This window comes from Nocardia transvalensis, from assembly GCF_015477765.1.
In the GTDB taxonomy this organism is placed as follows: domain Bacteria; phylum Actinomycetota; class Actinomycetes; order Mycobacteriales; family Mycobacteriaceae; genus Nocardia; species Nocardia transvalensis_A.
Genome location: NZ_JADLQQ010000001.1, coordinates 287,865 through 403,207, shown reverse-complemented (window position 1 = coordinate 403,207; position 115,343 = coordinate 287,865). Strand labels below are relative to the sequence as shown.

The window sequence follows — 115,343 nt, the reverse complement described above, 5'->3', positions numbered from 1 at the left end:
CGCGCCCTCGAGCGCCCACCAGAACAACTCCCATACCGACACGTCGAACGAGATGGGCGTCTTCTGCAGCACGATGTCGCCGGGGCCGATCGGGAAGCGCCGCTGCATCCAGGCCAGCCGGTTGATCACCGACCGGTGTTCGACCATCACACCTTTCGGCCGACCGGTGGAGCCCGAGGTGTAGATGACGTAGGCCAGGTTTCGGTCGGTGGCCTTCGGCTGTGGCCGCGTGCCGATGCCGTCCGGTAGCTCGTCGACATAGAGCACGTGCGGGCCGGGCGGCAGTGGAAAACCGCGTTGGCTCAGGGCGATTCGCGCCCCGCTGTCCTCGAGCAGGAACCGGATGCGGTCGGCCGGATAGCCCGGATCGACGGGCACATAGGCCGCCCCGGCTCGCAGCACGCCGAGCACCGCGGCGAGCATGTCGGGGCTGCGGCCGAGCAGGACGGCCACCCGGTCGTCGGGCCGCACACCTGCGCTCCGCAATGCGCCGGCGACCCGATCGGCTCGGGCGGACAAGTCGGCGTAGGTGATGGGGGACCGGTCGTCGGCGATCGCGATGCGGTCCGGGGTGCGTCCGGCCTGCCGTTCGAACAGGTCGTGCAGGGTGTGGGCGCCGGTGAGCTCGACCGGGGCTCCTCGGCCCAGGCGCAGCAGTTCGGTGTGGTCGGCGGGGGTGAGCATCGTCAACTCCGACACCGGTGCATCGGGCCGTTCGACGGCGTCGCGCAACAGGTTGCGCAGATATTCGGTGAAGGACTCGATGGGGAAGTCCTCGTCGAAAACGTCCGGTGCGTAATCCAAGTCGAATTCGAGCTCACCCGTGTCGTCATGGGAGATGAGCTGAATCGACAGCGCCTCCTGGGCGCGCAGCTGCATCCGATTTCCGACCTCGAGCCGCAGGTCCGGCACGGGGGCGACCGGTGGGGTGAAGCGCGTGTAGCTGAGCGTGACGTCGAACAATTGCCGCGTGCCGTCGCCGAGCTCGGACAGGCTGTGCAGCAGGTCTCCGGTGGACAACCGTTCGTGACCGCGCAGCGCCTTGGTGGTGGTTCGAGCCTCGGCCGCCAGTTCCCGGGTCGATGCCGCGCCCCGGACCGCGACCCGGAACGGAAGTTCGGTGACGAAGAGCCCGGCCGTCATCCGGTCTCGATCGGTATGGCGGTTGGCGAACGGGACACCGAGCACGATGTCGCCGCTGTCGTGGATCCGGGACAGGCAGGTCGCGAGGACGGCGGCGACGAAGGCGAACGGCGAACCCGCGATCTCGCGCATCGCGGCACTGTGCTCCGCGGGAACCGTGAACGAACTGCGCAGGCTGTGCTCGGTGCCGGTCCTCCGATCTCGGCTGCGGGAGAACAGCGCTGGGGTGGAACCGGCCAGGACCGATCGGAAGTATTCGATGTCGCCGCGGTGCTCGGCCCCGGCCCGGTATTCGAGATCGGACCGCACGGCCGCGAGATACGAGGGTGGCGTCAGCTCCAGCGGCTCGCCCGTGCGCAGGACGTGCTCGTAGTCGAACCAGACCTGCACGAGCGCCAGCGAGTGGGTGGAACCGTCGGTGACGAGGTGGTGGGCGTTCAGATAGAGGTAGACGACGGACGGACTCTCCCGCAGTATTGCCGCCCGATACATGCGGGCGTCCCGGAGCGCGAAGGGGCGCACGCAGTCCCGGTCCCGCCAGTCGGCGCAGGCGCGGGCCGGGTCGGCCGCCGCGGAAAAATCGACGATCTCGACGTGTGCCGGTGCCGGGTCCACCCACTGGTACGGCTGCCCGTCCTGCTCGTCGAAGCGCAGCGCGTAGTTGTCGTTGCGGGCCAACATCCGTTCGAAACACGCGCGCATCACGTCGATGTCGATATCTCCCTGCACTCGCTGCCAGACGGCGACGTTGTACTGCGGGTCGTCGACCGGGGCCAGGGAGTCGGCGATCCACATGTCGCGCTGGATGGCTGTCAGGTCGTACGTGGCGGGCGTGGTCACAATGCCTCGATTCCGATCGAGCGGGCCGGCGCTTCGAGCCGGGCTCGCGCGGGCGCGTCGTAGGTGAGGCGGAAGTCGTCGAGACGTACCCGCCGGGTGCGCAGCCACATGTCCAGCTGGGAGCCGGGCCAGGCCGTGGCCCGGCCGGTGGTGGGGTCCTGCAGATAGTTCGCGCAACTGCCGCCGCGGCTGAGGAAGCCGAGACTGGTGATGCTCCAGGCGCGTTCGAGGAATGCGCGCTGCGCCTCGGGTTCGACCTCGATGGTGCGCACGCCGCGGTCGCGCACGAGGCGGGCGATTTTGGTGAGATAGCGGGTCTGCAACTCGATGTTCAGCAGCATCGAGGTGTGGGTGAGCCGGCCGTAGGGCCCGAGAATCATGAAGAAGTTCGGGAATCCCGCGATGCTGTGCCCCATATAGGTTTCGGCGCCTTGGGCGCCGCAGGTGTCGGCGATGGTGATGCCGTTGCGTCCGGTGACCGGCAGTCGACGGTAGGTCTGATGGATGTCGAATCCGGTGGTCCACACGACGGCGTCGACGGCGCGTTCGTGACCGTCGGCGGAGACGGTCGTGTGCTCGGTCAGCCGCGCCAGCGCACTGGGAATCACCTCCACGGTGGGCTTGGTCAGCGCGGGGTAGAAGGTGTTCGTATTGGGTGCTCGTTTACAGCCGAAACGGTATGTCGGCGTCATGATTTCGCGCAGTGCCGGATCCGGTATCTGCTTGTTTCTGAAGTTCGCCGCCATTTTCTCCATGACGGTGCTGAAGATGCCGTACTGCTGGGCCAGATGGATCATTTGGGCCGCGGCCATCGACAGCCCGCGCAGGGCCCGGTTGAGTCCGGGGACATACTTCAGGGCCGAGCGTGCCACGCCGGTCAATTCGATGTCCCCGGCCTTCGGCAGGATGTAGGGGGCCGAACGCTGGAAGACATACAGTTGCGCCGCGCTCTCGGCCAATTCGGGAATGATCTGCACCGCACTCGAACCGGTGCCGACGACCGCTATGCGCTTGCCGGTGGGGTCGAAATCGTCGTCCCACTCCCGGGAATGGAGCTGTCGACCGGCGAACAGATCCCTGCCGGGGAGGTCGGGAATCCAGGCGGTGTCCTCCGGGCCGAATCCGGCGAAGACGAGCTGTGCCTCGAAGCGACGGCCGTCGGCTGCGGTAAGCCGCCACAGGCCTGCGGTTTCGTCGAAGGTGAAGTCGACGATCTCGGTGTTCAACCGCAGATGCCGATGCAGATCGAACCGCCGGGCCACCTCGTGCTGATAGGCCAGGATCTCCGACTGCGTGGCATAGACCCGGCGCCAGTCGTATTTCTCATGGTTCGACAGGGAATAGAACATGGCCGGAACGTCGACCGCGCAGCCGGGATAGTGGTTGTGCAACCAGGTTCCGCCGAGGTCGTGATCCTTTTCGAAGATCAGCAGATCCGAGAATCCGGCCTTTTTGAGCCGAATTGCCATGGATAGTCCGGAAAACCCGGCACCGATCACAGCGATCTGTGTCCTCATAACCACACCACTCCTCTTCGTGGCGGAATTGCCCACGCTCGAATAAGCCCTGACGGACTTACCGCAGAAGCCGTTGTCCCGCAGACTGATTCGAGCCGAACACGGGAGTTGAGAAACCCGGTTCTCCCGGCACCGGATGCCCGGCCGGGAGTTTTGTTAGCTATTCTCAGAATCTACTCATGCGGAGGGCTCACGCAATGTGCCGTCCATCACGACGGGCACGCCAGGCGGAGAACGGCTGCTGCACCTCCTGCGGTGCCTCCGCGATGGCCTCCGGGTCGGGCTCGGCCGGGGTGGCAGAGGGCAGATGGATGACGATGTCGAAGGCTTGCACCGGGTTCACGTCGAGGTACCAGTTGCCCATGCGGTAGCGGGTGGTGGCTCCTACCGCCGCCGAGTCCTCGGGAGACAGGGTGCGGAGGTCGATGGCGAAGGGGCCGTCGTGGGTGGCCGACATCAGCGCATCGAGGCTGCCGGTTTCGGGGGGTTGCAGGTCGGTGAAGAAGGTGCCGGTGTGGAAGTCGTTGCCGGTGTTGAGGGTTCGGCCGGTGGCGGTGGTTGCGCCGATGACCAGATAGTCGTCGCCGAGGCGGTCGGCCAGGTGCATGCCGAGGGGAGTCGCGGTGGGGATGCCGGGCATGGTCAGGGGATAGCGTTGGAGGTGGCCGTTGTGGGCGGCCAGGACCATGCGGTCTTCTCGGCGCAGGATCCAGTCGACCGTGTCGGCCATCGCGGCATCACGGAAGTTCGCGACGTCCTGCTGGTCGCCTCGGGTCATTGCGCGCACGACCGCGTCCAGCGTGATCGTGAGGCGCAGAGCATGCAGTGCGCGTTCGTAATCCGCGGTGCCCGTGCGCCGGACGTAGTCCAGGCGCCGGGCGACCAGCCGCGTCGACAATCGGGTCAGGCCCGCGGTCAGGGCGTCTCGCCGCGCGGGTTCCAGTTCCGTGTACGCGCCGATGGCCGTGGCGAGGGAGAAGATCGAGGGTGCCGCGAACGCGGCCGCCGTCTCGCGGATGGCCGGGTCGACCGCGATGTCCGGATCGGCTCGGGTGAGATAGGCGAGGACGGCGTCGAGGCTGGGCAGCAGGGAGATGTTCGAGCCGGACAGATCCGCGCCGTAGAAGCCGACCGGCCGGGCGGACTCCAGGTTGTGCTGCCGCATCCAGTTCAGCTGGTCGCGCATCTCGGTGCACATCCCCATCAATGAGGTCATGCCGGTCGCCAGCACCCGCCCGAGCCGATCCTCGCCGCCGCGCACCCAGCCGTCGACGAGCCATCCTTCGGTGAAGCCGGATTCCATGGCGTAAGCGCCGAATCCGTGACGCTCGACCAGATACCGCAGCAGGCGGTGGCGGAGGCGATAGAACTCGTGGTTGAAGTGCGCAGGCTCGCCGATGGCCACCACCCGGGCGTTGCCGATCGCGTCGTCGAGCCATTTCAGATCGCCCAGCGGCGCAGCCGGATCCAGCGTGCGCAGTGGGCGCACGGCGTCGTCGCGCAGGCGGGCGTTACCCGAGGTGGTCATGTCTCACTCCTAACGTTTCCAACTTTGGGAACAATACCAAGTATGGGAACATTGGGGAATGGACATTCTCGACCTGCTGCTGCATCCGGTCCGGTTGCGCATCGTGTACGCCCTGTCCGGCGGTCGGGTGTGCACGACCGCCGAGTTGTGCGCGAGCCTGGCCGACGTCCCCAAGACGACCGTGTACCGGCATGTCGGACTGCTGGCCGAGGGTGGAGTGCTGGAGATCGCCGACGAACGGCGGGTGCGCGGCGCGGTCGAGCGCTCCTATCGGCTGCGACCGAATCGGCCCTCGATCGCACCCGAGGCGGGTGAGCAGATGTCTCCGGACGAACACCGCCGCGGGTTCGCCGCTGCGATGGCGGCATTGCTGGCCGAGTTCGATGCCTATCTCGACCGTCCCGGCGCCGACCCGTTCGCCGACGCGGTGGGTTATCGGCAGGGCATCCTCTGGCTCAGCCCCGAGGAACGCGCGGAAATGCTCGGCGAACTGTCGGCGCTGCTGTCGGCCAAGCGGCACAACGAACCCGCGCCGGGCCGTCGGCCACATCTGGCCAGCTGGATCATGTTTCCCACCGAGGCGCCCGACCGGCGGTAGCCGGTCAGAGATCGCGGTTGCGCAAATACCACCAGGCCGCGGCGCCCGCGCCCAGCGTCCACAGCAGTAGGACGACGGCCGCCGCGGGGCTGGGGGCCAGCAGTGCGCTGTCGGGGAAGGATCCGACGGCGACCGTCGACACCGTGGCCGAACCCGGCAGCAGTACCGCCAAGCCCGGGACACCGGCACCGCCCGCGACCAACCAGATCAGCGGTTCGATGATCAGCAGCCATCCGATCGGCGCGGCGATGGCCAGGACCGACGAGCGCAGCAGCAGGCCGAGGCTCGCGCCGATCAGCCCCCAGCACACCACCGCCAGCAGGCCGCCGCCGAGCACGGCCGTGAAGCGCATCCCGAATTCGATCTGGTGCCGGTCGACGAGCAATCCGAGCCCGGCGCCCACCTCCGCGGCCACCCCCAGCAGCAGCGAATAGCCTGCGGTGACACCGAGTTTCGTCCCGAGCAGCACATCGCGGTCGGGAGTGAACAGCGAGGTGAGCGGCATGCTCTGATACCGGTACTCCGTGCCCGTGCCGAATGCGCCGCCGACCAGGGCGGCGACGGCCGCGACCACCAATCCGATGTAGAGACCGACGCTGGCGGTGCCGGTGGCGAGGGCCTCGTGTGGCTGCGGCCGGGTGCCCAGGACCGCGGACACCGCCGCCGCCCCGAATCCGCTCACCGCGCACAATCCGACGAGCAGCCAGGCCACACGCAGGGTGGTGATCTTGCGGATCTCGGAGGTCGCGGCCCTGCTGATATCCGCGGGCACGGTGAGGATCAACGGAGCGCTCCATAGGGGCTCGCAGGAACGGGGGCAGCGGTTTTCGTCAGCGTGGCCAGCACGCGGTCGGGATGCACCGGCTCCGGGATCATCTCCGTCAGCCGCACTCGCGCCGTATCGGCGGCGGCCTCGATATCGGCGCGGGTGGCCTCGGCGATCGCGAGCCGTCCGTCCGAGCGCATGACCGTATCGGTGAAGCCCTGCGCGGCCAGGGTCGTCGCCAGGGCGATCGGACTGGAGGCGCCGACGAGCAAGCGGTCGGGGTGGCTGCGCCGCAACCGGCGCGGACTGCCCTGGTACACCACCGATCCCGCACCGAGCACGATCAGCTGGTCGGCGACCGGCAGCACCGCCGCCAGGCTCTGCGAGGTCAGCAGGACCGAGCCGCCGCGGCGAGCGTGGCCGCGCAGGAATTCCGTCAGCCAGCCGCGTTCGGCGGCGTCGAGTCCGGTGAGCGGGTCGTCGAGCACCAGCAGCGGCGGATCGCCGAGCAGGGCGACCGCCAGTGCCAGCCGCGTCTGCATGCCCGGCGACAGTTCCCGCACCCGCATGTCGGCGGGCAGCCGGGTCAGCGCCAGCAGGGTGTCCACCCGGTCGTCGGAAACGCCTGTGGCAGCGGCATAGACGCGCAACTGCCCGCGGACCGTGCGCAGCGGATGCAGCCCGCGCGGCTGCAGCATCGCCCCGATCTTCGCGCCGGTTTTCGGATCGCCGACGACCACACTGCCGGAACTGGGTTCGAGCAGACCCAGCAGCAGGCGCACGAACGTCGTCTTACCGGATCCGGGAGGACCGACCACCGCGGCGGTGGTCCCGGCCGGAATCGACACGGTCACATCGCGCAGGACGGTCACGCCCTCGAAGTGCTTGTGCAGGCCGGTGACCGAGAAGGCGAGCGGGCGCGGGGAACTCATCGCGTCCCGCGGGGATCGTCGAGGGCCGGAAGCGGGTCCGCGTCGATCACCATCGGCCCGGGCCAGGTCCGCGGTGCCGGACCGAAGGCGTTGTGCGCGTTGGTGATCACGGACTTGCCGAGCGTCCGGTTGCCGAACCCGCCGATGGCCGCGCCGATTCCGGCGGGAAGAACCTTGCCGACCATGAGTGCGCTGCGTTTGGCGATGAACTGCACGATGAAGCGCTTGAGCAGCGAATCGTTCATGCCGCGGATGCCGGGAATCCGGTTCGCCAGCAGGGTCCCCCAGTTCTTCGCCGACCGTCCGACGCTCTGCTCGACGATCTCCATACCGGTCTCGCCCAGCACCACTCCCAGCACCAGTGCGCGGCGCCGTTCGGAGTCCTCGGGGGCGATGCCGTGCACGGCGGCGACCGCAAGGGTGAACAGTGCCGACGCCTCCAGGAAGAATGCGGTCTCCGCACCCATCGCCGCCAGCGAGGCGATCGTGCCGACGCCGGGCACGGCGGCCGTCGCGCCGACCGCGGTGCCGCTGCCGGTCACCGTGGTGAGGTACTGCCGCTCCAGTCGTTCCACGATCTGGGCGGGGGACTCGTCGGGGTGCGCGCGGCGCAACCGGTCGACATATTTCGCGACCGCGGGCGCCTGCAGCTGCGAACCGTTGTCCAGCAGCGACACCACGGCCTTCTCCAGGCCGCCTTTGAACATGGCGCAAACCCCTCTCGTCCGGTCTGTTGAGACTCTAGTGGTCCGATCGGCGCTCGACCGGGCACCCGGCTCGTCCTTTCAACGAATGAGTTCACCGGGTCAGTTCCGCCGAATCGTCCTACCGTGGATCCGTGAGTGGTGTTTCCGAGGGCGCGAGAGGGCTTCCGGATCCGCGGTTGCGGGCGTTCGTCGGTGCGTACGACGGCTATCTGATGCGCGGCTTCGCGCCAGGATTTCATGTCGGGATGCCGACGACGGCGCTGACCGTGATCGTCACCATCGACGAAGCGCTCGAGCTGCCGGTGGTGCCGCATCCGGAGCAGCCGAGCGGGACCTGGGATGCGCTGGCCAGCGGGCTGACCGTGCGGCCGTGTGTGATCGCGCACCACGGATTCCAGCACGGCATTCAGCTGGCGGTGACGCCGCTGGGGTCGCGCGCGCTGCTGGGCCTGCCGGTCGGTGCGCTCGGGTCGTGGGTGGTGGATCTGGCCGAACTGCTCGGCCCGGACGCCGGGGAGCTGCGGGAGCGGATCTCGGCCACCTCGGACTGGGCGGTGCGGTTCGCCGTGCTGGACGAGATCCTGCTGCGCCGGGTCGCCGACACCACGATCGACCCGAATCTGCAGCGGGCCTGGCAGTTGCTCACCGATTTGTCCCGGGCGCCCCGGGTTTCCGATGTGGCCGCGGATATCGGCTGGAGCAGAAGACATCTCGGCAACCGGTTCACGGCCGAGTTCGGCATCACCCCGAAGGATGCCGCGCGGCTGGCGCGGTTCGAGGCGTCGCACCGCATGCTGTGCCGCGTCGAGGCGACCATCGCCGAGGTCGCCGCGGCCACCGGCTACTACGACCAGGCGCATATGGCCCGGGAGTGGCGTGAGCTGGCGGGGATGCCGCCGTCGCAGTGGCTGGCGCGCGAGGAGTTCCCATTCGTCCAAGACCCGCCACCGCTGCGGTTGGAAGACTCGAAAGTATGAGCGAAACATCCACACGAACCACGACGGTGATCTGGCCGACCTTCATCTACCGCGACGCCCCTGCCGCGATCGAGTTCCTGAAGACGGCGTTCGGCTTCGTCGAACGCGCCCGCTACGGCGAGGGCGAGGTGGTCGAGCACGCCGAACTCGCCTGGCCCGGCGGCGGTGGCATCATGCTCGGCTCCGAGGGCGTGGGTTCGACGCTGTGCGAGCAACCGGCGGGCATCGGCTCGGCCTACATCGTCGTCGACAACCCCGACGAGCTGTACCAACGAGCCAAGGCCGCCGGCGCCACCATCACCGTCGAACTCCGCGACGAGGACTACGGCTCCCGCGGCTTCACCTGCCGCGACCCCGAGGGCGTCTTCTGGAGCTTCGGCACCTACGCCGGCGCCCCCGAGTGACCCCAACCCACCCGCACCCCTTCTCGGCAAACGCACCCCGTAGATCACCCCGGAGGGGGTGCGTCTACGACGAAGGGGTGCGGCTGCTGGGCCAGCCGGGGACGCGTTCGGCCGGGGTGGGGGGAGGGGGTGGGGTGCCGGTGCCGAAGGGGGTGCCGCCCAGGGATTCTCGGCCGTGGGGGGTGAGCCAGCCGGACAGGTCGGGTCCCTTCGGGACGATGCGGGTGGGGTTGATGTCGGCGTGGACGATGTAGTAGTGCTGTTTGATCTGGGGGAAGTCGACGGTGTCGCCGAAGCCGGGGGTCTGGAACAGGTCGCGGGCGTAGGCCCACAGCGCCGGCAGCTCGGTGAGTTTGCTGCGGTTGCACTTGAAATGGCCGTGGTAGACCGCGTCGAAGCGGACCAGCGTGGTGAACAGCCGCACATCGGCCTCGGTGATGGTGTCGCCCACCAGATAACGCTGCCGCTGTAGCCGCTGCTCCAGCCAGTCCAGCACGGTGAACAGGCGGTCGTAGGCCGCCTCGTAGGAACGCTGGTCACCCGCGAAACCGCAGCGGTAGACACCATTGTTGACCTCGGTATACACCCGCCGGTTCACCTCGTCGATCTCCGCCCGCAGCGGCTCGGGGTACAGCTGCGGCGCACCCGGCCGGTGATGGCTCACCCACTCGGTGGAGAAATCGAGGGTGATCCGGGCGTAGTCGTTGGTGACCACTTCCCCCGTCGGCACGTCCACGATCGCGGGCACGGTGATGCCCCGCGGATAGTCCGGGAACCGCTTCAGATAGGCATCGCGCAGGAAGTGGATGCCCAGGACCGGATCCACGCCGCCGGGATCCAGATCGAAGGTCCAACTGCGCTTGTCGTGGGTCGGCCCGCACAAACCCAGCGAGATGACCTCCTCCAGGCCGAGGAGGCGCCGCACGATCAGCGTCCGATTCGCCCACGGGCAGGCCCGCGCCGCGATCAGCCGATAGCGGCCCGGCTCGACGGGATAGCCGTCGCGGCCGTCGGCGGTGATCCGCGTGGTGATGTAGTTCGTATCCCGTTTGAACTCGCCGGGTTCGACGTACGTGCCACTTTCGGACGACGAGGTAGTCACGCGCCCAGTGTGGCAGATGTCCGTTTCCCGATGGTGGTGTTGCCGGGGCAGGGCCTTATAGATTCGGGCGATGAGCGATTCGAAAGATCCCGGCCGAAAGCATGCCGGGACAGATGGCGGGACCCGCACCGAGCGCATTTACACGGAGAAGGGGGCGCAGCTGGCCGTTATCACCATCGACAATCCGCCGCTGAATCTGTTCGACAAGGCGCTGATGGAGTCGCTGGCCGCCGATATCGCCGAGCTGACCGCCGACCCGCCGCGGGCGGTGCTGGTGCGGGCGGAGGGCAAGGTGGTGTCCGGCGGCGTGGATGTGCATATCTTCGACGGGCTTTCGGTGGACGAGGGCGCCGAGCTGTGGCGCACCCTGTTCGCGCGGACAGTGCATCCCCTGGAGGCGCTGCCCTGTCCGGTGATCTTCGCCGCCCACGGGCTGACCCTCACCGCCGCCTTCGAGATGGCCCTGGCCTGCGACATTCTGTTGGCCGGACCGAAGGCCACATTCGGTCTGGTGGAGAACGTGGTCGGGCTGACCCCGTCGATGGGTGGTCCGCAGCGGCTGGCCGAACGCGCCGGTTCCGGCCGGGCCCGCGAGCTGGTGATGACCGGCGACCTGTACGACGCGGCCACCCTGGCCGACTGGGGTGTGGTCAATGCCGTGCACGACGATGTCGATGCCGCGGCCCGCGCGCTGGCGGCCCGGCTCGCCGACGGTCCCACCCGTGCCCACGCGGCGACCAAGCAGATCGTGGCGGCCTGGCGTTCCGGCGGTGTGGCACAAGCGGATTCGGTGACGCCGCAGGTGTCCGGCGAACTGTTCGGCACCGAGGATCTGCGCGGCGGAGTCCGCAGCTTCCTCGAAGTGGGGCCCGGTAAGGCGACTTACACGGGGCGGTGACCGGGCGGACACGTTGGCCGCCTATCCGTCCACAGTTGTGAGCTGCGTCATATAGTCACAGGTGCCTGCCGGACCGAGGCACTCGGAGGAACGTATGTCGCATCTCGTCGAATACCCGCAGTCGGGGTACTGCCCAACGGGTTTCGCTCCTCTTGCCCGGGGTGTGGACGGCGTGCTGCGCTACGGCAACCTCAATCCGGCCCTCACCGAACTGCTCGATGTGCAGGTGCACGCCTTTTCCGGCCGCGAGGCGGTGGTGGAGATCGGCGGTCCGCGAATGACCTACCGGGAGCTGTGGCATTCGGCGTCGCGGATCGCGGGAGGCCTGCAGGAGCACGGTATCGGCTACGGCGACCGGGTCGCGGTGCACATGCCGGTGGGGGCGCGCTGGGTACAGGCGTTCCTCGGCGCGCTGCTGTCGGGTGCGGTGCCGGTGCTGGTGCACGACGGCCTGCCCGAGGAGGTTGCCGCGCAGGTGATCTCGGACAGCTGCGCCGATTTCGTGCTGGACGGTCGCTCGGACGAGATGCCCGACGCGGCCGCCTTCATCGACGACGGTGCATCGCTGTGCGAGTTGGCGCTGCTGTGCTACACCAGCGGCGCTGTCGCCCATGGTGATTCGCCCGGGCCCAAGGGGGTGGAGCTGACCAACGAGAATCTGCTCTCGGCGATTCGATCGGTGGTGGGCGCGCTCGACCTGCCCACCGACGGACTGCGCAATCTCGTGCTGCTGCCGTTGGCGCACGCCAGCGGGTGTGTGGACCAGGTGCTGCCGACGTTCGCGGTGGGCGGGACGGTGGTCCTCGCGCCGGATCCCACGCTGATCGCGGAAACCATTGTGGCCGAACGGATCGATATGGTCTCGGCGACGCCGCGCATCTTCGCCGGGCTGCTCCCGGAACTGGCCGGGCTGCGCGCGGAGGGGGTGCGGCAGGTGTGCAGCGCCGGACATCGCACAGAACTGGCCACCCTGGACCGGGGCACCTGCGAGGTGGTGGGGGCCGCGCTGCGCGAGGTGTTCCCCCTGGCCCGGCAGTGGTCGGTCTGGGGTGCCACCGAGACCAGCGGTATCGGTCTGGCCCTGCCCGACTGCGGGGCGGCACCCGCCCGAGATCTGCTCGGATTCCCCTTCGGCGGAACCGAATTGGCGCTGTGGGGTCCGCGCGCCGACGCCGGACACGGCGAATTGCTGTGCCGGGGGCCCAATGTCACCCGCCGCTACTGGAACGATCCGCAAACCACCGAATCCTGCTTCACCGGAACGTGGTTCCACACCGGTAACCAGGTCGACATCGACGAGGACGGCCTGGTCCACCGGGCCGAGTAGGCTCCCCTCACTCCAGGAGGCGGTCGTGGAGGCGGGTGCGCAAGGGGTCGGTGAGGCCGATGGCGTCCAGATAGCCGTCGAGGTCGCCGTAGATCCTGTGCATCGACTCGGTGCCCGCGGCCAGGTAGTCCGGGCTGACGCCGAGCAGGTCCAGCGGCAGGGTCGCGCGGCCCTGGGAGTTGATCGAGACGTCCTCGCGCAGGGCGTCGATGGCGGCGTTGCTGAGCATGTAGTCGTCGAGCACCTCGGCCTCGGTGACGCCGACCGCGCGTAGCAGGGTCGCGATCGCCCAGCCGGTGCGATCCTTTCCCGCGGCGCAGTGCACCAGGACCGCGCCGTCGCCGCGCACCAGCGATTCGGCGATGGCGACCAGCGCCACACCCGCCTCCGGCATGGCCGGGAAGGATGCATACACCTGCAACATCTCCGCTCTGCCGTCGTCGTGCACCACCTCGTGCGGCGGTTTCTCGCCGATATGGGAGTCGAAGGGGGTGGGTTCGAGCCGCACCCCGGTCGGTAGCACGTCGGCGCCCAGGTAGTGGGTCTCACGCGGGCCGCGTAGATCGTGCACGGTGGCGACGCCGAGTTCGAGCAGCGTGGCGTGCCCGTCGGCGTCGAGCCGGCACAGATGTGCCGACCGCAGCAGCACTCCGCTACGCACCTTCGCGCCGGCGGCCGTACGCAGGCCGCCGACATCGCGGTAGTTGAATGTGCCGGAGATGAGCAGATGATCGGGTCGAGCGGAGGTCACAAATCCAGGCTAGGTGCGGGCCGGTATCGGCTGGGTGTCGTTCTCCGATCGAACAAGCGAAGCTCCGGCGGCATGTGTGTTCGGCCACAGAAACAAGCTTCGTGGGCCTCGAGCACCGTAAAGTTTTCCTGATCGGACGATGCCGGGTCGCGCGATGGGCGAGGCGGACTCCCGGGTCTCCGTTCGATCGCGCAGGGGTACCAGACGGGTAACAAAACATTCCTTCTGTCCAGAAACACCCAGTCAACCTGGTCGCGATCCCCGAAAAACCTCTAACATTGGTGAACGTTGACGGGTCGACCGAGTAGACGCTCGGTGCGATCAGTGGAGATCTGCAACCCGTTGTGCGAGCCGCGCGTGCGAGGGTGCGCGAGTTCTTTCGCCCGAGGGAGTCGTTCGTTGAGCGCAAGTGGAGAAATAGTTCAGGTTCGGCCGCGACCCGCGGTCGAGCAGGCCGTGGAGCAGGCAGCCGCCGGACTCGACTACAGCGGGACGCGCGCGCTGCGGGTGCTGCTGCACGCCGGCGTGAGTGCTCTGTGGCCCGCGATCAAGGCGGCGCCGGAGAAGCAGGTCCGGTCCTACGAATCGACGATCGCGGCCTTGCGCCGGCGCTGGGACAGCGGTGGTGAGTGTTCGCCCGATGCGACCGTGGCGGCGTTGTTCCGCGATATGGATGCCGAGGTCGCGGCCTTCCTGCAGCTGTGTGCGGACCGCTCGCAGACCGAATGGCTGGAGCCGGTCGAGGCGGTCGCGGCCTACTCCGTGGCCGTGATGCAGGGCACGGTGCTGCGCTGGCTGGCCGACTGTGACGACGAGACGACCCTGGTGGTGCTGGACGACCTGGTATCGAGCCTGTCCACGAAGGCGGCCGATCTCTGATAGACCTGGACGATTGACCAGTTTCGTGGTTCAGTGGAGGTTGTGACAGAAGCGTCGCAGATCACCGGATTGCACGCGGCCACCGCCGACCTGGATCCGCCGCTGGCCGCGCTGGATCTGGGCGCGTTGCGCGCGAATGCCGCCGACCTGGTCCGGCGGGCGCGCGGGGTGCCGATCCGGGTCGCGAGCAAGTCGGTGCGATGCCGGACGGTGCTCGAGGAGGTGCTGGGGTCGGACCTCACCGCCTCCGGAGGATTCGCGGGCATCATGTCCTATTCCTTGCCCGAGGCGATCTGGCTGGCTCGCCAGGGCGCCCGTGACATTCTGCTGGGCTATCCGAGCGTGCATCGAGCCGCGCTGGCCGAACTCGGCGAGGACGAGACGCTGCGCGAGGCCATCACCCTGATGGTCGACGATCCGGCGCAGTTGGATCTGATCAAGACCGCGGTCGGTGGCGATCGGGCGCGGCCGCGGGTGTGTCTGGATGTGGACGCCTCGCTGCGCATCGGGCCCGTGCACCTGGGGGTGCGCCGCTCGCCGATCCGCACGCCGGAGCAGGCGGCCGAATTGGCGCGTGCGGCCCAGCGGCGTGGATTCCGGGTGGTCGGCGTGATGACCTACGAGGCGCAGATCGCGGGGCTGCCCGACACGAATCCGGCTGTGCGGCTGGTGAAATGGGCCTCGGCAGCGGAGATCGGCAAGCGTCGGCGGCAGGTGCTGGACGCGGTGCGCTCGGTGGTGGGCGAACTCGAGATCGTCAACAGCGGCGGCAGTGGATCCATCGAGGTGAGCGTCTCCGATCCGGACGTCACCGAGGTGACCGCCGGGTCGGGTCTGTACGTGCCGACGCTGTTCGACGGGTACCGCAATTTCACCCCGCGCCCGGCGTTGTTCTTCGCGCTTCCGGTGCTGCGCCGACCGGCTCGTGGGATCGCCACGGTCTTCGCGGGCGGCTACATCGCCTCCGGGCCTGCGGGGAAGTCGCGCGTGCCGAAGCCGGTGTGGCCCAGCGGTTTACGGCTCATCGGTACCGAGGGTGCGGGTGAGGTGCAGACGCCGCTGACCGGCGCCGAGGAGCTGAAGATCGGCGACCGGGTCTGGTTCCGCCACGCCAAGGCGGGCGAGCTGTGTGAACGCTTCGACGCCCTGCAGATCGTCGAGACCGACGGCACCCGCACCACCGTCCCCACGTACCGCGGCGAAGGCAAGAACTTCGGCTGAGGTCGCCGAACGCTGGTGCGCGAGACTGGAGGGGTGAAGCCACGGGAATGGGTGGACTATCGGCGGATGCCGGATCGTCCGGTGGAGGCCATGCACGCTCACTTCGACCGGCACGTCTACCACCTGCACAGTCACGAGGCGTACTCGTTCGGATACACCGAATTCGGCGCCCAGGCATTCGGTTGTCGCGGCGGCTCGCACACCAGTGCGGCAGGGATGCTCATGGCGTTCAATCCGGATGAGCCGCACGACGGCCGCAGCGGGCACGAGGACGGTTTCACCTATCGCATCGTCCACATCGGGCCGGAGTTGGTGGCCGAACTGCTGCACGACCGGACCGGGCGGCCGACCGGCTTGCCGCTGTTTCCCGACCCGGTGCTCTACGACCCGCCGCTGGCGGCCGCGCTGAACCGGCTCTACCACTCCCTCGACGGCCCGGCGACGACCCTGGCCCGCGACGAGGCGCTGACCACGACGCTGGCGGCCATGATCAACCGGGGCGCGCGAAGCACTCCCCGCGAGACCGCAACCGTGCGCCCCCGCGACGGCGCCGCCGCCGAACTGGCCCAGCGCGCCCACGCCATTCTGCGGGAACGCTATCTCGACGATCTGTCCAGCGCCGAGCTGGCCGAGGCCGTGTGCTGCAACAGATTCACCCTCTACCGCGCCTTCCGTGCCCGCTACGGCCTGGCCCCCAGCGATTTCCAACGCCAGCTCCGCCTCCGCGCCGCCCGCCGCCTACTCGCCGAGGGCCGCCCCCTCGCCCAGGCAGCCACCGACTCCGGCTTCGCCGACCAGGCCCACCTCACCCGCTGGTTCCGCCGCTGCTACGGCATAACCCCCCGCGTCTACCGCACCGCCTGACCTGGCCTGCGGCCGGGTATCGGGGCTGGTAGGGCGGGTATTGGGCTGGTAGGCCGCGTACCGGGTTATGGGGTGGAGAGTTCGAGGAAGGCGGCCAGGTCGGAGAGGTGGGCGGGGGTTTGGGGGAGGTATTCGGTGAGGAGGGTGGAGTGGATGATCAGGGCCGTCCACATGGCGCGGGAGACGGCGGTGGTCAGCCAGTGGCAGGACAAAGGGGTGTCGAGGCCGTCGGGGGTGTCGGCGGGGGAGGAGGTGGCGAGGGAGACCAGGACGACGGCGGCCTCGCGGCCCTGGTGGCGTTCGGCCGTGCCGACCACCACGTCCTCGATCCGGGCGCGGGACAACAGGGTTCGGATGCGTGCCACCTGGGCGTGATAGGGGGTCACCACGAGGATGTCGTGCGGATGCAGTCGTCGCGTCACCGCGCCCTGGCGCCATGTCAGGCCCAGCAGGGCCCGGACCTGGCGCACGATCTCGCGGGCCTCTTCCGCCGATTCGGTCGCGTTGCCGTGATGTTCGACCGGCACCATCCGGACACCGGGCGGAATATCCTCCAAATCTCTTGCCAGGGTGACGGTTTCGTTCGAGCGTAAGCGGTTGCCGTACCGTAGTCGCGACACCGGCCCGCACAGCTGCGGATGCATCCGCCAGGTGCGGTCCAGGAAGTAGCCGAATTCCGCAGGCAGCGTCGGGTTCTCGCCGACCAGCCGGCCCAGTGCCGATTCGTGGACCGGCTCCGGATGCACCCCGTGCGTGGGCAGCGGCGCGGGATCGCCGAGCAGCAGCAGGTTCCGCGCACTACCGGCCACCGCGATCGCGTCGGCGAGCGGGAAGTGCCCGGAATCGGGGATCACCAGCAGGTCCAGACTGTCCGGGGGAATACGTTCGGCATCGGCGAAATCGGTGGGCAGCCCGCCGATCACACAGCCGTTGACCGCATTGTCGAGAAACCGCGGATAGCGCGCCGGATCGATCACCAGCCACTCCGGCGCCACCGCATGCGCATCGGATTTCGCCACCAGTTCGGGCAGCACTCCGGCGCGCACCAGCGCGTCCAGGACCTCTTCGACCGCCGAATGCGACTGCGCCACAACGCCGACCCGCCACTTGTAGCGGGTGACGAGGCGCTCGATCACGCGGGCACCGGTATCGGTCTTACCGGTGCCCGGCGGCCCCTGCACGGCAACGTAGGAGTCGTCGAGTTCGAGCACGGCGGCCGTCACGGCGGCGGCATGGTCGCCGAACACCTCGGGCAGCGCGGCGCCGGAGCGCAGCCGCGGCGGGCGGCGGCACAGCAGATCGAATGCCGCCGTCAGGGGGATCTCGGGCAGGTTCACCAGGAGCTGGTGTGCGATGAAGTCGAGTGCGGCGGCGATGTTTTCATCGCGACCCGGCGGTCGCGGCACGATCGCCACGGGGAGGTCGTCATAGGGAGCGCAGCCCTCGGGCAACAGTTCCTCGACGCGGACGACGTCGTCGAAGTTGTCGTCCAGCGCGCAACCGAGGATGGTCGCGGAGGCGACCGCTCGCCGACCCGGCGCGGTGGTCATGCCCGCGACCGGCCGGTCGTAGAGGGTGAGCACGGGCGTGCCGGGCGGAGGTGCGCTCCCGGTGCCGAGGCGCCCGGTCAGCTTCAGGTAGCGGCGCATCGGACGCTGGCCGGTGCTGTGCCACTTGGTGTCCACGCTGCCCCAGTCGGCGACCAGAACGCCGGGAGTGTCGGCCCATTCGGCGATCGGGCGGTGCAGGCGGTCGGCATGCGCCCAGTGCAGGGGCTGCCGCTCCCGCCGGTGGTATCCGAGCACGGCCGCCATCAGCGCCGCGGTCTCCTGGGCGGAAGTGCGCTCCTCCTCGGCCTCGAAGGCGAATTCCCGCAGCGCGGCTTCCACCGCCGACGGCGATTCCGGCACTGTCTCGCGCGGTGCCGGGGCCGGGCGGATGCCGTGTTCGGCGGCCAGTGCCCGCAGCCGATCCCGCAGGCGCAGGGTGTGCGCACAGTCGGATTCCAGGTCGTCCCCGGCGGATTGCGCGCCCGGATTCAATGCCGGGCTCACCGCCGACAGCTCATAGGACCGCTCTCCGATCAGCAGCGCGGCCCGCACCATCGGATACAGATCCAGCAGCGCACCCAGCAGATCGTCGGCGATCTCCTCGTCCACGCCGCAGCGTGCGCACAACTCGGCCAGCAACTCGCGCGCACTCGACCGATAGTGGTAGATCCGCAGCTCGTGATGGCGTTCCTGCCGGTCGGCGAGGAATTCCAGCAGGGCGGCCGGATCATGGCGAATATCGAAGGCGTGGAACAGGATCGCGGGCTCCTCGCCGCCACCCTCCGGAGTCCGCGCCGGGGCGACCCCTACACCGACCACGGCGGCGGGCGCGCCCTCGATCGCGAGAAAGACGTCGCCGGGTGAGGCCACCGGCAGCGCACTCAGGGCGGCCGCGTTGGTGACCATCAGGACCGGCTCACCGGTGCGTTCACGCTGCAACTGCAGTTCGGCTTGGCGGCGCAACACCGAAAACGTCTGTGCCGCAACGCCGGTCACGGCGGCATCGGCCTTCGCGAGCCGGTCCACGGTCGTGATACCGGCGTCGCGCAGTTGTGCCCGCACCCCGGGCCGCATGCCCGCCACGAGCAGCAGATCGCGGCCCGCGACCAATTCGGCCGTGCAGGTCGGGCAGTGCCCGCAGGCGAGGTAGCGGCGATCGCCCCACTGCACCGGCAGCAGTTCGTCCTGTTTGGCCTCGAGGATCGCCCGCACCCGTCGTCGGCGCGCGTCCTGCACGATCATGGCGTCGGCCAGCTCGTAGCTGATTTCCGAGCCGTCGTCCGCGCGCAGTCGGACCTGTGGGTGAATGCGAAAACCATTGCTCTGCAACGCGTCCGCGCAGGCCGCCGATTCGATGAGGCCGGTGACCGGTACGTGAGTGGTTGTCGCGCAGAGCTGATAGGTCGGGGTCACGGACCCTTGCGGAAGCGGCTCGGGCGTGCCGACTCCCGCAGTGTCTGCGCCGGTTGTGACGAGCATCGACCCGTCGGCTGTTCGCGCCGCGGTCCACATTCCGGCATGGTCGCCGACCGCCGTGCCGACGGCATCACCATCGATGATCTGCTCCGACGAGTCCGCAGCGGTTTCGGCATGCACAGGCGCCGCGGCATCCGGCGCGGCGCTGCTCCCCTCGTCGCCCACCTCGGAGCTTGCACTCGGCGCTGCCGACTCGAGCGCCCGGCCGATCCGATCCGTGCGCACGAGTGCGGTACACCACGCGGCGAAGGCGCCATCGAAAAAAGTGGCTCCCGCAATGACATCCGCACCCTCCCGAAGCGCGGCCTGCGTCTGCTCGTGGGCGCGGGTGAGGGCCGCCACGATCTCGGCCGGATCCGGCGATTCGGGACGATCAATACAGACGACCCCATCCCCGAACCGATCTCGCAAGTCGTCCAGGGCCGCCGCGGAGATCGCGGGCACGGTGAGGGACGAGGGGTCGGCCACCGGGGCCACGAGTCCGAGTTCGGCGTCGAGCGCGCGCAGCAGCGCGAACTCGCAGCGCGCCGCCTCCACCAGGTCACCGGTGCTGCACACGACACGATCACCGAACAGAATCAATCGCGGCCCTCCTGTGTCTCGGACACCCGCACCCGGCCGCGCATCCTTGCATGCCGAGTCGCGCAACAGCGTAATCAGTGGAGTTAGCTGGGCGCGGTGTGAGGGGGGCGTGTCGTGCACGGGTACGTGGGCGGATCGCAATCGGTGAGAACGCAGGAAGCCGGACCCGTCTCCCCGCGAACCCGGGCTCGACCCGACCTACCTGCGGTGAAAGGATTGCGGGATGCCGTTTTTCGAGGGCGCACGGGGACGCATGCACTATCGGCGCTGGACTGTCGAATCCCCGCGGGCGATCGTGGAACTGCTGCCCGGCTCCGGTCAACACAGCGGGCACTATCATCGCTTCGCCCGGGCACTGGCCACCCGGGACGTCGAAACGTGGGGCCTGGACATCCCGGGCCAGGGTCTGAGCGAAGGCGATCCACGGTCGCCCGGCACAGTCGAGGACGTGGCGGCCCAGGCGCGGGCATTGGCGGAACTGATGCGCGCGGCACATCCGAGTCTGCCGCTGATCGTTGTCGGCCATTCGCTCGGCGCGGCGACGGCCCTGTCTGCGCGGCTCGACTGTGCCGGTCTCGTCCTCACCGGCACGCCCGCTCGTGCCCTTGCCGCCGCGCCCGAACTGCCGGTGTTGGCGCTGCACGGTGTCGACGATCGTCGTGCGCCGATTGATGCCGTAAGACAATGGACGAGCCGGCACGAGTCGGTAGGGTTGCGCGAGTATGCCGATGCCGGGCACGATCTCCTGCACGAGCCGGTGCATGCACAGGTCACGGCCGACATCGCGGAGTGGATCGACGGCGTCGTCGCCGAACCGGCACGGCGTTCAGTGAGCCGAGCACGAGAAAGGGGGACCGGTGCAGTCACAGGAGAACGGGAATCTGCGCAGTGACGTTGCGGCCCTGACGCAAGCGGTCCAGGACGGCGAGTTGTGGATCGATGGCGTCGTGGTCGCCGACGGCACCCACGAGCGCTGCGCGCGTCGCTACGAGCTACTCGCCGATCAGGTCGAACAGCAGATCGGTACGTTGCGTGCCGCCGGATCGCTGCCGGGTTTCGGCGGTTTCGAATCCGGCAATTCGCTGCGCCGCGGTTTCGAGGGTAAGGCGACCGACGCGGTGGAACGGCTTCAGGAGTACGCCGACGCGGCCCGGCAGCTGGCGCAGGCGCTGCGCGCGGCGGCCGCGTCCTACGAACAGCAGGACGCCGATGTCGCCGCGGCGATCGGCCGAATGGCCTCGGAGACGGTGGGGGTGGGGCATGCATAGGGTGGGCGGCGGGTCGAAGTCCGGCCCGGCGCAGACCGATCCGGACTATGCGCCCAACTGCGAGGTCTTCGACCATCTGGACTACGGCGAAATCTATCGCGGTGTGTCGCAATTGAATCCGGAAGTGATCTCGGCCGGTCGGCAGGCCTGGCAGAGTTCGGCGACGGCGGTGGCCGATGCCGTGCAGCAGGCCCATGCCGAAATTCGAGGCGCCATGGCCGACGGATGGCGGGGCAATGCCGCGGCGATGGCGGCCGGTGCGATGCAGGCGTTCGAAGAGCTGGGACAGCATTTGTCCGAGGTGATGTCGGTGGTGGGGCATCGGCTCGGACAGGCCAACGATGCGGCGGAGGCACTGCGGACGGCGCTGGCCGAGCCGCTGGCGATGGAGCCGGATCTGGAGGGGGCGCTGCTCGATCCCAGGCGGGCCGCGGCCAATGTCGAGTTGCAGAAGGCCGCCGAGGGCATGCGTTCGGACGCGGTGCGGGTGATGAACTCGATCTATGCCGGGAACTTCCTGCCGACCGGCAACAATGTGCCCGCCTTTCACGACAGCGGGATGTACCGGAATCCGGTGGTGGTAGAGGGGAGTCCGGATCCCACCGCACCGGGTGGAGGGTCGGCCGATGTGATGCGGCCCGGGGCGGTAGTCGTGCCCGATGCGGCGCCGGATGCCGGGCAGGACGAATCGATGCGTCCTGCGACGACTCCGCAGGAGGCCGGTGCGGACGATGCCGGTTCCGGACAACCGGCCGCGCCCGTTCCGGCCGATGCACCGGCCGCGACCACCGCACCTGCTGCCGCGGTGACGGGCCCGGCAGCTGTGGCGGGTACGGTGCCCGCCCCTGCGCCGACTGCCGATCATGCGGCGGTTCCGGGGCCGAGTGTGGCCGGGTCGAATATCGTTGCGCCGCAATCTGGTCGGGTTTCCGTGGGTACGGGCCCGGTAGCCACTGCCGCCATGCGCACGCAGAGCGCTTCGGCCGGTGACGGCGACGGGCAGCGTAAACGTGAGGAGCCGAAGGATCGGCGCGATCATGCCGCCGACACGGTCAGCGGGATGGGTGCCGGAGTCGTGGGCGGTCTGGCGGGCGGGGCGTTCGCGGCGGCCAGCGACACCACTCGGCCGCCTACGGCAAAGCCTGTGGCGCCCAAGCGCTCTCATGAATTCGACGAGGACGACGAGTACTACCCGGACCTCGACGAGCCGACCTTCCTGGAACCTGCCGAACCCGGCGGCGACCTGGTAGGCCGGATGGATCCCACGACACCGCCCGTGCTGGGCGAATGGGTCGAGGATGACTGATCCCGCGACGACCGAGGCAGGCCGCCGACGGTGAGATGGACCCTCACCCCCGACCAGTTCGCGCTGGCCTGGGAGCGGACCGATGGTGACCGGATTCCGTATCCCCTCGCCGTGCGGCTGACGGCCCGCACCAGCGACGAGCGTGCCGCGCAGCTGCCGGACCTCAACGAATGGTGTTCGCGGACACTCGATCCCGACCTGGAGTCAGCCCTGCGCGTACTGGCCCGGCCGACGATCCGGGTGGAGGTGTTCGGCGAGCACGGGCCTCGTGCGGAGGTCCGCCCGGTGCGGGTGCTGGGCGCCTGCGCCGGGCATGTCACCGTGGTCGCGGCGCAGCGCGCCGGATCCGGACCCGACCGTGGCGCCGAGGTTCGGTTATTCGTCGGCAACTCGAAAAGCTTTGCGGCGCGTATTGTTTCGGTGTTGCCGGAGAACGGCCCCGGCAGTATGGCCCGGCACACCGCTCCGCTGGATCGGGTGCGCGAGGACAGCCGCGATCTGGTGACCGTGCCGGTGTCGGGACCGTCGGTTCCCGCCCGGATGCGCCGATTGCTGAAACAGCCACGCGACGGCATCGGCCAGATCGTCGTCTCCGCTCGGCGCGCCGACGACACCGTGCGCCCGCTCGCCGTCCTGTGCTGGATCGACATCGCAGGCGACGGCCGCTACACCGTCCGCACCCGCACCGAAGTCGACATAGTCCCCGTCACCGCCGAAGCCTTCACCGCCCAACTCCGCCCCCTGATCACCGCGGCCGAACGTTTGGTCTCCGACACCGATCATTGGTAACGCGCAGGATCTTGTGGACTCCTGGAAGCAGGGGACTTAAGTTGAGCGGGTGCCATTGTTCGAATTCGAAGGTAAGCGGCCGCAGGTCGATTCCACGGCGTTTATCGCGCCGACCGCGACCCTGATCGGGGATGTGCGTGTCGAGGCGGGGGCATCGGTGTGGTACGGGGCGGTGCTGCGGGTGGATCTGGCGCCGATCATCGTGCGCGAGCGGGCCAATGTGCAGGACAACGCCGTGGTGCACACCGCCGAAGGGGTGACGGTCGATATCGGTCCAGGCGCCACCATTGCACACAGCGTGGTGCTGCACGGTGCCGTCGTCGGCGCGGAAACCATTGTGGGCAACGGCAGTACGGTGCTCGACCAGGCGCGCATCGGGGCCCGCACCATGATCGCGGCCCACTCGCTGGTCCAACCAGGCACCGAAATCCCCGACGGTGTGCTCGCCGCCGGTTCCCCGGCGACGGTCAAACGGGCCATCGAGCCGGGCACCCCCGCCGAAGGCTGGATCAAGATAAATCCCGGTTACTACGCCGAACTGGCCCGACGCCATCGCAAGGGAATCACGCCGATCGACGACTGACGGTCACTGATCCGGCGGAGCCAGGAGGTCCATCACCTCGTCGTCGCTGAGTTGATGGAAGTCGCGATAGGCGCCGCCGACGCCGCCGAGCACCCGCGGAACGAACGGGCACACCGTCTCGTCGGCCAGGGCGTCGACGCGGCGCAGCGCCTCGATCGAGGACACCGGCACCGCCACGGTGATGCGGCGCGGTTCGTGCAGGCGCGCGATCTCACAGGCCACCGCCACCGTCGCGCCCGTTGCCATCCCGTCGTCGACGATCACCACCGTGCGGTCCTTCAACGGAACCGGCGGCACCCGCGCCCGCAGAAGCCGTTGCCGCCGTTCCAGTTCCGCCTGTTCGGCCGCTTCGATCTCCGAGATCTGGTCGGGCCGTACGCCGGTGTGGCGCACCACGTCGTCGTTGAGTACCCGCACCCCGCCCTCACCGATCGCGCCCATCGCCAGCTCCGGCTGCCACGGCACGCCGAGCTTGCGTACCAGCAGCACATCGAGATCCCCGCCGATCTTCGACCGCACCGCCGCCGCCACCGGCACCCCGCCGCGCGGCAGTCCCAGCACCAGCGGGTCCGACGCCCGCAGGTGGTCCAGGGACCCACCCAGCGCGCGACCGGCGGCGACCCGATCGGGATAGATCATTGTATTGTCAACGCTACGCTTGCTCGAGGATGCGCGGATGCTATTGCCCTGCATACAGGGATAGCCGCCCGGCCGTCCGCGCAAACTCCATGCGCGAGCTATTCGGCGGCGATGGTGAACCGGCGCAGCGCCAGGCTCGGATTGGTGGTGCGGACCTGGTCCAGCTGGTCCAGATCGATGCGGGCGGTGGCGATGCCCGGCGCCTCACCGAGTTCCGCGAGCACGGTGCCCATCGGATCGACGATCATCGAAGCCCCGGCGCCCCGCGGAGCGGACTGATCGGCGGCGGCGACGTACATCGTGTTCTCGATGGCCCGCGCCCGCAGCAGCGTCGTCCACTGATCCACCTTCGCCGGACCCGGAATCCATTGCGCCGGAAGCGCCAGCACGTGCGCCCCCGCGGCGGCCACCCGCCGACATCCCTCCGGGAAGCGCAGGTCGAAGCAGGTCTGCAGGCCGAAGACGACCCCGTCGACGGCGAACGTCGCCGGATCGGTGATCTCGCCGGGCAGCACCACATCCGATTCGCGGTGGCCGAACGCGTCGTAGGTGTGCACCTTGCGATATACCGCCACGAACTCCGCATCCGGCCCCGCGGCGACGAGGGTGTTGTAGATCCGGTCGGGTGCGACGCCGCCGGGCGCCTCCACCACGCCCGCCACCAGATGCACGCCGAATTCGGCCGCCAGCCCGCGCAATCCGGTGACGAACGGCCCGGTGATCGGCTCGGCCGCCTCGATCACGCGCCGATCCAGGCGGGTCACCGCGAACATCGAGTATTCCGGCGCCACCACCACGCGCGCGCCGTGTTCGGCGGCCGCGCGCACCTGCTCGCGCAGCATCGCCAGATTCGCGTCCTTGTCGGTGTAGGGGCCGAACTGCACGACGGCCACATCGACCGCGCGGGTCGCCGCCGGGGTGGGTTCGGGACTCGGCGCCGCCGCCTCGACCCCGGCCGGTCCGGTGGGTGCCGGGCGGCTCGCATCCGATGTGGCCGAGTAGTTGACCACCACCGACGGCGCGGTGGATTCGCTGCCCGACGTGGTCGATACGGTGACCGCGGCCGGGCCGGTGTCAGGTGTTGAGACGGAATGCACGGGCGGCTGCTGGGGTTGCATACGTCTCACCGTATTGGGCCGATGGTCGGGGCGACCACTATAAGGCAGTAAACTGCTGGTCAATATGAGCACCTCACCGGTCGACAGCGTTTCCTACGACAGCGAGAGGGACGCCGCCGATCCGTCCTTCGCCGATCTCGGCATCGATGACCGCATTCTGGCGGCCATCGCCGACGTCGGCTACGAGTCACCCTCACCGATTCAGGCGGCCACGATTCCGCCGCTGTTGTCAGGCGCCGACGTCGTCGGCTTGGCGCAGACCGGTACCGGTAAGACCGCCGCTTTCGCCATCCCGATCCTCATGGGTCTGGAAGGTAAGGGAAAGGCGCCGCAGGCGCTGGTGCTGGCGCCCACGCGCGAATTGGCCATCCAGGTCGCCGAGGCGTTCGGCCGCTATTCCGCGCATCTGCCGGGCGTGCACGTGCTGCCCATCTACGGTGGCCAGAACTACGCGGTGCAGCTGTCCGGGCTGCGGCGCGGCGCGCAGGTCGTGGTCGGCACGCCGGGCCGGGTCATCGACCACCTCGAGCGCGGCACCCTGGACCTGTCGCAGCTGCGGTACCTGGTGCTCGACGAGGCCGACGAGATGCTCAAGATGGGGTTCCAGGAGGATGTCGAGCGCATTCTCGCCGACACCCCGTCCGATAAGCAGGTGGCGCTGTTCTCGGCGACCATGCCGGGCGCGATCCGCAAGATCTCCAAGCAGTATCTGAAGGATCCGGTCGAGATCACGGTCAAGACCAAGACCACGACCAACACCAACATCACCCAGCGCTATGTTCTGGTGTCGTATCAGCGCAAGCTCGACGCGCTGACCCGCATCCTCGAGGTGGAGTCCTTCGAGGCGATGATCATTTTCGTGCGCACCAAGCAGGCCACCGAGGAGTTGGCCGAGAAGTTGCGGGCGCGCGGGTATTCGGCGGCGGCCATCAACGGCGATATCGCGCAGAATCAGCGTGAGCGCACCATCGGGCAGCTCAAGGCCGGATCGCTGGACATTCTGGTCGCCACCGACGTGGCCGCGCGCGGCCTGGACGTGGACCGCATCTCGCACGTGGTCAACTACGACATTCCGCACGACACCGAGTCCTATGTGCACCGCATCGGCCGCACCGGCCGGGCCGGGCGCACCGGTGAGGCGCTGCTGTTCGTCGCACCGCGCGAACGCCGCCTGCTCGACGCCATCGAACGCGCCACCCGCCAGCCGCTGACCGAAATGCAGCTGCCGAGTGTGGACGATGTGAACGCGCAGCGGGTGGTGAAATTCCACGACGCCATCACCGAGAACCTCGCCTCGGACAAGCTGCCGCTGTTCCGCAAGCTGATCGAGGACTACGAGGCCGAGCACAACACCCCGCTGGCCGATATCGCCGCCGCGCTGGCCGTGGGCGCACACGACGGCGACAACTTCTTCATGGAGCCCGAGCCGGAGCCGGAAAGGCCGCGGCGGGACCGGGATTCGCGCAAATTCGACGACCGCGACCGGCGCCGCGAGCCGTCGCCGAACCGTGCCACCGGCGCGGAAATGGCGACCTATCGCATCGCCGTCGGTAAGCGCCATCGCGTGGTGCCGGGTGCGATCGTGGGCGCCATCGCCAACGAAGGCGGCCTGCGCCGCAGCGATTTCGGCCATATCAGCATCCGCCCCGACCACAGCCTGGTGGAACTGCCCGCCCATCTCCCCCAGGAGACGCTGGAAGCCTTGCGCCGCACCCGAATCAGCGGCGTGCTCATTCAACTCCAGCTCGACGCCGGCCCGCCCGGCCACCGCCCCATCGGCCGCGGCCACCGCCGCGACGGCAAGCGCCCGGACCGCCGCAAGCCGCGCTCCTGAATCGTCGAGTGCGCTTGACATCCTGAGCGCACGTCACAAGGCGTGGCGTGCGTGCCGGTCGGTTGCCTCGGCGGGCTCGAAGGTCGACGATGAACCTCTACCGTGTGCGGGAGAGGAACGTCGATGCGGTATCGGCTGCTGGGAAACACCGGGCTGCGGGTTTCCGAACTGTTCTTGGGCACAATGACGTTCGGTGAGCAGGGGGGTGTGGGCGCTCCGCTGCTGGAATGTCGCGAGATCCTGGACGCGTATGCGGATGCGGGTGGGAATGTCGTGGATACCGCGGTCAACTATCGCGGGGGAGCCAGTGAGGAGTTCCTCGGGGAGCTGCTCGACGGGCGGCGGGATCGCTTCGTGGTGGCGACCAAGTACACGGTGACGCGGGATCGCAGCGATCTCAATGCGGCGGGCAATCATCGCAAGAATTTGCGGCTGTCGCTGGAGACCAGTCTGCGGCGGCTGCGTACCGATTACATCGATCTGTACTGGGTGCACGTCTGGGACCGGCACACTCCGCTCGAGGAGACCATGCGTGCCCTCGACGATGTGGTGCGCTCGGGCAAGGTGCTGTATGTAGGCATTTCGGATGCGCCGGCGTGGGTGGTGGCGCGGGCGCAGACCCTCGCCGAGGAGCGGGGCCTGACGCCGTTCGCGGCCTTGCAGGTGCCCTACAGCCTGGTCAATCGCGATATCGAACGGGAACTGCTGCCCATGGCGGAGTCCCTGGGCATGAGTGTGGCGGCCTGGAGCCCATTGGGCGCAGGTGTGTTGTCGGGCAAGTACACCCGTGCCGAGGGGCCGGGGGAGCGGTGCCGATTGTCCCCGTCGTCGATCTGCCCCCAGGAACTGGCCGTCGCCCGCGTCGTCCAGCGCGTGGCGGGCGACCTGGGCTACACCCCCGCCCAGGTGGCCCTGGCCTGGACCCGCGCCCATTCACACGCCGTCCACCCCATCATCGGCGCCCGCACCCTCGACCAACTCCTCGACAACCTCGGCACCCTCGAGGTCTCCCTCCCCTCCGAAGCCATCGACCTCCTCGAATCCGCCACCGGTTTCCGCCCCGGCTTCCCCACCGAATTCCTCTCCGCCAACACCACATACGTCTTCGGCGACCAAGCGCCCCTCCTGGATCCCTGATCACCCGACGGCCTACGCCCGGCCGAACAGGTGCAATACGCCAAAAGCGGTGCGGCGCTTACCCGCCCACCTTCACAACGCCGCACCCATTGGTGCGTGTCGCACCAGCTATGGACGGCGCTGGAGTGTGCGATGCGCCAAGTGTTGCGGCACTTCCCGCCACGATCACTACGCCACATCCTTTGGTGCGTGTCGCACCAGCTATGGACGGCCCTGGGGTTTGCGATGCGCCAAAAATGGTGCGGCACTTACCCGGCAGTCGGCTGCCGGGGGCGGTTCGGCGCCGCTCTCGCCGCGGTGTTTCGTACTGCCTGTGCACGTTGGGTGCGAGGCGTGGGAAGTGGACACGGCGGGGAGGCGCATCGCACTCGTTGTGGCGCTTGGTACCTGCTATGGGCGTAGGGGTGTGAAGAGACGGAAGGGCGCGGAGTTCTAGTGCTCGGTGGGGGTGTCGTTGCCCGGGGCGATCAAGGTGTGGGTGGGTTCGGGGCTGGGGGTGGCCGCTACGGCGCCTGGGGCTACCGGGGGTTGGGAGGGGTGGTGGGGAGAGGCCGGGGCGTTGTCGCCGGGTGGGATGGCCTTGGGGTCGGTATGGGTTGTGCCGGGGGAGGTTTCGCCCGCGGGGGCGCCGTTGGGGGCGGGCGGGGCGGGTTGGGGGGTGTTGGGGTCGGCGGGGGCCGGGTCCTCGGCGACGGTGAACAGGCCGACCGTGGGGGTCATGACGCACAGCGAGGTGGGGTAGTTGACCGTGCCCCACATCGAGGCGACAACGGTGCCGGGGCCGGTTTCGACGGTCTTGGACAGGCCGGGCAGGTGGTAGTCGGTCTGGTCGTCGAGCGGGTTGATACCGCTGCGGCCGTTGCTCACGTTCAGCCAGGCGACCGTGAGGCCCGAGGCGATCGGGTAGCCCGACACCGCCGGGGTGGCCTGGAAGCGCAGCGTGCCGGGACCGCCCGCAATGCCGCGGTTGGGTCCGGATGCGCCGGAAACGCCCGCGGCCGCGGTCAAGGTGATGAAGTTGTCGCCGCAGCCGATGGTGGGCGCCTGATACGCGAACGGCGCGAACCCGCCCGCGATCTGATCGAGCTTCACGGCCGTGACCAGTTGCGCCGCCCTCGCCGCCGACATCGCCCCGGCCTGGGCGGCCGGATCCGGGCCCGCGGCAGCGGTGAGCTGATCGATCGCGTGATCGAGGGGTGACTTGGGCGGTTCGGCGGTGGCGCTGCCCAGCGTCGCCGTGCCGATTCCGAAGGCGGCCGCAGTCGCGGCCAGGCGCGCGATGGTCCTGCCGTTCACTCGTGGTGCTCCTTGTCGTGAACTCCTCGGCGGCCGGAAGAAGACGAATCCGGCCTCCCCGCAGCAACGTACCAGTTCGCCGCCGGTTGTGCGGGCCCGGTCACGGTACCGATCCGCCGCGGCCGTTGTGATCCAGCCGACAACCCCTGATTACCGGGGGGTAAGTTCGATCACGGACATACGAACGCAGTGGGAGAAGCCCATGAAACTTGCCCTGTCACCCGACGAGGTGGCCTTCCGGGACGATCTGCGCCGGTTCTACCGGACCGAGATCCCGGCCGACATCCGCGACAAGGTGAAATACGGCCGCGAACTCTCCCGCGACGACATCGTCACCTCGCACAAGATCCTGCACGAACACGGCCTCGCGGTACCGAACTGGCCGACCGAATGGGGCGGCAAGGACTGGACGCCGATTCAGCGCCACATCTGGGAAGACGAACTGCAGCTGGCGTGCGTGCCCGAACCGTTGACCTTCAACGCCAACATGATCGGCCCGGTGATCGCCCAGTTCGGCTCTCAGGAGCTGAAGGAGCGGTTCCTACCGCCGACCGCGGCGCTGGACATCTGGTGGTGCCAGGGCTTCTCCGAACCCGACGCCGGTTCGGACCTGGCCGCACTGCGCACGACCGCGGTGCGCGACGGCGACTCTTATCTCGTCAACGGCCAGAAGATCTGGACCACCTCGGCCCAGTGGGCGGACTGGATCTTCTGCCTGGTGCGCACCGATCCCAACGCGCCCAAGAAGCAGGCCGGTATCTCGCTGCTGCTGTTCGACGTGAAATCTCCCGGTGTCACCATCCGGCCCATCAAGCTGATCGACGGCCACCACGAGGTGAACGAGGTCTTCTTCGAAAACGTCCGGGTGCCGGCCGATCAGCTGGTCGGCGAGGAGAACATGGGCTGGACCTACGCGAAATTCCTGCTCGGCAACGAACGTACCGGCATTACCGGTGTCGGCCGCACCAAGGTCCGGTTGGCGGTCGCGAAAGAGCATGCGGCACAGGTAAAATCGGGTAACGGCACGTTGCTGGAGGATCCGCTGTTCGCCGCCCGCGTCGCCGAGCTGGAGAACGAGTTGCTGGCGCTGGAGTTGACGCTGCTGCGGGTGGTCGCCAATTCCACCGAGGGCAAACCGAATCCGGCGTCGTCGGTGCTGAAGCTGCGCGGCTCGGAGTTGCAGCAGGCCGCGACCGAACTGTTGCTGGACATCGCGGGCCCGGACGCGCTGCCGGTGGGCACCGGCGATATCGCCTCCCCGGACTGGGCACAGCGCAGCGGTCCCGCCTACCTGAACTACCGCAAGACCACCATCTACGGAGGCTCGAGCGAGGTGCAGCGCACCATCATCGCCTCCACCATCCTCGGATTGTGAGGCGCTGTCATGGATTTCGAACTCACCGATGAACAGGTCATGCTGCGTGACACGGTCCGTGAACTGCTCGCGCGTGCCTACGACCCGGAATCCCGGCTGAAGGTGATCGACTCCGAGCTGGGCTGGAGCCGCGAGGTGTGGTCTCAGCTGGCCGAATTGGGCGTACTGGGCCTGAGTTTCGGCGAAGCGGACGGCGGTGTCGGTGCCGGACCGGTGGAGACCATGGTCGTCATGGAGGAGATCGGCCGTCGGCTGGCGCCGGAGCCACTGCTGGATGCGGTGCTGCTGCCGGGCGGTCTGGTCGCGCGGGCCGGAACCGAGCAGCAGCGGCAACGGGTGCTGCCGGAGGTGGTGGCCGGAACGAAACTGCTGGCCTTCGCGCACTCCGAACCCGGATCGCGCTGGCCCGCAACCGAAGTGGCGACCCAGGCCGCCGCAGATCCCGACGGTGACGGCTATCGGCTGACCGGGGTGAAAAACCCGGTGCCACACGGTGATTGCGCCGACGAGCTGGTGGTGAGCGCGGTGCTGCCGGGCGGCGCCAACGGATTGTTCCTGGTGGCGGCCGACGGGGAGGGGGTGGTCCGCAAGCCCTACCGGACCTTCGACCAGCGGCGCGGAGCGCAGCTCGAATTCGCCTCCGCCCCTGCCGAACTGCTCGGTGACACCCGTGATGCCACCGAGTCCATCGCGTCCGGCATCGGTGCCGCGCAGGCCGCCCTGTGCGCGGAGTCGGTCGGCGCGATGGCCGAGGCGCTGCGGCTGACGGCCGAATATCTGAAGACCCGCAAGCAGTTCGGCGTGACCCTGTCGAAGTTCCAGACGCTGACCCAGCGGGCGGCGAACATGTACGTGTCGCTGGAACTGGCACGCAGCATGAGCTACTACGCCACCGCCGCACTCGCCGACGGGGCCGGCGATCCGATCGTCTTCTCCCGCGCCCGCCTGCAGGTCGGGCGTTCGGCGCGCCACATCGGTCAGGAAGCGGTCCAGATGCACGGCGGCATCGGCATCACCACCGAATACCCGGTGAGCCACTACACCGCCCGCCTGACCGCCATCGAACGCACCCTCGGCGGCAGCCTCGAGCACCTCCAGGTCCTCACCCGCCGAGTAGCCCGCTACGACCTGGTCGAACTCTAGCCACCCAGCCGCACCCCTTCTCCGCACCCGCACCCCCACCAGCGCCTGCACGGGTTGCGGGTGCCAGCACGGGGTGCGGCTGAGATCGCCAGTGCGCCACCGGGGTCGACCAGTCGCCCGCGGCGCCGGATGTAGCCGCACCCGCTGTGTGCAGACGCACCCTGCGCAGGTGCTGGAGGGGGTGCGTTTGACAACGCGGGGTGCGGCTGTGGGTGGGCGCCTAGTTGGGGGTGGGGCGCATGTGGGTGGTTGAGGTCGGGGGGACCGGACGGGTGGTTGTGGGGGCCGGGCGGCTTTTGGATGTGGTGGTTTCGACGTCGTCGAACGGGTCGGTGGTCAGCGGCGGTTCCGTGGTGGTGGACGGTTCGGTTGTCCGGGTGGGGCTGCTGGTCGAGGAGGAACTGCCGAAGGAGGGGCGGGTGGTGGTCGAGGTGCTGCTCGGGGTGCTGGTGAGGGTGCGCCGGGGCGGGGCGTTGACGGCGATGCGCCACGTCGGCGAGGGCGGGATGACGATCGCGGGGGTCGTGGTGCCCGAGCGGCTGCCCGGAGGTGCGGACTGCAGATCCGCGTGTAGTGGCGGCGGCGCGACGTAGACGTCCTGACGGCCGAGGCCGCACGAACCGATCAGCACCAATCCGACCGATACCGCCCCGGCGGCGATCGCGGGGCCGGCCACCTTGGCGTTCAGGCGACGCGGGATGTCGTCGGCGCGATCCCCCGTGCTCGCCCTGCTGCCATCCATGAGTGTGCTGCTCCTCAAACTGTCTCGAGTGGGCCTCACCTTAATCGAGGCCGCATGTTCGGGCCAGGCATGCCGGTCGGTCGCAAAATACCCGCCGGTAATCTAAAACAGCGGCGATTCAGATATCGAATTGGTCACTTCGGCGTGTCGTGGACACGTGTCGTATGAAGATTTGGCAACGGAGACGTACCGTGTGAGCAAAGTTACACGTGAGACGCCTGAAAAGTACTGAGGGACACCGGGAATTTGCGGGCACCTCGCGAGGGCGTCATCGAGGAGAAGTGATGGGAGCATATTCGACATCCCCGCTGCGCGCGGTGTCGGAGAACGATTCGGGCCGTGCGGGATTCGGGGGGTGGGCGATCGTCTCCCGCGTGGCGGCCTGGATGATCTTCCTGGGCGGGCTGACCGGAGCAGTCCTCGGGATCGCGGGTCTGCGGGTGGAGGTCACCGTTGCCGGTCTGATTCTGGCCTGTACCGCCGGTCTGGTGCTGTTGAAGCTGCGCGCCGACAACCACGGCTCGGCCTGAGCGCGCTCACCGAAAAGCAGTGGGCGGCAGGGTCTTTCGCGCCTACTGTGAGCTGGTATGAGGATCGAGCTGACCGACGACGCAGCCGAGTTCCGGCGGCGCGCGGGGGAGTTTCTGTCACGTGATCCCTTGCGGCATACAGTGATTGCCACTGCCGTGGAGAACTTTGTCAGTGGGCTGAGCGGGGGTCCGGCATTGTTCGCCGCCGTATGTATCGACGGGGCGGTGATCGGGGTTGCCATGCAGACCGGAGCTCATGTCGTCGAACTGGGCGATGTGCCGGATCCGATCCTGCCCGAACTGGCGCTGGCGTTCGCGGAGCACGCTCCCGAAGCCTGCGGGGTCGAGGGCTCACCTGGAATTGCCCTGGTGTTTGCCGAACAGTGGACAACCCTGCGCGGCGGCAGGTTTCGGTTGGATGACGCCAGCCGCCTGTACCGCCTGGGCGAGTTGCGGCTACCCGCGGTGCCCGGAACCGCTCGCAGCGCAGTCGATTCCGATATCGAACTCTGCGTCCGGTGGCTGGCACGGATGCAGCGTGAAGTAGGGGTGGGCTTGGACAGAGCCGCCATCCGGTCCCGAATCGCGCTGGGGCGCCTGTGGTTGTGGGAGGATCGCGGCCGACCTGTGTCGCTGGTTGTCCATCAGACGCGCGCCTACGGCTGGACCCGCATCGGACCGGTCTACACCCCGCCCGAGACGCGCCGACGCGGGTACGCCGGAGCGCTGACCGCGCACGTGTCGAAGTTGTTGCACGACAAGGGCTCTCGGGTGTGCCTGTTCACCGATCTGGCGAATCCGACCTCGAACAGGATCTATCAGGCCATCGGCTACGAGCCGGTTCGCAATTTCGTCCGCTACGAATTCTGCTGAGCCGCCGCGGCAGGGACGATTCCGGAGGTCAGCGCCGCTTTGGTGGGGTCGATCGGGGTGTTCTGTGCCGCTGCCAACCACCAGCGCCCCTCTCGCTCGATCAGCGTGTACATCGCCATCTCGGAGAATGCGCCGGGATCTGTTGCCTGCCTGCGGATCTGGGTGACGACCACGCCGGGAGCCGGGCTGGCCGCGGCAACCACCTCGAACCGCGACGGCGGTGCGACCTGCCGGTCCATCAGCTGGTGGTGAATGGCGTTGAGCCGGTCGTAGCCGATCACGGTCGCGCCGAAGGGCGTGCCCCACAGCACATCGGTGGCGAACGAGTTGTCGTACAGGTCCGCATCGGCGGTCTCGCCCGCCCGCTGCAATTCCGCGGCCAACTCCCCGGCCACGGCGTGTGCCTGCGCCTCGGCGGCCTGGTCGCTCAGGGTGGGTCGCATGGTCATCTCTACCTCCGGTATCTCGTTGATGCCCCCAACGTAGAAGCTGAAGTTAACTTCAGGTCAAGTTCGCCGTGCGTGAAATGGAACGATGGCCCAGGATCTGGTCGACGGCCGCGCGAAGTGCGCTCCCGGGATCCCCGGGCAAACTGGTGGCACGCCAGGCCACCACCTGATCGGGCCGGACCAGCACAGCACCGGCGGGTTCCAAACCCGCTGCAGAGCACCAGGTTTCGTCGAGTTCATGTACTCGCACGGGTAGTGCCGGGTCTCGCCACGGTGCGCCCGCAGGCCCGGTGAGCAGCGTGAACTCGGTGTCGACCAGGTCCAGTGTGGAGCGGCCGTCGGGCAGGAACCGATGGGGTATCCGGGTACCGGGCCGACCGGTCAGATCCAGCCGCTCCATCGTGTGCGGGCTGCCGTCGTCGAGAAACGCACCCGACGGATACCGGGTACCGAGGATGAGGGCGATCGGATCGGCCAGCGGAGTTCCGTCGATGGACTCGCGGGTCATGGTGCGCAGGTTGCCCGTTCGGATGCTGGACTGGTCGGCGATGTACCAGCCGATCGGGTGGCGTTCGTCGTGATAGCTGTCGAGCAGGGACGGATCGGCGTCGCCGCGCAACACCAGCGCCAGCTTCCAGGCCAGGTTGTGCGCGTCCTGGATGCCGGTGTTGGCGCCTGCGGCCGCGTACGGCGGCATCACGTGGGCGGCGTCGCCCGTCAGGAACACCCGGCCCGCGCGGTACCGGTCGGCGACGAACATGCCGGACTCCCAGGGCAGTACGCTCAGCACCTCGATGTCGACATCCGGGACGCCGATGGCCTCCCGCAGGACCCGCGGCCACTCGGCGGCGGGACGATCGATGCCCTGGTCGCTCATGAAGATCCAGCGATGGGCTCCGTCGACCGAGGCGAAAGCACCGGGCGCGCGGTCGTTTTCGATCTGGCAGAGGTTGAATTCCCGCCCGCGTACCAGATCCGACAGGTCGGCACGGAAGTACACGTTCACCGCCCGGCCGAGGGTGCCGCGGCCGCTGCGGGTAATGCCCAGCCGTTGCCGGATCGGGCTCCCTGCGCCGTCGGCGGCGAGGACGTAATCCGCCCGTAACTGTCCGACCGAACCGTCGAGCGCGCGCAAGGTTGCGGTGATTCCCGTTGCGTCCTCGGCGAATTCGGTGCATTCGACGCCGAAGCGGATATCGCAGCCGCGGGACTGGCCGAGGCGGCGCAGTGTCGGTTCCAGGAGATCCTGCGCGCACAGACAACCCCATTCCGGTGAGATCGTGTCCCAGTCGGGGAGGCCGCCGGGCAGGTCGAACGGCAATTGCGTCGCTTGCGCCAGCGTGGGCCCGGCCGCCACCGCCTGGTATTCGGCGAGGTCGGCGGCCGCCTCCATGACGTCGTCGGCGATGCCGAGCTGCCGAAACAGCTCCATGGTTCGCATGTTGATACGCCGCGCCTTCGGCTGGGGCGAGGTGTCGGTCCGCCGCTCCACCAGGGTCGCGGGCACGCCGTGATGCTGCAGAAACAACGCCGCCGCCAGGCCGACCAGCCCGCCGCCGACGATCAGGACGCGAGATGAGTGTACGTTGTACGCCATGTGTACGTTGTACACCAATGATTGAATGCGGGCAAGGAGGTGTCATGACGGAGGAGGCGCCGGGGCCGCTCATCTGGTCCCTGCCCGAACCGCCCGGCCGGCCCACGACCAGCCTGAGCCGGGCCGATATCCTGCGCGCCGCGTTGGCGATCGCCGATGCCGAGGGGGCGCGCGCGCTGACCATGCGCCGGGTGGCGACGGCGGTAGGGGCCTCGACCCCGATGTCTCTGTACCGCTATGTCGGCAGCAAGGACGGTCTGGTGGATCTGATGATCGACGCGGTCTACGGCGAAATACCGTTGCCCGCAACGCCTCCGGTGCACTGGCGTAGCGGTCTGGAAACCCTGGCGCTGGACACGTGGGACGTGATTCAGCGTCACCTGTGGTTCGGTGAGCTGGTACATACACGGCCGCCGTTGGGCCCCAATGCGCTGCGCTACTTCGACTTTCGGTTCGCGCTCCTGGAGCCGCTCGGCCTGTCCGCCGACGACCTGACCCTGATCACCGGCGCCGTCGACGGGCATATCGTCGGTGCCGCGCTCCAGGCCGCCGAGGAACTGCGCATGCGGACCCGCGCGGGCCTGACCACCGACGAGGAACTCGACGCCGCCGCGCGCCCCCTGGTGGAGCCGATGCTGGCCGACGGCCGCTACCCGGCCTTCACCCGCTGGTACCGCGCCCGCACCGGCGCGGGCCCCGCCGACCCGATCGCCTGGACCCTGGGCTGCCTCCTGGACGGCCTCACCGAACGCCTGGGCCTGCCGAAGTCCCCCTGAAACACCCGGCCCGGCCTGAACCCCTACGCCATTCCGGCGCGCTTCTGGCCGGAATGTACTGCGGTCCCGGCCAAAAGCGTGCCGGGATGACGAGTGAGCGCGTCGGGGCGACGAGTAGGTGCCGGGATGACGAGTGGGTGCGCCGGGACGCGTGGGCGCGCGGGGATCGCGTGGACGCGCCGGGATGACGAGTGGGCACGCGCCGGCACGACGCGTGCACGCGCCGGAACACGAGTGGGCGCGTCGGGATGACGATTGGGCGCGCTGAGATGACGAGTGGGTGCGCCGGGACGCGTGGGCGCGCGCCGGGACGACGTGTGGATGCGCCGGAACACGAGTGGGCGCGTCGGAATGACGGGTGGCGCGCCGGGATCACGAGTGGCGTGCCGGAATGACGAATGGGCGTGCCGGGATGACGAGTGGCCATGCCGGATTACGAGTGGTCATGCCGGGATTACGAGCAAGCACGTCGCGCCGACGGGGTTGGCGGAGGAGGGGTCAACCCGCTCGGCGGGGGGCGCAGGAGGTTAGTTCGCCGGGGCGGGGACGGTGTAGGAGGTTGTAGATGTCCTCGTCGTCGATCGGTTCGAAGTTGCGGTAGTGGTCGGCGATGTTGTCGAGGTGGTCGGGGGTGTGCAGGCAGACGACCTTGTCGGCGTCGCCGGTGAGGGCTTCGATGGCGGGGGTGGCGGCGACCGGGGTGGCGAAGACGACTCGGATCGAACCGTGGGCATAGGCGGCTCGGCAGGCGGCACGCGCCCGCGCGGCGCAGGTCAGGCCCTCGTCGACGATCACGACCGTGCGCCCGGCAAGGCCGCCGCGCGGGCGCAGGCTCCGGAACCGTTCTATTCTGCGCCGCAACGCATCTCGTTCGTGCCGCTCGATCCGGGTCAGCTCGGAGGCCTCGGTGGGCAGGGCGCGCGCTCGATCGTGGTCGACCACCCGCACACCGCGCTCGGCGATCGCGCCGAACGGCGGAGTCGATCGCCCCGGACGCAGATCGTGGACGACCATCACGTCGAGTAGCACGCGCAGGCGCGCCGCAATCTCCGCGGCCACGGCGACACCGCCGCCCGCCAGGCCGACGACCACCACGTCGGGGCCGCGGAAGGCCATCAGATGCCCGGTCAGGCGCCGACCGGCGTCACGACGATCGAGGAACAGCATGAAGCCCTCCTGGGGGATCGTAGGAACGAAACTCATCTGCGCCGTTTACGTCTCATCGGTGGTGGTAGTTCAGGCGGCTCCGGATCGCGTTCCAGGACCAGCACGGCCAGGCCGGCGTCGCGGATCAGCATGTCCAAATCGTCGAGCAACCCCGTGACCGCGTCGCTGGCCGCGCGGATCTCTCGTTCGCTGCTGTCGTGCTGCTCGAAAACGGCACGGAGCGTGTGCAATTGCAATCCGACATCGAATAAATGCCGCACCAAGCGGTCGCTCAGGTTGGCGAATTCCGCGCGATCGGCCCCCCGCCCGTCTCGAAAAAAGCCCTGGGGCACAAGGAACTCTGGATCGACACCACCATTCGCAGGATCCACTTTTCCTCCAGAGTCGTGAACCTGTAGAGGTTCAGAGCCGCGCTTCGGGACTCGGGAAGACAACGTGGCAATTCTACGTCGATGCTGGTTCGCCGGGTGCGAAACGGACATGATCTACAGCCGTCGAGGATCGTCGGGAAGGTCGAAATGCGTTGCGTCGGGCGCGGTTCCGGTGACGGAGCGGATCAGGTCGGCGGCCAGCTCGGCAACCCGGACGTTGCGGCGCTGGGAGGCGGTCCGCAGGATGTCGAAGGCCGCCGTGCGGGTACATCGCCGCTGTCCCATCACGATGCCCAGGGCCTGATCGATGACCGACCGCGAGGCCAGCGCGGCCTGGAGTTGCCCGGTCAGCCGGGCCTGACGGGACCGCTCGATCGCTGCCGCCAACAAGGTGCTGGTGTGCGAGCCGGCCAGGGTGATGGCGTGGCGCGCAGCGGAGTCGAAGGCATCCGCACGCCGCGCATACAGATTGAACGCGCCGATCGCGGAGTCGCGGACCGTCAGCGGCTGGGAATAGATCGACCTGATGCCGTGCTCGAGCATCCGCGCCGGATAGTCCTCCCATCGGTGCTCGGCCGCCACATCGGAAATCAATACTGGTTGACCGGTTTGCATGGCCTCCGGGCAGGGGCCGATGTCGGCCCGTAACTGGATATCCTCGACCAGCGCGGCGTGCATCCCGCTCGATGCGACGACGATCGTTTCACTGCCGCGCAGCAGCGTGATCCCCACCAGCGGATGGCCGGGCAGCATGCGGGCCGTGATGTCGGCGAGATCGGGTAACGCCTCGTCGAGGGAGGTAGCCGAGAGCACCAGTGCCGTCAACTCCCATAGCCCGAGGGCGAACTCGCCCGGCTCGAATCGTTTCGCGGACATAAGCGACCACCCCTCGCCGGATCCACACGTCGTCCTCCGGCACCGGGTCGGTACCGTACAGTTGTACCATTTCGTAATTCCGTCCAACAATAACGGAATACCTTGGAAACCAGCACAACTCGCGCCAATCGGTACCGCGAGACGGATAATCGGTCTATGGCGGACCACGGCGAGCGGGAGCTGCGCGAACTGACGAACGGCGACTCCCTGCGGCTGCTGGGATCGGTGCGGTTCGGTCGGCTGGTCTTCGCGCGGCACGCGTTGCCGACCATTCGGCCGGTCAACCACATCGTCGACGGCGAAGAGGTGATCATCCACGCCAATCTCGGGATCGTGCCGCTGCACGCCGATCGGCAGGTGGTCTCCTACGAGGCCGACACCATCGACCATCACACCCAGCTGGGATGGTGCGTGATCCTGACCGGCACGGCCGAGGCCGTGACCGATCCGGAGGAGATCGCACGCTACGAACGGCTGATCGATCCGTGGCTGCCGGGGGCCCGGCATCGGATCGTGCGCATCCACCCGGATATCGTGACCGGAATCGAGCTGGTGGGGAAGGTACAGGTTCCGGGGTCCTAGCGGCGCACGACCCATTCGAAGGCCGCCGCCTCCGAGCGCGCGCCCTCGGCGGCGCGGGAGCGGTTGGGCTCGGCCAGTTCGGCGAGCAGTCCCTCCGAGAGCCGGACCAGCTCGGCCAGCGTCTGCGGTGTGAACCAGCGTGGCCGGGTGGCGAACAGGAGGTCCTCGGTCGAGGTGTTGCCACTGGCGCCCGGCGCGAATGGGCAGCCGCCCAGGCCGCCCAGCGAGCCGTCCACCATCGTCGCGCCCGCCGCCAGTGCGGCCAGGGAATTGGCCACCCCCATGCCCCAGGTGTCATGGCCGTGAAAGACTATGCGGCGCTGAGGAGTTCGGGTACGTACCGCTTCGACCAGGGCGCTCACCTGGGCGGGATGGGCCTGGCCGAGGGTATCGGCCAGCACGATATCGGTCGCGCCGTCGGTACGGGGGTCGGCGGCGATCGCCAGCACGCGTTCGGGATCGACCGGACCCTCGAACGGACAAGTGAAGGCCGTGGCCAGGCACAGCTGGATGGCGCCGCCGGCGTCGTGGGCGAGCCGGATGGCGTCGGGCATGGCGGCCACGCTGTCCTCGGTGCTGCGGCCGATATTGGCCTTGTTGTGCGCGTCCGACACCGACAGGCAGTACTGGAAGTTCCGCACACCGGCCGTCGCCGCGCGTTCCACTTGGCGCGGCGTCGCCACCCATACCCAACACCGTTGCAGCTGTTCGGGTTCGAGGGCGGAGACCAGCTCCATGGTGTTGGCCATCGGGGGGACGAGGTCCGGGCGGGCCATCGAACCGATCTCCAGCGCGGGCACGCCGAGTCCCAGCAGCGTCCGGGCGATCTCGATCTTGCGCTCGGTCGCCAGCACCTTGCCGGTCAACTGCAACCCGTCGCGCAACGTCACGTCGCGCAGCATCGCCGAGGTGTCGGTCATGGCATCTCCAGGGCGTCGATCTCGGCGTCGGACATGCCGAGCAGTCCCGACAGCACCTCTCGGGTGTGCTCGCCGAGATCGGGTCCGACGGTGCGGATGGGCAGTGAGCGGTCGCCGATCACCGGCACGATGCCGGGGAAGCCGACCTGTTTGGGCTCCGGCTCACCCACGTCCACCGCGAACGGCTGAATCATGTTGCGTGCCCGGTACTGCGAATCGGCGACGATATCGGCGGCGGTGTAGATCGGGCCGCAGGGTATCGCCGCATCCTCCAGAATCTTCAGGGCCTCGTCGCGGGAGTGTTGGCGGGTCCATTCGGCGATGGCGGCATCCAGACGGTCGCGGTGGCGCCAGCGGCCCGCGTTGTCCTGCAGTTCCGGGTCGTCCGCCAGATCCGGGCGCTCGATCACCTGCATATAGCGCCGGAAGATGGCATCGCCGTTGCCGCCGATGATGATGCTGGTGCCGTCGTTACAGGGGTACGCATTGCTGGGGGCGATGCCCTCCATGCGGCCGCCGACGCGTTCGCGCCGGATGCCGTAGGCCAGGTAGTCGGGCACCAGCGACTCCATCACCGACAGGATGGACTCGTTGAGCGCCACGTCGATCACCCGCTGCGACAACGGAATCGGTTCGCTCGCGCGGCCACGCTGGAACAGGGCCATGACCGTGCCGAAGGCGGCGTAGATTCCCGCGATCGAATCACCGATCGACACACCGACCCGCACCGGCGGCCGGTCCGGGTCGCCGACCAGTTCGCGCAGGCCGCCGACGGCCTCGGCCACCGCCGCGAACCCCGGGCGCCGGGCCATCGGGCCGGTCTGTCCGTAGGCGGAGATGCGGGTGACGACCAGGTCCGGATTCGCTTCGTCGAGCGCCTCCGGCCCGAGTCCCCACTTCTCGAGCATGCCGGGGCGGAAGTTCTCCAGCAGGACATCGCAGTGCCGGATCAGTCGCAGCACGACGGCGCGGCCCGCCTCGGTGCGCAGATCCAGGGTGATCGACTTCTTGTTCCGGTTGACCGTGCGATACAGCATCGAGGTGTCGCCGCCGTAGAGCCGCCACCTGCGCAGCTCGTCCCCGGTCTGCGGCCGCTCGACCTTGATCACCTCGGCCCCGAAGTCTCCCAGGATCCGCCCGGCGGTCGGCGCGGCGATGTAATTGCCCAGTTCGAGAACCCGAACCCCGTCCAGCGGCCGAATATCCATAAGGAGATTCAAACAGCTGTGTTCGATGGCGCCGCCTCCGGCGTCGCGGGTTTGCGGCGCCCTGGTGGCTCGTCGTTCGAGGGCCGCTGCTTGCTCCTTCGTCGCCTACGCAGCGACCCTCGAACGACGAGCCGCGCCGCAAACCGTGCGTGGTTGCTCGAGTGCAGGTGGACTGTATTTCCCCGGTCATAGCCGACCCAGTCAGGCGGCCCCGGAGGTCTTTTCGACGATCGAGTAGTGCTCGGCGTTGCCTGTGATCACCGTGCTGGGGGTGCCGTCGACGCCGACGGGGATGTCGCCGGCGAGGGTGATGCGGGTGAGTTTGCGGTGTTCGGTGGGGTCGTAGTCGTCGATGGCATAGTGCTGGGTGGCGCGGTTGTCCCAGATGGCGACGTCGCCGGGGGACCAGTTCCAGCGGGTGGTGTGTTCGAGGCGGGTGACGCGGTCCTGGAACAGTCGGAACAGGGTGTGGGATTCGGCGGTGGTCACGCCCACGAAATGTTTGACGAAATGGCCCAGGAGCAGGGCGCGTTCGCCGGTTTCGGGGTGGACGCGCACCACCGGATGCTCGGTCTCGTAGTAGGAGGACTCGAATTCGGCGCGGTAGGCGCGGGCGTTCTCGTCGGGCGAGTCGTCCTGGGCTGCGGCGTAGTCGTATTGGTTGGTGTGCCGGGCGCGCAGGCTCTCGGCCAGCCGCCGCAGCGGATCGGGCAGCGAGTTGTAGGCGGCGACGGTGGAGGCCCAGGTGGTCGAGCCGCCGTAGCCGGGCAGGGTGACCGCCCGCAGGATCGACGCCTTCGGAATGCGATCGACGAAGGTGACATCGGAGTGCCAGCTGTTGGCGCGGCCGTGGTGCGAGTCGATGGCCAGGCTCTTCACCCCGTGCGAGGTGACCGTCGGATGTGGCGTGGTCGGCGTGCCGAGCAGCCGCGCGAACTCGTACTGCCCGTCCTCGGTCAGATGGCGCTGATCGCGGAAGAAGATCACCTTGTGCTCATTGAGCGCGGCCCGGATCAGCGCGACCGTGTCGAGGCTCAGGTCCCCGCCCAGCCGAATGCCCTCGAGACGGGCGCCGATGTGTGTGCCGAGTTTGACCACCCGCACGGCAGTCGCGGTGTCTGCTGCGTAATCGACGGACATACAGGGCCTTTCCTCGAACCAGAGCTGGTTCGAGGACACCACGGCACGAACGAAACGGACAGGATTACGGTCAGTCGGATCCGATCTATCCCACGTGTTCGCGCAGGTACGCCAGATCATCGGCCAACCCCTCGGCCGGAGTCTCCAGCACGACCGGCGCATCGGCGGTGCGGCACACCTCGGCCAGCAGCTGCGGATCGATGGTGCCGTCGGCGAAATTGGCGTGCCGGTCGGCGCCCGAATTGAACTCGTCGCGGGAGGAATTCAGGTGCACCAGGTCGATGCGGCCGGTGATCGCCTTGATGCGGTCCACGACGCCGATCAGCTCCTCACCGCCCGCCCAGGCATGGCAGGTGTCCAGGCAGAAACCGGCACCGTAGTCGCCCACCGCATCCCACAGCCGGGCGATGGAATCGAAATGCCGTGCCATGGCGTGATTTCCGCCCGCGGTGTTCTCGATCAGGATGGGCACCGCGAAGCCGCCCTTATCCTTTTGACGCTCGAACAGCTTGCGCCAGTTGTCGATTCCGGCCTCGATCTCGGCGTCGGAGCGTACGTGCCCGCCGTGCACGACCAGCCCGAAGGCACCCAGATCGGCCGCGGCCTGCGCCTGCTGCGCCACCGCATTGCGCGAGGGCATGCGCAGCCGGTTGTTCGTGCTGGCCACGTTGATCTGATACGACGAGTGCACCACCACATCGATCGGGCTGGCCTTGATCTGCTCGGCCCGCGGGTGCGGCTGCGGCTTTTCCCAGCCCTGCGGGTCGATCACGAACATCTGGATGACCTCGGCGCCCAGTCGCTCACCGAAGCCGATCGGATCACTGTCTTGCCGGACGTGTGCTCCAATGCGCATGGTGTCAGAGCGTATCGGTAGCCACCGACAAGGTCGGATCGGACTGCTATGGTTTCGGTGTTTTACGGGAAGTGGGAGCTTGCATGCTGGCCAACGGTGACGTCCTCGCCGGCTATGTCATCGAGCGGGTACTGGGCCGCGGTGGCATGGGATCGGTCTACCTGGCCAAACATCCCCGATTGCCCCGGATGACAGCCCTGAAGCTGCTCAACCGCGAGATGGTGTCCGACAGCGAGATTCGTGCCCGCTTCGAACGCGAGGCCGATCTGGTCGCCCAGCTGGACCATCCGAATATCGTCACCGTCTACGACCGCGGGCTCGAGGACGGCCAGCTGTGGATCTCGATGCAGTACATCGACGGTATCGATGCGGCCAGCGTCGACCCGCGTAAGCTACCGCCGGAGCGGGCGGTGCAGATCATTGCCGAGGTCGCCGAGGCGCTGGACTACGCGCACCGCAACGGTGTGCTGCACCGGGACGTGAAACCGGGGAACATGCTGCTGGCGCGCTCGACCGGGGGTAAGGGCGAGCGGGTCTACCTCACCGACTTCGGCATCGCCCGGCTGCGCGACGACGGGGGGCATCTGACGCAGACCGGGACGTTCACCGCGACGCTGGCCTACGCCTCGCCCGAACAGCTCACCGGTGCCCAACTCGACGGCCGGTCGGATCAGTATTCGCTGGCCTGCAGCCTGTTCTGGCTGTTCACCGGGAGCGGCCCGTTCCCCGCACCCAATCCGGCGGCGGTGATCCGCGGACATCTGCAGGGTCCGCCCCCGCCGTTGAGCAGCGTGCGGCCCGGCCTGCCGTCGGCGCTGGACGGCGTCCTGCTGAAGGCCATGTCGAAGCGGCCCGACGACCGCTTCGGCACCTGTGCCGAATTCGCGGCCGCCGCCCGCCGCGCCTTCGCCCCGCCCAGCGCGCCGTCCATGCCGGTGCCCGGGCGTCCCTTCACCGGTCCGGCGATGCCGACGCAGGGGCGGCCCGCGACGGGGCCGGGAATGCCGATGGCCCCGCGTCCGGCGACCGGCCCCGCCAACCCGACCGTCCCGCCGCCCGCGGGCGTACGGTCGGCGACCCCGCCACCGCAGCCGGTCTACCGGTCGAATCCGCAGTATCCGCAGCCCACCCCCGGCCTCGCGCCGATGCGGCCGGTGCTCCCGCCGAGCACGTACAAGCGCAAGTCCAGTGCCGGGCTGATCCTCGGGATCATCCTCGGCGCGGTGGTTCTGCTGGTCGTGGTGCTGGTCGTCGTGGCCGCGCTGTCCAGCGGCGCCTAGGGAGATCTCCGCGGATTCGGGACTCCGCCCTGGGTATTGGGGGACATTCCGGATGGCGCGAGACTCGAGGTGCCGCAACACTGGAGGGCATGACTGCCGATGCCCTGGGCACCGAACCCGCTCTATCCACCACGGCCGCGGCCCGTGCCACCGATCTGGTCAAGCTGTACGGGTCGGGTGACACCCAGGTCCGCGCGCTGGACGGGGTGTCGGCCGAATTCGCCCAGGGCGAATTCACCGCGATCATGGGCCCGTCGGGGTCCGGGAAGTCCACCCTCATGCACTGCCTGGCCGGGCTCGACAGCGCCACCTCCGGCACCGTGCACATCGGCGACACCGCGCTGACCGGGCTGTCGGACAAGCAGATGACGCAGCTGCGCCGCGACCGGGTCGGCTTCGTATTCCAGGCGTTCAACCTGGTGCCGACGCTGACGGCCCTGGAGAACATCACGCTGCCGCTGGACATCGCGGGCCGCAAGGCCGATCAGGGCTGGCTGGAGACGGTGATCAAGCGGCTCGGCCTCGGCGACCGGCTCGGGCACCGGCCCAGCGAGCTGTCGGGCGGGCAGCAGCAGCGAGTGGCGTGCGCACGGGCACTGTCGGCCAAGCCCGACATCATCTTCGGCGACGAGCCGACGGGCAACCTGGACTCGCGCTCGTCCGGTGAGGTGCTGTCGATCCTGCGCGCGGCCGTGGACGAATTCGGGCAGACCGTGGTCATCGTGACCCACGAACCGCATGCCGCGGCCCACGCCGACCGGGTGGTGTTCCTCGCCGACGGCCGCATCGTCGACGAAATGCGCGAGCCCACCGCGGATTCGGTGCTGGATCGGATGAAGTCGCTGGAGAACCTGTAATGGCGAGCAATCCCATGCGCAAGGTGGCCTTGCGCAACCTCGCCGCGCACAAGCTGCGGCTGGCGCTGACGGTGTTGTCGGTAGTCCTCGGAACCGCCTTCATCGCAGGATCGTTCGTCTTCACCGACACCCTGCAGCGCACCTTCGACGGGATCTTCGCCCAGCAGGCCAAGGGCGTCGATGTGCGGGTGAGCCCGCAGGAGCGGCCTTCGCTGGGCGTTCCGGTGGCGGCGCTGGACAAGGTGTCCGGTCTGGCGGGCGTGCGTGCCGTCGCTCCCGGCGTCAACGGCCCGGTGGTGCTGCTGAAGGACGGCCGCGCGGTGCAGACCGGTGGCGCGCCGAGTTGGGGCCAGTCCTATATACCGCCGGAGCGAGCTGTCTCCGAGCCGGAGAAGATCGTGGCCGGCGCGGCTCCGGCGAAGCCGGGCGAGATCGCGCTCAACTCCGAGGGTGCCGAGAAGGCCGGATTGAAGGTCGGCGACAAGGCCAAGGTGCTGATTCCCTCCAAGAGCACCGTCGATGTCACCGTCAGCGGCATCTACACCGTTCCCTCCGATACCGGCGGCTTCATCGGCCTGCTGTTCGATGATCAGCAGGCGCGCCAGCTGTTCGCCGACGAGCACCACGTGGCCTATATCGACGTCGCGGCGGCACCGGGCGTGAAGGTCGACGAGCTGCGCGACGAGATCGCCAAGGCGCTACCCGGCTACAAGGTGCAGAACGGTGACCAGGTCCGCGAGGATATGAAGTCGCAGCTCGGCAACGCCTTGAAGTTCGTCAACTACTTCCTGCTCGCCTTCGGTGCGATCGCCCTGCTGGTGGGCACGTTCATCATCTACAACACCTTCTCGATGATCGTCGCGCAGCGGCTGCGTGAGCTGGCACTGTTGCGCGCGGTGGGTGCGAGCCGTCGTCAGGTGGGCCTGTCGGTGGTGTCGGAGGCGCTGGTCATCGGACTGATCGGCAGCGCGGTCGGGCTGGGCGCCGGAGTCGCGTTGGCCTTCGGACTGTCGGGGCTGCTCAACGCCTTCGATCTCGGGCTGCCGACCGGTGCCATGTCGGTGCAGCCGCGCACTGTCCTGGTGGCGCTCGGGGTCGGCGTCCTGGTGACAGTGCTCAGCGCATACGCCCCGGCGCGGCGGGCGGCGAAGATCCCGCCCGTGGAAGCGATGCGGGAGGAGTTCGCCTCGGTCGGCGAGTCGCTGCGGGTACGGACCCTGGTCGGCGGTGTGCTGGGGGTCGCGGGTATCGGGCTGGCCGTGTGGGGTGCCCAGTCGACCGGCGGCGATGCCGCCCGGACGGTCGGAATCGGCGCGGGCGCACTGATAGTGGCGATTCTGCTGGCCTTGCCGTGGTTGTCGCGCCCGGTGGTGGGGACTCTCGGACTGGGGGTCGGTGCGCTGGGGCCGATCGGCCGGATGGCGCGTAACAATGCGGTGCGCAACCCGCGCCGCACGGCGGCAACCGCTTTCGCGTTGACCCTCGGGCTGATGCTGGTATCGGCGATCGGCATGTTCGGTGCCTCCGCCAAGGCCAGCATCGGTGAGCTGGTGGACAAGGGCGTGAAGGCCGACTACATCCTGGCCGGGCCGACCGGCAGTTTCGTCGGTGTGCCGATGGCGGCCGGTGACGCCGTGAAATCCGTTCCCGGCGTGCGTGACGTGGTCGCCATCCGGGGCACCAATCTGAAGATCGGCACCGACTCGCTCGTCGCGACCTCACCCGAGGGACCGCTGGACGCGGTGCTGAACTATGAACTGCGACAGGGCTCCCGCACCCTCTCCGACACCGATGTCCTGGTGTCGGAGAGCGAGGCGAAGGACCGGAACTGGCAGCTGGGGCAGACCGCCGAGCTGACCAGCGTGGACAACAAGAAGATCCGGCTGACCGTGTCCGGCATCTACAAGGACACCCAGCTGCTCGGGAAGCTCGTCGTGCCGGCCGCCGTCTACGACCAGGTCACGCCGGTGTCGTTCCGCAGCGATTTCCTCGTGCTGATCGCCGCCGCGCCCGGGGCGGATCTGTCCGCGATGCGCACCGGCCTGGAGAAGGCGACCGAGCAATTCGCCATCGTGCAGGTTCAGGATCACGAGCAGTTCAAGGGAGCCCAGGGGCAGCAGATCAACACCATGCTGGCCATCCTGTACGGACTGCTGGCGCTGGCGGTCGTGATCGCCGTCCTCGGCATCGTCAATACGCTCGCCCTGTCGGTCGTGGAGCGGCGCCGCGAGATCGGAATGCTGCGCGCGGTCGGCATGCAGCGGCCGCAGGTGCGCCGGTCGGTCTACCTGGAGTCGATGCTGATCGCCGTGTTCGGTGCGGTGGTCGGCGTGGTGCTCGGGCTGAGCCTGGGCGTCGGATTCCTGCGCACGCTACGGGATCTGGGGATCGAGGAGATCGCGGTGCCCTGGACCCAGATCGTGGTGATGCTCGTCGGATCCGGTGCGGTGGGTGTGCTGGCCGCACTGTGGCCCGGTATCCGGGCCGCCCGCACCCCGCCGCTGGCCGCCATCGCCGACCTCTGAGGGGCGCGAGCCTCACCCCGGATCGCGGAAACGGCCGCGTAGGATGCGAAGCGCTTACTTGTTTGCCCGGTTCGTTCGCATTCGATCGAAGGGGTAGGACATGGAGATTCTGCAGGCCCTCAGTCTGTTGCTGAACATCGCCGTGAATCTGGCGACGTTGATGCAGATGTTCGGTAGCTAGGTTCGGCCCGCGTTGACGTGCGCCCAGGCGTGCACGTCACCGCGGTCGAGGGCGACGGCAAGCAAATCCGGGAATTTGTCCGGGGTGCAGGCGAAGGCGGGGACGCCCAGTGCCGCCAGCGCCGCGGCATTCTCGTGGTCGTAGGCGGGCGCACCGTCGTCGGACAGGGCCAGCAGCACCAGGACCTGGACTCCGGCCTCCTTCATGGCGGCGATGCGGCGCAGCATCTCGGCGCGGATACCCCCCTCGTAGAGGTCGGAGATCAGCACGAACAAGGTGTCGGCCGGGCGGGTGATCAGCTGCTGGCAGTAGGCGATCGCGCGATTGATATCGGTGCCGCCGCCCAATTGCGTGCCGAACAGGACCTCCACCGGATCGTCGAGTTGGTCGGTGAGGTCGACGACGGCCGTATCGAACACCACCAGGCTGGTTTTCAGCGCACGCATCGACGCCAGCACGGCGCCGAACACCGAGGCGTACACCACGCTGGAGGCCATCGAACCGGATTGGTCGATGGCGAGGACCACGTCGCGGCGGACCGCCTGTGCCTTGCGGCCGTAGCCGACCAGGCGCTGCGGGACCACCGTGCGGTGCTCGGGCAGGTAGTGCGCGAGATTGCGGCGGATCGTGCGGTCCCAGTCGATATCGCGCAGTTTCGGCCGGGTGACCCGTGCCGCCCGGTTCAACGCGCCGGACACGGCGGCCACGGTGCGCGCGGCGATCCGCCGCTCGATCTCCCGCACCACCTTCTCCACCACCATTCGCGCCGTGGCCCTGGTGGTTTCGGGCATCACCCGATTCAGGCTCAGCAGGGTGCCGACCAGGTGCACGTCGGGTTCGACGGCCTCGAGCAGCTCCGGCTCCAGCAGCAGTTCGGTGAGGTTCAGCCGCTCGACCGCGTCCCGCTGCATGACCTCCACCACCGACGACGGGAAGTAGGTGCGGATGTCGCCGAGCCAGCGGGCCACCTTCGGCGCCGAACCGCCCAGACCGGCCGCCCGCTTGTCGGTCGCCGATTGCTCATCGGCGTTGTAGAGCGCCGACAGCGCGCGATCCATGGCCGCGTCCTCGGCCGAACCCGGCCCGCCCAGTCCGGCCTCGGCGGGCGCGCCGAGGACCAGACGCCATCGACGAGCCTGTGCGTCATCGGTCATCGCGCGACCTCCAGGATTTCGGTGATCGATCGCAGCGCCGTGCCGCCGCGGTTTAGGTCGAAATCGGCAGCGGTGCCGTGGGATGCGGTGGCGGGCACGCCGTTGCGCACCGCGTGGGCGATGGCCTGGCGTTCCCCGCTCTCGAAGGCGCCGAAGGTTCTCCGGAGCAGTGGCAGGGTGGTGACGAACTGATCCTCGTCCAGGCCGCACAGCCACTCGTCGATGCGGCGCAACAGGTCTCGGTCGTGGACCAGTAGCAGACCCCGACCACCGAGGTATCCGTCGATCCAGGCCGCCTTCTCCGCGGGGGTACGGCCGATCGACAGGGCGGCCGACAGGCGCCGGGCGGAGTCGGCGTCGTCGATGACACCGGCGTCGCAGAGCAGCCGGACCGCGCGACCCACCAGGGCGCCGTGGACGTCGTCGCGGTCGGCGACCGTGCGCAGCGCGCCCAGCCACTGGCCGGTCGCCCAGGCGTTGTCGCGGGTGGCCACGGCGAGGTGGGCAGCATCGAGCAGGGCGCGCAGCTGTGCGGCCGCGTCGGCGTCGAGACCGGTGACCGCGCCGGGCAATCCGGCGCAGATGCGCACCAGCAGCCCGTCGGCGACGTGGGCGAGGGACCCGACATCGGTGCCGCGGACATCGCCGTAGCGCAGCGTGCGGATCAGGCCCGGCAGGGCGGCCAGCAGATGGCTGATGTCGTGATCCAGTGCCGCCACCGATTCCAGCCTCGTCACCAGGCCGCCGATGGCCCCGCCGAGGTCGGCGAGCAGCGCCGATTCCAGTGCGCCGCTCAGATCGGCGACGGTGGTGTCGGATGCGGCGGTGGTGTCGAGGATCTTGGCCTCGGCGGCGGCGTGGATGGTGGTGCCCCACCGGGAGGCCTCGATGACCGCGACGGACAGCTCCGGCTCCCACCGCAGCGTCCACGATTCCCGGAAGGTGCCGGAGTTGCGGACGTCACCGGAAGTCGGTGTCCCCCAGTCGATATCGAGCAGTCGCAGCCGGTGCAGCAGGTGGGAGCGGGCGACGTCGAGCGTCTTGCGGAGGTCGAGATCCAGGTGGCGGGCCAGGGCTTGCTGTTTGAGCCGCAGCGACCGCGCCTGGGTACGCAGATCGGCGTCGAGCGGAACGGCCGGGGTGTCGTCGGGGACCGAGCCGAGTGCCTCGCCGACCACCAGCTCGGCGGTGATCATTCGCAGCAGCGCCTCGTCGCCGTCGCACAGCACCGCCCTGGTGGCGTCGGTGACCTCCGACAGGCCCGGCAGCGGGCGGCCCCGCAGGGCGGCGAGAGTATCGGCGAGCCGGACCGATTCGATGATGTGTGCGCTCGAGACCGGCAGATCGTGAGCCCGCAGCGTCGCGGCCACCTTGGTGAGCCAGCGGGCGATCGGCTGCTCGGTCCGGGTGAACAGATGGTGATACCACCCGGGTGAGGTGACGCCTGCGCCGTAGCCGGAGGCGCCCGCCAGTCGTGAATGGGTCCACGGCACCCACGTCAGCGCCGTCTTCACCTTCGGTAATCCCTTGAGCAGCCGGGCATCCGGAGCGGCCGGTCCCAGCGGGCCCGTCAGCGCGGGTGCATGCCACGCTCCGCAGATCACCGCGAGCCGGGTGGCGCCGTCTTTCAACGCCTTGCGCATCGTCTGACGCATGTACGCCTCGCGGCGCAAGGTGTGGTCGTCGACGGCGGCCGGTAGTGCCGAGCCGTCGACAGGCGATGCGGCATCGGCATTGTCGCGCAATGCCGCCATGGCCTCGGTGACCGCGGCGAACGTGTCTGCGTCGGCAGTGGATTCGATGACCGCGTCCCACCAGCGCTCCGGGTCGTCGTATCCGGCGGCGGAGGCGAGCGCGGCCAGCGGGTCGGTGCGGTCACCCGGCTCGTCGTCCATGGCCAGGGCGTTGGCGGCGGGCAGATCACAGAAGCGCACCGCCACGTCACGGTCGGTGGCATAACGCAGCGCCTGCCATTCGGGGGAGAAGACGGCGAAGGGCCAGAACGCCGCCCGCGACGGTGCATCCGGCACGTAGGCCAGCAACGCCACCGGTGGTTCCATCCCGTCGGCGGCCGCATACCCGACCAGCGGATCGGCATCGGCCGGGCCCTCGATCAGGATGGTGTCGGGGCGAAACTGCTCCAGCGCCAACCGAAGCGACCGCGCCGAACCAGGCCCGTGGTGGCGGATACCGAATACGCGCGTCTCGGCGGGTGCGGTCCCGTCGGCCGGTCCATGAGCACGCCGGTCCTCGGAACTCACACGGACGGCGTGCGTCGTCGTCATCCGTGTACCTCGCGGCAGGCGCGGTAGAAATCGGACCAGTCCGGGCGCTCGCGGACGACGGCCTCGAGGTATTCGGTCCACACCACGGCGTCGGCGACCGGGTCCTTGATCACCGCGCCCAGCACGGCACCGGCCACGTCGGAGGCGCGCAGGACGCCGTCGCCGAAATGCGCCGACAGGGCCAGGCCGTTGGTGATCACCGAGATCGCCTCCGCCGTCGACAGCGTCCCGGACGGCGACTTCAGCTTGGTGCGGCCGTCGGCGGTCGCACCGGACCGCAGCTCCCGAAATACGCGGACCACGCGGCGGACCTCGTCGGCGGCGGCCGGGACGGCGGGCAATTCCAGTGCGGCACCGAGCTGTTCGACGCGGCGGGTGACGATCGCGACCTCCTCGTCCTCGTCGGCGGGCAGCGGCAGGACCACGGTGTTGAATCGTCGCCGCAGGGCCGAGGACAGCTCGTTGACGCCGCGGTCGCGGTCGTTGGCGGTGGCGATCACGTTGAAGCCCTTGGCCGCCTGCACCTCCCGCCCGAGCTCGGGCACCGGCAGCGTCTTCTCCGACAGCACGGTGATCAGCGCATCCTGCACATCGGACGGGATGCGGGTCAGCTCCTCGACCCGGGCAATGGATCCGGCCCGCATGGCGGTCATGATCGGCGAGGGCACCAGCGCGCCCTCGGTCGGGCCCTCGGCGAGCAGCCGCGCATAGTTCCAGCCGTAGCGGATCGCCTCCTCCGCGGTGCCGGACGTGCCCTGGACCAGCAGGGTGGAGGTGCCGCAGATGGCGGCCGAAAGATGTTCCGAGACCCAGGTTTTCGCGGTGCCGGGGACACCGAGCAGCAGCAGGGCGCGATCGGTCGCCAGGGTCGCGACCGCCACCTCCATCAGCCGCCGCGGCCCGACATATTTCGGGCTGACGATCGTGCCGTCGGGCAGTGTGCCGCCGAGCAGATAGGTCACGACCGCCCAGGGCGAGAGCCGCCACGACGGCGGGCGGGGACGGTCATCGATGGCGGCCAGCGCGCGCAGTTCGTCGGCGAACGCCTGTTCGGCGTGCGGGCGCAGCAGGTCGTCCTGGGGTGCCTGGGTCGTGGTGGTCACTGCAGCTCCTCGAGCATGGACATGCGTTCGGTCAGGTCATGGGAGAGTTGGTCGAAGGTGTTCTGCCAGTAGGGATCCCCGCATCGTCGTGCTGCCGCGGCGACGGTGGCGGCGGCCTCGACCGGAAAGTGCACCGCCGCCGCCCGGAACAGGGAACGATAGGACGCCGGGGACAGCCCGGGCGCGCCGGGGCGGGCCGCCGCCAGATGTGCCCGGTCGAGTAAGAGCCGGAGCACGTGTTCGGCCAAGGGCATCGGCCACGGCCGCGGCACCGCGGCGATCAACAGCTCGACCTCCGCGAGCCAGCTGCTGTCCAGCCGCCGCAGCCGCCGCACCCGCTCGTCGAGGGGCAGCAGGGCGAACAGATCGCGCCGGACGTCGGTCTCCGCACCGAGGGTGGGTGTCATCGTGAGCACCTCGAAAAGCGCTGCTGCCCAGCGGGAATCGCGTTGGTCCCGCGCGGCGTCGGCCCAGCCGGCGAAGACCGGACCCAGCATTCGGTCGGTCATCCGGACGCCGATCGCCTGTGTGGGATCGCTGAACAGCTCCTCCCAGTGCCGCAGTGGCGTGGCCGCCACCAAGCGACGCAACCATTCGGCCGCGGCATCCGGTGCGCCATCGGCTCGGTACGCGGTCTCGGCGAGCCGGTCGGCGATGCCGTCGCGGCGGTCGGCGTCGTCGAGCGAATGCGGCAGGTCGGCGATCAACTGGTTGTCTTGCAGCCGGAGCCATCGCGCCGCGCGCTGTCGCATCCGATGCGCGAAGGCCGAATCCGGTAGGCGGGCAAGCAGGTCGGCGGCGACGCGCCGGACGTCGGCGCGGGGATCGTCGAGCGCGGACTCCAGCAGCGGTTCGTCGTCGTGGGTGAGCCGGTCGGTCAGGACCGCCAGCAGTTCCGCCCGCGCGGGGCCGGACTCGCGGCGCCAACTGTCCGCGAGAGTCTCCCGGGCGGCGAGCGGGTCGCGCCGACGGAGCGTGCGAAGCCAAGCGAGCCGCTCCGCCGGGCGGCCGTGCGACCACACCGAGGCGTCGTCGAGGTCGGCGCGGACGAGGGTGCGCCACTGCGGATTCTGCTGGGCCAGCCAGCGACCTCGCGCACCCGCCAGCCGCAACAGGGGTTCGCGCAGGGCGGGCCGGGTCCGAGCCTGCTCGAGCAGCAGGCTGCACAGGGCATCCGGCGCCCGCAGCTCCCGAGGCGCAATCACCTCGAACCATTCGGCCAGGAACGGCGATCCCTCGGTCAGCATGCGAGCCAGCCGAACCGCGGACGGCGGTGACAACGCGGGGCGAGTGTCCTCCGCGGCCGGTTCCGGGAGCGGTGCGGTCCCGGGCAGGAATCCGCCTCGCGCGAAAGTGTCGTACAGCCCGGCGGTTTCGAGCAATATCGCCGCCGGGTCACCGGACAGCCGCGCGGCGGCCGAGGCCACCGGCTGCGCCAGGAGGGCCGGATCCAGCGTGCGCCGTGCCGTTCCCAGCAGCGCCGCCGACAACAGATCGGCATCCGGTTGGGTGGTCGGTCCGCCCGTCGCCTCGGCACCGATGTCGACGACCTCACCCGCCGTGAACGCCGAAACCGGTACCAGCCCTTCTGCCGTCCATTCACCGATCACCGTCACGGGGTGCCCACCGGACAACCCCACCAGCCGCCACGGCGCTTCGGCCATCCGCGCCAGCGGCAGTGCCGTCCCATCGGCTTCGGCGACATACCAGTCCTCACCGACAACCACCGGCACCACCTCGGCCAGCACCATCGGCCACGACCGCAGCCACGGATCGGCACCCAACGCCCGCGCATACTCCTCGAGCGCCCTGGCGATACTTCCCGATACCGCCCGACGGACCGTGCTGGTGTCCCGCTTCGCCGGGTGGTCGACGGTCGAACCAGGTGTTGTCGCGGACCGGGTGACGATTGCGGAGGTGGCTGGTACCGCGGGGCGGTCGACCGGTTTCGCCGGGGCGCTGGACAGGGTGGGCGCGTTCGGGACAGCCGCTGCACCGGTTTCTGCGGTTGTTGTCCCGTCCGGTTGGTTTCCCAGGGTGGGCTCGGTGTCGGGTTCGACGGGATGGTGAGTGGGGATCGTGGTGAAAGGTTGTGGGATGCCGTGCCTTTCGCCCCAGAGTGCGCGCAGTGGGGACGCTCCGGGGTAGAAGTGGAGGTAAGCGTCGGCCTGTAGGCCGGGGGCGGGCATGTCGGCGGGGAAGGTCGGGCTTCCGAAATTGTGGTCGATGATCAGGGCCCAGCGGCCCGTTGTGCGGCCGCGCAACCAGACTCGGCGTGTGTAGAGGCGTTCCTCTTCGGTCGTGCGCCTGCCCAGGACCATCCAGCGGTCGCGCACGCCGGGTTCGGCGCGGACCGCGTCGGCGGTGGTCGGGTAACCGACATGTGTGCGGACGGCGGCCGCCGTGGCGGGGGAGAGATCGTCGAGTCGTCGGTGCGCGGCGACCAGCAGATGTAGGCGGGCGTACTCGCGGAGCAGGAGTGCGGGCCAATCCGCGCGGATCGAGACTGTGCGGGCCAGTTGTCGCAGCGCGCCGGCCACCCCGGGGGCCTGTGCGTCGACCATCCGGGCCGCCACCGCCTCCAGTGCGCGGAAGGACCGGTCGGCCTGCGCCAGCCCGGTGCGCACCTGATCGCACAACCACATGTCGAGGTCCTCGAGTCCCGCGGTGACCCGGGCACGGCGTTGTCCGGCCGTGGCCGCGCTCGCCGTCCGGGGTGCTGCCGTCTCCGATTTCGCGGCCCGCGCGGCCCGCGCACCGAGCCACTCCGCGGCGAAGTCGGCGGGGCCGGGCGCCTCGGGCACCTCGCCGCCGGACCAGGCCAGCAACAGCGCCAGCGCATGTTTGCACGGGAACTTCCGGCTCGGGCACGTGCATTTGTACGCGGGTCCGGACAGATCCACGATCGTCTGATAGGGCTTGGCTCCGCTGCCCTTGCACAACCCCCACAGCGCCGACTCCGACCACCCGGTCCCGCGCCAGCGGCCGTGCAGTTTTCGCGCCGCGTTCAATGAGGCGGTGTCGGGTGCGAGCGCGGTGATCTGCTCCGCGGTCCACCTCGTCGTCTCGGCCCCCACCTGAGATATCGTCACGCGTCCCCCTCTCTCGGTTGACCGGATTTCTACCGCAGGCCACCGACAAATCCGGTCGCCGCAGGTCACGTGCCCGTGCGATCATCGCCCGGTGCCCGTTTCCCGACGCGATCTGCTGCGCTGGCAATTCGACCTGACCTGGTCGTTGTTCGAACTGCACCTGAACCTGCTGACGGCCGAGGACTGCCACTGGGAGCCCGCGCCCACGGTGTGGACGGTACGCGCCGACGGCGACGGCCGGTGGGTGCCGGACTGGGCCGACACCGAGCCCGATCCGATCCCCGCGCCCACCATCGCCTGGCTCACCTGGCACATCGGCTGGTGGTGGTCGGTCACCGTGGACCATCTGCAAGGCCGGACACCGCGCGACCGCAGCGACGTCCAGTGGCCGGGAGCCGCGAAAGTTGCCGAATGGCTGCGGGAGCTGCGCACGCAATGGCTGGACGTGCTCGACAAGCACGCCGATGCCGATCTGGACGCCCCGGCCTCCTTCCCGTGGGGCGCCGATTCCGGCTATACCGTGGCCCACACCATGGCTTGGGTCAACGCCGAGCTCATGAAGAACGTCAGCGAGATCGGCCAGCTGCGTGTGCTCCGCGCGGACGAAGAGGTTCGCTGATCGGTTGCGAGTCGAATCACGCTGGCGTACCGGTCGATTACTGCGTCAAGCACTATTGCGTACGCATTCCGCGTCTGGCATTCTGACCTGTTCGGTTGATCCGAGCCACCCGAATTTCGGGTGAAACCCGTGGAACTGCCCGGCCGGGACGGCCGAGGGGTGGACATCGGGCGGATCAACCGTCGCGATGGCCAAGCGTCCCGACCGGGCCGGTTCGCCCGGAAACCCTGGGGCAGGCGCGGATTGGCCCGCGATCGGGTAGCGTTCGGCACGGCGCCGAGTACGGGAACGACCCGAGGCGCATAGAGGCCGAACGCAAAGGGAGTGGCAGTTTGGGGCAAGCGCCGGAGGATGGCGCGCCGCGCCTGACCGAACTGGTGTCGCATCGTCTCGACGCCGACCCGTCGATCACCCCCGAGGTCGCACGCACCGTCCTGGATGCACTCGGCAGCGAGCCCGACCGCCCCGGCTCCGGTCCCGGCTGCGCCGGTATCTTCGTGCGCGCCATCCGTGTTCGGGGCTTCCGCGGGATCGGGCCGCGAGCGGTGCTGCGCCTGACGCCCGGCCCGGGTCTCACCCTGGTGGTCGGACGCAACGGATCGGGGAAATCCAGCTTCGCCGAGGCGGCCGAATTGGCGCTCACCGGCGGCAACCGCCGCTGGGACGGCCGGTCGTCGCTGTGGCGCGAAGGATGGCGAAATCTGCACGACGGGGCCGTGTGCCGCATCGATCTGGAGCTGATCACCACCGGATCCGACACCCCGTTGACGATCACCCGCGAGTGGCCCGAAGGCGCCGACCTCGCCGGTGGCACCTGGACCCAACGGCGGAAAGGCCAGCCGCCCAGCGAATTCCGTGCCGAGCAGTGGGCACGGGCGCTGGAGCTCTACCGCCCGTTCCTGTCCTACAGCGAATTGGGCGCCCTCGTCGACGGGCGGCCGAGCGACCTGTTCGACGCCCTGCACCAACTGCTCGGTCTCGACGACCTCACCGCCGCCCAGGATCGCACGCGCACTCGCCGGCTGGAATTGGAGCGCGCGGCCAAGGCATGCCGCGACGAACGCACCGCGCTGCTGACCGCGCTGTCCACCGTGGCCGACGAGCGCGCGGCCCGGGTCTCGGCGCTGCTGCGCGCCGCCGAACCGGATCTGCCGGCGATCGGCCGCGAATTGGCCGGAGCCCGGCACGATCCCACCGGCACCGCCGCACTCGAGGGCATTCTGCGGTTGCGGCTGCCCGAGCCGGCGGAGGTGGCCGCCGCGGCCGACCACATCGATAAATGCGCCGCCGACCTCGCCGCCCACGCCACCGGCGATATGGAAGCCGAACTGCGCGTGCTGGATCTGTTGCGCCGGGCCCGCAACCATGTCCGGGCGGGCGGCGATTGCGCCTGCCCGGTCTGCGGACGCGGTGCGCTCGACGAGCAGTGGCAGCGCGAAACCGACGCCCAGATCGCCCGGCTGACCGATCGGGCCGCCGCGCTCACCGCCGCCCGCGTCGCCCTCGGGCGGGCCGTGGAACGGGCCTGCGCCCTGGTGAAGCCGGTTCCCGCGGAACTCGATCCGCCCGCTCCGCCGGTGCCCAACGTCGATACCGGTCCCGCGCGCCGAACCTGGTCGGCCTGGGCGGAACTGGCCGCGGCGCAATACGACCGGGATCTGACGCACCGGCTGCGGACCGCCCACGCCGATGCCGTGCGCGGCCTCGAGACGCTGCGCCGTTCGGCCCGTAAGGAGCTGGACCGGCTGGACGCGGTGTGGACGCCGCTGGTGCCGCGCATCGCGGCCTGGCTGCGCGACGCGACGGCCGTCGCCGCGGCCGAACCGGAGCTGCGGACCGTCCGCCGTGCCGAGGACTGGCTCAAATCGGCCGCGGCCGGGCTGCGCGAGCAGCGCATGGCGCCGCTGGCCGAGCACGCCCGCCGGATCTGGCGCGGACTGCGTCAGCAGAGCAATGTGGACCTGGGCACGATTCGATTGCAGGGCAACGCCGGAGCCAGCCGCAAGGTGCTGCTGGACGTGACCGTGGACGACACCGGCGCCACCGCGCTGGGCGTCATGAGCCAGGGCGAGCTGCATGCCCTGGGCCTGGCGCTGTTCCTGCCGCGCGCCACCGTGCCCGAGAGCCCCTTCGGCTTCGTGATGATCGACGATCCGGTCCAGGCGATGGATCCGGCCAAGGTGGACGGGCTGGCCCGGGTGCTGGCCGCCGCCGCCCGCAGCGGTCGGCAGGTGGTGGTGTTCACCCACGACGAGCGGCTCGCCGAGGCGGTGCGCAGGCTGCGGCTGGATGCCACGGTGCTGGATGTGCAGCGCCGGGAACGGTCGAGGGTCGAGGTCCGGGTCGCCGAGGATCCGGTGCGCCGCTACCTCAGCGACGCCAATGCCCTGCTGCGCACCCGGCAGCTGCCGCGCCCCATCGCCACCGAACTCGTGATCACCTGCTGCCGTTCGGCGATCGAGGCCGCCGCGCTGGCGCGGGCCCGCCGCATCCTGCTCGGCGACGGACTCGACCATCGCGAGGTGCAGCGCCGCGTCGATGCCGCGCGCACCACCTGGGAGAAGGTGTCGCTGGCGGTGCTCGGCGAACCCGACCGGGTCGACGACCTGAACGAACTGCTCGACCGCGAGGCCCCCTGGGCGCGGGCGGTACTGCGCGATGCGGCGGCGGGAGCGCATATCCGCATCGAGCGGGACATGAGCCAATTGATCTCCGGCACAAGGAAGCTCGTCAAGTGGCTGAATCCCTGACCCCGACCATCGCCGAGCGGCTGGCCGCCGCCGACGAACTGCTGCGCGGTACGGTGACCGACGCGGGCGGACTGTGGTCGCGGGCGGCGGTGTGGCTGCTGCGGATCGCCCTGGAACAGTCCATCGATCAGCTGTGGCTGCAGGTGGCACCCCCGTTGGCGCGCTGCAGTATGCGCGCGCAGCTGCTGGCGCTGGACTCCTGGGTCGGCCCGGACGTCGCCGCGCGGATCGCGACGGTCTGGGCGACCCTGTCGCGCGCGGGCCACCACCACGATTACGAACTGCCGCCGACCCTGATCGAATTGCGCGGCTGGTACGACGAAACCGTCCGGCTGGTCGAGGAATTGGCGCAGCTGGGGGAGCGGGACGAGGCGCGAGCCGAGACCATGCGGTCGGGGTAGCCGACATTGTCGGCTTTTCGCGACGGGTCGATCGAATTCCGGTATCGAGACGGCGAATTCGCCGCCGCGGCACCGGCTACCGCAGTAACCTGCGAGTCGCTGCGCATTTTGCGGCAGGTATGCGGTTGTACGTCACCGAATTCCCATCCCATGAAGGAGCTGCCTCATGGAAGCGCTCGACATGCTCAACAGCGGCTCGGCACTGTTGGCCAACTCGACATCCGCACTGATCAACATCATCAACCTCATGCGAATGCTCGGATCCTGATACGGCGAATCGGGCGGCCCGACCGGGTCGCCCGAATCCCGACCGGACCGCGATAATCGACCGATGCCCAGCGACCGTCTCGCCGACAGTGAGCCATGCCCGTGCCGTAGTGGAGAACCGTTCGCCGCCTGCTGTGCGCCGCGGCTGGACGGAACCCGGCCGGCACCGACGGCGGAGACGCTGATGCGCTCGCGCTATACCGCCTTCGCGGTGGGCGACACCGCCTACCTGCTGCGGTCCTGGCACCCGCGGACCCGGCCGCGGCGGTTGCAGGTGGATGCCGGGCAGCGCTGAGTACTGCTGGAGATCCTGCGCACCGAGCGCGGCGGGCCGTTCGACGAGACCGGCGAGGTGGAGTTCCGCGCGCACTATCGCTATGGCGGCGAACGCGGGATCCTCCATGAATGCAGCAAGTTTGCTCGGATACGGGGAGAGTGGCTTTATGTCGAGGGCGATATCGAATCGTGACCCGGTCGGGTGAACCCGATCACACACCTTGCGGGCTCTGACGTGCAACCCTACCGTTCCATGCAGAAATGAATCGTACGGATGCGGAGGGATAGCTGACAGAGATTCCGGGCAGATCCGCGGCGCCCCCGACGTAGGGTGCGGATATGCCACGAGTCGCGATCGAGTACTGCACCCAATGCCGCTGGCTGCTGCGGGCGGGTTGGATGGCGCAGGAATTGCTGAGCACCTTCTCCACCGACCTGACGGAGGTAGCTCTGATTCCCGGAAGCGGGGGTGTATTCCGCATCACGATCGATGGCGACCAGATCTGGGAACGTAAATCCGACGGCGGCTTTCCGGACATCGCGGTGCTCAAGCAACGGGTGCGCGACCGGATCGACCCGGATCGGGACCTCGGCCACATCGACCGGTCCTGACCTCCGCCGTACGGGTCCGACAGCGGGGATATCGCCGTCGGACATGATCGCAGACGTACTCTCGTTACAGGGAGTACGAGGAGGTGCGAGATGAGCACTCAGTTCTTCGAGGCGGCCGCGGGCGTGGAGACCACCGCCCCCGCTCCCGTAGCTCGGACCGCCACCGGCGACGTGCGCGGCTTCCGGGACGGCACGGTCAACGTCTGGCGCAGCATCCCCTACGCGGCGGCGCCCGCGGGTCCCCGCCGGTTCAGTCCGCCGCAGCCGCCCGCCTCCTGGGACGGAGTGCGCGACTGCACCGAGTTCGGCCAGATAGCCCCGCAGACGATGGGGGCCATGGTTCCGGTGGACTCGGGACTGCGGATGGGTGAGGACTGCCTCTGGGTGAACGTCTGGGCGCCCGCCACCACCTCCGACGAACCGCGGCCGGTGATGGTGTGGCTGCACGGCGGCGCCTACTGTCTCGGCACCGCGGCACAGGGCATCTACGACGGCCGCAAGCTCGTCGAGACCGGTGGTGTCGTGGTGGTGGGGGTGAACTATCGGCTGGGCGCGCTCGGCTTCCTCGACCTGTCCTCCCTGGGTTCCGACTTCGTGCCCAACCTCGGCCTGCACGATCAGATCGCGGCGCTGGAGTGGGTGCGCGACAATGTCGCCGCCTTCGGTGGCGACCCGGGCAATGTCACCGTCTTCGGCGAATCGTCGGGTGCCGGTTGCGTCACGGCCCTGCTCACCTCGCCGCGGGCGGCCGGGCTGTTCCATCGGGCGATCGCCCAGAGCCCGCCCGCCACCACGGTTTTCGGGCCCGAACGGGCCGCGGGCGTGGCGCGGCGGTTCCTCGATCTGCTCGATCTGCCGCCGCAGCGCGTGGGTGAGCTGCTGGAATGCCCGATCGAGCGGATCACCGATGCGGCGGGAATCCTGCTCGACGAGGTGCCGCTGCAATCACCGGGGCGGCTGGCCGCGGCCCCCGTGGTCGACGGCGATCTGCTGCCCACCTACCCGGCCGATCGCTTCCAGCAGGGTCGCTCGCACCGGGTGCCGCTGATCATCGGGACCAATAAGGACGAGGCGTCGCTGTTCCGGCTGTTCCGGTCGCCGATCATGCCCGTCACCCCGGATGCGGTGAACGCGATGCTGAACGCGGTCGCCGCCGAACATCCGCACCTGTCGGCCGAGCGGATTGCGGAGATCACCTCGGCCTATCCGGATCTGGCCACCGCGCGGGGCGCGCTGGCGATGTCCACCGATGCCGCCTTCCGGATGCCGGCGCACTGGGTGGCCGATGCGCATTCGCGCCACACCCGCACCTGGATGTACCGCTTCGATCAGGCCACTCCCATGTTGAAGGCGGCCCGCGTCGGCGCCGGGCACGCCACCGAATTGCCGTACGTCTTCGGCAATTTCGGGACTCTGAACCACGATCCGACGTTCTGGCTGGGTGGCCGCAAGGTCGCCATGGAGGTGTCGGGCCGGATGATGCGCCGGTGGCTGGCCTTCGCCGAACACGGCGTCCCCGCCGCCCTGGACGGCTCCAAACACTGGCCGCCCTACCGCGAATCCACCCGCACCACCCTGCTCATCGACGCCGCCGACCGCGTCCTCGACGACCCCGACCACGACCTACACACCGCCTGGGGAGACCACGTCGTCGGCTTCAGCTGACGGTGGGATCAGGCGGCGGTGGGCTGGTTGGCGCGGCGGCCCAGCACGACGGGGAGGCGGCTGTAGCCGTGGAGGGTGAACAGGGGGCGGCGTTCGGGGGGAGCCGCCATGTGGAGGTCGGGGAAGCGGTCGAACAGGGCCTGTAGGGCGTAGGTGCCCTCCATGCGGGCCAGAGTGGCGCCCAGGCAGACGTGGATGCCGGAGGAGAACGTCAGGTGGTCCTTGGCGTTGGGGCGGGTGACGTCGAAGCGCTCCGGATCCTCGAAGACCTTCGGATCGCGGTTGGCCCCGGCCAGGGACAGGATGATCGTGTGGCCCTCGGGGATCGGGGCGCCATCGATCTCGATGCCGTCGGTCAGGGCGACCCGTGCGGTCGTCTGCACCGGGGAGTCGATGCGCAGCACCTCCTCGATGGCATTCGGCCACAGGTCCGGATTCTCGCGCAGGCGGGCCAGCTGGTCCGGGTGGTTCAGCAGTTGCACCACGCCGTTGCCGATGAGGTTTACCGTCGTCTCGAAACCGGCGCCCATCAGCAGGCTCGCCGAGGCCTTCAGTTCGCGCTCGTCGAGTTCACCGGAGGTCACGAGGCTGGAGAGGATGTCGTCGCCGGGGTCGCGGCGCAGTTTGGCGAGGTGATCGTCGGCGTACCGGTCCATCGCGACCATCGCGGCCGCGGCGTTCCGGTAATCCCGCCACGACACTCCGGTGTCCAGCAGCGGGCTCATGGCGTCACCCCAATGCAGGAACCTCCCGCGGCTCTCGTCGGGGAAGCCGAGAATCTCGGAGATGATCGCGATCGGCACCTGCGAGGCGTAGGCGGCGATCAGATCCGCCGAACCACCCGACGGCAGCGCGTCGAGCAGTTCCTCGGTGACCGACTCGACCCGATCGCGCAGCCGTCCGACCGCCCGGGGTGTGAACGCGGAGGCCACGGACCGGCGCATCCGAGTGTGATCGGGCGGATCGATGACCAGCATGGAGGGCGGTTCCACCGGATTCGGCGGCAGCTTGGCCCACTCGGCCAGCCGGCGCAGCGGTCGCGGAATCTCTAGGCCTTCGAAGGCGAAGACGCCGAACCTGTTGTCACGCAGGATCTGCCGGCACAGCTCATGGTCGACGGTCGCCCATCCGATCGCGGAGCGCGCCAGGGGCCCGCGGGTGCGGATCGACTCCATGAGGGGATACGGATCGTGCACTCCGGCCGGTGCCGCCATCAGTTGGGCAACCGTATCTCCCCGTCGGGCGGCGGTTTTCAATGCCAGCCGGGCCGCGCCCTTCTCCGACAACCACCGAAACCAATATCGTGGCCGCATCGCCACCCCCGTTCGTCGTCAGGTTCTGCTCCCACGGTACGGAAATGCCTCACGAAGTGAAACGTCCCACAGTCGGACCGGCGGCCCTACCACGGTAGGAATCCCCGACTTGCTCGGTCCCCGATGCTACGCGCGGACCGGGTTTTTCAGGAGCGAATCGTCGTGACCCGCTCGGTCGCGACGCGCTGCTCCTGTGTGCCGGGGTCGGCATTGCTGACCTGGACCAGGGAGGCCCCGGCGGCATAGACCGCCAGCAGGCCGTCGATCAGTTCGGCGGGAGTGTCCCACGCGGTGGTGGACAGGACCCGGTCCTCGGCCGTGAACCCTTGGCGGGCAGCGGATTTGCGGGCCTCGGCGAGGACGTCGGCCACCGGTATGCCGTCCAGGGCCACGCCCGCGCCGCCGGGACGGAACTGGTCGCCGTGCGCGCGGACGGAGGTCGCGAAGTCGGTGATGCCGACGGGTAGATCCCGCACGGGAGCGCCGAGCGGATCCAGTGACAGCGCCGCCACTTCGGGGATGTCCTCGGCCTCGGCGAGGCGGTCGGCGACCACCAGCGCCATCTCGGCGTCGTCGTCGGGACGCAGCACCACCTCGGTACCCGCCCACCAGCAGCCCAGCAGGACCGCCGCGGTCTGCCAGTGCGCGGGCAGCAGTACCGCGATCCGGGCGCCGGGGGTGAGACCGAATTCGTCGCGAATCAGGTTGGCCGTCTTGGCCGCCCAGTTCGCCAGCGTCAGCGCCGACAGCTCGATCCGGGCGCCGGTGGCGTCGTCGTAGTGGGTGATGCGCGGGCCGGCCGGATCGCGGCCCAGGATGGGGTCGAGCAGAGCCTCGGTGACGGTCTGGTTCAGTTCACGCATTTGGGTCCGTTCTGGCCGGCGTCGATCGGAGGTGCGGGCGGCACCGGCGTTGCCGTACCGGAGGATCCGGACAGGTCGAACAGGCTGCTCGCCGCCGAACCGGGACCAGAATAGTCACCGGCCAACACCACTCGCACCGTACCCTCCGGCAGTCCGGACTCGGCGAGCACCGTCAGCCCGCCCAGCGCCTTGGCCACCGCCTTCGCCTTCGGATCGGAGGTGGAACCGGCCACCACCCGGCTGCTCGGCACCGGCCCGCCGATCCAGTTGTCCACCGTCCCGGTCCGGAAGCCCTTGCCCGCCAACGCCTGTGATACCTGACCGGCCAGCCCGGAGGTGCCGCTGGCGTTGTACACGTCCACCGTCACCGACGACGGCGCGACCTCGGACGAATCGCCGGGTCGGTCGCCGACCATCGCCGCCACATAGGATTTCACGGCCTGCGGATCGACCTTCACCACCGATTCACCGGTGGCGGTGGTGCCGTTGATGTCCTTGACCGGAATGGTCTCGAACTTCACCTGTCCGGCCGACAAGTCCTGCAACTGCTGCAGGAACTGCATGACATTCCAGTCGTCGTCGAGCACGATGGTGCGGCCCACCGCCTCGCTGAGCTGGCTCAGCTTGCCGGGATTGGCCAGGATCTTCGCGCTCAGGGCCTGATGCACCAGCGAGGCCATGAACACCTGCTGGCGCACGATCCGATCCAGATCCCCGCGCGGCAGGTCGTGGCGCTGACGGACGAAGCTCAACGCCTGCGGTCCGCTCAGGCGTTGCTCACCCGCGGGAAAGTCGGCGCCCGAGAGCGGCTCGTCCACCGCATTGTTCAGGCAGACATCCACGCCGCCGACCGCATCGGTCAGCAGGACGAACCCCAGCAGGCTCACCTCGGCGTAGTGGTCGACGGTGATACCGGTCAGAGTGGCGACGGACTTGATCAATGCCTGCCGCCCGGCCTGCGTGGACTGCCGCTCCACCTCGGCGTCCGACAGGCCCTGGGCGGACAGCTTCTGTTGCGCCTTGGCCTTGCTCACCCCGTAGGCGGAGTTGATCTTGCCCATGCCGGTGCCGGGAATATCGACATACGAGTCCCGGGGGATCGATATCGCCGTCGCCGAGCGGCCGTCGTTGGGGACGCGGACCAGCACAATCGTGTCGGTGTTGGTGCCGACCTCGTCCCCGGCGTGCAGCATCGCCCGTTCGGCCTGCGTGAGCGGATTGCCGTGGGCGTCGGTGCGGCTGTCGATGCCGACCATCAGGATGTCGGTCGCGCCGTCGCTGCCGCCGCCCAGACCCAGATTGCCGATGCGCTGAATTCCCGAGATCAGGCCGTCGACGCTGTGCCAGCCGAAGCCGGTGACGATGAACACCAGGACCGCGGCCACGGCGGTCAGCAGCCGCCCGGGCCGACTCACCGGCCGGTTGCCGTATGGCCGCATCGGCCGCGGACCGCGCAGCGGTACACCGGCGCCGCGCGGCCGCGGCGGCACGGATGCCCTGGTGCGCTGCGGCAACTTCGTCGTCCTTTCGGCCCCGCCCGATAACCCCATGTCTTCTCTACCCCCTCCGAACGAGGCTAACGAATGCGGCGGCGTGCATGGTTCAACCGCTGCTGGCGCGGCGTGCCAGACTTTCCGGCGTGACTTCAGCGCCCCCGTCCCCCCCACGTCTGGTCGTCACCGGCGCCGGTGGGCAACTCGGTCGCGCCCTGTGCGCGCAGGCACCCCGCGCCGTCGCGCTGCACCGGCGCGACCTGGACATCACCGATCCCGGCGCCGTCCGCGGCGCGCTCGAGCCCGGTGACGTGGTGGTCAACTGCGCCGCGTATACCGCGGTAGACGCGGCCGAATCCGACTCCGCGGCGGCGTTCGCCGGTAACGAGACAGGACCGGCCGTCCTCGCGGCGGCGTGTACCGCGGTGGGCGCCACCATGATTCACGTTTCCACCGACTATGTCTTCGACGGCAGCGGCACCCGTCCCTACGAACCGGGCGATCCGACCGCGCCCACCAGTGTGTACGGGTATTCCAAACTGGCCGGGGAGCAGGCCGTGCTGCGGCTGGCCCCCACCGCCCACATCGTCCGGACCGGCTGGGTGTACACCGGCGACCAAGGCGATTTCGTCGCCACCATGCGTCGGCTGGAACGCGAGCGCGACACGGTATCGGTGGTGAACGACCAGATCGGTTCGCCCACCTACGCCCACGACCTGGCCGCCGGTTTACTGGAACTGGCCGGGAGGGTGGGCTCGCAGAGCCCACCGCCGCGGGTGCTGCACGCGACCAATGCGGGGCAGGCGAGCTGGTTCGACCTGGCCCGCGCCGTATTCGCCGGGCTCGGTGCCGATCCCGAGCGGGTGCGCCCCTGCACGAGCGCGCAATTCCCGAGTCCCGTTCGGCGCCCGGCATATTCGGTGCTGTCGAACCGTGCCTGGATCGCCGCCGGGCTCACCCCCCTAAGGAATTGGCGCGACGCCCTCGCGGACGCACTGACGCGCGTATCCGGTTAGGCTGCGTAGCCGTGAACGATTCTGTCGGACGGCCCACTATGGTCGTGGTCACGGTGACCTATTCGCCGGGGGAGCACCTCGAGCACTTCATCAGCACCCTGGCCACCGCCACCACCGAGAAACCGCAGGTCATTCTCGCCGACAACGGCTCGACCGACGGAACGCCGGAATTGGCCGCGGAGGCCAACGAGCATGTGCGGCTGCTGCGGACCGGCGGCAATATCGGCTACGGCGGTGCGATCAACCGGGCGGTCGCCGAGATCGATCCGGAGATCGAATTCGTCGTCATCGCCAATCCGGATATCCGCTGGGGCACCGATTCGATCGATCGGCTGCTCGAGGCGGCGCAGCGGTGGCCGCGGGCCGGGGCGCTGGGTCCGCTGGTGCGCGAGCCGGACGGCAGCATCTATCCCTCGGCCCGGCGGGTGCCGGGGCTGCTCGACGGCGCCGGGCACGCCGTCCTGGGCACCATCTGGCCGGGCAACCCGTGGACCCGCCGCTACCGGCAGGAGAACGAGGAGATCTCCGAGCGCACGGTCGGCTGGCTGTCGGGCTCGTGCCTGCTGGTGCGCCGCACCGCCTTCGACGCCATCGACGGCTTCGACTCCCGCTACTTCATGTACATGGAGGACGTCGACTTCGGTGACCGCATGGGCAGGGCGGGCTGGCACAATGTCTTCGTGCCGTCGGCGGAGGTCACGCACGCCAAGGGGCACGCGGCCGGGCGCAATCCCGAGGCCATGCTGCCCGCCCATCACGCCTCCGCGTACCGCTTCCAGGCCGACCGGCATCCGCACTGGTGGCAGGCGCCGCTGCGGTGGGCGTTGCGCGCCGGACTTGCGATCCGCTGCAGGCTTGCGGTTCGATCTGCGCTGCGTGAACGCGACGCGGGACGCGGATGAATTCGACGCCCGACCGAGATCGGGAGCGAACCATTGCGTGAACCCGACGTGCAACGCTGGAGTAAACGGAACGATCGGGCTCATGCTGTCCCGGCGTATCCGCGGATGAGACCTGTGAACAGGGGAGATTGATGGCGGACACGAACGGCACCGCGGCCGAGGCCGTGATTCTGGTCGGTGGTCAGGGGACCCGGCTGCGCCCGCTGACCCTGTCGGCACCCAAACCCATGTTGCCGGTGGCCGGTCTGCCGTTCCTGCATCATCTACTCGCGCGCATCGCCGACGCGGGGATCACGCACGTCGTACTGGGTACGTCGTTCAAGGCGGAGGTGTTCGAGGAGCATTTCGGTGACGGCGCCGATCTCGGGCTCGAGATCGACTACGTCACCGAAAGCGAACCTCTGGGCACCGGCGGTGGCATTCGCAACGTGCTGCCCAAGCTGCGCGCCGACACGGTGATGGTGTTCAACGGCGATGTGCTCGGCGGCACGGATCTGGGCGCGGTGCTCGACACCCATGCCTCCACCAACGCCGATGTGACCCTGCACCTGGTGCGGGTCAGCGATCCGCGCGCCTTCGGTTGTGTGCCGACCGACGAGAACGGCCGGGTCACCGCGTTTCTGGAGAAGACCCAGGACCCGCCGACCGATCAGATCAACGCCGGATGCTACGTGTTCCGCCGCGAGTACATCGAGAAGATCCCAACCGGACGCCCGGTGTCGGTCGAGCGTGAGGTGTTCCCGGCCCTGCTGGCCGAGGGTGCGCATATCCAGGCTCATGTCGACACCTCCTACTGGCGCGATATGGGCACGCCCGAGGATTTCGTGCGCGGCTCGGCCGATCTGGTCCGCGGCATCGCGCCCTCGCCCGCCCTGCCCGGGCAGCGCGGGGAGTCGCTGGTGCATTCGGGTGCCGGTGTGGCGCCGGGGGCGCTGCTGATCGGCGGCACGGTCGTCGGTCGCGGGGCCGAGGTCGGCGCCGGGGCCCGCCTCGACGGTGCGGTGCTGTTCGACGGTGCCCGCGTGGAAGCCGGTGCGACGGTGGAACGTTCGATCATCGGCTTCGGTGCGCGCATCGGGCCGCGCGCCCTGGTCCGTGACGCCGTCATCGGCGACGGGGCCAACGTGGGCGCCCGCTGTGAGCTACTACGCGGCGCCAGAATCTGGCCCGGCGTCGACATCCCCGACGGCGGTATCCGCTTCTCCACCGACGTATAGCAATCGCGCCGCCCACGGGCGAGCGGGCGGCGCGATTGCGGCGGTGGGGGTTTCGATCAGGCGGCGACCGCGTGGGTGGCGACCCGGGCGGACCGGACCGCACGCTGTTCGCGGATCAGCAGGGTGGCGGTCAGGATCACCAGCGCGGCGGTGAAGCCGTGGATGCCGACCGCGGCGGCCGTTGAGCCGTCGTACCGCAGCACGGTCAGCATGTCGCCGATCGGAACCAGGCTGGTGGCCAGCATGCCCACACCGAGCGCATATCGCTGACGGGTGGCCAGTAGAACCAGGATGAGCACGCCGGATGCGGTGTCTCGCACGCCCTTGAGGTTCATGAAGGCACTCGCCTTGCCCTCCGGCCATTCGGGCAGGCCGAAGCCGGGGGCGATGGTCTCGGGGGCGATGAGGTAGGTCAGACCGATGTAGAGGATGAACGCGGCACCGAGGAGGCTGAGGCCGGTGGTGATTCGAGAGAGGGTCATTGTGGTGCTCCAAAATCTAGCGCTGCTAACTCGACGCAACGATAACTCGGCCTCCGCTACATTGTCTAGCATTGCTAGGATGTGATCGTGACCGCACAGACCCGACGGGAACGTCAACGCGCCGAACGGCATCAGTTGATCATCGACACGGCCCGGGAGATCGCCGAGACCCAGGGCTGGGATGCGGTGACCGTGCGCCGCTTGGCCGACGCCATCGAATACAGCCAGCCCGTGCTCTACAGCCACTTCTCCGGGAAGGATGCGATCGTCGCCGCGGTAGCCGAACAGGGTTTCGCCGAACTGGGGGAGCTATCGAGGCGGTTGCGCGCGGCCGCGGACACCCCGGAGAAGGCGCTCACCGCCGTGGCGCGCGGCTATCTGGAGTTCGCGCGCACCAGTCCGGCGCTCTACGAGGCCATGTTCGTCATGAAGGTGGATATCGAATTCGGGCCGGATGCGCCGCAGGCCCTGCGTGCCGCATTCGGCGAACTGGTCGCGGTCTTCGCCCCCTTCGCCCGCGATACCGACGTGGAGACCTTCACCGAGGTGGCCTGGAGCGCCCTGCACGGCCTGGCCACCCTCGATCACGACGGCCGCCTGCGCCCCGACTTTCGTCCCCAGCGCCTGGCCGTTCTCGTCGATCAGTGGACGCGTCGCTAACCGGACGACCCGGCCGCGGAACCCGAGATCGCCATCGACATCAGCCAGGTGAAGGCGTGTCCGACCGCCGTCATCCAGCCGCCCACATTGAACGAGCCCATCGCCCGATCCTTTCCGTAGAGGGTCGTGCTCAGGGGCCGACCCGGTCGCCTGCCGCGGTGAGGTCGCAGGAGGTGTCGTTGCTGGAATTGCCGCCGGTGGAGGTGATCTCGGCGAAGACCTTCTTGCAGTTCTGCTCGCCGAGCCCGGAGGTGTTGTCGGCGATCGTGCTGCCGCGCAGGATGAGGTGTCCCATGCCGGGATTCACGGCATCGGTGAACTGGTAGGGCAGCGTGTCGAGATAGGCGGGCGCGATATTGATTCCGCCGCCGCCATCGGTGGCGGTATTGCGGACGACCTGCGAGTCGATGAGCACCACCAGGCCCAGGCCGCGGATGTCGAGCCCGCCGCCGCGACCGGCGAATCCGCCCGGCCGGTACCAGCGCCCCGGATTGGTCACCCGGTTGTCGCTGATGGTCGTGCGGGTGAAGGTGCAGGTGTCGTCGCAGCGCACGCCGCCCGCCTCGCCGGCCGCATTCCCGGCGATGATGCTGTCGGTGGCCTTCATGTCGGCGACCGGGATGTTGAAGATGCCGCCGCCGTAGTCGGCCGCGTTACCGGTGACGGTGACGTGGTCCAGCGACAGCCTGCCGGAATTGGCGATGCCGCCACCTCCGGTGTCGTAGAAGGGGATTTCGCGCTGGGTGGTGTTGCCGCCGGTGATCGTCAGCCCCGAGAGCGTGACGTTCGCGGTGGTCAGCATGACCCGGTCGAGATGGCTCGCGTCGATGACGGTCCGATCCTGTCCGGCGCCGCGGATCGTGGTGTCGGAGGTGACATCCAGGTCGCCGGTGGTCGGATCGATGAACGGGCCCTGGGTATTCCAGACGGTCGGCGGGATGGTCAGCGTGTAGCGGCCGGGCGGCACCTCGATCGTGGTGCCCGGGCGCGCATTGGCCACCTGGATCGCCGCCCGCAGCGTGCACTCTCCGGTGCGGGTGCGGCATTGTCCGTCGAACGGATTCGCGGCGGCACCGTCGGCGGTGGTGGTGACCACGATGGTGGCGGGGGCCTGCGCCGACCCGGTGTCGGCCGCCGCGGGAGTCGCCCAGAATGCCGCGAGAATCGTTGCGATACTGCCCAGTTCGACAAATCGGCGAGCGGTCATGGGCCGAACTCCTTGGTAGGCAGGAAAACTCATGATCTTGTGACGCTTGTCACACTAGAATGACCGGTATACCCCGGCGATGCCATGGGCGGTTTGCCGAATTTCCTGCCGTTCGGTTGGTATCCGGACCAGGGTGTTGCCTCCCGTCGGCCGGTGGTGCCGACACCACCGACGCCGCTGCCGCACACGCCTAGAGTGGTGATCATGGCGGATGCGGTGGTGGTGGGGGCGGGACCGAACGGGCTCGCCGCGGCGGTGATCCTGGCCCGGGCGGGACTCGAGGTCGCGGTATACGAGGCGGGGGACACCGTCGGCGGCGGCTGCCGGACGGCCGAGCTGACCCTGCCCGGATATCACCACGACGTCTGCGCCGGTGCGCATCCGATGGCGGTGGCCTCCCCGTTCTTTCGCGCCTTCGACCTGGAGGCGCACGGGGTCGAACTGCTCACTCCGGAGGTGTCCTACGCTCATCCGCTCGACGGGGGCGTGGCCGGAGTGGCCTGGCGCGACCTCGATCGGACCGTGGCGGGTCTCGGGCGCGACGGTGCGGCGTGGCGGCGGCTGTTCGCCCCGCTGGCGCGGCACTGGCAGGGCGTGGTGGAGCTGGCCATGTCGGATCTGCGCCATCCGCCCCTGGACCTGTCGGCCGGGGTGCGGTTCGGGAGGCGGCTGCTCGAACAGTGCTCGCCGCTGTGGAATCTGCGATTCCGGGAGGATGCGGCCGCGGCGATGCTCACCGGGATCGCCGCGCACGCCATCATTCCGCCGCGCAGCTTCTCCGCGGCGGGTGCGGCGCTGATGTTGGGCACCCTCGCCCATGTGGACGGGTGGCCGGTCCCGCGCGGCGGGAGCCAAGCCATCGTGGACGCCCTCGCCGCCGATCTCACCGGACACGGCGGCCGGATCGTGACCGGGCACCGCGTCGACTCGCTCGACGAATTCCGGGGTGCCCGTGCGGTTCTGCTCGATCTCGCCCCCGCCGAACTCCTGCGCATCGCCGACGATCGGCTGCCCGGCCGCTACGCCGCTCAGCTGCGCCGCTTCCGGTACGCGGGAGCCGCCTGCAAGGTCGACTTCGCCCTGTCCGGCCCGGTGCCGTGGCAGGCCGAGGGCTGTGATCGCGCGGGCACGCTGCATCTGGTGGGTACCCGCGCGGAGGCGGAGGCGGTCGAAAAGACCATCGCCGCAGGAGAATACGCCGAACGCCCGTATGTGCTGGTCATCCAGCCCGGTGTCGTCGACCCGACGCGCGCGCCACAGGGCGGTCACACCCTCTATGCCTACGCCCACGTCCCACAGGGTTCCGATCGCGATGTCAGCGAGGCCGTCATCGCCCAGATCGAGCGTTTCGCCCCCGGCTTCCGGGAGCTGATCCTCGCGAAACACGTCCGGACGGCCGCGGCCATGCCCGCCTACAACGCCAACTACGTCGGGGGCAACATCTCCTCCGGTGCGATGTCCCTGTGGCAGACCGTCGCCCGCCCGGCACCTCGCTGGAACCCCTACGCCACCCCGCTTCCGGGCGTCTATCTCTGCTCCCAGTCCACCCCGCCGGGTCCGGGGGTGCACGGCATGAGCGGATTGCATGCGGCCCGCCACGCCCTGCGCACCCGCTTCGGTGTCCGGGCCGACCCGCTCACCCTGTTGAAGGGTGCCTCACTGACCGGGTAGGGGTCGGCGTCTCACACCGTTTGGGTGCGGTAGAGGTCCGGTTCGACGTACATGAGTTTGGCGGCGGGGACCGCGGTGCGCACGCGGGCCTCGGCGTCGTCGATTGCCTGGGCGATGTCCTGGATCTGCAGGCCGGGGACGATGGATACCTTGGCGGCCACCAGGAGTTCGTCGGGGCCCAGGTATTCGGTGCGCAGATGGATGACGCGGTCGATGCGGGTGCCGTCGACCAGGCTCTCGAGGATCGTGCGGTTCTGGTCGGGGGTCGCGCCCTCGCCGATGAGCAGGCTCTTCATCTCGATGATCAGCACGATCGCGATGGTGCCCAGCAGGGCGCCGATGCCGAGGGTGCCGATGCCGTCCCAGATCGGATCGCCGGTCAGCATCGTGAGGACGACAGCCGACAGCGCGAGCACCAGACCGACCAGTGCGCCGGTGTCCTCGAGCAACACCACCGGAAGCTCCGGATTACGGGAATGGCGGATGAATTGCCACCAACTCGCGGTGCCACGCAGCGGGTTCGATTCGCGTATGGCGGTGATGAAGCTGTAGGTCTCCAGCCCGATCGCGATCACGAGAATTGTGACGGCCACGAGCGGCGCGGTCAGCTCCTCCGGATGCTGAATTTTATGGATGCCCTCGTAGACGGAAAACATCGCGCCGAGGGTGAACAGCACCAGCGCCACGACGAACGAATAGAAGTACCGGTTGCGCCCGTAACCGAACAGGTGTTTCTCGTCGGCCTCCCGCGCGGCCCGATTCTGGCCCAGTAGCAACAATCCCTGGTTGCCGGTATCGGCCACCGAGTGCACCGCCTCGGCCAGCATGGACGCCGACCCCGTGATCGCCGCGCCGATGAACTTCGCAATCGCGATGCCCAGGTTCGCGGTCAACGCCGCGAGGATCGCCTTCCTACCGCCACCGGCAGACATAATGCAGCCCTGGTCCTTTCGTGTCCGATTCGCCGGAACAATCTACCCCGAGAGCGCGACTTACCTACTAGTAGCTGACACATGCACAGAACAGCTGCGCCGGGCCGTCGACCGCCTGTGCCCGGATGTTCACATCGGCCGCCGACACCCAGGCGGCACTGCCCGGCGTGATCCGCAATTCGGTCGCGCCCTGCCGCAGCCGCACGGTTCCGGCGGTGCACAACATGATGCCCGGCCCGTGGCTCAGGATCGGCATCGGCTCCGCCGACTCGCCCAGGTCGAAGCGGCGCAGCTCGAATTCCGGCGCCGGGGTGTGATAGACGAAGGCGCCGTCGCCGAGAGGTTCGGGCGTCACGATCGGCAGATCAAGCGGTTCGAAATCCAGCACCCGCAGCAGTTCGGGCACATCCACATGCTTGGGGGTCAGCCCGCCGCGCAACACGTTGTCGGAGTTGGCCATGATCTCCACCCCGACTCCGCGCAGATAGGCGTGCAGATTGCCGGCGGCGAGGAACAGCCCCTGACCGGGCTCCAGGGTCACCCGATTCAGCAGCAGTGACGCCAGCACCCCGGCGTCGCCGGGATAGGCCTCGGCCAGCTCCAGCGTGGTGCGCGCCTCGGCCGCGAACTCCTTGCCCGCCTGCGAGTCGTCGTCGGAGTTCTTGAGATAGCGCACGCAGCCGTCGAGCACCTTCGGCAGCAGGGTGGCCAGCATGGCCTGCGGCAAGGTGATCCAGGTCGTGAACAGGGTCCGCAGCCCGTCCGAATCGGGCTGAGCGGCAAGCAGTTCGGCGTAGGCGACCAGTTCCGGCACGGCCAGGGCGTTCAACAGCGCCACGGTGCGGTGCGGATCGCGGAAACCCGCCAGCGCCTCGAAGCGCTCCAGCGCCACCACCAGTTCCGGCTTGTGGTTCTCGTCGCGGTAGTTGCGCAGCGGCGAATCCAGCGGCACCCGCGCGTGATTCTCCCGCTCGTATCCGGCACGCGCCTGCTCGAGGCTGGGATGCGCCTGCAGCGACAGCGGCTCCTCGGCGGCGAGGATCTTCAGCAGGAACGGCAGCCGCCCGCCGAAAGCCGGTGCCACCGGACCCAATTCGTGCTGCGGATCGGCGGCCACCACCTCGAGCAGCGAGGCGGTCCGGCCGTCGAGGCACACCTGCGCGGGATCGGCGGGATGCGCCCCGAACCACAGTTCGGCCTCCGGATGCGCGGACGGGACCGGTCGGCCGCACAACTGGGCGAGTGCGGTGCGCGAGCCCCAGGCATAGGAACGCAGCGCACCAACGAGTTCGAGCACTAGTAGTGTCCCCCGTCGTAGTGGGCAGGACGGTCCGAGCCGGCCGACGGGCCACCAAGCAGGCGCAGATAGGCCGCCGCCATCTCCAGCCGAAGGATCAGTACCGCAAGCTGTTCCAGCTCACCGCCGCGGCCCGGGCCCGGCTGCTGCTCGGGCACCGTCTCGCTCACCAGCGTTTCCGGGTCGCGTGGCACGGTGGCCTCGGTGCTCATCAACCCCACATCGACGTTGACCAGATCGGCGTCCACCAGCCCGGCGCTCGCACCGAATACGGCCAACCGCCGTCCCGCCGCCACCTGATCGGTCTCGGCGCTCACCACGAAGACGCGCACCCGATCCACGGGCGCCGGGCCGTCGAGTTGTTCGTCGTGGAACAGCGGATCGTAGCCGGGCGCGGCCACATTGGCGGCCTCGCTCATGCGGGAATTGGCGGCCACGGCGTCGGCCAGGTGGGCGGCCGCCGCGATCTGCCCGGCCGCCTGCAGCAGCACCTCGGCGCCGTGCCCGGCCACCTCGGCCGCGGCGGGGGAATCGCCGGACAGCACGATGCGCCGCTCCTGCATGCGCGCGGCCAGCGTCTTGGCCGGGTTGTGGAAGACCTCGTTGTGCGGGCCGTCCCGCATCGCCTCCGCGTCGAGCACATCGGCCAGCGCGTCCAGATCGGGGACCAGGGGGCCGATGTGGGACGGGTCGACGGCCCGCAGGACGGCGATCCCGACGGCCAGGAAGCGCAGCAGCCGATTGTGCTCGAGCACCCGCACCCGCGGCGGCAGCATCGCGGCCCGACCGGCCGCGGCGGCGCGCAGCGGACCCTCGTCGGGGGTGGCGATCACCACTTCGGCACCGCGTTTGAGGGCGCGGTCGACCGCGCCGATGAGCCGCGGATCACCCGCGTCGTCGCCGGCGACGAGCACCACATCCAGCGGACCCACCCACTGCGGAATCGCGGTGACCGGGACGATCGGCAGTCCGGCGCGATCGCCCAGCGCGGCCACCAGCAGCGCGGCCGCGCGGGCGGCACGACCGGCGCCGGAGACCAGCACCACGCTGCGCGGACGCAGGCCGCCCAGGCGGGCCAGCGCATCCTCGCCGATGGCCGCCGCGGTGGCCCGCACCTGGGCACCGCCGGACGCGGCCGAGCGCAATGTCCCCCCGGAGTCGGCGGCCTCCAGCGAGGCGACGTCATCGAGGTCGAGTACCGGTGTCCCTGCGATCATCGGGCGTTGCCACCTCCCCTCATCGGGTCACCAGGGCGGGTGAATCCGAGCTCTGTGATTCCACTATTCCAGTCAGCCGCGGACGATGCTCAGGATCTCGGTCACGAGTGCGTCTACATCCTCCTGCGATCGGGCCTCGACGTTGAGGCGCAGCAGCGGTTCGGTATTCGAGGCGCGCAGGTTGAACCAGGCGTCGTCGGGCAGCTGCACGGTGAGTCCGTCCATCCGGTCCACCGCCTTGGCTCTACCCTCGAATGCCGCGAGTACCGCCATCGTCCGCTCCTTCGCATCCGCCACTGTGGAATTGATCTCACCGGAGGCGGCATATGTTGCATAGGAGGAGGCGAGCTCCGACATGGGCCGGTCCTTCTCGCCGAGGGCGGCCAGCACGTGCAGGGCCGCGAGCATGCCGGAGTCGGCGCCCCAGAAGTCGCGGAAGTAGTAGTGCGCGGAATGCTCGCCGCCGAAGATGGCGCCGGTGGCGGCCATCTGCTGTTTGATGAACGAATGCCCGACCCGGGTGCGCACCGGGGTGCCGCCCAGTTCGGTGACCAGCTCCGGCACCGCGCGCGAGGTGATCAGGTTGTGGATGATCGTGGCGCCGGGTTCCTTGGCCAGCTCCCGCTCGGCGACCAGCGCGGTGATCGCCGACGGCGAGACCGGCTCGCCCTTCTCGTCCACCACGAAACAGCGGTCGGCGTCGCCGTCGAAGGCCAGGCCGATATCGGCGCCGGTTTCGCGGACGAACTTCTGCAGGTCCACCAGATTCTTCGGGTCCAGCGGATTGGCCTCGTGATTGGGGAACGAGCCGTCCAGTTCGAAGTACAGCGGCGCGACGGTCAGCTGCGGCACCGGGCCCAGCACCGCCGGCACGGTGTAGCCGCCCATGCCGTTGCCGGCGTCCACGGCGACCTTCAACGGACGGATATCGCTCAAACCGACCAGCCCGCGCAGGAATTCGGCGTAGGCCTCGAGCAGATTCTGCTCGGTGGCCGTGCCGGGGGCGCCGTCGTAGTCCGGCACGCCGTCGATCAGCTCCTGGGTGATGGTCGCCAGCCCGGTGTCCTGACCGACGGGCAGGGCGTTGGCCCGGCAGAGCTTGATGCCGTTGTAGCGGGCCGGGTTGTGGCTGGCGGTGAACATCGCGCCCGGGCACGCCAGGCTGCCGGAGGCGAAGTACAGCTCGTCGGTGGAGGCCAGCCCGATGTGCACCACGTCCAGGCCCTGGGCGAGCACACCGTCGGCGAAGGCGGCCGCCAGCCCCGGCGAGGATTCGCGCATGTCGTGTCCGACGACGGCCCTGGTCGCGCCCTCGCCCCGCATCAGCCGCGCGAACGAAGCGCCCACGTCCCGAACGAAATCCGCATCGATCTGTTCCCCGACGACACCGCGAACGTCGTACGCCTTGACAACTGCATGTACCGACTCGGCAGATCGCGCGACTGTCATAAAGGACACCCTAGTAGGCCCGGACACAAGCCTCTCCCGAGTCCCCGATTATTCACCGTCGGCGTGCAGTGATCGCGATGCGGGGAGGCGGGGAGCGTCAATTCGGGGGGTCGGGCAGGACGCGGAGGTGGCCGCGGCGGCCCGTGCGGCCGGTGCGGGTCGGGCGGGGTGGGGCGGAGGGGTGGTCGGGGTAGCCGCGCTGTTCGGGTTCCGGTGTGCGGCGGCGCATTCCGGCCTCCCGGACGGCCTCGGCCAGTGCGGTCAGATCGTCGTCGTCCGGGGTGCTGGAGGAGAAGCCGCCCTCGTGGCGGACCATATCCCAGCCTTTGGGCGCGGTGATCCGGGACGCATGGGTCTCGCACAGGTCCCAGGAGTGCGGCTCGGCGACGGTGGCGAGGGGGCCGACGACTGCCGTCGAATCGGAGTACACATACGTGAGCGTCGCGACGGCCGGGTTCTTGCAGCCTGGGCGGCAGCAACGACGCATGGGAATCACGCCCAGCAGCGTAACCCCCCTGCCGCCCCCGCGCCGAGAGACACGCAGGATGGGATCGGTGTCACTGTCCGGGTCCGGTGCAGGGCGGCCTGACGCTGGGGGAGGCGGCACATACTAGATTCAATCCATGACCCGTTCACGGAAGCGGCCGCCTACCGCGCGGTCGGTGATTCGTCGTGGGCGTGGGGTGCGTGGACCCATGCTGCCGCCGACCGTGCCCGCGTGGCGCACCCGGGGACAGCAGTTCGACCGACTGGTCCTCGAGGCGTTCGCCCCGCTGGACAGCCGCTGGCACGACCGGCTCACCAAACTGGACATCGCCGTCGACGACGTTCCGAAAATCCGTCCGCTGCACCCGGATTCGGTGACCTGGCCGGAGGAGGTCGTGGCCGACGGCCCGGTCCCGCTGTCGCGGCTGATCCCGGCCGGAGTGGACCGGCACGGTGCCGCGACGCGGGCCCGGGTCGTGCTGTTCCGCATGCCGCTCGAACTGCGCGGGGGTAACGACCCGGACGACCTGGTGGACCTCCTGCGCGAGGTCCTCGTCCAACAGATCGCCACCTATCTCGGCGTCGACCCGGACGTCATCGATCCCGAAGAGCCCTGATACCCCGGAAAAAACCGCGGGAGCCTGGGTTTCCCCGGGCTCCCGGCTAGCTGATGCCTCGCTTCAGGCGGCGGCGCTCCCGTTCGGATAGGCCGCCCCAGATGCCGAAGCGCTCATCGTGGGCCAGTGCGTATTCCAGGCATTCGTCGCGGACCTCGCAGCCCATGCAGATCCGCTTCGCCTCTCGGGTCGAGCCGCCCTTCTCGGGGAAGAACGCCTCCGGATCCGTCTGGGCGCACAGGGCCCGTTCCTGCCACTGTTCCTCGATCGTGTCGAACATGGCATCGAAGTCGGTGACGATGAGGCTCAGTTTGGGCGGTTCGGGCTTGCGTTGCGTTCGTGCCCACTGCCCTCCCTGCTGTGTCGAACTGTCCGATGCCGCTCCGGTTGTCACCGCGCTTCCCCCCTCTCGTTCCTCGTTCACGCTGTCAGCACAGACGCCAGGTGCTGCGCCTGCTGTGGAATCGGTTTGCGATACACCGCCCGGATTGCCCGACGGGGCCAGCTCCTCGGCCATCGCTCCGCCTCCTCACTGTGTGTTAGCGCAGAATGATTTATCCGTCGGACCTCATCTGCCCACCGACGGCCCAACACCGCGACGTAGTCCCGCGGACATCCCCGAGCTTGTCACCCCGATACGAACATCCGTTCGAAATCCGGCCTGTGCCTTGCACTCTCGCGCAGGCCCGGAATGACATGCCTGTGATTAGACACGCCGGACGCGGTGATGGTCAAGCTGCCGACACAATTCCGTTACTATCCGCCGCCGACTTCGACGCGGTTCGGTAACCCGAAGTAGCAAATGACCAGCAAATATGGTCGGGGGCATGACCGCCGCATCACCGCATAGGCTGTGCGGATGTGAGTGGAGAACGAGCGGACATCGCGCCCGGCACGGGCCCGCGCATTGCCGTGCTGGTGGGTGGAGTCGGTGGTGCGCGCTTCCTGCTGGGTGTGCGCGAACTGCTGCCCGAGGCGGACGTTTCGGCCATCGTGAACGTCGGCGACGACGTCTGGATGCACGGCCTGCGCATCTGCCCCGACCTGGACACCTGCATGTATACCCTTGGCGGAGGTATTGATCCCGAACGCGGCTGGGGCCGGCGGGGCGAAACCTGGGCCGCCAAGGAGGAGCTGGCGAAATACCATGCCAAGCCGGATTGGTTCGGACTCGGCGATCGGGATATCGCCACTCACCTCGTCCGTAGCGAAATGTTGCGGGCCGGATACCCGCTCTCGGCGGTCACCGAAGCGCTGTGCAACAGGTGGCAACCGGGGGTGAAACTGGTTCCGGCAACCGACGACAGATGTGAAACACATGTCGTCATCAGTGACCCCGAGAACCCTGGCGAACGCCGCGCGATTCATTTTCAAGAGTGGTGGGTACGCTATCGCGCGAACGTCGAGACCCATGGATTCGTCACAATCGGGGCGGATCAGGCCCAGCCGGGCCCAGGTGTGACGGAAATCATAGAGGACGCGGACGTGGTGCTGCTGGCTCCATCAAACCCTGTCGTGAGCATCGGCGCCATCCTGTCGGTGCCCGGAATTCGTGGGGCATTGCGGACGAGTAGGGGCAAGGTGATCGGTCTCTCGCCGGTGATCGACGGAAAAGCGCTGCGCGGCATGGCCGATGAGTGCCTGTCGGTCATAGGGGTGGAAACCTCGGCCGAGGCGATCGGACGGCACTTCGGCGCGCGCTCGGACACCGGCATCCTGGACGGCTGGCTGGTGCACTCCACCGATACCGCCGACGTGCCGGGGGTGGAGGTGCGCAGCGTGCCGCTGCTGATGACCGATCCGGCCGCGACCGCCGAAATGGTGCGTGAGGCTTTGGATCTCGCGGGGGTGAAGCCGTGAGCCCCGACCACGCGCCCGGCGGGGAGTTGCGCATCATCCCGGTGCCCGGCCTGCCGGAGTTCCGGCCCGGCGACGATATCGCCGAACACCTTGCGGCACAGGCGCCCTGGCTGGAGAACGGGGACGTGCTGGTGGTCACCAGCAAGATCGTCGCCAAGGCGGAGGGCCGCGTCGTTCCCGCACCGGCCGATCCCGACGAGCGCGATGCGCTGCGGCGGGAGCTGGTCCGCGCCGAGGCGGTGCGGGTCCTGGCACGCAAGGGCCGCACCCTGATCACCGAGAACAAGATCGGTGTCGTGCAGGCCGCATCGGGTGTCGACGGCTCCAATGTCGAGCAGGGCGAATTGGTGCTGCTGCCCACCGATCCCGATGGCAGCGCCAAGGCGTTGCGCACCGCGCTGTCGGCGCGGCTGGGTGTCGACGTCGCGGTGGTGATCACCGACACCATGGGCCGGGCCTGGCGGATCGGGCAGACCGATGCCGCCATCGGTGCGGCCGGATTGCGTGTCGTGCACGACTACGGGGGCACGGTCGACGGACAGGGCAACGAATTGCAGGTCACCCAGGTCGCCGTGGCCGACGAGCTGGCCGCCGCCGCCGATCTGGTGAAGGGCAAGCTCGGCGGCGTCCCCGTGGCGGTGGTGCGGGGGCTCGATCCGTACGACGACGGTTCGCGGGCGGCGGATCTGCTGCGCCGCGGAGACGAGGACCTGTTCTGGCTCGGCACGGACGAGGCGATCGAGCGCGGCCGGCGCGAGGCGCTGCTGATGCGGCGGTCGGTGCGGCAGTTCGCCGATACCCCGGTCGATCCCGAGCTGATCCGCGAATCGGTGTCGGTGGCGCTGACCGCTCCCGCACCCCATCACACGCGTCCGGTGCGGTTCGTCTGGGTGCGAGATCGGGCCCTGCGGCAGCGGCTGCTCGACACGATGGCCGACAAGTGGCGTGCCGATCTGTCCGGCGACGGGCTGTCGGCCGAGCGGGTGGAGCGGCGAATCGGCCGGGGCCGCATTCTGTTCGACGCCCCGGAAGTGATCATCCCGTTCTGCGTGCCCGACGGCGCCCACGACTATCCGGACCGGCGTCGCCGGGCCGCCGAGTCGACGATGTTCACCGTCGCGGTCGGCGCGGCGGTGCAGGGACTGCTGGTGGCACTGGCCACCCGCGGTGTCGGCAGCTGCTGGATCGGGTCGACCATCTTCGCGCCCGAGATCACCCGGGAGGTGCTCGGCCTGGCCGAGGACTGGAATCCCTTGGGCGCCATCGCCGTCGGCTATCCGACCGAGGAGCTGGCCCCGCGCGAGCCGCGGGAGCCGGATGTGGGCCTGATCGAGCTGTAGGTCGAGGAAAGGACGGTATGAGCGCGGAATCGTTGCACGAGTCGGCGCGGGTATTGCTCGAGGCCTGGTCTCCCGCAACGGGTTCGGAGCAGTCCCTGCGGCAGGCCATGCTGGCCTTCCTGGACTCGGCCCCCCGCGGTTGCCTGCGTGAGCACGCCCCCGGGCACATCACCGCCTCGGCGGTGGTGTTCTCCCACGACGAGCGCGAGGTCCTGCTCACCCTGCACCCGCGGGTGGGCCGCTGGATTCAACTCGGCGGCCACTGCGAGGAATCCGACGACACCGTGGTCTCGGCGGCGCTGCGCGAGGCCACCGAGGAGTCCGGCCTGATCGATCTCCGCGTCGAACCCGGCCTCTATGCGGCCCAGGCCCATCCCATCACCTGCTCGCTCGGGGTTCCCACCCGCCACCTGGATCTGCTGTTCAAGATCAAGGCGCCGAAAGACGCCGTCCCCCAACGCAGCGCGGAATCGATAGACCTGCGCTGGTGGCCCGTCGACGCCCTCCCCGAGAACGCGGACGTCCTTCTCCGTTGACTTTGAAGGCGCCTGAATATGGAGGCGCCGGTGCGCAGTCCGCCCGGGGGTGTTGAGCGGAGGCGCACCGGCGCGCTGGGCCCGGCCCTGGGAACAAGGCGGGTATCAGGCCGGGACCAGGTCTTTTTCATTGCCGGAGGATTTCTCCGGCGGAGGTGGTGGAGTGGAGGGATGGTCGTCGACCATCGTGGTTTCGTCGAAGGGCAGTTCGCGGTTGAGGACCGAGCGCACCCGGTCGGGGTCGATGGTCTTGGTCCAGGTGCCGATCAGCACGGTGGCGACGGCATTGCCGGAGAAGTTGGTGAGCGCGCGCGCCTCGGACATGAATCGGTCGATGCCGACGATCAGGCCGACGCCGTTCAGCAGGTCGGGGCGGTGGCTCTGCAGGCCACCGGCCAGGGTGGCCAGCCCGGCACCCGTGACACCGGCCGCACCCTTGGACGCGATGATCATGAAGGCCAGCAGTCCGAGCTGCTCGCCGATCGACATCGGCTTACCCATCGCATCGGCGACGAACAGCGACGCCATCGTCAGGTAGATCGCCGTGCCGTCCAGATTGAACGAGTAGCCGGTCGGCACCACGATGCCCACCGTGGTCCGCTCCACGCCCATATGCTCCATCTTCGCGATCAGTCGCGGCAGCGCCGACTCCGACGACGAGGTGGAGACGATGAGCAGATATTCGCGGGCCAGATACCGGACCAGTTTGAAGATCGACACGCCGGACGCGACCCTCATCATCACGCCCAGCACGCCGAAGATGAACACCACACAGGTGAGGTAGAACGCGATCATCAGCAGCGCAAGCTGTTCCACCGCGTCCCAGCCGGTGCGTGCCACCACATTGGCGATCGCGCCGAATGCGCCGATCGGCGCCAGCCACAGGATCATGACCAGGATGCGGAACACCAGCTTCTGGATCAGTTCCACGGCGCGCAGAATCGGCTCACCGGTCCTGCCCATGGCCTGGATGGCGAATCCCGCCAGCAGCGCCACGAACAGAGCCTGCAGCACGCTGCCCGAGGTCAGCGAGGAGAGCAGGGAGTCCGGGACGATGCCGTGCAGGAACTCCCAGGTGCCGCCCGCCTTCTCGGCTTGGTCGGTGAACTTGTCGACATCCTTGGCATGCTCGGCGATATTCAGCCCGCTGCCCGGCTCCAGCAGATTGCCGACCACCAGGCCGATCCCCAGCGCCGCCGTCGACATGGCCAGGAAGTAGACGACCGCCAGACCGCCGACCTTGCCGACCCGCGACGCCGCCCGCACCGACCCGATCCCGAGCACGATCGTGCAGAAGATGACCGGGGCGATCATCATCTTGATCAGGTTGACGAACATCGTCCCGAGCTCGCCCACCGACTTACCGAATCCCGGCGCCAGCAGGCCCACGATCACACCCGCCACCACGGCCACGATGACGGCCAGGTAGAGCCAGTGGGTGCGGTCGCGCTTCTGCCGCCGCTCGGTCGTGTCGGTCATTCGGGTTACTGCCTCCGGGTCCTGCCTGGCGTGACCTGGGCCACGCGTTCGTCCGAAATCATGGCGGCTACGGTGACGACGGTCACTATTGCGTACATTTCGTTCACCGGGAGGACAGTGTGCTCGGCTTTCGCACACGCCGTGGCCGGGGTATGACCCTGGCCGGACAGGTGTTCCTGGTGCAGATACTCGTGCTGGCCGCGGTGATCGGGATCGGCGCGACGCTGGCGGTGTGGCAGGTGCGCCGCGACCAGGACGACGCCACCCGCGACCGGGTCACCGGTATCGCCATCGCCGTCGCGCAGGCGCCCTCGACGGTGGAGGCGGTGCACAGTCCCGATCCGACCGCGCTGCTGCAACCGGTCACCGAGCGCATCCGCAAGCAGACCCACGTGGATTTCATCGTGGTGATGGCTCCCGATCGCACCCGCTACACCCACACCCAGCCGGACCGTATCGGAAAGCACTTCAGCGGCAATATCTATCGCGCCCTGCGGGGAGAGACGTTCACCGAGACCTACACCGGAACCCTGGGACCGTCCATCCGGGTGGTGACCCCGGTCCGCGACGAGATGGGCGGCGGCATCATCGCGTTGGTCTCGGTGGGCGTCACTCGCGCCGCCATCGGAGACCAGGTGCTCGAGCAGCTGCCGCTGATCCTGGGCGCCGCCGGTGCGGGCCTGCTGCTGGCGGTGCTGGGGGCGCTGGCGTTGCGGCGGCGGCTGCTGCGGCAGACCCACGGCCTGGCGCCCGCGCAGCTGCGCGCACTCTACGAACATCACGACGCCGTCCTGCATTCGATCCACGAGGGACTGGTGGTCTTCGATCGGGACTCCGACGAGGCCGCGGTCGTCAACGATCAGGCCCGCCGGCTGCTGGAACTGCCCGACGGACCCGTGCGCCGCACCGATCTGCCGGTCTCGCTGCGACGGCTGGGCATGAACGTCATCCGCGACGAGATGCACGTGACCGCCGAACGCGTGCTGGTGGTGAATCAGGACGTGGTCACCTGGTCGGGACATCCTCTCGGCACCGTGCTCACCGTGCGCGACCACACCGAATTGCGGGACATGATGGGCGAATTGAATTCCATGCGCGGACTGGCCGACTCCCTGCGCGCCCAGGCGCACGAGTCGGCCAACCGGCTGCACACCGTGATCACGCTGGTGGAACTGGGCCGCCCGCGCGAGGCGGTGGAGTTCGCGACCGCCGAACTGCGGTTGTCGCAGGCCCTGATCGATCGGCTCACCGGCGCCGTGCAGGAGCCCGCTCTGGCGGCACTGCTGCTGGGCAAGGTGGATCAGGCGCTCGAACGGGGGGTGGAGCTGACCGTCGCCGAGGACACCGCCCTGGACTCCACCGCACCGCTGAGCGCGCACGAAATGGTCACCCTGGTCGGCAATCTCGTCGACAACGCCCTGGACGCCGTCGCCCAGAGTCCGGACGCCTGGGTGGAAGTCACCGTGCGCCAAGACGATTCGCAGCTGTATCTCCGGGTAGCCGACAGTGGCGCTGGGATGTCGGAGGAGGTGTTCACCCGCGCCATGGAACGCGGCTACTCGACCAAGACCGACCACCAGGGCCTGGGGCTGGCGCTGGTGCGGCGGCTGGTGGCCCGCTACGGCGGCACCCTGCACGCCGAGCGCACGCCCGAAGCGGCCGTGGTGGTGCGGATCCCGCGACGCCCCGGGAGGGCGCGGTGAGTGAATCGCGCGACGCGATCCGGGTGTTGATCGTGGAGGACGAACCGCGCATCGCCGCGGCGCATCACTCGTATGTGCAGCGGGTGGCGGGCTTCACCCCCGTAGCGGTCGCCCACACCGGTCGGGAGGCGCTGCGCGCGGCGGCGCAGGCGGTCGAGGCGCGCGCACCGATCGAGTTGGTGCTCATGGATATCGGGCTGCCCGATATGACGGGGCTCGAGGTGACCGCGGCGCTGGCGCGACTGCGGCCGCGGCCCGACGTCATCGCCATCACCTCGGCCCGGGATCTGGAGATGGTGCGGGCCGCCGTCGCCCACGGGGTGGCGCTGTATCTGCTGAAACCGTTCACGTTCGCGGCCTTCCGCGACAAGCTCGAGCGGTATCGGGAGTTCCGCGCCGCACTGGCCGCCGACGCGGTCGCCGTCACCCAGCACGATATCGACCGGGCCTTCGGCGCCCTGCGCACCGCCGACCCCAAGGCGGTCGCTCCGAAAGGTATTGCACCGCATACCCTCGAGGAGGTCTCTCGCGCGGTGCGGGCCGCAGAGGGCGGTCTGTCGGCCACCGAAGCCGGTCGGGCGGTGGGGGTCTCACGGGTCACCGCGTGGCGGTATCTGGAGCGGCTGGCCGACGACGGGGTGGTGGATCGACACACCGACTACGGGCGTGCGGGCAGGCCGCAGGTGCGTTATGTGTGGCGAAAGTGACCAGCTGTTTCCGGATCGTGTTGGGCTGTATAACAATTGTGCCAACGGCGGTGCGGATGCTCGTCGGCAACTGGGCAGCGTCGTTGATCTCGCGAGGGGTGGGCGACGCGCGGCACCACGGTGCGGCCTCGCGTCCGGTGACCGTTAGCCTGCCGTGTGCCGTGACGGTTATCACATGTGGAGCAGCTTAAAAGGAAGCCTGAAAGTATGTAACGGTTACCACGTTTGGCCAGTCCGGCCGGGTGTAACGGGCGTAAAGTCGGGACAGATCTACTGGCGATAGTTCCAGGGTATTTTTTAGCGGGGCAAACGTGCAAACGGTAGGCAAACGCTCGGGTTCGCCTGACCCCAAACGGCACCTGTGGGTGCTGGGGTTGATAGCTCCGGGTTGTGCGTTGCTGCCTTCCCAATTGGTCCTGCACACCGGATTTCCGGTGTTCTGGTGGATCGGGCCGATCATCGTTCTGATCGTGATCCCGGTATTGGACTGGGTGGTGGGGGAGGACGGCACCAATCCGCGCGACGAGGACTACGAGCTGCTCTCCAATGACCGGTACTACCGGTGGTGTACCTATCTCTTCCTACCGATTCAGCTGATCGGGTTGTGGATCGCGGCCTACATGTGGGCCGGTGACGAGCTGAGCGTCGTCGACAAACTGGGGCTGGCCGCCACTCTCGGCTTCGTCAGCGGCATCGGCATCAACGCCGCCCACGAGCTCGGGCATCGGGTCGAGCACATGGAGCGGTGGCTGGCGAAAATCGCCCTGGCGCAATCGGGTTACGGTCATTTCTTCGTCGAACACAACAAGGGACACCATGTCCGGGTGGCCACTCCGGAGGATCCGGCCAGCGCCCGGCTGGGGGAGTCGCTGTGGGAGTTCCTGCCGCGCAGTGTGCTCGGCGGGTTCCGCTCGGCGCTGCGGTTGGAGCAAGAGCGCCTGCGGCGCAAGGGTTTTCGATGGTGGAGCATCCACAACCACATCCTGCAGGCGTGGTCGATGACGCTGGTGCTGTACGCGGCGCTGCTGATCGTCCACGGTCCGAGGATGCTGCCGTATCTGCTGCTGCAGGCGGTGATCGGCGCGGCGCTGCTGGAGACGGTGAACTACGTCGAGCATTACGGACTGCTGCGGCGCAAGCGGCCCAACGGAATGTGGGCCCGCTGCTCACCGGCCGACAGCTGGAACAGTGACCGCCTGGTCACCAACATCTTCCTGTTCCATCTGCAGCGCCACAGCGACCACCACGCCAATCCGGGGCGCCGTTACCAGACCCTGCGCAGCTCCCAGGAGGCCCCGCAACTTCCGGCCGGTTATGCCACGATGATCCTGCTGGCGGCGATTCCCCCGCTGTGGCGCCACATCATGGACCCGTTGGTCCTGGCCCACTACGAGGGAGACGTGAGCAAGGCCAATATCGCCCCGCGTAAGCGCAAGCGCATTTTGGCCACCTATGGGGAGGCGGCACCGGCCTGAGCACGGCCTGTGGCGTAGCGCCGAGAGACCGGCCGGGTGTGACGTAACGCGGTTGAAACTGCGCAAATCTCCCCATGCGTACCGTGTACGCACAATTGGTATTAGTCTCTTCACGTACACGCCGACCAGGAGAGGCAGATGACAACCGCAGTGAGCAGCAAGATGACTGCCGACCACCGCAATGGGATCGATTTCAAGGTGGCGGACCTGTCGCTGGCCGAGTTCGGCCGTAAGGAGATCCGGCTCGCCGAACACGAGATGCCCGGTCTGATGGCACTGCGCCGCGAATATGCGGAGGTGCAGCCGCTGAAGGGCGCTCGCATCTCCGGGTCGCTGCACATGACCGTGCAGACCGCGGTGCTGATCGAGACCCTGGTCTCGCTGGGTGCACAGGTGCGTTGGGCGTCCTGCAATATCTTCTCGACCCAGGATCACGCCGCCGCGGCGGTGGTCGTCGGCCCGCACGGCACCGTCGAGGAGCCCAAGGGTGTGTCGGTGTTCGCCTGGAAGGGCGAGACCCTCGAGGAGTACTGGTGGGCCGCCGAGCAGATGCTGACCTGGCCGGACGAGCCGGCGAACATGGTTCTCGACGACGGCGGTGACGCCACCATGCTGGTGCTGCGCGGCGCCCAGTTCGAGAAGGCCGGTGTGGTGCCGCCGGAGGACGAGAACCATTCCGCCGAGTACACGGTGTTCCTGAACCTGCTGCGGCAGCGGTTCGAGACCGACAAGGGCAAGTGGACCAAGATCGCGGATTCGGTGCGCGGTGTCACCGAGGAGACCACCACCGGCGTGCTGCGGCTGTACCAGTTCGCGGCCGCGGGCGAGCTGACCTTCCCGGCCATCAACGTCAACGACTCGGTCACCAAGAGCAAGTTCGACAACAAGTACGGCACCCGCCACTCGCTCATCGACGGCATCAACCGCGGCACCGACGTGCTGATCGGCGGTAAGAAGGTGCTGATCTGCGGTTACGGCGACGTCGGCAAGGGCTGTGCGGAGTCGCTGGCCGGTCAGGGTGCCCGCGTGCAGGTCACCGAGGTGGACCCGATCAACGCGCTGCAGGCGCTGATGGACGGCTTCGACGTGGTCACCGTGGAGCAGGCCATCGGCGACGCCGACATCGTGGTCACCGCGACCGGCAACAAGGACATCATCACCCTCGACCACATGAAGGCGATGAAGGACCAGGCCATCCTGGGCAATATCGGCCACTTCGACAACGAGATCGATATGGCCGGCCTGGAGCGCTCCGGCGCCACCCGGACCAACATCAAGCCGCAGGTCGACCTGTGGACCTTCAAGGAGTCCGGCAAGTCCATCATCGTGCTGTCCGAGGGCCGCCTGCTCAACCTGGGCAACGCCACCGGCCACCCGTCGTTCGTGATGTCGAACTCCTTCTCCAACCAGGTCATCGCCCAGATCGAGCTGTGGACCAAGCCCGACGAATACGACAACGAGGTCTACCGCCTCCCCAAGGTCCTCGACGAGAAGGTCGCCAAGATCCACGTCGAGGCCCTGGGCGGCACCCTGACCAAGCTGACCAAGGACCAGGCCGAATACATCGGCGTAGACGTCGAGGGCCCGTTCAAGCCGGAGCACTACCGCTACTGACATAGATCCCCGCCGCACGGCCCTGGGGGGCCGTGCGGCGGGGAAATGAGGGCGGCTGCCGCGTGCGGCGGGGACGAGAAGGGGCCCTCGCCTATTCCTTGTCGGCGGAGCCCGTTATTCATTTCCTGTCGCCTCGGCCCCCTAGGGCCGTGGCGACAGGGCAACGAGGACGGCTGGGTCGTGCGGCGGGGAACGACGTCGGCCAGGCCGCGTGGCGGGGGACAAAGCGGGCCGTCGCCTATTCGTCGTCGGCGGAGCCCCTTATTCATTCCCCGTCGTCACGGCCCCCAGGGCCGTGACGACGGGGCCCTACGCAACCTACTTCGTATACCCCTTGGGAAGCGGCATTCCCTTCTCCTTTACCACTTCTCGCGCCCGGTTGGGGTAGTCGGTGATGATGCCGTCCACGCCCTGATCGATCACCTGCGAGATGGCCTGATTGTCGTTGACCGTCCACGGGATGACCTTCAGGCCGAGTTCGTGTGCCTTGTTCACGTACTCGGTGGTGGTGGTCAGGGTGACGCCCGGGTCGCCCAGCTCGGCGTCGCTGTCCGAGGGATTCAGGTACGCCGGTGAGGAGATGTCCGCGCCCAGCGCCTTGATCGCGGCCAGGGGATCACCCGCGTGGTCCTCGTACTTGATCGGGCCCAGCCACTTGCTGCCCGCCTTGAAGGTGGAGTCGTCGTAGAGCGCCACCGTGGGGACGGCCGGATCCTTGGCCTTCACCAGCGGCAACGAGCGCCAGTCGAAGCTTTGGATCGCCACCTTGCCGGTGACGCCCGCATCGTTCACCGCCGCCAGGATGACGTCGACGAACTCCTGCGGGGTGGCCGACTCCTCCGGATCCTCGGCCTCGATCTTGGTTTCGATGTTGTAGCGCAGGCCCTCGACGGCGCCGGGATAGGACTTCACCAGATCGAACAGCTGGGGGAGGGTGGCAATCTTATTACCCGGAAGTTCCTGCGCCGCAGGGAAGCCCTTCAGCTTCTTGCCGCAGTCGAGGGTGCGGATCTGGTCGTAGGTGAGGTTGTGCACCAGCTTGCCGACATACGGGTACTGCGGATCCTGCGGGACGACCGGGGCGGTGTCGGAACACTTCTCGTCCTCGATCTCCGGGTCGTGCCAGATCACCGGAACCTTGTCCTTGGTCAGCACGATATCGAGTTCCAGTGTGCTGACACCCAATTCGATCGCCTTGGCGAATCCGGGCAGCGACTCCTCGATGGTCATACCGCGCCCGCCGCGGTGCGCCTGCAGATCGAACGGCCGGTTCGGATCCGGCTTCGCGGCGGCGGTGGGGCTGCTCGATGCCCCCTTGTCGTCGTCCGAGCTCTTGTCGCAGGCGGTGAGTCCGACGGCGGCAATCGCGACGCCGAGGACGGCGACTACGCGCCTCATCTTCGCTGATCCGGCTGGGGAGGATGTCATGCGCGGGATGGTAGCAATCCGACGGCTATTTTCGGTGCCTGTCACCCGCAGCCGGTACTCTCGCGGCCATGGGTGCATTGGTGGCCGTGGAGGGTCTCGACGGGGCGGGCAAGCGCACACTGATCGAGGCCGTCGTGCGGGGGTTGCGGGAGCGTGGCCTGCGGGTCGAAACGGTGGCGTTTCCGCGGTACGGGCGATCGGTGCACGCGGATCTGGCGGCCGAGGCGTTGCGCGGCCGGCACGGGGATCTGGCCGCTTCGGTAAATGCCATGGCGCTGTTGTTCGCGCTGGATCGGGCCGATGCGCGCGAGGAGTTGGCGAAGCTGGTTGTGGACAACGACATTGTGCTGCTCGATCGCTATGTGGCGTCGAATGTCGCCTACAACGCCGCGCGTACCGACCAGTCTGCCGACGGTGAAATCGCCACTTGGATCGCCGAATTGGAATTCGGCCGGTTCGAATTGCCGGTGCCCGATCTGCAGGTGCTGCTGGATGTGCCGATCGAACTCGCCGCCGAACGCGCGCGCCGCCGCGAGGAACTCGACGCCGCTCGTGCACTGGATGCCTACGAACGCGACAGGGGGCTACAGGAACGGACCGCCGCGGTCTATCGTGTATTGGCCGAATCGCATTGGCACGGGCGGTGGTGGGTCCACCGGCCGCATGACGATCCGGCAACGCTTGCCGCGCGCCTATCCGAAAAGATTTCCCTATAGGGTTGGATGTGCGTCGGTAATGTACCAGTGTTGGCGTGGTTGCCCGTTCCGAGCCGGAGAGATGACACCATAGTAGTTATGAAGCCGAAGATTCTGGTCGTCGACGACGATATGGCGCTCGCGGAGATGCTCACGATCGTCTTGCGCGGCGAGGGTTTCGATCCCCACGTGGTCGGCGACGGCACGCAGGCGCTCACCGCGGTTCGGGAGCTGCGCCCGGACCTGGTGTTGCTGGATCTCATGCTGCCGGGCATGAACGGCATCGATGTATGCCGCGTGCTGCGGGCGGATTCCGGCGTGCCGATCGTGATGCTGACGGCGAAGACCGATACGGTCGACGTCGTACTGGGCTTGGAATCGGGCGCCGACGATTACATCGTCAAGCCGTTCAAGCCGAAGGAGCTCGTCGCTCGGGTGCGCGCCCGCCTGCGCCGCACCGAGGAGGAACCGGCGGAGCTGCTGTCCATCGCGGATATCGTCATCGACGTGCCCGCGCACAAGGTGACCCGCGGTGGTCAGCAGATCTCGCTGACTCCCCTCGAGTTCGACCTGCTGGTGGCGTTGGCGCGCAAGCCGCGTCAGGTCTTCACCCGCGAGGTGCTGCTGGAGCAGGTGTGGGGTTACCGGCATGCCGCCGACACCCGCCTGGTCAACGTGCACGTGCAGCGATTGCGCGCGAAGGTCGAGAAGGATCCGGAGAATCCTGAGATCGTGCTCACCGTCCGCGGCGTGGGATACAAGGCCGGACCGCCGTGATCGCTGACTCCAGAAGCCGCCTAGGGCGGTTACTGGCGTCGATCGGGTCCTGGCTCAAGGGCGTAGGTATCGAGCTGGGACATGTCTGGCATCGTTCGTTGCAGCTGCGTGTCGTGGTCTCCACGGTCACCCTGTCGCTCATCGTGATCGCCATCCTGGGCCTGGTGCTGACCGATCAGATCACCACCAGGCTGCTCGATGCCAAGGTCAGCGCGGCCGTCGAGGAGATGGGCCGCGCCCGCAACACCGTGGAATCTCAGATGGCGGGGGCGCACGACACCAGCACCCAGCGCGCGCGGCTCGAGGATGCCCGGCGCTCCCTGTCCACCGGTAACGGCACCCAGTCCGCCGGTGCCGCGGGCAGTTACGACGTCGCGCTGGTGATGATGGGTGCCGGGCAGCAGGAGCTCGCGACGGGCTCGATGCAGGAGATTCCCGGCGAACTGCGCCGGTTCGTCCAGCAGGGCCAGGTCAGCCGCCAGTTCACGACGGTGTCGGATGCCGATGGCTACCGCGGCCCGGCCGTGATCATCGGCAGCCCGAGCGCCGAGATCCCGAGCCTCGAGATCTACTTGATCTTCCCGCTCTCCAACGAGAATCGCAGCCTGCAGCTGATGCGGGGCACCATGCTCATCGGTGGCCTGGTGCTGCTCGTACTGCTGGCCGCCATCGCCGCGCTGGTCTCGCGGCAGGTGGTGCTGCCGATCCGCTCGGCCGCCCGGATCGCCAAGCGGTTCGCCGACGGCCGGCTCAAGGAGCGCATGCTGGTCCGTGGCGAGGACGATATGGCCCTACTGGCGCAATCGTTCAACGATATGGCCGAGAGTCTGTCGCATCAGATCACCCAGCTCGAGGAGTTCGGTAATCTGCAGCGCCGCTTCACCTCCGACGTCAGCCACGAGCTGCGCACCCCGCTGACCACCGTGCGCATGGCCGCCGACCTGATCCACGGGTCCAGTGACGATCTGGATCCGGCCCTGGCCCGCAGTGCCGAACTGCTCGTCACCGAACTGGACCGATTCGAGAGCCTGCTCAACGATCTGCTCGAGATCAGTCGCCACGACGCGGGCGTGGCCGAGCTGCAGGTGGAATCGCTGGACGTGCGGATGTGTGCGCGGGCGGCGCTGTCCACGGTCCGGCATCTGGCCAAGGACGCCGGTGTCGAGGTGGTGGTGGATCTGCCGGAGGAACCACTTGTGGCCGAGGTGGACCCGCGGCGCGTGGAGCGGGTGCTGCGCAATCTGCTCGCCAACGCCATCGACCACAGCGAGGGCAAACCCGTGTTGTTGCGGATGCGCGGCGACACGGATGCCAATGCGGTGGCGATGGTGGTCCGCGACCAGGGCGTGGGCCTGCGCCCGGGCGAGGAGAAGCTGGTCTTCAACCGGTTCTGGCGGTCGGACCCGTCGCGCATGCGCCGCTCCGGCGGCACCGGATTGGGCCTGTCGATCAGCGTCGAGGACGCAAACCTGCACGAGGGCAAGCTCGAGGCGTGGGGCGAACTCGGCGTGGGCGCCAGCTTCCGTTTGACGCTGCCGCTGCAGCGCGGCCGCAAGATGGGGCCGAGCCCGCTGTCGCTGGAACCGCCGAAGCGTCGCGCGCAGGTGGTGGAAGCCGCTGTGCCGGAAGAGGTTTCGAGTGCCGACGGGTCGGGTGAAGCCCCCGCGGAGGGTGGCTCCGCAGCGGAGACGATGAGCTCGGTCGGCCCAGGGACAGCAGCCTCGGGCGAGTCGGCGGCTGCGGCCGACGCCGGAACCGAATCTGTGGAAGAACAGGGTGCGGCGGCGAATTCACCTAGGGTGCTGGGGGGTACGCCGCGCAGTGACGGCAACGGCGCGGCACCGTCCGACGACTCGATACTCAGCGATACCGGGGACACAAAGCCATGAGCGTGTTCGGAAGGAAAACTGGGCTGCGCGTCGCGATCTTCGCCGTCCTGACCGGCTTGCTCGCCCTGACCGGCTGTGCCGACCTGCCCGATTCGTCGGCACCGCAGGCGCTGGGCACCATCAACCGCGAACCCGCATCCACCGCGCCGCCGGAACCCCGCCAAGGCCGCGACCCCGATCTGCTGCTGCGGGACTTCTTCGAGGCGACGGCCGATGCGACCAACCACCACCAGGCAGCGCGGCAGTACCTGACGCCGTCGGAGGCCGCGACCTGGGACGATGCCGCCAACGCCGCGGTCATCGAATCGCCCGACACGCTGCGCGAGTCCCGCTCGGGCGATACGGCGACCTACAAGGTTCGGGCGAACAGGGTCGGCGAGATCAGGACCGACGGATCCTTCGTCGCCAGTGCGGGTGCCTATGAGGTCAAGATCGAGATGACCAGGGTCGGCAGCGAATGGCGCATCAGCCAGCTGCAGCCGGGCGTCGCAATCGTCAAGACCAGCTTCGAAAAGTACTACCGCCGCAGCGTCCTGTATTACCCGAACTCCGCCGGCACCGCGATGGTCCCGGACCTGCGCTGGGTCTCCCAGCGCAAGGATCAGCTCGCCCAGCAGCTGATGAATATGCTCGCCGCGGGACCGCAGCCGGAGTTGCGACCCGCGGTGCGCAACATGCTGTCCGGTCCGGTGGCCATGCACGGCCCGGTGACCAAGGCGAACGGGCAGACCGACGGTGTCGGCGTGGGAGCCGGTGGCGTGCAGATCGACTTCTCCGGTGCGTCGGCACTCGATCAACACAGCAAGGAGCTGCTCGCGGCACAGGTGGTTCTGACGCTCTCCGGTTCGGAGGTTCTCGGGCCCTATGTTCTGCTGGCCGACGGCAAACCGCTCGATGAACGGTATGCCGCGACCGGCTGGTCGGTGGCCGATGTCAATGCGATGAACCCGACCGCCAACTCGCGCAACCGGATCGGCCTGCATGCGGTGCAGAACGGGACGCTGGTCGAGGTCGACACCACGAAGAACGAAATCGTGCCTACCAAAGGCTATTTCGGCACCGTCCACAATCTGCAGTCGGTGGCGCTCCCACCGGACGGGCAGCTCGTCGCGGCGGTTGCCGACAGCGGGCAGTCCGCGCCGCAACCCCCGCGCACCCTGGTGATCGGCACCTACGACGGCGCGGACGCGATCTCCGTCGAGCAGGGCAACACGTTCACCCGCCCGTCCTGGGCCGCCGACGGCAGTGCCGCCTGGACGGTGGTGGACGGCGAGCGGGTGATCCGGGTCGTCCACGACCGCACCACGGGCAATGTGTCGAAGCAGGAGGTCGATACCTCCGAGCTGTTCGCGCCGCCGGCCGACCCCACCGAAACTCCGCCGCGATTGCCCATCACCGATCTGCGGATCGACCGGTCCGGTGCCCGGGCCGTGCTGATCGCCGGCGGCAAAGTGTATGCGGCAGTGGTGAGTCCACGCCCGGGCGGCAAGTATGCGCTGACCTCCCCGCTGCCGGTCGCCGTCGATCTCAGCACCCCGGTGGTCTCGGTGGACTGGTACAGCGCCGACACCGTCATGTTCGCCCGCGAGGGCCTGGTCGAACCCGTTCAGACGGTGCGGATCGATGGCTCGGACCGCAACCCGATGACATCGCAGAACCTCAGTCCGCCGGTCCGCGTCGTCAGTGCCACACCCGATGTCCAGTACGTCGCCGACTCCCGCGCGGTGCTGCAGTTGCAGTCCGCCGAACCGACCAGCGAGCGCTTCTGGCGGGAGGTCTACAACCTCGGCCCGAATGCGGTGCCGGTACTTCCGGGCTAGGCCGATCGTGTCGGTGGCGGCGGGCATACTGCTCGCATGCTGCTGGAGTTGATCCTGCCGCAGATGTGCGGGGGCTGTGGGGAACCCGGGGTGGGGTGGTGTGCCGCCTGTGCGGGAAGTCTTGGGGGACCGCCGTTTCGGGTGCGTCCACGCACCGATCCGGGGGTGCCGTGCTGGGCGCTGGGGCGGTACGAGGGGGCGGGGCGGCGGGCGGTCGTCGCGGCCAAGGAGTACGGACGGCGGGATCTGGCGGTGCCGTTGGGGCTGGCGCTGGCGAGGGGTCTGGATGGCTTACGGGATCGGGAGAGGTTGCTCGTGCTGGTGCCCGCGCCGACACGCCGCCCCGCCGCGCGGCGGCGGGGCGGGGATCCGGTGGCCCGGGTCGCTCGGATCGCCGGGAGTTTGCTCTCTGATTGCCAGGTTGCTCCGGCGCTGTCGATGCGACGGGGTGTGCGTGATTCGGTGGGGTTGGGCGTGAGTGGCCGTAAACATAATCTACGTGGCCGGATCCGGGTGTCGGCGGGTTCGCTGCCCGATGCCCTGCGGCACCCGAATGCCGAGGTAGTGCTGGTCGATGACGTGCTCACCACCGGAGCCACCGCGAGCGAGTCGGTGCGGGCGCTGGCTCGCGCCGGAGTAGCCGTGCGTGCCGTTGTGGTGACAACCGCCGTCTGAGCCGGAGAAATTTGCGTGAACACTGGCGGACGGATCGCTGGCGTAATAGCGTGGCCAGTAGAGCGATCTGACACCCGAACCAGAGAGTTTGGAGGTGGCGCCTCGGACGACTTCGTGCCGAGTTTCCGGCATCGGTCCCCAGCTCGGCACGGCTGATTCCCGCCGCACATGAATCGGTTGTGTGGCCAGATCCGGGAGGTACGCGTGACGACTTCACGACCTTCAGTGAAAGAAGCAGATCCCTCGGCCCGTTACGGCACTTCGTTCGACATCCCTGAGCGGAACGGAGCCGAGCAGCCTGCAGCGGACCGGCCCAGGACGCCTCGTGCGGACGTCGTGGTGAAGGGACGCAACGTCGAGGTTCCCGATCATTTCCGCATCCACGTCGCGGAGAAACTCTCCCGACTCGAACGCTTCGACCCGTCGATCTATCTGTTCGACGTCGAGCTGTTCCACGAACGCAATCGCCGTCAACGCAAGAGCTGCCAGCGGGTAGAGATCACGGTGCGCGGCAAGGGTCCGGTCGCGCGCGCCGAGGCCTGTGCCGACAGCTTCTACGCCGCACTCGAGCTGGCCGTCGACAAGCTCGAGAGTCGCCTGCGCCGGACCAAGGACCGGCGGCGAGTGCACTACGGGGAGAAGACCCCCGTCTCGGTGGCCGAGGCCACCGCCGATCTGATCGACGACGCGCTGTTCACGAAGTCCAACGGATCGAAGTCGGCCCATGATCGCCAGGCCGAGGAGGTCATCGAGCCCAGCGAGTACGCGGGCCCCGGGCACATCGTCCGGACGAAGGTGCACCCTGCCACGCCGATGACCGTCGACGATGCGCTCTATCAGATGGAGCTCGTCGGCCACGATTTCTTCCTTTTCCAGGACAAGGAGACCGACCGACCGTCGGTCGTCTACCGTCGCCACGCCTTCGACTACGGCCTGATCAGGCTCGCGTAAGTCGCAGGCGCAGGCACCTTATCGGCGCGACTCGCGTCATTCCGGTGTAGCCGGGACCCCTTCTCGACCGGGGCTCCACCATAAGCCCCGGTCGCCTGATATCCCCCGCTTTCGCGACGTTGTCCGTGACAGGGTGTATCGATTTTCTTCTTACTTCAGAGTAAGTTAGAGAGCAGCGGTTCACTCGAAAGGACAACTCCATGGCCACCACCCGCCGTGCTGTGATCGTCTCCGGGGTGCGCACCCCGTTCGTGCGGGCGTTCACCGATTACACCCGGATGGATTCCATCGACCTGGCCGATGCGGCCGTGGCCGGACTGCTGGAGCGGACCGGGTTGCCCAAGGACGAGGTGCAGGCGATCGTGTGGGGCGGGGTGATCCTGCCCAGTGCCGCACCGAATATCGCCCGGGAGATCGCGCTGGATCTGAAGCTCGATCCCGGTTGCGAGGGCTACACCGTGACGCGGGCCTGTGCGTCGGGGCTGCAGGCGGTCACCTCGGCGGCGGCCGCCATCGAACGCGGCGAGTACGACGTCATGATCGCGGGCGGCAGCGATTCCACCAGCAATGCCGAGGTGAAGCTGCCGCAGAAGGTGGTGCATGCCGCGGCGCCGCTGGCGCTGGGCAAGCCGAAACCCAAGGACTATCTGTCGGCGGTGGCCCAGCTGGCGCCGTTCACCGATATCGTGCCGCGCCGGCCCAAGATCGCCGAGCGCACCACCGGCGAGGTGATGGGGGAGTCGGCGGAGAAGATGGCCGGCATTCACGGCGTCACTCGGGCCGCGCAGGACGAGTTCGCCGCGCGCTCGCATCACCGGGCCGCCGCGGCCATCGAATCCGGCCGTTTCGACCGCGAGGTTCTGGAAGTCGTGACGCCCGAAGGGAAATCGGTGCGCCGAGACGGACTTGTCCGGGCCAACACCAGTGTGGAGAAGTTGGCCACGCTGCCGCCGGTCTTCGCCAAGGACGGCACCGTCACCGCCGGAAATGCCAGCCCGCTCACCGATGGTGCCTCCGCGGTGCTGCTGATGAGTGAGGAGAAGGCCCGCGCCCTGGGCCTCGCGCCGCTGGCCGCCTTCCGCTCCTGGACCTATGTCAGCGTCGACCCCACCGACCAGGTCCTGATCGGCCCGGCCATCTCCATGCCGCGCGCCCTCGACAAGGCCGGAATGTCGCTGGCCGACGTCGATTTCGTCGATATCCACGAGGCCTTCGCCGCCCAGACCCTGTCCGTGCTGGCCGCGCTCGCCAGCGACGAGTGGGCCAAGACCCGCCTGGATCGCGACACCGCGGTCGGCGAGATCGACCCCGCGATCCTGAACGTCCACGGCGGCTCGGTCTCCCTGGGTCACCCCTTCGGCGCCACCGGCGCCCGCATGGTCACCACCATGGCCAATGAACTGGCCCTCTCCGGCAAAAGCGCCGCCCTCCTGGGCATCTGCGCCGCAGGCGGCATAGGCGCCTCCGCCGTCCTCGAACGAGTCTGACCTCAGCCGCACCCCTTCTTCGCAAACGCACCCCGTCCAGGCCCTACACGGGGTGCGTCTGCCAATAGAGGGTGCGGCTGCATCGGCGCCGCTGGGTTGGGTTATGAGCGGTAGCGCTCCCAGTGGATGGCTTCGGGGAGGGGGCGGCGGGGGCGCCAGCCGAAGCGCTCGAGGTCGGGGACGTCTTGGAAGGCGTGGACGGGGCCGATGCAGAGCCAGGCTACGGGGTGGATGCCTGGGGGGAGGGCGATGAGGTCGGTGAGGAAGGGGGCGTCGTAGAAGCTGACCCAGCCGACGCCGATGACCTCGGCGGTGGCGGCGAGCCAGAGGTTCTGGATGGCGAGAATGGTGGAGTAGAGGCCGGTTTCGGGGACCGTCGCACGGCCGAGTACCTGCGGTCCGCCGCGGCTGTCGTCGTGGGTGACGACGATGCCGGTGCCGCTCTCGGTGATGCCCTCGATCTTGATCGGCTCGAAGGTGCGGGCCCGCTCCGGCGGCAGCGCGTCGCGGAATTCGATCCGCTTCTCGGCCACATGTGCGGCGAACTTCTCCAGTGTCGCCCGCTCGCGCACGACGACGAAATCCCACGGCTGCGAATTGCCCACACTCGGCGCCCGATGCGCCGCCTCGAGAATCCGCAGCAGCGTGGCATCGTCGACGAGCTCCCCGGTGAACTCCGCCCGCACATCCCGCCGCCGCCGGATCACGTCATAGATGTCGGCCTGCCCCGCCATACCTCAGCCGACCCGCTCGACACTCACCACAACCATGCCAGCAGTCAACCAACTGCCCACTCCCGCGCCCGCACCGCCCCTCGGGGTCTTGCCCGGGCCTTCGTTCTGCCGCACCCCTTGTTCGCAAACGCACCCCGCTCATGGCGCTGGGCGGGGTGCGTGTGCGAACAAGGGGTGCGGCTGGGAGTGGGCTCAGCCGACGGGGACGGGCTGGCGGCGGGCCGCTATGCGGCGGCGGCCTTCCTTCAGGGCCGTGCGGAGGCCGCGGCGGCGGCCGGTGGTGGGGTCGATGGTGCCGATGCCGCCGAAGGCGCGTTCGGAGCGGGTTTCGGGGGCGTCGTCGGTGGTGCGGCGCAGGTATTTGTTGGGGAGGGAGAGTTTGATGATCGTGCGCCAGGACTTTGCGTACTGCACCGGCAGTGAGCCGGTGGTGTAGGGCAGGTCGTATTTGTCGCAGAGTTCGCGCACCCGCACGGCGATGGCGGCGAGCCGGTTGCTCGGTAGATCCGGGAACAGGTGGTGCTCGATCTGGTGCGAGAGGTTGCCGGTCATGAAGTGCATGAGCGGGCCGCCGGAGATGTTGGCGCTGCCCAGCATCTGGCGCAGGTACCACTCGCCCTGCGTCTCGTTGTCGACATCGAATCTGGTGAACTTCTCCGCGCCGTCGGGGAAGTGACCGCAGAAGATCACCGCATTGGTCCACACGTTGCGAATGACGTTGGCGGCGAGATTCGCCGTCAGCGTGGACACGAACGCCGGACCGGTCAGCAGCGGGAAGAACACGTAGTCCTTGGCGACCTGCTTACCGATCTTCTTCAGCACCAGGCGGCGGTCCTTCTCGAACTGCTTGCGCTCGGGAGAATCCTTGTCCCACTTCTTCTTCGCGAGCTTGCCCAGCTCCAGATGCTGGATGGCGACGCCGTACTCGAAGAACATCTGCAGCAGCAGGTTGTACACCGGCTGGCCGAGATAGAACGGCGACCACCGCTGATCGCGGGTGACGCGCAGCAGGCCGTAGCCGATGTCGTCGTCCATGCCCAGCACGTTGGTGTACTTGTGGTGCAGGTAGTTGTGGGTGATCTTCCAGTGCTCGGACGGACCCACGTTGTCCCACTCCCACGTCGAGGAGTGGACTTCCGGATCGTTCATCCAGTCCCACTGCCCGTGCATGACGTTGTGGCCGATCTCCATGTTCTCGATGATCTTGGCCGTGGACAGCAGGGCCACACCGGCGAACCAGGCGGGCGGGAAGAAGCTGGCGAACAGCACGGCACGGCCGCTGATTTCGAGGCCGCGCTGCAGCCGGATCACGTTGCGGATGTAGCGGGCGTCGTGCTCGCCGCGGGAGGCTTCGATCTCACGGCGGATGGCGTCGAGTTCCGCGCCGATCGCCTCCACGTCTTCCGGGGTGAGGTGGGCGTATTCCTTGACATCCGATATCGCCATGCCGGTTACAGTACCGTAGGTTACGGCTCCGTAGGTTATCTCCGGATTGATTCACAACTGTGGCGTGCGCCGCATTGTGGTTGTGACCAAACTGTGGTTAGAGCCCTTGCTGGCGCTGCCGCCGACGCATCCGCCAGTTCGCCCGCTCGCGCAGGGCCTTGCGGCGCAGCAGCTGCTGCTCCTCGCGGGCCTTGTCCTGCAGCGCCACCTTGGCCTCGCGCAGCGCCTGCTTCTCCTGCTGGGCCTTCTCCTTCAGCGCCCCCTTGGCTTCGGCCAGCGCCGAGCGCAGCCCGCGTCGCTGCCCGGTCTCGGGATCGATGCCCGGCCAATGGTTTTCCGCCCACTGATCGGCGCTCGGCAGGCTCACCCGGGTGAGCCCGGCGAATTTCCGCTCGGAGGAGGTCTCCGGCGCGTCGTCGGCGGTGCGGCGCAGGAACCGGTCCGGCAGGGCCAGCTTGTGGATGGTCCGGAAGGCCAGCAGGTACTGCTTGCCCAGCGAACCGGTGGTGTAGGGCAGGTCGTACTTGTCGCACAGCTGCCGGACCTGCGCCGCGATCTCGGGGTATCGATTGCTCGGAATGTCCGGGAACAGGTGGTGCTCGATCTGGTAGCAGAGGTTGCCGCTCATGAACGCCATGGCCGGGCCCGCCTGGAAATTGGCGCTGCCCAGCATTTGCCGCAGGTACCACTCGGCCCGCGTCTCGTCGGCGAAGTGGTCCTCGGTGAATTTCTCGGCGCCGTCCGGGAAATGGCCACAGAAGATCACCGCGTAGGCCCACAGATTGCGAACCAGGTTCGCGGTGGCATTCGCCTTCAGCGTCTGCTTCCAGGCCGGGCCGGTGAGCAGCGGATAGATCACGAAGTCCTTGGCCACCTGCCGCCCGGCCTTACGGAAGAAGGCCTTGTTCGGCTCGGACAGCAGCTGTTTCGTGGGCACACCCAGCTGCTCCTTCTCCGCCGACAGGTCGTGCAGGGCGATGCCCCATTCGAAGGTCGCGGCGAGGACCAGATTGCCCAACGGCTGGATCAGGTGGATCGGCCGCCACGGCTCGTCGCGGGTCATCCGGAGGATGCCGAAGCCCAGGTCCTCGTCCTTGCCGAGCACGTTGGTGTAGGTGTGGTGGGAGTAGTTGTGTGCTCGTTTCCACTGCCCGGACGTCCCGGTCATATCCCACTCCCACGTGGTGGAGTGGATCTCCGGGTCGTTCATCCAATCCCATTGCCCGTGGCTGATGTTGTGCCCGAGCTCCATGTTCTCGATGATCTTGGCGACCGACAGCATGGCGGTACCGAGCAGCCACGCCGAGCGTTTCCTGCTCGCGAACAACGTGGCCCGCCCGGCGGCCTCGAGGATGCGTTGGGCGCGAATCGTCCGACGAATATATTTCGCATCCCGCTCGCCGAGCGATTGCTCCACATTCCGGCGAATGGCGTCGAGCTCCTGGCCGAGGGTTTCGACGTCGGCCGCCGTCAGATGGGAGTACGCATTGATATCGGTAATTGCCACTGTGTTCGATTGCCTCGCTGTTATCGGATGGCGGTGTTCGAGTGCCTCGTTGCGGTCGAACGGCGCTCATCGAAGGAGTGCGGTCTCACCGACCGAGGTCGCGAGGAGCACCGAGCGTCGCCTTCGAGGGTATAGGTTTTCGGCGAACGAGTGTTTACGGCCGGACCACGTGGCGGTTCACACGTCCAGGGTGCAGTCGCCCGCGGCCGCGGAGATGCAGGTCTGGATCTTCTCCCCGGCCTGGTGTTCCATACCGTTGCGCAGATCCCGCGCGTGGCCCTCGGTGAGGGTGACCACGCACGTCTGACAGATCCCCATGCGACAGCCGAACGGCATCTGCACGCCCGCACCCTCACCGGCCTGCAGCAGGCTGGTGGCGCCATCGATGGCGACGCTGCGGCCGGTGCGCGCGAAGGTGACCGTGCCGCCCTCGCCGACCGCCGAACGTTCGACCTCGAACCGCTCGATGTGTAGACGGTCGCTCAGGCCCGCTGCGGCCCAATGGCTTTCGATGTCGTCGAGCATCGCCAGCGGGCCGCACGCCCAGGTCTCGCGCTCGCGCCAGTCGGGGTAGTGCTCGTCCAGGCTCGCCAGCGTGAATTTGCCCTGCTCGGCGGTCAGGTGCAGGTGCGAGGTGAAGCTCGGATGCTTGTCGTGCAGGGCGCGCAGTTCCGCGCCGAACATGACGTCGTCGGCGGTGCGCGCGGAATGGATGTGCACCACATCGGGCACGTTGTCGCGGCGATCCATGGTGCGCAGCATGGCCATGACCGGGGTGATACCGCTGCCCGCGGTCAGGAACAGCACCTTGGCCGGCGGCGGCTCGGGCAGCACGAAACCGCCCTGCGGCGCGGCCAGGCGCACGACCGTGCCCTCGGGCACACCGCCCACCAGGTGGCTGGACAGGAAGCCCTCCGGCATCGCCTTGACCGCGATGGAGATCAGGCGCTTGGAGTGGTTCTCCGGGTCGGTCCAGTCCGGGGGGCAGGTCAGCGAGTACGACCGCCAGTGCCAGCGGCCGTCGACCAGCACGCCGATGCCGATGTACTGGCCCGGGGTGAACTTGAAATCGAAGCCCCAGCCCGGCTTGATGACCAGGGTGACCGAATCCGCGGTCTCCTTGCGCACGTCGACGATGCGCCCGCGCAGTTCGCGCGCCGACCACAGTGGATTGATCAGATGCAGATAGTCGTCGGGCAGCAGGGGGGTGGTGATGCGTGCGGCCGCGCCGCGCAGCGCCTTGAGCCGGGTCCGTCCGGCCATCTTCGCCTCGTCTACCGGGGCCTCCAGCCATTCCCGGAAGCCCTGTACCGATTTCAAGACCATCGTGCGGATGCTCATTTCCCTGTGATTGCGCGCCGATCGGCGACCCTGCGGACAAGGTTACGGCATCGTAGGTTAGGACATACTGCGAGCCACGTCACGTAGTCCCGGCATTAGGGGTCCCTCGCTTCGCTCGGGAATAGGGGCAAGCCGGGAATAGGGGCAAGCCGGGGAACAGGGGAGGAGATGCGCCCTCGCAGTTCCTGTGCGCTCATGCAGTTCCCGTGCGCACCGACGTTCCCGGGTGCCCTGGCAGTTCCCATGCGTCCTGACGGTTTCGTGCGCCCTTGCAGTTCCTGAGCGGAGTCCTCACTTTTTCCGAGCGAAGCGAGGGATCTCACTTTTCCGAGCGAAGCCCCTCACTTTTCCGAGCGAAGCCCTTCCATTTCCCGAGCGAAGCGAGGGATCAGAGCAGTTCGAGCAGGAACGGCAGCTCCTGGGCCGCATACCAGGCCAGCTGGTGGTCCTCCGCATCGCCGAGGACGAATTCGGCGTCCGGATCCCCCAGATCGGCGGCGTCGACGACGTCGACGGCCTTGGCGACGGCCGGTTCGGCCTCGGCCAGATCCACGTGCACCGAGGCGATCATGTCGTAGGTGACCGGGGCCGACAGCCGCACCACGGCGTCGTCGAGATCCGGGCGCAGCGCCGCGCCGGTCACGTCGGCGGCGATCACCGCGCGCCGGTACACCGGGCCGTGGTAGCCGTCGGCGTCGTCGGAGGGGTCCTCGTCGGAGGAGTCGTCGGACAGCGACCCCGCCTCGCGCTCCTCGGCCAGCAGCCGCAGGGCCGCCCGCGCCGCCTCGCCCATCGCGACCTCCGCCAACTCCTCGTCGTCACCGGAGGCGTAGGCCTCCCGTAGCGCAGGGGTCACCGCGAACGCCGTGTCGTTGATCGCGCGGATCTCGCGATCGTCCACCAGTTCCCGCAGCATGGCCACGGTCGCCGGGATGTAGACCCGTAGCTTGCCTTTACTGGACGCAGGCACCGAGCATCTCCTCCATGGACTCGCGCACCGCCGCGGACAGCACTCCGATATCGGCCATCGCATCGCGATCGGCATTGAGACCGTAGAACACGCGTCCGTCGTAGGACGTGATTCCGATACTCGAGGCCTGGTTGCGCAGCAGTGGCGACACCGGATACATCTCCAGCATCCGCGCGCCGCCGATGTACATCGGCTGCTGCGGACCCGGCGCATTGGTGATCACCAGATTGAACGTGTGCTCTGCGAACGTACTCGCCGCCCGCACACTCATCGCATGCAGGCTGGCCGGAGCGAAGCCGGCCATGTGCACCAGGGTGCGGGCGCGCACGCTGCGCCGGTGCCGGGCGTGCGCCTCGGTGGCATGGGAGATGTGGGACAGGCGCATCACCGGGTTCGGCTCGCCCACCGGCAGGTCCACCAGGAACGACGACACCTCGCTGGCCGGTTTCAGCTGGTCACCGCCCGGCCCCTCCACGTACACCGACATCGGCACCACGGCCCGAAGGACCGCGGATTCGGTGAGCATGTCGCCGCGCGACTGCAGGAAGATGCGCAGCGCCCCGGTCACCACCGCGAGAATCACATCGTTGATCGAGCAGTCGAACCGGCGGCGGATCTTGCGGTAGTCCTCGAGATCGGTCTGCACCACCTGGAAGCGGCGGTTACGGGAGGTGCGCGCGTTGAACGGGCTGTCGGGCGCGCCGATCGCGGCGGTGCGCACCACCGACACCATCTTGTCCACCGCCTTCCCGGCCACCCCGAAGATCCCCGAGGCATTGACGCCGGCCTCGCGCAGCACCTCCAGCGCCTCGCGGGGCTGGGCGGCCAGCTCCACCAGCGCCATGCCCAGCAGCTCCACCTCGCCGGGTTCGCGGCGGGCGGTCCAGGCGTCGGCGGCGACCTCGCGCGGCGACGGGCTGGTGTCGAGGATGACGTGCCCGATCTCGAGGGCGCTGCTGCCGTCGACCAGGGCGGTGTGGGTCTTGGTGAAGATGGCCCGCCGCCCGCCGGACAGCCCCTCGATCAGATACATCTCCCACAGCGGGCGGGTGTGGTCGAGCGGGCGTGAGGCCAGCCGTGACACCAGCTCGTGCAGTTGGTCGTCGGAGCCGGGATTCGGCAGCGCCGAGCGGCGCACGTGGTAGGTGATGTCGAAGTGGGCATCCTCCACCCAGACCGGCCGGCCCAGCGCGAACGGAATCTCGCGCACCTTGCGCCGGTAGCGCGGCACCAGCGGTAAACGGCTCTCGACAAGGTCCACCAGGCGCTCGTAGTCCAGCGACGGCCGCGGCGGCTGCTCGGCGGGGGAAGGGTCGCGCACGATCGCGAGGGAGCCGATGTGCATCGGATTACTGCTCGATTCGAGCCGGTAGAACGACGCATCCTGCGGCGTCAGTCTCGTGATCACGCTGTCCGGTACTCCTTCCGATACCCGCTCCATTGTGAGGTCACACAAACGGTTCGGCGGCGGAAGTGTGGGACTTTTCGCGTCGGCCGCGGAAAACCTTTCACCCGCAGCGGCTTCCGTGCGATGCTGGTGCGATTCGTGTCCAGGGGAGCCGACTGCAGGGGAACGAAATGCTCGGTCGTTACAGCCGCTCACTGTCGCCCGCACCGAATTTCGAGCCGCCACCGGCCGGTTCCGGGCGGGCCGCGCTGCCCTGCCGGCACCGTATGCCGTCGCGGGCCGCCGGTGCGCACAGCGCGCATCGCCGGTCGCCCCACGACGGACGCTCTTCATCCTACGCCACCAGGCGTGAAACCGATTCGGCGGCAATGAGATTCGCCGAGCGGTCGCTGCGTTCGGTGCTGGAGGTGCTGGACGGGCGGCGGCCGGTCGCGCAGCTGGGCCCGCTGGCCGAGCCGACCGTGGCGGCCGCGCTGGCGACGGTGGCCCGGACCGGCGTCGCCGAGCGCCGGCTCGGCGCGGCCACCCTGATCAGTGTCGGAATGACGCCGGTCGCGCCGGGCGTGGCCGAGATATTCGGCAGCTACGCCCGCGGCTCGCGGCGCTTCGCCCTCGCCGGGCGCATCGTCGCCCATCGCGACCGCTGGCGGCTGGCCGCGCTGAAACTGCGGTGACGACGGCAAACACCCCTGGTGTGGCCCCCGGTGCGGTGCGTGCCCGACGCCTACGATGGGTCCCGCATTACCATGGGCTTTGCTGCGCATCCGTGCAGACCACACCCACCCCACGCGGGGTACGAAGACGACAACATCGACCAGAGGACTGACGAGACCCGTGCCTGCGCTGACACTGACGAGGTTGCTACGTTTTGGTGAGGGTCGCGTGGTCAAACGGCTAGCGCGGCTGGCCGACGAAGTTCTCGATCTGGAGGACGAGTTCGCCGACCTCACCGACGCCGAGCTGCGAGGTAAGACCGACGAGTTCAAGCAGCGCTTCGCCGACGGTGAATCCCTGGACGAACTGCTGCTCGAGGCGTTCGCCGTCGCGCGCGAGGCGGCCTGGCGAGTGCTCGGCCAGAAGCACTACAAGGTGCAGGTGATGGGCGGCGCCGCGCTGCACATCGGCAACGTGGCCGAGATGAAGACCGGTGAAGGTAAGACCCTCACCTGTGTGCTCCCGGCCTACCTCAACGCCCTGTCCGGCGACGGCGTGCACGTGGTCACCGTCAACGACTACCTGGCCCGCCGCGACGCGGAGTGGATGGGCCGCGTGCACCGCTTCCTCGGCCTCGAGGTCGGCGTGATCCTGTCCGGTATGAGCCCGGCCGAGCGCCGCGCCGCCTACCACGCCGACATCACCTACGGCACCAACAACGAGTTCGGCTTCGACTACCTGCGCGACAACATGACCCACTCGCTGGACGACCTGGTCCAGCGCGGGCACAACTTCGCCGTGGTCGACGAGGTCGACTCGATTCTGATCGACGAGGCCCGCACGCCGCTGATCATCTCGGGCCCGGCCGACGCCTCCTCGAAGTGGTACGCCGAATTCGCGCGCATAGCACCGCTGCTGAAGAAGGACATCCACTACGAGGTCGACATCAAGAAGCGCACCATCGGCGTGCACGAGGCCGGTGTCGAATTCGTCGAGGACCAGCTGGGCATCGACAATCTGTACGAGGCGGCCAACTCGCCGCTGGTCAGCTACCTCAACAACGCCATCAAGGCCAAGGAGCTCTACCAGCGCGACAAGGATTACATCGTCCGCAACGGCGAAGTGATCATCGTCGACGAGTTCACCGGCCGCATCCTGGTGGGCCGCCGCTACAACGAGGGCATGCACCAGGCCATCGAGGCCAAGGAAGGCGTGGAGATCCAGCCGGAGAACCAGACGCTGGCCACCATCACGCTGCAGAACTACTTCCGCCTCTACGACAAGTTGTCGGGTATGACCGGTACCGCCGAGACCGAGGCGGCCGAGCTGCATCAGATCTACGGCCTGGGCGTGGTGCCGATCCCGACCAACAAGCCGATGATCCGCAAGGATCAGCCGGACCTGATCTACAAGACCGAAGAGGCCAAGTTCGACGCGGTCGCCGACGACATCACCGAATCGCACGAGAAGGGCCAGCCCGTGCTGGTCGGCACCACCTCGGTGGAGCGGTCGGAGTATCTGTCGAAGCTGCTCACCAAGCGCGGCATTCCGCACAACGTGCTCAACGCGAAGTACCACGAGCAGGAAGCCCAGATCATCGCCGAGGCGGGCCGCCCCGGCGCGGTCACCGTGGCCACCAATATGGCCGGTCGCGGTACCGACATCGTGCTCGGTGGTAATCCGGACATCATCGCCGACATCCTGCTGCGCCGGCAGGGCCTGGATCCGGTGGAGACCCCGGACGAGTACCAGCAGCACTGGCTGCCGACCCTGGAGCGGGTCAAGCAGCAGGTGGAGGAGGACGCCGAGCGGGTTCGTGAGGTCGGGGGCCTGTACGTGCTGGGTACCGAGCGGCACGAGTCGCGGCGTATCGACAATCAGCTGCGCGGCCGCTCCGGCCGGCAGGGCGACCCGGGTGAGTCGCGGTTCTATCTGTCGCTGGGCGACGAGCTCATGCGGCGGTTCAACGGCGCGGCGCTGGAGTCGATCATGACCCGGCTCAACCTGCCCGACGACGTGCCGATCGAGGCGAAGATGGTCTCCCGGGCCATCAAGAGCGCCCAGACCCAGGTCGAACAGCAGAACTTCGAGATCCGCAAGAACGTTCTGAAGTACGACGAGGTGATGAACCAGCAGCGCACCGTCATCTACGCGGAGCGGCAACGGATCCTGGCCGGTGAGGATATGGAGGGCCAGGTCCAGAACATGATCAGCGACGTGATCACCGCCTATGTGAACGGTGCCACCGCCGAGGGTTATGTCGAGGACTGGGATCTGGAGAAGCTGTGGACGGCGCTGAAGACGCTGTACCCGCTCGGCATCGACTACAAGGATCTGACCGGCGAGAACTCCTCGGGTGAGATCGGCGATCTGACCCGCGAGGAGCTGCTCGAGGCGGTCCTCGACGACGCCCATCAGGCCTACGAGCGCCGCGAGAAGGAGATCGACGAGCTGGCCGGTCCGGGCAGCATGCGCAACCTGGAGCGTCAGGTGCTGCTGTCGGTGCTGGACCGCAAGTGGCGCGAGCACCTCTACGAGATGGACTACCTCAAGGAGGGCATCGGCCTGCGGGCCATGGCGCAGCGCGACCCACTGGTGGAATACCAGCGCGAGGGCTTCGACATGTTCGCCGCGATGCTCGAGGGCCTGAAGGAGGAGTCGGTCGGCTTCCTGTTCAACCTGCAGGTCGAGGTGCAACAGCCGCAGCCGCAGGGCGTTTCGGTCGATCCGGGCCTGCGGTCGCCGGTCGGCGCGGCGGCCGGTCCTGCCGCACCCGTCGACGAGGGCACCCCGGCGCCTCCAGCGGCCCTGCGCGCCAAGGGAATCGGCGAGGGCCCGCGGGTCGGTGGCTTCACCTACTCCGGCCCCGACGAGGGTGGCCACGTCGCCCGCCACAGCGACGCCGAGGAGTACGGCGGCGGTCAGGGCCAACCCACCGAGGGCAAGACCCGCCGCGAGCGCCGCGAGGCCGCCCGCGCCGAGGGCAAACACACCAAGCCCCCGAAGTCCAAGCGCCGCAAGTAATCCCGCCCGCCGGGGCTCCGACATTGTCCGGGGCCCCGGCGTCACATATTTCTAAGCCGTCATCCCAGAATGACGAGGGGCGGTTCCCGGATGCCCCGGCGACAAGCGGCCGTCCCCGGATGCCCCGGCGACAAGCAGTGATCCCCGAATGCCCCGGCGAAGCAATGATCCCCGAATGTCCCGGCGACAAGCAATGACCCCGAATGCCCCGGCGTGCTTTTGGCCGGGGCTCAGCTATGCGGGCAGGTACTTGATCAGTTTCGTTGCTCGCCCGGTGGGTGTCGGCGGACACCTCGACCGGTGTGCCGTCGATGCCGTTATGTCGCAATCGGTGATCGGCATTCCCGTGGCGAGTAGGGTTCGGGGCATGGATCGCGGGGCCGTCGAGGCGTGGGTCGGGGGTTACGAGCGGGCGTGGCGGGCGGCGGGGACCGGGCAGTTGCGGGAGTTGTTCGCCGAGGACGTCGGCTATCTGGTGTCGCCGTGGGCCGAGCCGGTGCGGGGGATGGCCGCGTTGGAGCGGCTGTGGGAGGACAAGCGGGCCGGGCCCGACGAGCCGTTCGCGATGACCTCGGAAGTTGTTGCGGTCGACGGGGATACGGCGGTGGTTCGGGTTGCGGTGGAGTACTTCGCCGACGATCCGGCGCGGTGGCGTGATCTGTGGATTCTGCGGTTCGACCGCGACGGGCGCTGCGTCTGGTTCGAGGAATGGCCCTTCGCGCCGGGGCAGCCCGACGGGCAGTGACGAACTACTCCAGTGATACGGCCGCCCGGCCCAGGGCGCTCAGCATCGCGTCGTCCGGCCACTGCCGGGCCTCGTAGCGCGGCGGCGCGAGGTCGGGGACGGATTTCAGGCCGACGATGTCGACCACGTCCGCGAAGGGCACGGTGAACAGGACGTAGGGTTCGCCGCGGGAGTCCATATCGCAGAAGGCGACGTAATCGGATTCCGGCAGTAGGTATTCCACGTCCTTACCCCAGATGGTGACGGTGGCGGGGCCGGTCGCGCCGTCGTGGAGCATGGGGGTGGCGACGTAGGCCGGTCGCAGTCCGAGAGGCTCGTCGTCGAGGTCGTCGTCGAGCAGGCTCTGCAACCACTCGGCCTGCGCGCGGTATTCCGAGATCGCCAAGCCGGAGCCCGCGCGTCGGCTGACCGGCAGTTGCGGGTGCGGGCCCGCTCGGTCGAAGGGGACCACCGCGCCCTGCGCGTCGAGGGTGTATCCCTGCGGCGAGAGCGGCCGCGTGGCCTCCCGGTACTGTTGCTCGGCCATGCCGAAGAGCGTCTCGAGGATCTCCGGGTCGTCGGGGGCGATGATGAGGGTGTCGACGTCCGGGATGAAGGCGACCGGACGGACGCCGTCGACGGCGAAGGCCGCCAACCAATTCGCACCGACGAGCCGCGAGGTGAAGTAGGAATCGCCGTCGTCCACGAAACGCGCGACGGTATGGGGCTCCATCGGCTCCGGCTGTCCCAGCATGGCGAGATTGCGCCGGGCCCGGGCAAATATCTCGTCGGCGCAGACACCCCAGGCGGCCGCCTCCGACCTCGTCACGATCGAGCGGCTGTGCGGCCGGTCGATGGCCACCAGCTCGTCGATGAACGGGAATGCCGGACGCGACAGGAATTCGGTCGCCTCCGGCGCGCCGAGACCGTAGGTGACCGACCGCAGGATCGGCCGCAGCAGCGCGCGGACCTGTTCCCATTCCGATGCCTCGGCGCCGGAGTCCAGCACGGCGCGGACGAAGCGCGTGACTCGCGCGTCGCGCTCTCCGGACGGCAACGCGGCGGTCTCGCGAAACAGGTTGTGCAGGTACAGAATCCAATCGTCCCCGACGTAGAGCGCGAACTCGTCGGGGTCGTAGCGAGCCCCGCCCAGCCCGGTCCCACCGAGAATCGTTTCGACCTGGCCTGCCACATACCGCGCAAACTCGAAGCGCTGATCGTCGATCACCATCGAGGTAGCACTGTAGGCCCTCCGGCCTGCCGACGCAGCCTCCGCCGAGTAGCGCTCGGCCCGTTATCCGTTGCCCATCATCCAGGGGTCGTTGGAGTTCAGGGCGGTCAGGAGGTGGCGGATGGCGGCGACTCGGCGCTCCTTGCCGGGGAGTTGGTCCAGGGCGCATTCGGGGTCGGCGGGTGGGCCGAGGTGGGTGCAGCCGCGGGGGCAGTCCTCGATGGCCTCGGACAGGTCGGCGAAGGCGTGAATGACGTCGTCGGGGGTGATGTGGGCCAGGCCGAAGGAACGGATGCCGGGGGTGTCGATGACCCAGCCGCCGCCCGGGAGCGGCAGTGCGACGGACTGGGTGGAGGTGTGGCGGCCCTTGCCGACGCCGGAGACCTCGCCCACGGCCCGATCCGCATCCGGCACAAGGCGATTCACCAGCGTGGACTTGCCGACGCCGGAGTGGCCGAGCAGGCAGGTGAGCCTGTCGTGCAGCAGGTCGAGGATCGGGTCCAGGGGGTCGTCGCGGCCGCCGCGCACGATGGTGAGACCCAGATCGGTGAATTCCGCGGCGAATTCGGATGTCGGCGACAGGTCGTGTTTGGTCAGGCACAGAATCGGTTGCAGCCCACCGGCATACGCGGCGGCCATCGCGCGCTCGACGAATCCGGTGCGCGGCGGCGGATCGGCCAGCGCGACGACGATGAACAGCTGCTCGGCGTTGGCCACCACCACCCGTTCGAACGGGTCGGTGTCATCGGCGGTGCGCCGCAACACCGTTCGACGCGGTGCCACGCGCACGATGCGGGCGAGGGTGTCGGGCGTGCCGGACAGATCGCCGACCACACCCACCTCGTCGCCCACCACGATCGGGGTGCGGCCCAGTTCCCGTGCCCGCATGGCCACGATCGGTCGCTGCGGATCGCCGTCCAGCACACAGCTCCAGCGGCCGCGGTCCACGGCGGTCACCATCGCGGTCACCGCATCCCGGTGTTCGGGGCGGGTTTTGGTGCGCGGACGAGAGCCCTTGCCCGGGCGCACCCGGACATCGGACTCGTCGTAGTCGCGCCGTCTCAGGGCGCCACCTCTTCGCCGGAAAGCATTGCCTCCCACAGGGCAACGAAGTTCGGCAGGGTCTTCGCGGTGGTGCCGATATCCTCGATCCGCACGCCCGGCACGCGCAGTCCGAGGATGGCCCCTGCGGTGGCCATGCGGTGGTCGGCGTAGGAATGCCAGGAGCCGCCGTGCAGGGGTGCGGGCACGATGTGGAGACCGTCATCGGTTTCGGTGACCTTGCCGCCGAGCCGGTTGATCTCGGTGGCCAGCGCCGCCAGCCGGTCGGTCTCGTGTCCGC

At 68.5% G+C, this 115,343-nt stretch carries 100 protein-coding genes and 1 pseudogene (2 of these 101 cut by a window edge); 53 read left to right on the top strand and 48 right to left on the bottom strand.

Annotated elements, in window-relative coordinates; translation table 11 throughout:
• From IU452_RS01815 to IU452_RS01805, 3 genes are all read right to left on the bottom strand, one after another.
• Window positions 1-1,983 carry the 5' portion of a non-ribosomal peptide synthetase gene (locus tag IU452_RS01815; protein ID WP_324192388.1) on the bottom strand. It extends 5,157 nt beyond the left edge of the window, so the window shows 1,983 of its 7,140 coding nt (coding positions 1-1,983); its start codon is at window positions 1,981-1,983; its stop codon lies off the left edge, out of view.
• Window positions 1,980-3,500: a flavin-containing monooxygenase gene (locus IU452_RS01810; RefSeq protein WP_195107087.1), complete on the bottom strand. Its 1,521-nt coding sequence runs from the start codon at window positions 3,498-3,500 to the stop codon at window positions 1,980-1,982. Before IU452_RS01810 ends, IU452_RS01815 begins: the two co-directional genes overlap by 4 nt.
• 190 nt (window positions 3,501-3,690) lie before the next feature.
• Window positions 3,691-5,028 carry an erythromycin esterase family protein gene (locus IU452_RS01805; RefSeq protein ID WP_195107086.1) on the bottom strand — a complete coding sequence of 446 codons (1,338 nt, stop codon included), beginning with the start codon at window positions 5,026-5,028 and terminating at the stop codon, window positions 3,691-3,693.
• Window positions 5,029-5,086: 58 nt separating this feature from the next.
• Between IU452_RS01805 and IU452_RS01800 the strand changes: the two genes are divergently transcribed.
• A complete protein-coding gene (locus IU452_RS01800) occupies window positions 5,087-5,626 on the top strand; it encodes a helix-turn-helix domain-containing protein (RefSeq protein WP_195107085.1) in 540 nt (179 codons plus the stop codon).
• A 4-nt stretch (window positions 5,627-5,630) separates the two neighbouring features.
• Here IU452_RS01800 and IU452_RS01795 read toward each other — a convergent pair whose 3' ends face one another.
• Genes IU452_RS01795 through IU452_RS01785 form a run of 3 tightly spaced genes read right to left on the bottom strand, consistent with a single transcriptional unit; the run spans window position 5,631 to window position 8,031 of the window.
• Complete coding sequence (locus IU452_RS01795) at window positions 5,631-6,410, bottom strand: ABC transporter permease (protein ID WP_195107084.1); 780 nt, start codon at window positions 6,408-6,410, stop codon at window positions 5,631-5,633.
• On the bottom strand, window positions 6,407-7,324 hold the full coding sequence (locus IU452_RS01790; RefSeq protein WP_195107083.1) for an ABC transporter ATP-binding protein: 918 nt from the start codon (window positions 7,322-7,324) through the stop codon (window positions 6,407-6,409). Before IU452_RS01790 ends, IU452_RS01795 begins: the two co-directional genes overlap by 4 nt.
• On the bottom strand, window positions 7,321-8,031 hold the full coding sequence (locus tag IU452_RS01785) for a hypothetical protein (protein ID WP_195107082.1): 711 nt from the start codon (window positions 8,029-8,031) through the stop codon (window positions 7,321-7,323). The genes IU452_RS01790 and IU452_RS01785 overlap by 4 nt, the downstream gene beginning before the upstream one ends.
• 131 nt (window positions 8,032-8,162) lie before the next feature.
• On the opposite strand from IU452_RS01785, the gene IU452_RS01780 reads away from it, so the two are divergent.
• Together IU452_RS01780 and IU452_RS01775 are read left to right on the top strand one after the other, a co-directional pair.
• The gene (locus IU452_RS01780; protein ID WP_195107081.1) at window positions 8,163-9,008 is read left to right on the top strand and encodes a helix-turn-helix domain-containing protein; all 846 of its coding nucleotides are present in this window, start codon (window positions 8,163-8,165) and stop codon (window positions 9,006-9,008) included.
• Window positions 9,005-9,412: a VOC family protein gene (locus IU452_RS01775; RefSeq protein ID WP_195107080.1), complete on the top strand. Its 408-nt coding sequence runs from the start codon at window positions 9,005-9,007 to the stop codon at window positions 9,410-9,412. The genes IU452_RS01780 and IU452_RS01775 overlap by 4 nt, the downstream gene beginning before the upstream one ends.
• A gap of 64 nt (window positions 9,413-9,476) precedes the next feature.
• Here the strand turns inward: IU452_RS01775 and IU452_RS01770 are convergent, their stop codons facing one another.
• Entirely contained in the window at window positions 9,477-10,514 is a 1,038-nt protein-coding gene (locus IU452_RS01770; RefSeq protein WP_324192387.1) for a glutathione S-transferase family protein, read from the bottom strand.
• Between the two features lie 70 nt (window positions 10,515-10,584).
• On the opposite strand from IU452_RS01770, the gene IU452_RS01765 reads away from it, so the two are divergent.
• Complete coding sequence (locus IU452_RS01765; protein ID WP_195107078.1) at window positions 10,585-11,412, top strand: enoyl-CoA hydratase/isomerase family protein; 828 nt, start codon at window positions 10,585-10,587, stop codon at window positions 11,410-11,412.
• Between the two features lie 94 nt (window positions 11,413-11,506).
• Entirely contained in the window at window positions 11,507-12,739 is a 1,233-nt protein-coding gene (locus tag IU452_RS01760) for a class I adenylate-forming enzyme family protein (protein WP_195107077.1), read from the top strand.
• A gap of 7 nt (window positions 12,740-12,746) precedes the next feature.
• Here the strand turns inward: IU452_RS01760 and IU452_RS01755 are convergent, their stop codons facing one another.
• The gene (locus tag IU452_RS01755; RefSeq protein WP_195107076.1) at window positions 12,747-13,490 is read right to left on the bottom strand and encodes a tyrosine-protein phosphatase; all 744 of its coding nucleotides are present in this window, start codon (window positions 13,488-13,490) and stop codon (window positions 12,747-12,749) included.
• Between the two features lie 399 nt (window positions 13,491-13,889).
• Here IU452_RS01755 and IU452_RS01750 point away from each other — a divergent pair, with 399 nt between their 5' ends.
• Genes IU452_RS01750 through IU452_RS01740 form a run of 3 tightly spaced genes read left to right on the top strand, consistent with a single transcriptional unit; the run spans window position 13,890 to window position 16,454 of the window.
• Window positions 13,890-14,369, top strand: coding sequence for a TetR family transcriptional regulator (locus IU452_RS01750; protein ID WP_195107075.1), 480 nt, complete (start codon window positions 13,890-13,892; stop codon window positions 14,367-14,369).
• Window positions 14,370-14,411: 42 nt separating this feature from the next.
• Entirely contained in the window at window positions 14,412-15,590 is a 1,179-nt protein-coding gene (locus IU452_RS01745) for an amino acid deaminase/aldolase (protein ID WP_416382259.1), read from the top strand.
• A 33-nt stretch (window positions 15,591-15,623) separates the two neighbouring features.
• Window positions 15,624-16,454 (top strand): AraC family transcriptional regulator, encoded by an 831-nt coding sequence (locus IU452_RS01740; protein WP_324192386.1) that lies wholly within the window; start codon window positions 15,624-15,626, stop codon window positions 16,452-16,454.
• Between the two features lie 65 nt (window positions 16,455-16,519).
• Here the strand turns inward: IU452_RS01740 and IU452_RS01735 are convergent, their stop codons facing one another.
• Window positions 16,520-20,062, bottom strand: a complete 3,543-nt coding sequence (locus IU452_RS01735; RefSeq protein ID WP_195107073.1) for a bifunctional RecB family nuclease/DEAD/DEAH box helicase — start codon at window positions 20,060-20,062, stop codon at window positions 16,520-16,522.
• Window positions 20,063-20,285: 223 nt separating this feature from the next.
• On the opposite strand from IU452_RS01735, the gene IU452_RS01730 reads away from it, so the two are divergent.
• From IU452_RS01730 to IU452_RS01710, 5 genes are read left to right on the top strand one after another with little or no spacing between them, the layout of a single operon-like run.
• Window positions 20,286-20,954, top strand: a complete 669-nt coding sequence (locus tag IU452_RS01730) for an alpha/beta hydrolase (protein ID WP_195107072.1) — start codon at window positions 20,286-20,288, stop codon at window positions 20,952-20,954.
• Complete coding sequence (locus IU452_RS01725) at window positions 20,920-21,330, top strand: hypothetical protein (RefSeq protein ID WP_195107071.1); 411 nt, start codon at window positions 20,920-20,922, stop codon at window positions 21,328-21,330. The genes IU452_RS01730 and IU452_RS01725 overlap by 35 nt, the downstream gene beginning before the upstream one ends.
• Window positions 21,323-22,636 carry a PPE domain-containing protein gene (locus IU452_RS01720; RefSeq protein ID WP_195107070.1) on the top strand — a complete coding sequence of 438 codons (1,314 nt, stop codon included), beginning with the start codon at window positions 21,323-21,325 and terminating at the stop codon, window positions 22,634-22,636. The genes IU452_RS01725 and IU452_RS01720 overlap by 8 nt, the downstream gene beginning before the upstream one ends.
• Window positions 22,637-22,666: 30 nt before the next feature.
• A complete protein-coding gene (locus IU452_RS01715; protein WP_195107069.1) occupies window positions 22,667-23,425 on the top strand; it encodes an ESX secretion-associated protein EspG in 759 nt (252 codons plus the stop codon).
• Window positions 23,426-23,474: 49 nt separating this feature from the next.
• Window positions 23,475-24,008: a gamma carbonic anhydrase family protein gene (locus IU452_RS01710; RefSeq protein ID WP_195107068.1), complete on the top strand. Its 534-nt coding sequence runs from the start codon at window positions 23,475-23,477 to the stop codon at window positions 24,006-24,008.
• A 3-nt stretch (window positions 24,009-24,011) separates the two neighbouring features.
• On the opposite strand, the gene IU452_RS01705 is transcribed toward IU452_RS01710, so the two are convergent.
• The gene (locus tag IU452_RS01705; RefSeq protein WP_195107067.1) at window positions 24,012-24,647 is read right to left on the bottom strand and encodes a phosphoribosyltransferase; all 636 of its coding nucleotides are present in this window, start codon (window positions 24,645-24,647) and stop codon (window positions 24,012-24,014) included.
• A 98-nt stretch (window positions 24,648-24,745) separates the two neighbouring features.
• A complete protein-coding gene (locus IU452_RS01700) occupies window positions 24,746-25,540 on the bottom strand; it encodes a carbon-nitrogen hydrolase family protein (RefSeq protein WP_416382271.1) in 795 nt (264 codons plus the stop codon).
• Between the two features lie 289 nt (window positions 25,541-25,829).
• Here IU452_RS01700 and IU452_RS01695 point away from each other — a divergent pair, with 289 nt between their 5' ends.
• Entirely contained in the window at window positions 25,830-27,599 is a 1,770-nt protein-coding gene (locus tag IU452_RS01695) for a DEAD/DEAH box helicase (RefSeq protein WP_195107065.1), read from the top strand.
• A gap of 123 nt (window positions 27,600-27,722) precedes the next feature.
• Complete coding sequence (locus IU452_RS01690; RefSeq protein WP_195107064.1) at window positions 27,723-28,736, top strand: aldo/keto reductase; 1,014 nt, start codon at window positions 27,723-27,725, stop codon at window positions 28,734-28,736.
• A gap of 432 nt (window positions 28,737-29,168) precedes the next feature.
• On the opposite strand, the gene IU452_RS01685 is transcribed toward IU452_RS01690, so the two are convergent.
• On the bottom strand, window positions 29,169-30,032 hold the full coding sequence (locus IU452_RS01685; protein WP_195107063.1) for a hypothetical protein: 864 nt from the start codon (window positions 30,030-30,032) through the stop codon (window positions 29,169-29,171).
• Window positions 30,033-30,234: 202 nt separating this feature from the next.
• Between IU452_RS01685 and IU452_RS01680 the strand changes: the two genes are divergently transcribed.
• Together IU452_RS01680 and IU452_RS01675 are read left to right on the top strand one after the other, a co-directional pair.
• A complete protein-coding gene (locus IU452_RS01680) occupies window positions 30,235-31,407 on the top strand; it encodes an acyl-CoA dehydrogenase family protein (protein ID WP_195107062.1) in 1,173 nt (390 codons plus the stop codon).
• A 9-nt stretch (window positions 31,408-31,416) separates the two neighbouring features.
• Window positions 31,417-32,550: an acyl-CoA dehydrogenase family protein gene (locus tag IU452_RS01675; protein WP_195107061.1), complete on the top strand. Its 1,134-nt coding sequence runs from the start codon at window positions 31,417-31,419 to the stop codon at window positions 32,548-32,550.
• 220 nt (window positions 32,551-32,770) lie between these two features.
• On the opposite strand, the gene IU452_RS01670 is transcribed toward IU452_RS01675, so the two are convergent.
• Entirely contained in the window at window positions 32,771-33,292 is a 522-nt protein-coding gene (locus tag IU452_RS01670; RefSeq protein WP_195107060.1) for a hypothetical protein, read from the bottom strand.
• A 284-nt stretch (window positions 33,293-33,576) separates the two neighbouring features.
• On the opposite strand from IU452_RS01670, the gene IU452_RS01665 reads away from it, so the two are divergent.
• Together IU452_RS01665 and IU452_RS01660 are read left to right on the top strand one after the other, a co-directional pair.
• A complete protein-coding gene (locus IU452_RS01665) occupies window positions 33,577-33,822 on the top strand; it encodes a hypothetical protein (protein ID WP_195107517.1) in 246 nt (81 codons plus the stop codon).
• Window positions 33,823-33,879: 57 nt separating this feature from the next.
• Window positions 33,880-34,695 carry a GNAT family N-acetyltransferase gene (locus IU452_RS01660; protein WP_195107059.1) on the top strand — a complete coding sequence of 272 codons (816 nt, stop codon included), beginning with the start codon at window positions 33,880-33,882 and terminating at the stop codon, window positions 34,693-34,695.
• Here the strand turns inward: IU452_RS01660 and IU452_RS01655 are convergent.
• Together IU452_RS01655 and IU452_RS01650 are read right to left on the bottom strand one after the other, a co-directional pair.
• Window positions 34,680-35,144, bottom strand: coding sequence for an SgcJ/EcaC family oxidoreductase (locus IU452_RS01655; RefSeq protein ID WP_195107058.1), 465 nt, complete (start codon window positions 35,142-35,144; stop codon window positions 34,680-34,682). The two genes, IU452_RS01660 and IU452_RS01655, sit on opposite strands and share 16 nt — an antisense overlap.
• 52 nt (window positions 35,145-35,196) lie before the next feature.
• Window positions 35,197-36,741, bottom strand: coding sequence for an FAD-dependent monooxygenase (locus IU452_RS01650; protein ID WP_195107057.1), 1,545 nt, complete (start codon window positions 36,739-36,741; stop codon window positions 35,197-35,199).
• A gap of 44 nt (window positions 36,742-36,785) precedes the next feature.
• Between IU452_RS01650 and IU452_RS01645 the strand changes: the two genes are divergently transcribed.
• On the top strand, window positions 36,786-37,517 hold the full coding sequence (locus IU452_RS01645) for a TetR/AcrR family transcriptional regulator (RefSeq protein WP_195107056.1): 732 nt from the start codon (window positions 36,786-36,788) through the stop codon (window positions 37,515-37,517).
• Between the two features lie 498 nt (window positions 37,518-38,015).
• Here the strand turns inward: IU452_RS01645 and IU452_RS01640 are convergent, their stop codons facing one another.
• The 3 genes from IU452_RS01640 to IU452_RS01630 form a co-directional block, all read right to left on the bottom strand.
• The gene (locus tag IU452_RS01640) at window positions 38,016-38,720 is read right to left on the bottom strand and encodes a phosphoribosyltransferase family protein (RefSeq protein WP_195107055.1); all 705 of its coding nucleotides are present in this window, start codon (window positions 38,718-38,720) and stop codon (window positions 38,016-38,018) included.
• Window positions 38,717-39,055, bottom strand: a complete 339-nt coding sequence (locus IU452_RS01635) for a hypothetical protein (RefSeq protein WP_195107054.1) — start codon at window positions 39,053-39,055, stop codon at window positions 38,717-38,719. The genes IU452_RS01640 and IU452_RS01635 overlap by 4 nt, the downstream gene beginning before the upstream one ends.
• Window positions 39,056-39,169: 114 nt before the next feature.
• A complete protein-coding gene (locus IU452_RS01630; protein ID WP_195107053.1) occupies window positions 39,170-39,931 on the bottom strand; it encodes a GAF and ANTAR domain-containing protein in 762 nt (253 codons plus the stop codon).
• 156 nt (window positions 39,932-40,087) lie between these two features.
• Between IU452_RS01630 and IU452_RS01625 the strand changes: the two genes are divergently transcribed.
• Window positions 40,088-40,513: a pyridoxamine 5'-phosphate oxidase family protein gene (locus IU452_RS01625; protein ID WP_195107052.1), complete on the top strand. Its 426-nt coding sequence runs from the start codon at window positions 40,088-40,090 to the stop codon at window positions 40,511-40,513.
• On the opposite strand, the gene IU452_RS01620 is transcribed toward IU452_RS01625, so the two are convergent.
• From IU452_RS01620 to IU452_RS01605, 4 genes are all read right to left on the bottom strand, one after another.
• Window positions 40,510-41,433 (bottom strand): hydroxymethylglutaryl-CoA lyase, encoded by a 924-nt coding sequence (locus tag IU452_RS01620; protein WP_195107051.1) that lies wholly within the window; start codon window positions 41,431-41,433, stop codon window positions 40,510-40,512. The two genes, IU452_RS01625 and IU452_RS01620, sit on opposite strands and share 4 nt — an antisense overlap.
• The gene (locus IU452_RS01615; protein WP_195107050.1) at window positions 41,430-42,641 is read right to left on the bottom strand and encodes a CaiB/BaiF CoA transferase family protein; all 1,212 of its coding nucleotides are present in this window, start codon (window positions 42,639-42,641) and stop codon (window positions 41,430-41,432) included. Before IU452_RS01615 ends, IU452_RS01620 begins: the two co-directional genes overlap by 4 nt.
• Before the next feature lie 201 nt (window positions 42,642-42,842).
• The gene (locus IU452_RS01610; protein ID WP_195107049.1) at window positions 42,843-43,781 is read right to left on the bottom strand and encodes a TauD/TfdA dioxygenase family protein; all 939 of its coding nucleotides are present in this window, start codon (window positions 43,779-43,781) and stop codon (window positions 42,843-42,845) included.
• Between the two features lie 85 nt (window positions 43,782-43,866).
• Window positions 43,867-44,637, bottom strand: coding sequence for a deoxyribonuclease IV (locus IU452_RS01605; protein ID WP_195107048.1), 771 nt, complete (start codon window positions 44,635-44,637; stop codon window positions 43,867-43,869).
• Window positions 44,638-44,720: 83 nt separating this feature from the next.
• On the opposite strand from IU452_RS01605, the gene IU452_RS01600 reads away from it, so the two are divergent.
• The 3 genes from IU452_RS01600 to IU452_RS01590 all read left to right on the top strand — a co-directional run bounded on the left by IU452_RS01600 (window position 44,721) and on the right by IU452_RS01590 (window position 49,299).
• Complete coding sequence (locus tag IU452_RS01600; RefSeq protein WP_195107047.1) at window positions 44,721-45,917, top strand: serine/threonine-protein kinase; 1,197 nt, start codon at window positions 44,721-44,723, stop codon at window positions 45,915-45,917.
• Between the two features lie 89 nt (window positions 45,918-46,006).
• On the top strand, window positions 46,007-46,774 hold the full coding sequence (locus IU452_RS01595; RefSeq protein ID WP_195107046.1) for an ABC transporter ATP-binding protein: 768 nt from the start codon (window positions 46,007-46,009) through the stop codon (window positions 46,772-46,774).
• A complete protein-coding gene (locus IU452_RS01590) occupies window positions 46,774-49,299 on the top strand; it encodes an ABC transporter permease (protein ID WP_195107045.1) in 2,526 nt (841 codons plus the stop codon). Before IU452_RS01595 ends, IU452_RS01590 begins: the two co-directional genes overlap by 1 nt.
• A 177-nt stretch (window positions 49,300-49,476) precedes the next feature.
• Here IU452_RS01590 and IU452_RS01585 read toward each other — a convergent pair whose 3' ends face one another.
• Genes IU452_RS01585 through IU452_RS37855 form a run of 4 tightly spaced genes read right to left on the bottom strand, consistent with a single transcriptional unit; the run spans window position 49,477 to window position 57,114 of the window.
• On the bottom strand, window positions 49,477-50,634 hold the full coding sequence (locus tag IU452_RS01585; protein WP_195107044.1) for a VWA domain-containing protein: 1,158 nt from the start codon (window positions 50,632-50,634) through the stop codon (window positions 49,477-49,479).
• Window positions 50,631-52,919 (bottom strand): DUF5682 family protein, encoded by a 2,289-nt coding sequence (locus tag IU452_RS01580; protein WP_228816266.1) that lies wholly within the window; start codon window positions 52,917-52,919, stop codon window positions 50,631-50,633. The genes IU452_RS01585 and IU452_RS01580 overlap by 4 nt, the downstream gene beginning before the upstream one ends.
• Entirely contained in the window at window positions 52,916-54,022 is a 1,107-nt protein-coding gene (locus IU452_RS01575) for an ATP-binding protein (RefSeq protein WP_195107043.1), read from the bottom strand. Before IU452_RS01575 ends, IU452_RS01580 begins: the two co-directional genes overlap by 4 nt.
• Window positions 54,019-57,114, bottom strand: coding sequence for an SWIM zinc finger family protein (locus tag IU452_RS37855; RefSeq protein WP_324192385.1), 3,096 nt, complete (start codon window positions 57,112-57,114; stop codon window positions 54,019-54,021). Before IU452_RS37855 ends, IU452_RS01575 begins: the two co-directional genes overlap by 4 nt.
• A 91-nt stretch (window positions 57,115-57,205) precedes the next feature.
• Between IU452_RS37855 and IU452_RS01565 the strand changes: the two genes are divergently transcribed.
• From IU452_RS01565 to IU452_RS01540, 6 genes and pseudogenes are all read left to right on the top strand, one after another.
• A complete protein-coding gene (locus IU452_RS01565; RefSeq protein WP_195107042.1) occupies window positions 57,206-57,733 on the top strand; it encodes a DinB family protein in 528 nt (175 codons plus the stop codon).
• 332 nt (window positions 57,734-58,065) lie between these two features.
• Window positions 58,066-60,483: an AAA family ATPase gene (locus IU452_RS01560; RefSeq protein ID WP_195107041.1), complete on the top strand. Its 2,418-nt coding sequence runs from the start codon at window positions 58,066-58,068 to the stop codon at window positions 60,481-60,483.
• On the top strand, window positions 60,468-60,884 hold the full coding sequence (locus IU452_RS01555; protein WP_195107040.1) for a hypothetical protein: 417 nt from the start codon (window positions 60,468-60,470) through the stop codon (window positions 60,882-60,884). The genes IU452_RS01560 and IU452_RS01555 overlap by 16 nt, the downstream gene beginning before the upstream one ends.
• Window positions 60,885-61,215: 331 nt before the next feature.
• A pseudogene (locus tag IU452_RS01550) lies at window positions 61,216-61,620 on the top strand (YchJ family protein).
• A 146-nt stretch (window positions 61,621-61,766) separates the two neighbouring features.
• Entirely contained in the window at window positions 61,767-62,039 is a 273-nt protein-coding gene (locus IU452_RS01545) for a SelT/SelW/SelH family protein (protein ID WP_195107039.1), read from the top strand.
• Window positions 62,040-62,129: 90 nt separating this feature from the next.
• A complete protein-coding gene (locus tag IU452_RS01540) occupies window positions 62,130-63,704 on the top strand; it encodes a carboxylesterase/lipase family protein (RefSeq protein WP_195107038.1) in 1,575 nt (524 codons plus the stop codon).
• 8 nt (window positions 63,705-63,712) lie between these two features.
• On the opposite strand, the gene IU452_RS01535 is transcribed toward IU452_RS01540, so the two are convergent.
• From IU452_RS01535 to IU452_RS01525, 3 genes are all read right to left on the bottom strand, one after another.
• The gene (locus IU452_RS01535; RefSeq protein ID WP_195107037.1) at window positions 63,713-65,017 is read right to left on the bottom strand and encodes a cytochrome P450; all 1,305 of its coding nucleotides are present in this window, start codon (window positions 65,015-65,017) and stop codon (window positions 63,713-63,715) included.
• A 146-nt stretch (window positions 65,018-65,163) separates the two neighbouring features.
• Window positions 65,164-65,880: a TIGR03089 family protein gene (locus tag IU452_RS01530; RefSeq protein ID WP_195107036.1), complete on the bottom strand. Its 717-nt coding sequence runs from the start codon at window positions 65,878-65,880 to the stop codon at window positions 65,164-65,166.
• On the bottom strand, window positions 65,868-67,319 hold the full coding sequence (locus IU452_RS01525) for an LCP family protein (protein WP_195107465.1): 1,452 nt from the start codon (window positions 67,317-67,319) through the stop codon (window positions 65,868-65,870). Before IU452_RS01525 ends, IU452_RS01530 begins: the two co-directional genes overlap by 13 nt.
• A gap of 200 nt (window positions 67,320-67,519) precedes the next feature.
• Here IU452_RS01525 and rfbD point away from each other — a divergent pair, with 200 nt between their 5' ends.
• The 3 genes from rfbD (at window position 67,520) to IU452_RS01510 (ending at window position 70,508) form a co-directional block, all read left to right on the top strand.
• Window positions 67,520-68,389, top strand: coding sequence for a dTDP-4-dehydrorhamnose reductase (rfbD, locus tag IU452_RS01520; protein WP_324192384.1), 870 nt, complete (start codon window positions 67,520-67,522; stop codon window positions 68,387-68,389).
• 38 nt (window positions 68,390-68,427) lie between these two features.
• On the top strand, window positions 68,428-69,291 hold the full coding sequence (locus IU452_RS01515; protein WP_195107464.1) for a glycosyltransferase family 2 protein: 864 nt from the start codon (window positions 68,428-68,430) through the stop codon (window positions 69,289-69,291).
• A gap of 131 nt (window positions 69,292-69,422) precedes the next feature.
• Window positions 69,423-70,508 carry a sugar phosphate nucleotidyltransferase gene (locus IU452_RS01510; protein ID WP_195107034.1) on the top strand — a complete coding sequence of 362 codons (1,086 nt, stop codon included), beginning with the start codon at window positions 69,423-69,425 and terminating at the stop codon, window positions 70,506-70,508.
• Between the two features lie 56 nt (window positions 70,509-70,564).
• On the opposite strand, the gene IU452_RS01505 is transcribed toward IU452_RS01510, so the two are convergent.
• On the bottom strand, window positions 70,565-70,990 hold the full coding sequence (locus IU452_RS01505) for a DUF4267 domain-containing protein (RefSeq protein ID WP_195107033.1): 426 nt from the start codon (window positions 70,988-70,990) through the stop codon (window positions 70,565-70,567).
• Window positions 70,991-71,077: 87 nt separating this feature from the next.
• On the opposite strand from IU452_RS01505, the gene IU452_RS01500 reads away from it, so the two are divergent.
• Window positions 71,078-71,650, top strand: a complete 573-nt coding sequence (locus IU452_RS01500; protein ID WP_195107032.1) for a TetR/AcrR family transcriptional regulator — start codon at window positions 71,078-71,080, stop codon at window positions 71,648-71,650.
• A 130-nt stretch (window positions 71,651-71,780) separates the two neighbouring features.
• Here the strand turns inward: IU452_RS01500 and IU452_RS01495 are convergent, their stop codons facing one another.
• Window positions 71,781-72,857, bottom strand: a complete 1,077-nt coding sequence (locus IU452_RS01495; RefSeq protein ID WP_195107031.1) for a CSLREA domain-containing protein — start codon at window positions 72,855-72,857, stop codon at window positions 71,781-71,783.
• A 204-nt stretch (window positions 72,858-73,061) separates the two neighbouring features.
• On the opposite strand from IU452_RS01495, the gene IU452_RS01490 reads away from it, so the two are divergent.
• Entirely contained in the window at window positions 73,062-74,528 is a 1,467-nt protein-coding gene (locus tag IU452_RS01490) for a phytoene desaturase family protein (protein ID WP_195107030.1), read from the top strand.
• Between the two features lie 11 nt (window positions 74,529-74,539).
• On the opposite strand, the gene IU452_RS01485 is transcribed toward IU452_RS01490, so the two are convergent.
• From IU452_RS01485 to IU452_RS01465, 5 genes are all read right to left on the bottom strand, one after another.
• On the bottom strand, window positions 74,540-75,460 hold the full coding sequence (locus IU452_RS01485) for a cation diffusion facilitator family transporter (RefSeq protein WP_195107029.1): 921 nt from the start codon (window positions 75,458-75,460) through the stop codon (window positions 74,540-74,542).
• A 67-nt stretch (window positions 75,461-75,527) separates the two neighbouring features.
• A complete protein-coding gene (gene manA, locus IU452_RS01480) occupies window positions 75,528-76,757 on the bottom strand; it encodes a mannose-6-phosphate isomerase, class I (RefSeq protein WP_195107028.1) in 1,230 nt (409 codons plus the stop codon).
• Entirely contained in the window at window positions 76,757-77,974 is a 1,218-nt protein-coding gene (locus IU452_RS01475; RefSeq protein ID WP_195107027.1) for a tobH protein, read from the bottom strand. The genes manA and IU452_RS01475 overlap by 1 nt, the downstream gene beginning before the upstream one ends.
• 72 nt (window positions 77,975-78,046) lie before the next feature.
• On the bottom strand, window positions 78,047-79,423 hold the full coding sequence (locus IU452_RS01470; RefSeq protein ID WP_195107026.1) for a phosphomannomutase/phosphoglucomutase: 1,377 nt from the start codon (window positions 79,421-79,423) through the stop codon (window positions 78,047-78,049).
• 97 nt (window positions 79,424-79,520) lie between these two features.
• Window positions 79,521-79,910 (bottom strand): DUF3499 domain-containing protein, encoded by a 390-nt coding sequence (locus IU452_RS01465; protein WP_228816440.1) that lies wholly within the window; start codon window positions 79,908-79,910, stop codon window positions 79,521-79,523.
• Window positions 79,911-80,046: 136 nt separating this feature from the next.
• Here IU452_RS01465 and IU452_RS01460 point away from each other — a divergent pair, with 136 nt between their 5' ends.
• Window positions 80,047-80,526: a metallopeptidase family protein gene (locus IU452_RS01460; protein WP_195107024.1), complete on the top strand. Its 480-nt coding sequence runs from the start codon at window positions 80,047-80,049 to the stop codon at window positions 80,524-80,526.
• 46 nt (window positions 80,527-80,572) lie between these two features.
• On the opposite strand, the gene IU452_RS01455 is transcribed toward IU452_RS01460, so the two are convergent.
• On the bottom strand, window positions 80,573-80,806 hold the full coding sequence (locus tag IU452_RS01455) for a WhiB family transcriptional regulator (protein WP_030515006.1): 234 nt from the start codon (window positions 80,804-80,806) through the stop codon (window positions 80,573-80,575).
• A 602-nt stretch (window positions 80,807-81,408) separates the two neighbouring features.
• Between IU452_RS01455 and cofD the strand changes: the two genes are divergently transcribed.
• The 3 genes from cofD to IU452_RS01440 are packed head-to-tail and all read left to right on the top strand — an operon-like array spanning window position 81,409 to window position 84,262.
• Entirely contained in the window at window positions 81,409-82,386 is a 978-nt protein-coding gene (gene cofD / locus IU452_RS01450) for a 2-phospho-L-lactate transferase (protein ID WP_195107463.1), read from the top strand.
• Window positions 82,383-83,726: a coenzyme F420-0:L-glutamate ligase gene (locus tag IU452_RS01445; RefSeq protein ID WP_195107023.1), complete on the top strand. Its 1,344-nt coding sequence runs from the start codon at window positions 82,383-82,385 to the stop codon at window positions 83,724-83,726. The genes cofD and IU452_RS01445 overlap by 4 nt, the downstream gene beginning before the upstream one ends.
• Window positions 83,727-83,743: 17 nt before the next feature.
• On the top strand, window positions 83,744-84,262 hold the full coding sequence (locus IU452_RS01440) for an NUDIX hydrolase (protein WP_195107022.1): 519 nt from the start codon (window positions 83,744-83,746) through the stop codon (window positions 84,260-84,262).
• A gap of 105 nt (window positions 84,263-84,367) precedes the next feature.
• Here IU452_RS01440 and IU452_RS01435 read toward each other — a convergent pair whose 3' ends face one another.
• Window positions 84,368-85,741: a cation:dicarboxylate symporter family transporter gene (locus IU452_RS01435; RefSeq protein ID WP_195107021.1), complete on the bottom strand. Its 1,374-nt coding sequence runs from the start codon at window positions 85,739-85,741 to the stop codon at window positions 84,368-84,370.
• A gap of 152 nt (window positions 85,742-85,893) precedes the next feature.
• On the opposite strand from IU452_RS01435, the gene IU452_RS01430 reads away from it, so the two are divergent.
• From IU452_RS01430 to ahcY, 4 genes are all read left to right on the top strand, one after another.
• Window positions 85,894-87,444 carry a sensor histidine kinase gene (locus IU452_RS01430; RefSeq protein WP_195107020.1) on the top strand — a complete coding sequence of 517 codons (1,551 nt, stop codon included), beginning with the start codon at window positions 85,894-85,896 and terminating at the stop codon, window positions 87,442-87,444.
• Window positions 87,441-88,151 carry a response regulator gene (locus tag IU452_RS01425; protein ID WP_324192383.1) on the top strand — a complete coding sequence of 237 codons (711 nt, stop codon included), beginning with the start codon at window positions 87,441-87,443 and terminating at the stop codon, window positions 88,149-88,151. The genes IU452_RS01430 and IU452_RS01425 overlap by 4 nt, the downstream gene beginning before the upstream one ends.
• A gap of 395 nt (window positions 88,152-88,546) precedes the next feature.
• Window positions 88,547-89,626, top strand: a complete 1,080-nt coding sequence (locus tag IU452_RS01420; RefSeq protein WP_228816265.1) for an alkane 1-monooxygenase — start codon at window positions 88,547-88,549, stop codon at window positions 89,624-89,626.
• A gap of 138 nt (window positions 89,627-89,764) precedes the next feature.
• Entirely contained in the window at window positions 89,765-91,240 is a 1,476-nt protein-coding gene (ahcY, locus tag IU452_RS01415) for an adenosylhomocysteinase (RefSeq protein ID WP_195107018.1), read from the top strand.
• Between the two features lie 318 nt (window positions 91,241-91,558).
• Here ahcY and IU452_RS01410 read toward each other — a convergent pair whose 3' ends face one another.
• A complete protein-coding gene (locus IU452_RS01410; RefSeq protein ID WP_195107461.1) occupies window positions 91,559-92,638 on the bottom strand; it encodes a glycerophosphodiester phosphodiesterase in 1,080 nt (359 codons plus the stop codon).
• A 98-nt stretch (window positions 92,639-92,736) separates the two neighbouring features.
• Between IU452_RS01410 and IU452_RS01405 the strand changes: the two genes are divergently transcribed.
• From IU452_RS01405 to IU452_RS01375, 7 genes are all read left to right on the top strand, one after another.
• Window positions 92,737-93,384, top strand: a complete 648-nt coding sequence (locus IU452_RS01405; protein WP_195107017.1) for a dTMP kinase — start codon at window positions 92,737-92,739, stop codon at window positions 93,382-93,384.
• 78 nt (window positions 93,385-93,462) lie between these two features.
• Window positions 93,463-94,140 (top strand): MtrAB system response regulator MtrA, encoded by a 678-nt coding sequence (mtrA, locus tag IU452_RS01400; RefSeq protein ID WP_062507888.1) that lies wholly within the window; start codon window positions 93,463-93,465, stop codon window positions 94,138-94,140.
• Between the two features lie 32 nt (window positions 94,141-94,172).
• Window positions 94,173-96,029: an MtrAB system histidine kinase MtrB gene (gene mtrB / locus IU452_RS01395; RefSeq protein WP_228816428.1), complete on the top strand. Its 1,857-nt coding sequence runs from the start codon at window positions 94,173-94,175 to the stop codon at window positions 96,027-96,029.
• The gene (gene lpqB / locus IU452_RS01390; protein WP_195107015.1) at window positions 96,026-97,849 is read left to right on the top strand and encodes an MtrAB system accessory lipoprotein LpqB; all 1,824 of its coding nucleotides are present in this window, start codon (window positions 96,026-96,028) and stop codon (window positions 97,847-97,849) included. The genes mtrB and lpqB overlap by 4 nt, the downstream gene beginning before the upstream one ends.
• Before the next feature lie 36 nt (window positions 97,850-97,885).
• Window positions 97,886-98,524, top strand: a complete 639-nt coding sequence (locus tag IU452_RS01385; RefSeq protein ID WP_195107014.1) for a ComF family protein — start codon at window positions 97,886-97,888, stop codon at window positions 98,522-98,524.
• 168 nt (window positions 98,525-98,692) lie between these two features.
• Window positions 98,693-99,475, top strand: a complete 783-nt coding sequence (gene hpf, locus IU452_RS01380) for a ribosome hibernation-promoting factor, HPF/YfiA family (RefSeq protein WP_195107013.1) — start codon at window positions 98,693-98,695, stop codon at window positions 99,473-99,475.
• 200 nt (window positions 99,476-99,675) lie between these two features.
• On the top strand, window positions 99,676-100,962 hold the full coding sequence (locus IU452_RS01375) for an acetyl-CoA C-acyltransferase (protein WP_195107012.1): 1,287 nt from the start codon (window positions 99,676-99,678) through the stop codon (window positions 100,960-100,962).
• A 101-nt stretch (window positions 100,963-101,063) separates the two neighbouring features.
• Here the strand turns inward: IU452_RS01375 and bluB are convergent, their stop codons facing one another.
• The 6 genes from bluB to IU452_RS01345 form a co-directional block, all read right to left on the bottom strand.
• Window positions 101,064-101,696, bottom strand: coding sequence for a 5,6-dimethylbenzimidazole synthase (bluB, locus tag IU452_RS01370; protein WP_195107011.1), 633 nt, complete (start codon window positions 101,694-101,696; stop codon window positions 101,064-101,066).
• A gap of 192 nt (window positions 101,697-101,888) precedes the next feature.
• Window positions 101,889-103,142, bottom strand: coding sequence for a fatty acid desaturase family protein (locus IU452_RS01365; RefSeq protein WP_195107010.1), 1,254 nt, complete (start codon window positions 103,140-103,142; stop codon window positions 101,889-101,891).
• 97 nt (window positions 103,143-103,239) lie between these two features.
• Window positions 103,240-104,649, bottom strand: coding sequence for a fatty acid desaturase family protein (locus tag IU452_RS01360; RefSeq protein ID WP_195107009.1), 1,410 nt, complete (start codon window positions 104,647-104,649; stop codon window positions 103,240-103,242).
• A gap of 177 nt (window positions 104,650-104,826) precedes the next feature.
• Complete coding sequence (locus IU452_RS01355) at window positions 104,827-105,975, bottom strand: ferredoxin reductase (protein WP_195107008.1); 1,149 nt, start codon at window positions 105,973-105,975, stop codon at window positions 104,827-104,829.
• A gap of 403 nt (window positions 105,976-106,378) precedes the next feature.
• Window positions 106,379-106,960: a DUF6912 family protein gene (locus IU452_RS01350; RefSeq protein ID WP_416382258.1), complete on the bottom strand. Its 582-nt coding sequence runs from the start codon at window positions 106,958-106,960 to the stop codon at window positions 106,379-106,381.
• The gene (locus IU452_RS01345) at window positions 106,944-108,368 is read right to left on the bottom strand and encodes a WS/DGAT/MGAT family O-acyltransferase (RefSeq protein WP_195107007.1); all 1,425 of its coding nucleotides are present in this window, start codon (window positions 108,366-108,368) and stop codon (window positions 106,944-106,946) included. The genes IU452_RS01350 and IU452_RS01345 overlap by 17 nt, the downstream gene beginning before the upstream one ends.
• Before the next feature lie 368 nt (window positions 108,369-108,736).
• On the opposite strand from IU452_RS01345, the gene IU452_RS01340 reads away from it, so the two are divergent.
• The 3 genes from IU452_RS01340 to IU452_RS01330 all read left to right on the top strand — a co-directional run bounded on the left by IU452_RS01340 (window position 108,737) and on the right by IU452_RS01330 (window position 112,791).
• Window positions 108,737-109,042 carry an Rv3235 family protein gene (locus IU452_RS01340; protein ID WP_228816262.1) on the top strand — a complete coding sequence of 102 codons (306 nt, stop codon included), beginning with the start codon at window positions 108,737-108,739 and terminating at the stop codon, window positions 109,040-109,042.
• Between the two features lie 160 nt (window positions 109,043-109,202).
• The gene (gene secA, locus IU452_RS01335) at window positions 109,203-112,046 is read left to right on the top strand and encodes a preprotein translocase subunit SecA (RefSeq protein ID WP_195107006.1); all 2,844 of its coding nucleotides are present in this window, start codon (window positions 109,203-109,205) and stop codon (window positions 112,044-112,046) included.
• A 367-nt stretch (window positions 112,047-112,413) separates the two neighbouring features.
• On the top strand, window positions 112,414-112,791 hold the full coding sequence (locus tag IU452_RS01330; protein WP_195107005.1) for a nuclear transport factor 2 family protein: 378 nt from the start codon (window positions 112,414-112,416) through the stop codon (window positions 112,789-112,791).
• A gap of 4 nt (window positions 112,792-112,795) precedes the next feature.
• Here the strand turns inward: IU452_RS01330 and IU452_RS01325 are convergent, their stop codons facing one another.
• From IU452_RS01325 to aroA, 3 genes are all read right to left on the bottom strand, one after another.
• Complete coding sequence (locus IU452_RS01325) at window positions 112,796-114,001, bottom strand: hypothetical protein (RefSeq protein WP_195107004.1); 1,206 nt, start codon at window positions 113,999-114,001, stop codon at window positions 112,796-112,798.
• A 63-nt stretch (window positions 114,002-114,064) separates the two neighbouring features.
• The gene (rsgA, locus tag IU452_RS01320) at window positions 114,065-115,066 is read right to left on the bottom strand and encodes a ribosome small subunit-dependent GTPase A (RefSeq protein ID WP_195107458.1); all 1,002 of its coding nucleotides are present in this window, start codon (window positions 115,064-115,066) and stop codon (window positions 114,065-114,067) included.
• A protein-coding gene (aroA, locus tag IU452_RS01315) for a 3-phosphoshikimate 1-carboxyvinyltransferase (protein ID WP_195107003.1) crosses the window boundary here: on the bottom strand, window positions 115,063-115,343 show its 3' end. Its footprint extends 1,003 nt past the window's final position; the window shows 281 of its 1,284 coding nt (coding positions 1,004-1,284); the start codon falls outside the window, past its right edge; its stop codon occupies window positions 115,063-115,065. Before aroA ends, rsgA begins: the two co-directional genes overlap by 4 nt.

What these genes read in the sequence shown, in the direction of transcription:
- IU452_RS01810 (WP_195107087.1), bottom strand. Translation starts at nt 3,500, where the DNA reads ATGAGGACACAGATCGCTGTGATCGGTGCCGGGTTTTCCGGACTATCC.
- IU452_RS01805 (WP_195107086.1), bottom strand. Translation starts at nt 5,028, where the DNA reads ATGACCACCTCGGGTAACGCCCGCCTGCGCGACGACGCCGTGCGCCCA.
- IU452_RS01800 (WP_195107085.1), top strand. Translation starts at nt 5,087, where the DNA reads ATGGACATTCTCGACCTGCTGCTGCATCCGGTCCGGTTGCGCATCGTG.
- IU452_RS01790 (WP_195107083.1), bottom strand. Translation starts at nt 7,324, where the DNA reads ATGAGTTCCCCGCGCCCGCTCGCCTTCTCGGTCACCGGCCTGCACAAG.
- IU452_RS01785 (WP_195107082.1), bottom strand. Translation starts at nt 8,031, where the DNA reads ATGTTCAAAGGCGGCCTGGAGAAGGCCGTGGTGTCGCTGCTGGACAAC.
- IU452_RS01775 (WP_195107080.1), top strand. Translation starts at nt 9,005, where the DNA reads ATGAGCGAAACATCCACACGAACCACGACGGTGATCTGGCCGACCTTC.
- IU452_RS01765 (WP_195107078.1), top strand. Translation starts at nt 10,585, where the DNA reads ATGAGCGATTCGAAAGATCCCGGCCGAAAGCATGCCGGGACAGATGGC.
- IU452_RS01760 (WP_195107077.1), top strand. Translation starts at nt 11,507, where the DNA reads ATGTCGCATCTCGTCGAATACCCGCAGTCGGGGTACTGCCCAACGGGT.
- IU452_RS01730 (WP_195107072.1), top strand. Translation starts at nt 20,286, where the DNA reads ATGCCGTTTTTCGAGGGCGCACGGGGACGCATGCACTATCGGCGCTGG.
- IU452_RS01720 (WP_195107070.1), top strand. Translation starts at nt 21,323, where the DNA reads ATGCATAGGGTGGGCGGCGGGTCGAAGTCCGGCCCGGCGCAGACCGAT.
- IU452_RS01705 (WP_195107067.1), bottom strand. Translation starts at nt 24,647, where the DNA reads ATGATCTATCCCGATCGGGTCGCCGCCGGTCGCGCGCTGGGTGGGTCC.
- IU452_RS01695 (WP_195107065.1), top strand. Translation starts at nt 25,830, where the DNA reads ATGAGCACCTCACCGGTCGACAGCGTTTCCTACGACAGCGAGAGGGAC.
- IU452_RS01690 (WP_195107064.1), top strand. Translation starts at nt 27,723, where the DNA reads ATGCGGTATCGGCTGCTGGGAAACACCGGGCTGCGGGTTTCCGAACTG.
- IU452_RS01680 (WP_195107062.1), top strand. Translation starts at nt 30,235, where the DNA reads ATGAAACTTGCCCTGTCACCCGACGAGGTGGCCTTCCGGGACGATCTG.
- IU452_RS01675 (WP_195107061.1), top strand. Translation starts at nt 31,417, where the DNA reads ATGGATTTCGAACTCACCGATGAACAGGTCATGCTGCGTGACACGGTC.
- IU452_RS01670 (WP_195107060.1), bottom strand. Translation starts at nt 33,292, where the DNA reads ATGGATGGCAGCAGGGCGAGCACGGGGGATCGCGCCGACGACATCCCG.
- IU452_RS01665 (WP_195107517.1), top strand. Translation starts at nt 33,577, where the DNA reads ATGGGAGCATATTCGACATCCCCGCTGCGCGCGGTGTCGGAGAACGAT.
- IU452_RS01660 (WP_195107059.1), top strand. Translation starts at nt 33,880, where the DNA reads ATGAGGATCGAGCTGACCGACGACGCAGCCGAGTTCCGGCGGCGCGCG.
- IU452_RS01655 (WP_195107058.1), bottom strand. Translation starts at nt 35,144, where the DNA reads ATGACCATGCGACCCACCCTGAGCGACCAGGCCGCCGAGGCGCAGGCA.
- IU452_RS01650 (WP_195107057.1), bottom strand. Translation starts at nt 36,741, where the DNA reads ATGGCGTACAACGTACACTCATCTCGCGTCCTGATCGTCGGCGGCGGG.
- IU452_RS01645 (WP_195107056.1), top strand. Translation starts at nt 36,786, where the DNA reads ATGACGGAGGAGGCGCCGGGGCCGCTCATCTGGTCCCTGCCCGAACCG.
- IU452_RS01640 (WP_195107055.1), bottom strand. Translation starts at nt 38,720, where the DNA reads ATGAGTTTCGTTCCTACGATCCCCCAGGAGGGCTTCATGCTGTTCCTC.
- IU452_RS01630 (WP_195107053.1), bottom strand. Translation starts at nt 39,931, where the DNA reads ATGTCCGCGAAACGATTCGAGCCGGGCGAGTTCGCCCTCGGGCTATGG.
- IU452_RS01625 (WP_195107052.1), top strand. Translation starts at nt 40,088, where the DNA reads ATGGCGGACCACGGCGAGCGGGAGCTGCGCGAACTGACGAACGGCGAC.
- IU452_RS01620 (WP_195107051.1), bottom strand. Translation starts at nt 41,433, where the DNA reads ATGACCGACACCTCGGCGATGCTGCGCGACGTGACGTTGCGCGACGGG.
- IU452_RS01615 (WP_195107050.1), bottom strand. Translation starts at nt 42,641, where the DNA reads ATGGATATTCGGCCGCTGGACGGGGTTCGGGTTCTCGAACTGGGCAAT.
- IU452_RS01610 (WP_195107049.1), bottom strand. Translation starts at nt 43,781, where the DNA reads ATGTCCGTCGATTACGCAGCAGACACCGCGACTGCCGTGCGGGTGGTC.
- IU452_RS01605 (WP_195107048.1), bottom strand. Translation starts at nt 44,637, where the DNA reads ATGCGCATTGGAGCACACGTCCGGCAAGACAGTGATCCGATCGGCTTC.
- IU452_RS01600 (WP_195107047.1), top strand. Translation starts at nt 44,721, where the DNA reads ATGCTGGCCAACGGTGACGTCCTCGCCGGCTATGTCATCGAGCGGGTA.
- IU452_RS01595 (WP_195107046.1), top strand. Translation starts at nt 46,007, where the DNA reads ATGACTGCCGATGCCCTGGGCACCGAACCCGCTCTATCCACCACGGCC.
- IU452_RS01590 (WP_195107045.1), top strand. Translation starts at nt 46,774, where the DNA reads ATGGCGAGCAATCCCATGCGCAAGGTGGCCTTGCGCAACCTCGCCGCG.
- IU452_RS01585 (WP_195107044.1), bottom strand. Translation starts at nt 50,634, where the DNA reads ATGACCGATGACGCACAGGCTCGTCGATGGCGTCTGGTCCTCGGCGCG.
- IU452_RS01580 (WP_228816266.1), bottom strand. Translation starts at nt 52,919, where the DNA reads ATGACGACGACGCACGCCGTCCGTGTGAGTTCCGAGGACCGGCGTGCT.
- IU452_RS01545 (WP_195107039.1), top strand. Translation starts at nt 61,767, where the DNA reads ATGCCACGAGTCGCGATCGAGTACTGCACCCAATGCCGCTGGCTGCTG.
- IU452_RS01540 (WP_195107038.1), top strand. Translation starts at nt 62,130, where the DNA reads ATGAGCACTCAGTTCTTCGAGGCGGCCGCGGGCGTGGAGACCACCGCC.
- IU452_RS01535 (WP_195107037.1), bottom strand. Translation starts at nt 65,017, where the DNA reads ATGCGGCCACGATATTGGTTTCGGTGGTTGTCGGAGAAGGGCGCGGCC.
- IU452_RS01530 (WP_195107036.1), bottom strand. Translation starts at nt 65,880, where the DNA reads ATGCGTGAACTGAACCAGACCGTCACCGAGGCTCTGCTCGACCCCATC.
- IU452_RS01525 (WP_195107465.1), bottom strand. Translation starts at nt 67,319, where the DNA reads ATGCGGCCATACGGCAACCGGCCGGTGAGTCGGCCCGGGCGGCTGCTG.
- IU452_RS01515 (WP_195107464.1), top strand. Translation starts at nt 68,428, where the DNA reads ATGGTCGTGGTCACGGTGACCTATTCGCCGGGGGAGCACCTCGAGCAC.
- IU452_RS01510 (WP_195107034.1), top strand. Translation starts at nt 69,423, where the DNA reads ATGGCGGACACGAACGGCACCGCGGCCGAGGCCGTGATTCTGGTCGGT.
- IU452_RS01505 (WP_195107033.1), bottom strand. Translation starts at nt 70,990, where the DNA reads ATGACCCTCTCTCGAATCACCACCGGCCTCAGCCTCCTCGGTGCCGCG.
- IU452_RS01495 (WP_195107031.1), bottom strand. Translation starts at nt 72,857, where the DNA reads ATGACCGCTCGCCGATTTGTCGAACTGGGCAGTATCGCAACGATTCTC.
- IU452_RS01490 (WP_195107030.1), top strand. Translation starts at nt 73,062, where the DNA reads ATGGCGGATGCGGTGGTGGTGGGGGCGGGACCGAACGGGCTCGCCGCG.
- IU452_RS01485 (WP_195107029.1), bottom strand. Translation starts at nt 75,460, where the DNA reads ATGTCTGCCGGTGGCGGTAGGAAGGCGATCCTCGCGGCGTTGACCGCG.
- IU452_RS01475 (WP_195107027.1), bottom strand. Translation starts at nt 77,974, where the DNA reads ATGATCGCAGGGACACCGGTACTCGACCTCGATGACGTCGCCTCGCTG.
- IU452_RS01470 (WP_195107026.1), bottom strand. Translation starts at nt 79,423, where the DNA reads ATGACAGTCGCGCGATCTGCCGAGTCGGTACATGCAGTTGTCAAGGCG.
- IU452_RS01465 (WP_228816440.1), bottom strand. Translation starts at nt 79,910, where the DNA reads ATGCGTCGTTGCTGCCGCCCAGGCTGCAAGAACCCGGCCGTCGCGACG.
- IU452_RS01460 (WP_195107024.1), top strand. Translation starts at nt 80,047, where the DNA reads ATGACCCGTTCACGGAAGCGGCCGCCTACCGCGCGGTCGGTGATTCGT.
- IU452_RS01455 (WP_030515006.1), bottom strand. Translation starts at nt 80,806, where the DNA reads ATGTTCGACACGATCGAGGAACAGTGGCAGGAACGGGCCCTGTGCGCC.
- IU452_RS01440 (WP_195107022.1), top strand. Translation starts at nt 83,744, where the DNA reads ATGAGCGCGGAATCGTTGCACGAGTCGGCGCGGGTATTGCTCGAGGCC.
- IU452_RS01435 (WP_195107021.1), bottom strand. Translation starts at nt 85,741, where the DNA reads ATGACCGACACGACCGAGCGGCGGCAGAAGCGCGACCGCACCCACTGG.
- IU452_RS01430 (WP_195107020.1), top strand. Translation starts at nt 85,894, where the DNA reads ATGACCCTGGCCGGACAGGTGTTCCTGGTGCAGATACTCGTGCTGGCC.
- ahcY (WP_195107018.1), top strand. Translation starts at nt 89,765, where the DNA reads ATGACAACCGCAGTGAGCAGCAAGATGACTGCCGACCACCGCAATGGG.
- IU452_RS01410 (WP_195107461.1), bottom strand. Translation starts at nt 92,638, where the DNA reads ATGAGGCGCGTAGTCGCCGTCCTCGGCGTCGCGATTGCCGCCGTCGGA.
- IU452_RS01405 (WP_195107017.1), top strand. Translation starts at nt 92,737, where the DNA reads ATGGGTGCATTGGTGGCCGTGGAGGGTCTCGACGGGGCGGGCAAGCGC.
- mtrA (WP_062507888.1), top strand. Translation starts at nt 93,463, where the DNA reads ATGAAGCCGAAGATTCTGGTCGTCGACGACGATATGGCGCTCGCGGAG.
- lpqB (WP_195107015.1), top strand. Translation starts at nt 96,026, where the DNA reads ATGAGCGTGTTCGGAAGGAAAACTGGGCTGCGCGTCGCGATCTTCGCC.
- IU452_RS01385 (WP_195107014.1), top strand. Translation starts at nt 97,886, where the DNA reads ATGCTGCTGGAGTTGATCCTGCCGCAGATGTGCGGGGGCTGTGGGGAA.
- hpf (WP_195107013.1), top strand. Translation starts at nt 98,693, where the DNA reads ATGAATCGGTTGTGTGGCCAGATCCGGGAGGTACGCGTGACGACTTCA.
- IU452_RS01375 (WP_195107012.1), top strand. Translation starts at nt 99,676, where the DNA reads ATGGCCACCACCCGCCGTGCTGTGATCGTCTCCGGGGTGCGCACCCCG.
- bluB (WP_195107011.1), bottom strand. Translation starts at nt 101,696, where the DNA reads ATGGCGGGGCAGGCCGACATCTATGACGTGATCCGGCGGCGGCGGGAT.
- IU452_RS01365 (WP_195107010.1), bottom strand. Translation starts at nt 103,142, where the DNA reads ATGGCGATATCGGATGTCAAGGAATACGCCCACCTCACCCCGGAAGAC.
- IU452_RS01355 (WP_195107008.1), bottom strand. Translation starts at nt 105,975, where the DNA reads ATGGTCTTGAAATCGGTACAGGGCTTCCGGGAATGGCTGGAGGCCCCG.
- IU452_RS01340 (WP_228816262.1), top strand. Translation starts at nt 108,737, where the DNA reads ATGAGATTCGCCGAGCGGTCGCTGCGTTCGGTGCTGGAGGTGCTGGAC.
- IU452_RS01330 (WP_195107005.1), top strand. Translation starts at nt 112,414, where the DNA reads ATGGATCGCGGGGCCGTCGAGGCGTGGGTCGGGGGTTACGAGCGGGCG.
- IU452_RS01325 (WP_195107004.1), bottom strand. Translation starts at nt 114,001, where the DNA reads ATGGTGATCGACGATCAGCGCTTCGAGTTTGCGCGGTATGTGGCAGGC.